Raw genomic sequence first — 115,343 nt, 5'->3', positions numbered from 1 at the left:
GCTTCAGCTGGGAAATCACCGAGGCGCAATGGCAGCGCATGCTGGACGTCAACCTCAACGGCGTTATCAACGGCATTCGCACCTTTGTGCCGTTGCTGCTCAGTCAGGGCAGGGCAGCTCATGTGATCAACACCGCGTCCCTTGCCGGGCTGGTCAGCAGTCCGCTGATGGCGCCGTACAACGTGACCAAGCAGGCGGTGGTCGCGCTCTCGGAAACCCTGCATTACGAACTCGCCATGATCGGTGCGCCGGTATCGGTTTCGGTGCTGTGCCCGGGGCCGGTGGCCAGTGAAATCATGGCGTCGAACCAGGTGGTGGACACTGCCGGGTCCGACTTCAGCCAACTGCTCGACAGCACCATTCGCCAGGGCATGACCCCGGCGGAACTGGCCGCGCAAGTGTTCGCCGCCATCGCGCAAAAACGCTTCTGGATCCTGCCCCACAAGGGTTTCAAGCCGGCCCTTGAGCGCCGGGTACAAAGCATCCTGGGCGAGACCAATCCGCAGTTTCAAATGGCCGACGTAGAGGACGATGCCCATGCCGCTCGATAAGCAGATCGCTGGGGTGCTCCAGCAATTTCGCGACATCCCCGAGCCCGATTTCAGCCAGGTCGATGCCGCTCAGTACCGGCAGTTCTCCGACAACCTGCTGCCGGCCATCCCCGGCGATCCGATGAGCGAAGTGCGCGACTTGCGGGTGGCCGGCGCGGACGGGGAACTGGACGCACGGCTGTACCGGCCATCGGAAGAACCCGACCTGCCGTTGCTGGTGTTTTTCCATGGTGGCGGGTTTGTCATGGGCAACCTCGATACCCACGACAATCTCTGTCGCTCGCTGGCCCGCCAGACCGAAGCGGTGGTGGTGTCGGTCGCCTACCGACTGGCGCCGGAAAGCAAGTTCCCCGCTGCGCCTCTCGATTGTTATGCGGCCACCTGCTGGCTGGTCGAGCACGCGGCTGAACTGCGCGTCGATGGCAGCCGGCTGGCTGTGGCCGGAGACAGCGCCGGGGGCAATCTGGCGCTGGCGGTCAGTCAGTTGGCGGCACGACGCCAAGGGCCGAAGATCAGCTATCAGTGCCTGTTTTACCCGGTCACCGATGCGGGTTGCGACTCTCAGTCCTTCGAAGACTTTGCCGAGAGCTACCTGCTTTCCGCCGCAATGATGCGCTGGTTCTGGCAGCAGTATTTGCAAGACGTCGGGCAGGCGGATGACCCATTGGCCTCGCCGTTGCGTGCCGAGAGCCTGGCGGGATTGCCGCCAACGACCCTGATGACTGCCGAATTCGACCCGTTGCGCGATGAGGGCGAGGCAATGGCCGAATGTCTGCGCGAGGCCGGCGTGCCTGTGCGCGTACAGCGTTGCGACGGCATGATCCATGGTTTTATCAGCATGGCGCCGTTTGTTGAAGGGGCGGCACATGCCCTGACTGATGCGGCGGCCGACCTGCGCGGGGCGCTCCAATGAACGGCCTGGCTTTCAACACGGTACCGCAACTGATCGAGGCCATCGGCGCCGGTCGGATGGTGGTGATCACCGACGACGAACACAACGGCGAAGGCTCGTTGCTGATGGCCGCCGAACAGGCCGGGGCCGAAGCCGTCACCTTCATGGCGGTGCAGGCACGCGGGCTGATTTGCCTGGCCCTGACCGAGCAGCGCTGTCGCGCGCTGGGCCTGGACCTGATGGTGCCCAACTCCCGGGCGCAACATGGCGTGGGTTTTACCCGCTCGATCGAAGCCGCCACCGGGGTGTCCACGGGTATCTCGGCGGCGGACCGGGCGCGGTCGATCCAGGTGGCGGTCGACCCGGCCAGCGTTCCGACGGACCTGGTGCAACCGGGGCATATCTTCCCGGTGCAAGCCTTGCCCGGTGGCGTGATGCAGCGGGCCGGACATGTCGAGGCCGCTTGCGACCTGACACGTCTGGCGGGGCTGCAACCGGCGGCAACCCTGGTGGGCATTCTCAACGAGGACGGCGAACTGGCCCGTGGTGCCGAATTGCATGAGTTCGCCCAACGTCATGGCTTGCGGATCGGCACCATTGCCGACCTGATTCACTACCGCATTCTGCATGAAGGCACAATCGAGCGCGGCGGCGAGTATCCGCTGCATACCCGCCACGGTGAGTTCCAGGTGACCACCTATCAGGACACCTACCAGGGCTCGCTGCACCTGGCGCTGGTCAAGGGCCGGATCGACAGCACGCAACCGGTGCTGGTGCGGGTGCAAAGCATCGAGACGTTGCGTGACGTGCTGGGGTGTGAAGGCGAAGGCGGGCCGCAACAGTGGACGCTGGAGCGTTCGCTGGCCAGTATCGCGGCGGCCGGTAGCGGTGTGCTGGTGCTGCTGGCGCAAAAGGAATCTGCCGAGGGCGTGCTTGAGCAACTGCGTCAGCGCAGCGGCGGCAAGCACCGGGCGCCACAGTTTCCGCAACGGACTTTGGGCATCGGCGCGCAGATCCTGCGCGACCAGAACGTACGCAAAATGCGCCTGATGAGTTCGCCGGTGCCGTACACCGCCGTGTCCGGGTTTGATCTGGAAGTGACGGAGTTTGTGCCGTTTCAGCCGGCAGTCTGAAGCCAACACCTAAACCTGTGGGAGCGAGCCTGCTCGCGAAGTCGGAGTGTCTGGCGACATTGATGTCGAAAGTGCCGGCCTCATCGCGAGCAGGCTCACTCCTACAGAAATTTCGGTGGTTTGTGGACTTTGCGTACAGCCACTGAACCTGTGGGAGCGGGCTTGCTCGCGAAGGCGGAGTGTCAGGTGACATTGATGTTGTATGTGCCGGCCTCTTCGCGAGCAAGCCCGCTCCCACAATGATCTGGGTAGTTCGCAGATTTTGCGTACAGCCACAGAACCTGTAGGAGCGAGCCTGCTCGCGATGGCGGTGTTTCAGACGATGACGCTTAAGGCTTCACACCCCGCAACATTTTCTTCGCCTGATCTTGCACCGCCTCTGGCGCGGTCATGTTGCCGTCGATCACGGTGATCACCGCGTGGCCTTGCCACAGTTGATAGGCATCGGCCTGTTGCTGGGCTTGGGTCGGTATCGAGGGGGCAGCCAGGTTGACGTGGACCACGCCGTCGGCGCCGCGCTGGGAGGTGAAGTTGACCCGATCCCAATTGCCGATCGGCGCAAAGCTCACGCCTTTGATTTCATCGGGTTTGAGGGGCGGGTAGTTGAGGTTCAGGCCGCTGACACCCGGCAGTCCGAGCACGTTCAAATCACACTGATGTTTGTTCCTGGCACAGGCCTGCTTGGCGTCTGTACCGGCCAGGCCCGCCTGTTCGATGACCTTCACGGCAAAGCGCGCCGTGTCGTCCATGGCGCCGAGGGTCTTGCGGTAGCCGGCCTGCTGGTCGCGGATGATCAGGTCCATGTCGATACCCGTGGACACCGCCACCGCCGGAATTCCCTTGAACATCGCGCGAACGGCGGCGTTGAGGGTGCCGGACATCTGCGTCAGCGGGCCGACGTTTTCGCCGAAGTTGCTGCCTGACACCACCAGGTCTGGCGGCGAATCCTTGAGGATCACGTCGAGGCCGACGTTGACCGCATCCACCGGCGTGCCGATGGCGGAGGTCTTGCCGGCGGGCGGGGTGTAGTCCTGCGGCGGCCCGACGCAAAATTTGCCTGGCGCCAGTTCGGTCACCGCCAGGGCCTGGCCGGGTACGACCACGCTGGCGGCGCTGATGCCGCTGCTGTCGTTCAACGGGCCGACCAGGGTGACCTTGTGCCCGGCGGCGGTCAGCGCCCGGTACATCGCATCGATGCCGGGCGCGCGGCAGCCATCGTCGTTGGTCAGCAGGATGTTCAGGGCGTTGGCTTGCATCGACAGGCCAACGCTGGCCATGGCGATGATGCCGGTGAGGAGTTTTTTCATGGCGAAGTCTTCCGTGGGCGCAGCGGATTTTACAAAGCACAACGCCCCGACCGAATGATTCGGTCGGGGCGCGGTGAGTTTAGCGGGTGCCGAGTTTGCGCAGGTTGCCAGGGGTGAATTCGTCTTCAGTGAAGGCGGTGGCGTTGAGCTTGGCCGGCTTTTGATCGATCAGCATGCGGTCAACCAGGTAAGAGCCGGCGATCAGGTCGTGGTAGATGCCGAGACGAGCGTGGTAGCGCTGCATCTCATAGGCGTAGATCGAGGTCTGCATGTTGGTGCGCCACAACTGGCCACGGCTGTCGTAGTTGTCGGCCATGGTCGCGGACCAGGTGTCCTCGTCCAGGTACAGCACGCGCTTGGCGTATACGTGGCGGGCACCTTCCTTGAGGTTGGCCTGCAACACCCAGACGCGATGTTTCTCGTAGCGCATGTACTGCGGATCGACGTGGCCGGTGGTGTCCAGGATCTGGTCGGCCGTTACGCTCGGGTCGTCGATCTTGTAGTTGTGGTACGGAATGTAGATTTCCTTCTTACCGACGATGGTCCAGTTGTAGCGGTCTGGCGCACCGTTGAACAAGCGGTCTTCGTCGTACACGCGAAAACCTCCCGCGCCGGTCGGCGAGTCATAACCCACGGTCGGTGCGCGACGAACCCGGCGTTGGCCCGGGCTGTATTGCCAGGCCTGGCGCGGGGAGGCGGTCGGATTGATGAACTCGTGACCGACCACGATCTCGCCTTTCTTGCGCACCGGTTCCAGGGTGGTGAGCAGGAAGTGGGTGGATACACCGTTCGCGGCCTCCAGGGTTTTGTCCGGGCTCGACCAGATCGAGAAGATCTTGTAGTTGACCTCTTCCAGCACCTTTTCCTTGTTGGAGTACACCACCGCCTGGCCGTAGTTGGCCTCTTCAGTGTTGGCGCGCCCCTGCAAGGTATGGTTGAACATCAACTCGCTGCCGTTCTTCGGGATCGGGAACGGCGAGGCACCCCAGGCGTTTTTGGTGTCGTTGTTGTCATTCTCGAGTTCGGCAGTGACGGCGTTTTTCTTGATCTGGTCTTCCAGGCGCTGATCAAGGCGGAAGTCGCGGTGGCTCGGGTAGACCGGGATCTTGAAGGTATCCGGGTATCGCTTGAACAGCGCCTTCTGGCCATCGGTCAGGTTGTCGGCGTACTTGTCCATATTCTTCGAATCGATCACGAACAGCGGTTTTTCCGCGGCGTACGGGTCCGGGTACGGCGTGCCGGGGCCGGCGTATTTGAGTCCTGGCGGCAGGCCGCGCCATTTGCCGGACCAGGCCGGGATGCTGCCGTCGGCGTTGCCGGCTTTTTCGGCGCCCATCGGGGTCAGGTCCTGGCCCAGGCGGGCGGCTTCTTCGGGGCTGACCTTGGCGTAGGCCAGGCCACTGCCGAGCAGGCCGACGGTCAGCGCAGTGCTCAATAATGTTTGGGTGAATCTGGACATGCTGTGCTCCTCCGACAGGGGAATCAGAACCGGTACTTGAAGTTGAGCGCGACGTTGTCGCGGTCGGCCAACGGGCTGTTGTTGGCGCTGCCGAGGTAGGCGTTGTAGCGGGCCTCGACGGTGAAGTTGCCCAGGTAGCGCCACGAGCTGCCGATGCTGGCGCGGTTATCGTTCTGGCCGGCGTTGATCGAGCCGACCATCGAGCTGTCGCCGTGGGCGGCGGCGCTGAAGGTGACAGGCACCGACATGTCCCATCCGCTGAACACGTCGTTGTAGTCAAAGTTCGCCTGCACCGTGTAGCCCCAGGCATCGCGGTCATAGACCAGGCTGTCGGTGCCCGGCAGCGCGAAACCAGGGGCCAGGGTCACTGGCTGCGACTCGTCGTTGCTGACCACGGTGTTGTAGACCAGCTCGCCGGTCAGGCTGGTGTTGTCGGCGAAGGAGGTCGGGCCGAGCACGTAGATCATCGACGTTTGCGCTTGTATGGTCTTGCCGCGCACGGGGCTGGAGAAACCGTTGTCGACCATCACTGGCGTGCCGTCTCGGTAGCTGACTTCACCGGCCCAGCTGACATCGCCCAGCACCGTGGCGAAACTCGCACCGAACAGGTCGATGTTGTCGAAGTAGCGCACCTGGTAGCGGCCCAGGTTCGTCGCAAAGTCCAGCGACGGCGTCTTGTCGTGATAGCGCGAGTAGAAGAGGCCGAACTCGGTGTTGTTCAGTGACTCGGCGGCGTAGGTGAAGGCCACACCGTACTGGCCGCTGTCGCTCGGCTTGTCGTCCTTGAGGCGGGTGACGAAACCGGAAGCGTCGTTGAAGCCGCCCTCGTCGATGAAGTCGGTGGTGGAGAAGTAACTACCCACGCCGAACAGCTCGGTTTTCTCCCACTTGTATTGGTAGTAGGCCTGGATACCCAGGCTTTCGGTCAGGGCGAACTGGGTGAACAGTTGGCCGACCGGCAGCAGGATTTCCTTGACCTCGACGCCCGGGGTGGTCGCCTTGGTCGCGTCCACCGGGCTCTGGGCCGCGGAAATACCCGGATAGAACAGACTTTCACCCCAGCTCACCACCTGATTACCCAGGCGCGCGTTGAGGGCATGGCCGCTCACATCCCAGGTGCCATAGGCGTAGTAATCGAGCATGCGCAATTCATTGCGGTGCTGGTCGATGGTGTCCTGGGAGAAACGGTCGGGCTTGCCGCAATGGCCGCCGGCGAAGCAGTTGGAAGTGCCGGTGGTGTTGTCGTTGTCCTGATCGTAGACGTTGTCGTAGAAGCCCGTCGCCCGGACGAACACGCCGTAGTCGTCTTGCCACTTGATGTTGGCTTCGGTGAGAAAGCCGCTGCGGTTGTTGATCAGGCTGCCTTTGTCGAACGCGTTGTCGCCGTCGTTGCCGTTGGCATTGGCGGTCAGCTTGTGATCGCGAGACTCGGTCCGCCAGGCGAGGCTGTAGGTCAGTGTGGTGTCCCAGTCGATGCTCAAGTCTTCGCTTGGCTGAAAGCTCATGGCGTTAACGTGAGCGCTAAGTCCACCAGCCAGCATCAATAGAACAAGCTGTGTGCGAGGGTGCTGTGTTGGTGGGGCGATTATTGTTTTTATCATGTCGTCCTCATGGCCCAGGTCAGACCTGCCCGACCTGCATTTCAGGGGAGTGATTGGTGCTGTGGGCGACTATGGAGTCACGACTTGCGCGCAACATCGTCCAAGCGGACTAAGCGATTTGTACGGGGCGGGCGCAGTCCCGGCCTTAGTCTTATCGGACGATGAACACCCGGCGCACGGGGCGAACAATCCCGAGACCGACTGCACCGGGCGAAGATCCGGCGGTGGCGGTTTCTGCCTGATGGGCGCTGAACAAGGGTGATCGCATGAACGCTGCCGGGATCAAATGGGACGAGTGCTGTGATGTGTTGGTGATTGGCTCGGGAGCCGGGGGCATGACCGCAGCGCTGCGCGCCCACGACCTGGGCCTGAATACGTTGCTGATCGAAAAGAGCGGCGAGTACGGCGGCACCTCGGCGGTGTCCGGCGGCGGCATCTGGATCCCCAACAATCACCGGATCAACGCCATCGGCGGCAGTGATTCGGCGGCCGAAGCGATTGCCTACATCCGCGCCGTGACCCATGGCGAGATCGACGATGGGCGCATCGAAGCCTATGTCGAACACGGCCGGGAGATGGTCGAGTACCTGGAACAACACACCCGCGTGCGCTTCGAGGCGCAACCGCGCTACGCCGATTACTACCCGGAAGTCGAGGGCGGAAAACCGGGCTATCGTTCGATGGATCCGCAACCGTTCGATGCCGCCGAACTCGGCGAAGAATTTTTGCGCATGCGCGCACCGTCCCCCGGCACCCTGATGATGGGGCGCATGGCGATGACCATGAAAGAGGCGCAAGTGCTGCTGTGCCGTGGCCCCGGCTGGTTGCGCCTGACCCTGCGGGTGATGTGGCGCTATTGGCGTGATCGCGAGGGGCGGCGTTTATCCCGTCGCGACCGTTTCCTGACCCTGGGCAATGCCTTGATCGGTGCCTTGCGCTGTTCGTTGCAGGATCGCGGCAAGTCGCTGTGGCTCAACTGTGCATTCGAAGAGCTGCTGCTGGTCGGCGACCGGGTCGGCGGGGCACGGGTCAATCGCAACGGTCAGTTGCTCAACGTCAAGGCGCGCTACGGGGTGATCATCGCCGCCGGTGGTTTCGAGCGTAACCAGGCGATGCGCGAGCAGTACCTGCCGCAGCCGTCCCGGGCCAACTGGAGTGCCACGCCACCCAACAATACCGGCGACGGTATTCGCGCCGGCCAGGCCATCGGTGCTCGGACCGCGTTGATGGAGCACAGCTGGTGGGCGCCTACCACTTACGTCAAGGGTGAAGAAAAACAGCGGGCGCTGTTCGTTGAACGCACCTTGCCGGGGTGCGTGATGGTCAACGCGGCGGGGGAGCGTTTCGTCAACGAAGCCGCGCCCTATACCGATATCGTTTACGCGATGTACGCCAACAACCGCGAAGGTGCCGCGAGCGTGCCGTGCTGGATGGTGTTCGACGCCGAGTTCCGCCGCAAATACCCGTGCGGCGCCTTGCTGCCGGGCTATGCCCAGCGCGATTGGCAATTGCCCGAGCATTTGCGTGATTACTTCCACAAGGCGTCGAGCCTGGAAGAACTGGCGATGAAAATCGGCGTCGACGCTGGCGGGCTGATGCGCACCGTGCAGCGTTTCAACGGCATGGCCGTGCAGGGCGTCGACGAGGATTTCCACAAGGGCGAATCACTGTTCGATCGCTACTACGGCGACCCAAACGTGCAACCCAATCCGTGCCTGGCGCCGTTGCTCAAAGGGCCGTTCTACGCCGTGCGCATCGACGCCGGCGACATCGGCACCAAGGGTGGCCTGCTGACCGACGTGCACGCCCGCGTGTTGCATGAAGACGGCGAACCGATCAACGGTCTGTACGCCATCGGCAACAGCGCCGCCTCGATGATGGGCCGCACCTATCCGGGTGCCGGTTCGACCATCGGCCCGGCCATGACCTTCGGTTACCTGGCCGCCAATCACATCAAGCGCCAGAGCGAAACCGCTTCGGCGAAAACCTTGTTCGGGAGTGTCGAATGAACAACCAGCGTCCACAGATCGCCGTAGTGACCGGCGCCAGTCGCGGAGTCGGGCAGGGCATTGCCCTGGCCCTTGGAGCGGCGGGCATGACGGTGTATGTCACCGGTCGCGCCCCGGCAAAGGGCGGGTCGAATTTGTACGGGCATGCCTTGCGCGGCTCGCTGGAGGACACCGCCGCCGCGATCACCGACGCCGGTGGGCGCGGTATCGCGGTGGTCTGTGATCACGCCGATGACGCGCAGGTTCAGGCGCTGTTTACCCGTGTGGAAAATGAGTGCGGGTATCTGGATCTGCTGGTGAACAACGCCGCGTTCATCCATGACCAGTTGATCGAGCCAGGACCGTTCTGGGCTAAATCGCTGGACCTGGTGCGCATTCTCGACGTCGGTCTGCGCTCGGCCTACATCGCCAGCTTCTACGCCGCGCCGCTGTTGCTCAAAAGTGCACAAGGGCTGATTTGCTTCACTTCGTCGTTCGGTGCCGGGTGCTACATGCATGGCCCGGCGTACGGCGCGCAAAAGGCCGGCGTCGACAAGCTGGCGGCGGACATGGCGATCGATTTCGAAGGGCAGGGCGTGGCGGCATTGTCGCTGTGGCTCGGCCCGCAACTGACCGAACGTACGAAGATTGCCGGCGAACAGCATGGCGAGCAGTACCAGGCGTTTCTGGCCCACGCCGAAACCCCGCAATTCAACGGGCGGGTGATTCATGCCTTGCTCAATGATCCGCAGTTGATGGCGTTGTCCGGGCAGACCCTGATCACCGCCGAAATCGCCCCTGGCTACGGCATCAGCGAAGCCGAAGGCCGCCAGCCGCCGTCCCACCGCGCCATGCTCGGCGACCCGCGCCAGCAGCATCCGGCGCGGGTGGTTTAACTCGGTACCAGGTAAAAACACAAAACCCTGTGGGAGCGGGCTTGCTCGCGAAAGCGGTATGTCAGTCAACAATAATGTTGAGGCTGATGACCCCTTCGCGAGCAAGCCCGCTCCCACAGTTGAGCTGTGTCGGACGCGAAATTTGTGTACATCCCCGAACACTGTAGGAGCGAGCCTGCTCGCGATGGTCTATCAGTTGCATTGATGTCGACTGACACACCATCGCGAGCAGGCTCGCTCCTACAGGGATTGTGTTTAGTCGACTGGCTGCAGCGCCCACTCGCGCAACACATTCTTGGTCACTTTCCCCGCCGCATTGATCGGCATCTTCTCCAGCACCTGCACCCGACGCGGAACCTTGTAGTTGGCCATCTGCTCACGGCACCAGGCGAGGAATCGGGTCTGCTCGATTTCCATACCTGGAGCAGGCAGCAGAAACGCCATCGCCACTTCACCCAAGCGTTCGTCGGGAATCCCGATCACCGCTGCCTGGGCCACGCCCGGATAGGTCAGCAAACACTGTTCGATCTCCGCCGGGTACACATTGAAGCCACCGGTGATGAACATGTCCTTGAGGCGGTCGGTGATGCGCAGGTAACCCTGTTCGTCGAGCATGCCGATGTCGCCGGTGTGCAGCCAGCCGTCGGCGTCGAGAATTTCCTGGCTGGCTTCGGGGTTGTTGAGATAGCCCTGCATCAGGTTGTAGCCGCGAATCTGCACTTCACCGGGAATGTTGGCCGGCTGGCTGCGACCGCTGCTACCGACACAGCGCACTTGCACCCCCGGCATCGCCCGGCCACTGGTGTTGGCGACCAGTTCCGCCGAGTCGCCGGACCGGCAGATCGTGGCGAACCCACAGACTTCCGTCAGGCCATACGCGGTGACGATGGTGGCAAAGCCCAGTTCGTCGCGCATGCGGTGGATCATCTCCACCGGAATCGCTGCCGCCCCGGTCACCGCAACGCGCAAGGAGCTCAGGTCGAATTCGTTGCGTTGCGGATGGGCAAGCAACGACTGATACAGCGTCGGTGGCCCGGGCAACACGGTGATGCGTTCGCGCTGCACGCATTCGAGCACGGCCTGCACGTCGAACACCTGCTGCGGCAGGAGGGTGCAGCCACGCATCAGCGCTGCCAGCCAGCCGGCCTTGTAGCCGAAGGAGTGGAAGAACGGATTGACGATCAGGTAGCGATCGCTCTCGCGCAAACCGACGATATCGCTCCAGTCGCGCACGATTCGCAGGTTCTGGCCGTGGCTGGTCATCACGCCTTTGGGTTTACCAGTGGTGCCCGAGGTGAACAACACGTCGGACAAGGCCTGCGGACCAACGCTCTGTTCGCGGGTGCGCAGGGCCAGTTGCGGCACATCGGCCGCCAGATCCATAAACCGCTCCCAGGCCAGGGTGCCCGAATTGGCACCACGCACGCTGACGATGTGGCGCAGGGCTGGCAGGTCTTCCGATGTCAGCATGCCGGGGTAGTCCGTGCCGAGGAATTCGCCGATGGCAAACAGTACGCAGGCGCCGCTTTCGCGCAGGATGTAGCCGGCCTCGCTGCCCTTCATCCGGGTATTGAGCGGCACCAGGGCGGCACCGACACTTTGCAGGGCGCCAGCCGCAACGATCCACTCCCACACGTTCGGCGCCCAGATCGCCACGCGGTCCCCGATCTGTACGTCGAGGGCCAGCAGTGCGCGGGCAGCCTGGCGGCGCAGTTGGTCCAGTTGTCGGTAGCTGATGATGTGGCCCGCGTCCTCGATGGCCGGGCGGTCGCCGTAGGCCTGGGCCGCGTTGGCGAACAGTTGAGCGATGGTCAGTGCGGTGGCGACAGGCGGCATGGGGCCTCCCCGGTTAGAAGACAAGAACGAAAAAGGGAGTAGGCCGGGCAGGGCGCCCGGCCGGATTGCGAATTACTGGGCGGGCGGGGCGAAACGGCGACCGGCGGAGAAACCACCGTCCACGGCGATCATCTGGCCGCTGACAAAGGAGGCTTCGTCGGACGCCAGGAACAGCGCAACGTTGGCCACTTCTTCCGGTTGTCCGGAGCGGCTGAGCATGTGCTGCGAGGCGAAGAAGGCGTGGAAGGCGTCATTGTCACGGACCATGCTGGTCATCGGCGTTTCGATCAGGCCGGGGCACAGACCGTTGACGCGAATGTTGGCGTAGCCGTAGTCGATGGCCATCGAGCGGGTCAGCTGGTTGATGCCGCCCTTGGACACGTTATAGGCCACGTTGCCGTCGCAGCCTTGCAGGCCGAAGATCGAACCGACGTTGATGATCGAGCCATTGCGTTGTTCAACCATCGACGCCAGTGCGTATTTGCTGGTGAGCATGCTACCGGTCAGGTTGATGTCCATCACCCGTTGCCAGTTGGCGGTGGTGGTCTGGGTCACACTGCCCTGGTCGGCGACGCCGGCGGCGTTGACCAGTACGTCGATGCGCCCGAAGCGGCTGATGACTTCTTGCATGACCTGCTGTACCTGCGCTTCGTCGCGCACGTCCAGGGTCATGAACAGGCCGGGAAAGTCTGCCGGTGCGCTGCCGATGTCCAGCCCAATCACTTGCGCGCCTTCGGCCGAGAAACGGCGCACGCAGGCCAGACCGATACCCGAAGCGCCGCCGGTGACCACCGCGACCTTATTCTGCAAACGAGCCATAACTGCACCTCTTTATTGTTGTGGGCTAATGCTGTGGTCGAGTCTAACCGCAGACCGGGCCCGAGTGATCGTCCGTTGAGACTAAGCAACAGATCCCCCGGCGTGCACAATTCAACTGTGGGAGCGGGCTTGTTCGCGAAGGGGGCGGCAAACTTGACATCATCGTTGTCTGACACACCGCCTTCGCGAGCAAGCCCGCTCCCACAATTGACCGCATTCCCCCGTAGGAGCGTAACCTCAATCCGGGAATTTAAGGCGCACGCGGGCACCGGTCGGTCGGCTCTGGCAGGCCAGCGTCCAGCCGTCGGCGAGCTCCTTGGGGGTCAGCACGTCGTTGCGGGCCAGTTGGGTCTGGCCTTCCTGGACCACGCACATACAGGCCCCGCAAAAACCTTCTTCACAGGACGACGGCACATCCAGGCCGGCGGCCTTGCAACTTTGCAGCAGGGTGTCGCCGGGTTTGCAGGCAATTTCGTGTTGCCGACCATCGAGCTCGACGATCAGTGCTTCGCATTGCGAATCCATGGCCGCAGCCCGTGCCACGGCCTCTTCGGCCAGCAGTTCATCGGGGTCCGGCGGCGAGACGAAGCGTTCGACATGGATCCGCTCGGCCGCTTCGCCCACTGCCAGCAGCGTGCGCTCCACGGTGTCCATGAACGGTCCAGGCCCACAGATGAAGTAGTCGCCGCCGGCCGATCCGCGCAGCAGATGACGGACCTGATGGTCCGTCAAAAAACCCTGCACCGAATCGAGGACGTGCACCACGTGCAGTTGATCAGGATGCGCCTTGATCAACTGGCACAGCTCGTCCTTGAAAATCACCGACGCCTCATCGCGGTTGGCGTAGATCAACTTGATCGGTCGCCGACTGCTGTGCAGCACCGATTTGAGAATGGAGAACACCGGGGTGATGCCCGAGCCGCCCCCGAACAAGACCAGGGGCTTTTCAGTGTCCGCCTGCGGGTCCAGGCAGAAATGCCCGGCCGGTGGCAGCACTTCCAGCCAGTCGCCGACCTGCACTTCGTTCATCCAGTTCGACACCCGGCCACCGTCGACCCGTTTCACCGTGACCTTGGGCAGCGCGTCCGCGAGGGGCGAGCTGGCCATGGAGTAGCAGCGGGTCAACAGTTTGCCGGCCAAGGGCACGCGAAAACTCAGGAACTGGCCCGGTTTGTAGCGAAAGCGCTCACGCAGGGTTGGCGGTACGTCCAGCACCAGCGAGCGCGCATCCAGGGTCTCGTCGATCACCGCGCACACTTGCAATGAAACGCTTGCCGTCGTGTGTTCGGCCGGGGTCAGGTTCTGTTGTTGCGTGCCCATGTTCACCTCGACCTCAGAGCCCGCTGATCAGTTGGGCGTTGTCGACGCGGATCTCGGCACCGTTGACGAATCGCGACTCGTCGGTGGCCAGGAACAGCACCACGTTGGCAATGTCCCGTGGCGCGGCCATGCGGTTCATCGGGTCCTGGTCCAGCGCTTCCTGCGGGATTGGCTGACCACCGGCCAGGGCCTGGGTCATCGGTGTGTTCACGCCATCGGGGTGCACGCTGTTGCAGCGGATGCGGTAACCCTGCTGCTTGCAGTGCAGGGCAATCGAACGGGTCATCGCCGCCACCGCGCCTTTGGACGCCGAATAAGCGCAGAACATCGGCATCGCGCCCAACGCGGCCACCGACGACATGTTGATGATCGACCCGCCGCCGGTTTCCTTCATCGCCTGGATCGCGTACTTGCAGCCGAGGAAGTAGCCTTCGCCGTTGATCTTCTGCACCTTCTGCCACAGCTCCAGCGTGGTGTCTTCGATGCTGCCCAGGGCCAGGATCGCGGCGTTGTTGACCAGTACGTCGAGACGGCCGAAGTGTTCGACGGTGGTCTTGATCACCTGTTGCCAATCGCTTTCGCTGGCGATGTCGTGGCGTATGAACAGCGCGTTGGCGCCGATTTCTGCAGCCACCTGGCGACCAGCCTCTTCGTTGAGGTCGGTCAGTACTACTTTGGCGCCTTCGCGGGCCAGCAGCAGGGCGTCTTCGCGACCGATGCCGCTGGCGGCGCCGGTGATGATGCAGACTTTGCCTTCTACACGTTGCATTGTTGTTCTCCTGATCGTGCGGTTTGAAGTGCGAATTGGTCGGCCACGTGGGCGGCAGCCCGGCGACCGGAGTAAATGCAGTCGGCCAGGGACAGGCCGGAGACATACAGGTTGGAAGCGACCCCGACCGCATTGCGGCCGGCGCTGTAGAGACCGTTTATTGGCTGGCCGGCGTGGTCCAGAACCCGACCGCTGTCCTCGCAGACCTTCAGCCCGCCCAGGGTTATGACCGGGCAGGGGAAGAGTTTGCTGTCGAAGGACAGGTCGAGGGCGTACCAAGGGCCTTGGTCGAGGTTGGCAAGCATCGCGGCGGATTTGCCGAACTCGTCGGCGACCTCACCCCGTGCCGCGCGGGAATAGCGTTCGACGCTCTGGTGCAGCAGTTCGGGCGGCAGGTTGCAGCGCTTGGCCAATCCGGCGAGGGTGTTGCTGCGCTTGGCGTTGAACAGCAGATTGAGCAGCACCGGCAGGCGCTGGAAATTCCACACCTTGCCCGGGCCCACCTGACGCAACGCTTCGCGCATCAGCTCACGGTTGAGCACCAGGATCGCGCGACCGTCTTGTTGTTCGACCATGGCGTGGCCGAGGGTCGCGCCGTAGATTTCTTCGTTGGCGTAACGCTGTCCGCGGGCATTGACGATCAGCCCGCGGGCCCAGGCCAGTGGCGGATTGATGAAGCGCCAAGCGCTGATCTTGTCCATCCGTGCCACGCTGCCACCGGCGCTCTGGCCCAGGGCGATGCCGCTGCCATTGCACCCGGTGGCGCCCAGGGGCAACCCGGCCAGGTACTGCGGCGCGTGTTGGCGCACCAGGTCGCGATTGAAGATAAAACCGCCGCTGCTCAATAGCACCGCCTGTTCGGCGCGAATCAATTGCCGAATGGCGCTGGTCTGCTCGATGCGACGCTGACGGGCGCGCAAGCGGTCAGCCAATGCGGGGGCGTACATATGAATGGCGGCGGCCCAGCGCGACAGACGCGCATGTTGTCGGGCTGCGCGACTGCCGGAAGGCAACTGCCAGGCTTCGACGCCGATGACCTTGTCGTCGAGGTCGAGCACCAGTCGCCGCACTTCGCACTGGCTGCGCAGGCGCGCACCGTGACGCAAGGCGCTGGCCTTGAGCGGGGCGAACAGGCTGGCGCCGGACATGCCCGGACCTTTGGTGCGGTGACCACGAGGTGCCGGTTTGGCGCTGGCGGCATAGGCCGGCACGGCTTCGTTGCCGGAGTAATAGAGGTAGTACTGGTCACTCGGGTACGAGGTTTTATGCGGCGGCACGCTGGCTTCGAACGCCGCGCCCTGTCGCTCCAGCCAGGCCAGTTGTTCGCGGCTGCCGTCGCAGAAATTGCGCAATGTCGCGTGGCTGACGGCTTCGCCGACTTCCTGACGCAGGTAATTGAACATGGCTTCGCTGGTGTCTTCATAGCCGGCCTGACGCTGATACGGCGTGCCACCACCGGCGTACACCACGCCACCACTGAGCGCCGTGGCGCCGCCGCCTTCGAAGCGATCCAGTGCGAGCACTGACAGGCCGCGAGTGCTGGCTTCGATGGCGGCACAGGCGCCGGCACCCCCAAACCCGACGATCAGCAAGTCGCAACGGTCATCCCATGGCAACTGGTCGGCGCTGTTCACTCGCAACGCCGTCAACCCGTTCAGGCTGTCCATGTTCGGGCCTCAGCCAGCAGCAGCGAGAGAGGGTGCGGGTTTGGCGGTGGTGGTGTAGCTGCCGTCGAGGTAGACCAGCGGGGTGATTTCGGCGGTGGTGTGGATCTGCAGGATGCGTCCGATGAACACGGTGTGGGTGCCGTAACTGAAGTGGCCGTCCTGACGGCAGAGGATCGCCGACTGTGCGTCACCCAGGTAAGGAATGCCGCCGGGGCTGGTCAGCCAGTTGCCACGGTCGAAGCGCGCCTCGCCCTTGATCGCGCCGCTGCACAGGTTGGCCAGGTCCTGTTGTTCGACGCCGAGGATGTTGACGCAGAAGTCGGCGCCGGTCGCCAGTGCGGCGTGGGGCGAGGCGGTCTTGTTGACGCAGATCAGCAGCGAGGGTGGCTCGGTGCTCAGCGAGTCGACGGCCGTGGCGGCCATGGCGAAGCGTTCGGTGCCGTTGCTGGTGCTGATAATGGTGACTGACTTGGCCAGGCGGCGCATGGCCTGGAGCATGTCGGCTTTGAGATTGACGTCGTTCATCGCACTGGGCCTTTTTTTGTTGGGGGTTGGGTGCGATGGATTCTTGCTCTGGCTCTTGTCTGGAGCATCGTCCGAGGGGACTAGGCCTTGGCGGCCTCTGGGCCGACCAGGCTCTTGGTTGATTGAGTACATATCCGTTTCTGCGGTAACGGCGGCTGGCGGTTTCGCCCTTACGGCGAGTCCCTTTTGTCAAACGCCCGGAGTGCCGGCCCAGCCAAAAGGAACCAAAAAGTCTCGCCCCTTACGTACGCCCCCTCGCTGAGGCTCGGGGTTCCTTCGCTCCGGCATTCATCCGGGGGCATCGCCCTCCGGTTTGCTCCGCTGCACCTACATGCAATGTGTTCGACTGCGTCGAACGGCGCTGCGCGCCAATCCCCGGATGAACACCTCCGCTCAGCCTTCCGAGGGGGCGGGTGGATCAAGATCAAAAGCTGCAGGCGAGCTAACGCTCGGCCTGATGAGTGGTGAAGAGCGTGGGGCGACGCGGCCCTGCTTTTGCTCTGCTCTTCTGTGGGAGCGAGCTTGCTCGCGATGGACGTCAACGATAACGCGTGCTGCCTGAATGCCCGCGTTGTCCTGGCGTTTTTCGCGAGCAAGCTCGCTCCTACAGGGATCTTCAGTGGCCACAAGTCCCGAGTAAAACCGGAGACTCAATGTGGGAGCGAGCTTGCTCGCGATGGCTTTGTGTCAGGCAACACACCTCTTTCAGATTCACCTCCAAAAAACTGTTCCCCAATCCCACATGGTCCGTTTGAGGGATGTCCCCTGCGTTGCGCATTGTTTGAATGCCAGTGTAGGGGCGCTACATCCGCCCCGTTGCACGCGCGCCCCGGCGGATGGGGTGAACAAAGGAGAACAATAAAAATGCTCAACCAAGACCTGATTCGCCAGCGTCTGAGCCAACGTGCCCGCGAGTTGGTGCCGATCCTGCGTGAACGTGCCCTGAATGCCGCGCAAGCAGGCCAGTTGCCGGAAGAAACCCTGAAGGATTTCCAGGACGCCGGGTTCTTTCGCATCCTGCAACCGTCCCGTTGGGAAGGCTATGAGCTGGAGCCCAAGGATTTCTTCGACGTACAGATGACCCTTGCCGAAGGCTGCATGTCCTCGGCCTGGGTACTGGGGGTGGTGGCGATCCACAACTGGCAACTGGCGCTGTTTGACGACCGCGCCGCGCAGGATGTCTGGGGCAGTGATTCCAGCGTGCTGATCTCCTCTTCCTATATGCCGGTGGGCAAGGTCGAGCGGGTCGAGGGTGGTTTCAAATTGAGCGGTCGCTGGGGCTTTTCCTCCGGCAGCAAGCATTGCGAGTGGGCGTTCCTCGGTGCGCTGGTGCCGCCGGAGGAGGCGGGCGGGGCGCCGGATTACCGGACGTTCCTGGTGCCGCGCAGCGATTACCAGATTCTCGACAACTGGAACGTCATGGGCCTGGAAGCTACCGGCTCCCACGACATTCTGGTGGAGAACGCCTTCGTTCCCGAGTACCGCACCCATCGCGCCCTCGACGGTTTCATGCAGAACAGTCCGGGCAATGCGGTCAACACCGCGCCGTTGTTCCGCCTGCCATTCGGTCAGATTTTCGTGCGTGCGGTTTCGTCCTCGGCCATCGGTGCCCTGCAAGGCGCGGTGGATCAGTTTGTCGAGCACAACCGCGCCCGGGTCGGGGTCAATGACGGTCGCAAGATGGTCCAGGACCCGGCCGCGCAATCGGCGCTGGCCAACGCCATGGTCTGCGTCGATGAGTGCAAGACCGTGCTGTATCGCAACTTCGCCCTGATGCTGGAGCGCGCGCAGAAGGGTGAGCCGTTGAGCATGCCCGAGCGGGTGAAGATGCGTTACGACTCGGCGCTGGTGGCCGACAAGTGCGCCAAGGCCGCTGGTGACCTGATGTTCAACAGCGGTGCTTCGACGATCTTCCGCAGCCACCCGATCAACCGAGCGTTCCGTGATATTCACACCGGTCGCGCCCACGTCGCCAACAGCCCGGCCAAGTACGCCTGGAACCTCGGCGGGGTCAGCATGGGGCAGGACAGCAGCGACTTTTTCCTCTGACGCTGGCGTACAGCTCTTTTCTATGAATCGGGCTAGTCCGTTTGCGTGATTCGAGCGCCCCGCCGATGCCCGAGCATTGGCGGTAAGGCGAAGGTCTACGGCGCCGACTGCGCATCCAAATAAGCACAAGGATCAACCATGAAATTTTCCCTGATTTACGAAGCCCAGACGGTGGACTCCAGCCGCGAAGGTGACCGCAAGATTTTCGAAGACACCGTCGAGCAGGCCGTGCTGGCCGACAAGCTGGGTTTTGACACTTTCTGGTGCGTGGAACACACGGCGCTGAGCAACTACTCGCACATGTCCGCGCCGGAAACCATGCTGGCTTTCGTGGCCGGTAAAACCGAGCGCATCGGTATCGGCCACGGTGTGGTCTGCCTGCCTCCGGCGATGAACCACCCGGTCAAGGTCGCCGAGCGCATCGCCACCCTCGACCTGCTGTCCAAGGGGCGTGTGCACTTTGGCGTGGGCAAGGGCGGTACCCAGCAGGAAGCCGGCACCTTCGGCTACGACCTGGCGACCTTGCAGCCGCAGATCGACGAGATGATGTACCTGATCCCGAAAATGTTCGTGCAGGACGAGATCGAGCACAACGGCGACTTCGTGCAGATCCCCAAGCGTCCGATCCATCCAAAGCCGTATCAGGATCCGCACCCGCCAATGTACCTGGCGTGCACCAACACCGAGTCGCTGAAGAATGCCGGCGGTCGCGGCATGGGCGCGCTGGTGCTGGGTTTCGGTGGTCCGGAAGAAATCGCCAAGAAGGTTGAGGTGTATCACACGGCCTACGACAACCGCGATGAAAAGAAGCAAGTGGGCTTCCGTCCTAACCGTCACATTGCCGCGCTGTGCCCGGCCATCGTGCTGGACGACAACGCAGAGGCGCGCCGCATCGGTATCCGTGGCCAGCGTTACTTCATGGAGTCGTTGGGCTACTGGTACGGCGGTGGCGAGCGTCCGGATCCGGAGAAGTGGAAGGACGACACCTTCGTCGATGGCAATGGCCAGAGCGTGATCAAGTCGCGCTTCGCTTCTGAAGAAGTCAGTGTCGACTTCTCCGACCCGACCATGGCCATGATGAACCCGAACCACGCGTACGGCACCGTCGAGGATTGCATCGGCTACGTGCAGCGCCTGATCGATGCCGGCGCCGACGAAATCCTGTTCATCTGCCAGATGGGCACCGTGCCGCAGTGGGCGCAGCTGGAGACCTTGAAGAACATTGGCGAGAAGGTGATTCCGCATTTCCGCAAGGGCTGAGTCCTGCCACATAAGGCATGAACACCGCACAACCCCTGTGGGAGCGGGCTTGCTCGCGAAGAGGTCGGCACATTCAACATTTATGTTGCCTGACACACCGCCTTCGCGAGCAAGCCCGCTCCCACAGGTTCAGTGTCATGCCCCAGTGCTTCATTTTTTCAGGCCTGACATGGACGTCCGGCCAACTTTCCAACGGGTCCCCAAGGCCCGTTTTTTTATGCCTGCACCAATCCCTTGTGGGAGCGGGCTGAACCGGTCAAGTAATCCCGGACACCGGTTACGGTGCTTATGCCGCCTTTTGCTCCATGGCTATTGGCGACAGATAGTTGTTGTAGCTGTGGAGCCTCGTGCGGTTGTAGTACATGAAGAAGCGCACCATATCGGTTTTTGCTTCCTCGATCTTGCTGTAGCCACTACGAGGCACCCATTCTGATTTCAGCGTGCCAAAAAATCGCTCTGTTGGAGCGTTGTCCCAACACTGCCCGCGATGACTCATGCTTTGCAATATGTCTCGACGCTTCAGTTCTTCCTGAAACTTGCGGCTGGTGTACTGACAGCCCTGATCCGAATGGAACATCAGTCCCGGAGGACACATTCGAACCTCTATTGCCATGCGTAGCGCCTTGCTGACCAAGTTGGCGTCATTGACCAGCGAAAACGCCCAGCCAATGACGCGGCGAGCAAACAAATCGATCACGATGGCCAGATGAACCCAGCGCTCACCCACCATCAAGCTGGTCACGTCGCCACACCAGACCTGATCGACTGCAGCCGGCTTAAAATTGCGTTTGAGCCGATTGGGCACGACAAATGCTTCAACACCTTTGGATCTGAATGGGTGAGGCTGGCGTTGTTTACTGACAATGTTGGCCTCCCTCATTAGCGTTCTGACAAGGCCTCTTCCGATCGCGATGTTTTGGGACTTCAGGTTCTTGCTGATCATTCTGGAACCCATGGCTTCCCGGCTTTCGCTGTGCAGTTCAACCACTTTCAGCTTGAGTTCTTCGCGTCTGATCCGCGGTTTGGCTCGCCGCTGAAGCCACTCATAAAAGCTGCTGCGCTTCACATCGAAAACACGACACACAATGGCAGTCGGGAACGACTCTCTTAGTTCCGCAATCATCGAAAACGATCGGGATCCGACATCAAGAGAGCGGTAGCCTTTTTTAAGATCTCGGCTTCCATTTCCATGCGCTTGATCTTGGCCTTCAGTTCCTGGATCTGGCGTTGATCTTCGGTAATCGCCTTAGTGCCTTTAACTGGCTGCCCCTCGCGCTCCTTGCGAACCTGATCGACCCAGCGCCGTAAAGCGGTGGGCCCGATATCCAGCGATGCACAAACGTCTGGAACCGGGCAGTTATCATCAAGCACCATGCTGGCAGCATGCAGCTTGAACTCGCGGGTATAGACCTTTCTTTCGTTCATGGAACCTCCAAGTTGGCGAAATCATATCGCCCTTAAGAGGTGTCCGGAATTATTAGGCCAGTTCAGGCTTGCTCGCGAAGAGGCCGGCACATTCACCATTCATGTTGCCTGACACACCGCCTTCGCGAGCAAGCCCGCTCCCACAGGTTTTGTGATTGTTCCCATCACCGATTCGGCCTTTAAACCGGACTTGTTTAACGGCTGTCAGTGTTACTTGATGAAAGCTACACCGCCTTGCGTCGTTGCCTACAGGTACGCCAGAATCCGCCGGCTTGTGCGCTTTGGACCCCCTCGGTAACTTGATCCGCGTCACTGCCCATCAGTGATCGGGTTTAGTCGCCCGTGGTCAATCGAAGCGCATCTGCATCCAGACAGTCAGGTCATTTCATACCTGCACTTTATGGTAGCTGTGCGCAGGGCGCCTTTGGGCGCGCCGGTTTCGATTCTCCCCGGTCGACTAACCTGCGTACAGCTGCCACCTCTCGTTTAGTCGCAAGTCGGTGACGGCTCCAAATTATTGGAGAGTCGTGAATGTTCAAGGTAACGCCAAACCCGCCGGACACCAATCCGGCATCCCCGTACGAGCCCGATTCCAAAAAACTCAACGAGGCCGCCGAGCCTGCCCTCGCTTACCACTTCCCCTCGACAGCCGACATCAAAGCCACTCCTCGAACAATCAGCACACTGTTTACCGTCGACCCTGACGCTACGACCGAAACCCTGGTGGTCTATCTCGTCGAGACGTTGGCCTCGGTGGATGTGATGGTGCATCAACTGGTGGATCATCTGGAGGGCGGTGACCGTAATGCACTGCTGGGTATTTCCAATAGCGTAATGCTCGCCGAAATCACCGCGAATCGCGTGCTCGATCAAATCGAACCAGCTGCATAAACCCGCAACACCCCCCCCTGTGGGAGCGGGCTTGCTCGCGAAGAGGCCGGCACATTCAACATTCATGTTGCTTGACACACCGCCTTCGCGAGCAAGCCCGCTCCCACAGTTTTGATGTGCGTACCTCATCAATTCCGCTAGTCCCATTGGACGATGTTGCCCCTCCCCGAACCCGTTTGAATAGGCCCTACATAAAGTCTCCCCCGGCAGTCGCCGAAGGGCGGCACCGCCTGAGAAAAACGAGGAGTGCATCCATGGATATCCGTGGTCTGGGTTACGTCACCCTGTTATCCAGCGACCTGGCGCAATGGCGCCACTACGCAAGCCAGGTGCTGGGCATGATGGTCATCGGCTCTGATGACGACGCGCACCTGTACCTGAAGATGGACGAGCGCCACTACCGCATCCTGGTGCAGAAGAACGTCGAGAACGGCTTCGGCGCCTGCGGCTGGGAAGTGGCCGGAAAGGCGGCGCTGGAACAGGCGGTCAGCGAGTTGCAACAGGCCGACGTGCAAGTGACCCGTGGCACCGCGGCCGAGGCCGAGCTGCGCAAGGTCCAGGAGCTGGTGCACTTCAGCGACCCGGATGGCAACCGTCACGAAATCTTCTGGGGCCCGTTGCAGGACTTCGCCCGTTTCGTCTCGCCGGTGGGCGTCAAAGGGTTCGTTACCAACGAACTGGGCATGGGTCACGTAGTGCTGCCGGCACCTGCCTTCGAGCGCTGCCGCGACTTCTACGAGCAGGTGCTGGGTTTCGGCCTGTCGGACCTGATGAAAGTCCGCTTCACCCCGGACCCGGCCGAGCCGCAAAAGCGTATTCACTTCCTGCACTGCAACAACGGCCGCCACCACTCGCTGGCGATTTTCGAGTGCCCGATGCCCCACGGCTGCGTGCACATGATGGTCGAGGTCAACGCGCTAGACGAAGTCGGCCGCGCCCTGGACCGCGTCCACGCCAATGGCGTGAAGCTGTCGGCCACCCTCGGTCAGCACACCAACGACCAGATGATTTCTTTCTATATCAAGACCCCGTCCGGGTTTGACCTGGAATACGGCTGCGATGGCCTGGTGGTCGACTGGGACCGCCACACGCCGTTCGAAAGCACCGTGGTCAGCCACTGGGGCCACGACTTCAGTGTCGGTCGCCAATGAGGAACATGACGATGGACAAGCAAATGACCACCGCCGAGATCGTCGGCCAACTGCGTGACGGCATGACCATCGGTATCGGTGGCTGGGGCCCGCGGCGCAAGCCGATGGCGCTGGTGCGAGAGATCCTGCGCTCGGACCTCAAGGACCTGACCGTGGTTGCCTACGGCGGTGCCGATGTCGGCATGCTCTGCGCGGCCGGCAAGATCAAGAAACTGGTGTTCGCCTTCGTTTCCCTGGACTTTATTCCGCTGGAACCGTACTTCCGCAAGGCGCGCCAGGAAGCGGCGCTGGAAGTGATGGAGATCGACGAAGGCATGCTGCTGCTCGGTCTGCGCGCGGCGGCGATGAATGTGCCGTTCATTCCGACGGCGGTGGGCCTGGGCACCGATGTGTTGCGCCACAACCGCCAGATCAAGTTGATCGCCTCGCCCTATGCCGATGGCAAGGACTGGGTGGCGATGCCGGCGCTCAAGCTCGACGCGGCGCTGGTGCACGTCGACCGTGCCGATAAACGCGGGGTGTGTCAGATCAGCGGTCCGGATCACTACATGGACGACCTGTTTGTGCGGGCCGCGACCCACAGCTACGTGACCTGCGATGAACTGGTCGACAGCGAGTATTTCCATCACGACAGCGCCCACGCGCATCAAGTGTTCTGGGAACGCAACCTGACCACCGCCGTGGCCCATGTGCCGGGCGGGGCGCATCCGTCTTCGTGCGCGCCGCTGTACGGTTTCGACGTCGCGCACTTCAAGGCCTACAACGCCACGGTCCAGGCGGCCGATGGCTGGCAGGGCTATGTCCGCGACTACGTCGACTGCACCCACGAACAGTATCTGGAAAAGGTCGGCGGCCTGGCTGCGATCCGTGAACTGCCGTTGCCGATTTTCTAAGGGAACCTTCCGATGAGCACTACTGATTACAGCCTCGCCGAGTTGATGATCTGCGCGGCCTCCGAAGCCTGGCGCGAAGACGGCGAAGTATTGGCCTCCGGCATCGGCGTGATTCCGCGTCTGGCCGCTTCGCTGGCCATGCTGACCAGCAACCCGCAACTGCTGATGACCGACTCCGAAGCCTACATGGTTGCCGAGCCGGTGCCGTTGGGCGCGCGCAAAGGCTATGAACCCAAGCGCGACAGCTGGATGGGTTTCTCGCGGATTTTCGACAACGTCTGGGGCGGCAAGCGCCATGCGCTGGTCGGCCCGACCCAGATCGACCGTTACGGTCAGGCCAACATTTCCTGCATCGGCGACTACGCCAAACCCAAGGCTCAGATGCTCGGTGTACGCGGTTTCCCCGGCAACTCGATCAGCCACGCCAACTCGTTTTGCGTGCCGAGCCACAACCGCCGGGTATTCGTCGAAGGCGAGGTCGATATGGTCGCCTCGGTCGGCTACAACCCGGCCCGACTGGCACGGGGCTGGTCGATGAACGACATCGACATCCGCCTGATCATCACCGACCTCTGCGTGCTGGATTTCCAGGGCCCGCAACGGCAGATGCGCATCCGTTCGCTGCACCCCGGCGTGACGGCGGCGCAAGTCCAGGACAACACCGGCTTCGAGTTGCATGTGCCGGACGATTGCCTGACCACTGCCGCGCCGACGGCCGAGCAGTTGCAGCTGATCCAGCGTCTGGACCCGCACAACCTGCGCGCCCTGCAACTCAAAGACAACCCGCCAGGCCAACGCTGAGCAACGCGTTGCGGAGAAAAGTGATGGCTGAACATAACGATAACAATCAGGCCGAGGTGGTGCTATACGAGGTGCGTGGCGCGGTGGCCCTGGTCACCATGAACCGCCCCGAGTTCCACAACGCGCAGAACTCGCAGATGACCTATGCGCTGGACGCGGCGTTTCGCCGGGCCTGCGATGACGATGAAGTGAAGGTCATTGTGTTGCGTGGCGCCGGCAAGCATTTCTCCGCCGGGCATGACATCGGCACCCCGGGCCGCGACGTCGACAAGACGTTCGACCGCGCCAGCCTGTGGTACGACCATGTGAACAAACCGGGCGGCGAGTTTTTGTATGCCCGTGAGCAGGAAGTCTATCTGGGCATGTGCCGCCGTTGGCGCGAGATGCCCAAGCCGACCATCGCCATGGTCCAGGGCGCGTGCATTGCCGGTGGGTTGATGCTGGCCTGGGTCTGCGACCTGATCGTGGCCAGCGAGGATGCTTACTTCGCCGATCCGGTGGTGCGCATGGGCATTCCCGGGGTCGAGTATTTCGCCCACGTGCACGAATTGAATTCACGCATCGCCAAGGAATTTTTGTTCCTCGGCGAGCGCATGCCGGCACCGCGTGCCTATCAGATGGGCATGCTCAATCGGGTGGTCCCTCGCGACGAGTTGGAACAGCAGACCCTCGACATCGCCGGGCGCATCGCACAGATGCCGCGCCTGGGTCTGCAACTGAGCAAGCAGGCGGTGAACAACGCCGAAGACCTGATGGGCAAGCGCGCGACCATGGACATGGTGTTCGGCCTGCATCACTTCGCCCATGCCCACAACGAACTGGTGTCCGGTGACCGCCTCGGTGGCTACGACGCCAAGGCCATGGCCAGTTCCCAACGCAAAACGGGCGAGGCGTGAGCATGGCGATCTCGTTGAATACCCGATTGACCGAACTGCTCGGTTGCCGTTATCCGATCATCCAGACCGCCATGGGCTGGGTCGCCGACCCGAAACTGGTGGCGGCCACGGGCAATGCCGGTGGTTTCGGTTTCCTGGCCGGGGCGACCATCGAACCGCAGCAGATGGAAGCGGCGATCATCGAAACCCGGCGCCTGACCGATCAGCCGTTCGGGGTGAACTTCCACATGTACCAGGCCAATGCCGGCGAGATCGTCGAGCTGGTGTTGCGCCATAAAGTCCGGGCGGTGAGCTACAGCCGTTCACCGGGCAAGCAAATGATCAGCCGCCTGAAGGACGCCGGCGTGGTGTGCATTCCCACCGTCGGCGCGCTCAAGCATGCGCAGAAAGCCGTGGAAATGGGCGCCGATGCGGTGACCGTGCAAGGCGGCGAGGGCGGTGGGCATACCGGCTCCGTGCCGACCTCGATGCTGCTGGATCAAGTGGTCAATGCGGTGTCGGTGCCCGTGGTGGCGGCCGGCGGTTTCAAGGACGGCAGGGGCCTGGTTTCTGCCCTGGCCTACGGCGCCGAGGGCATCGCCATGGGCACGCGTTTCCTGATGTGCGCCGACAGCCCGGTGCCGCAAGCGACCCTGGCGCGTTACCTGGCGGTCAAGGACCCGGCGGCGATCATCATCAGCCGCGCCATCGACGGCATGCCGCAACGGATGATCCGCAACGAATTGCTCAACCAACTGGAAAACAGCGGTGGCCTCAAGCGCTTGTTGCTGGCATTGCAGAGTGGCCTGGCCTACCGCCGCCACACCGGCATGAGCCTGATGCAACTGCTGACCAGCGCGCTGAAGATGCGCGGCAGCGGGGAGCTGACCGCCGCGCAAAGCATCATGGCCGCCAACGCGCCGATGGTGATCCAGAAAGCCATGGTCGACGGGCAACCGGCCGCGGGCGTTTTGCCCGCCGGACAGATCGCCGCATCCATCGACAGCTTGCCCAGCTGCGCCCAATTGATTGAACAGATCGTCCGCGACGCCGAAGTGCGCCTGGGCGAGCTGTGCCGCCGTGTGTCGTAAGGGGAAAGCATGAAACCATTTAGCGTGAGTATCGATAACGGCATCGCCGAACTGGTCTTCAACCGGCCACCGGTCAACGCCTTCAACTGCCAGGGCTGGGCCGACATCGCCAGCGAAATCGAAAGCCTGGGGCGCAATGCCGAGGTGCGGGTGATCCTGATCCGGGCCGAAGGGCGCGGCTTCTGCGCCGGGGTCGACATCAAGGAACTGGCCGCCGACGGCAACCTGATCGTCGCGGTGAACAAGGGCAACTACGACAGCTTCAAGGCGATCCACCGCAATCCGAAACCGGTGATCGTCGCCGTGCACGGCTTCGTGCTCGGTGGCGGCATCGGTATCTGCGGCGCCGCCGACATCATCGTCGCGTCCGAGTGCGCCACCTTCGGCGTGCCGGAAGTGGATCGCGGGGCCATGGGCGGCGGTGCGCATTTGCAGCGGTTGTTCCCGGTGCAGAAAGTCCGCCACATGTACTTCACCGGCGAGGCCATCGACGCCGCCGAAGCTTACCGCCTGGGCGCGGTGGAGCGGGTGGTCAAGCGCGAAGACTTGCGCGAAGCCGCGTTGCAGATCGCCCGCACCATCGCCGCCAAGAGCCCGGGCATGATCAGCCTGGCCAAGGAAGCGCTGAGCGGCATCGAAGACGGCAATCTGGAAGACAAATACCGCTGGGAGCAGGGCTTCACCCTCGAAGCCTACCGCTCACTGGACTCTCAGGAAGCACGCGACTCGTTCGTCGAGAAACGCGATGCCCGATTCAACGGCTGAAGGCATATCCATGGACCTGACCTATACCCCGGCCCAGCAGGCCTTTCGCTTTGATGCGCGGACCTGGCTGGCGGCCAATGTACCGAGTGAACCGCTGCAATCGTTCGACACCGAGCAAGGTTTTGCCGAGCACCGTGCCTGGGAAGCAAAACTCAACGAAGGCCGATGGGGCATGGTCACCTGGCCGACCGAACTCGGCGGCCGTGGTTGCGACCTGATCGAGTGGCTGATTTTCGAAGAGGAATACTACCGTTCCGGGGCGCCGGCACGGGTCAACCAGAACGGCATCTTCCTGCTCGGCCCGACCCTGATGGAGTACGGCAGCGAAGAGCAGAAAGCGCGATTCCTGCCGCGCATGGCCACCGGTGAAGAAATCTGGGCCCAGGCCTGGTCCGAGCCGGGCGCCGGTTCCGACATGGCGGCGATCCGCTCCAAGGCTGAGCGGGTGGGCGACCACTACGTGATCAACGGCCAGAAAACCTGGTCGACCCGTGCGGTGTGGGCTGACTGGGCGTTCGGTATTTTCCGCACCGACCCGCAGTCTCAGCGCCATCACGGCCTGACGTTCATCCTGCTGCCGCTGAACACGCCGGGGATCACCGTGCGACCGATTCCGCAGCTCAACGGTTTGCCGGGTTTTGCCGAAATTTTCTTCGACGACGTCAAGGTGCCGGTGGAGAACGCCCTCGGTGGCGAAGGCATGGGCTGGCACGTGGCGATGTCCACCGCAGGTTTCGAGCGCGGTTTGTTGCTGCGCTCGCCTGCGCGTTTCCAGGAAACCGCCAAGCGCCTGGTGCAGTTGTACCTGGCCAACCGCGAGCAGGCCGACCGCGACCCGGCCATCGGCGAGGCCGTGATGCGCGCCTGGCTCGATGCCGAGGCCTACACCCTGGGCACCTACATGACCGCCTCGCAGCTGGTGCAGGGCGGCAAGATCGGGCCGGAATCGTCGACCAACAAGATCTTCTGGTCCGAACTCGACCAGCGCATGCACGACACCGCCATGAGCATTCTCGGTTTGCGTGGCGAACTGCTGCCGCATGCCCCTGCCGCCGGTGACGTCGGCCATTGGCTGGAAGGTTTCCTGTTTGCCCAGGCCGGGCCGATCTACGCCGGCACCAACGAGATCCAGCGCAACATCATTGCCGAACGCATGCTCGGCATGCCGCGTGCCTGAGGAATAGACCATGGACTTTAGTTTCAGCCGCGACCAACTGCTGTTTCAGGACAACGTCCGCAGCTTTCTGATCAACGAAGTCACCCCGGAACGCATTCGCGAACTGTGGCAGAGCGACAGCGGGCGCAGTGAGCAACTCTGGGCGCAATTGGTGGAACTGGGCCTGACCGCCCTGACCGTGCCCGAGGCACAGGACGGCATGGGCATGAATGAGCTGGACTTCGTGCTGATTGCCCAGGAATGCGGTTACGCCGGTCTGCCTGAGCCGCTGGTGGACACCATGCTGGTCGGCGTGCCGTTGCTCGCCGCCCTGGATGAGCAACACGCCCCGCTCAAACAAAAATGGCTGTCGCGAGTGGCCGAGGGCCGTGCACGTCTCGCGGTTTCCGAGCCGGGCAACCCGCTGGTCAGCGATGCCCATGTCGCCGATCTGCTGTTGCTGGCCCATGGCGATGAAGTGCATGCGCTGGAGCGTGATGCCGTGCGCCTGACCCGCAACGAGTCGGTCGACCCGAGCCGTCAGTTGTACCAGGTCGAGTGGACGCCAACGCCCGCTACCTGCGTCGCCAGTGGCGAGCAAGGCCGGCGTTTGTGGGCCGCTGCCTTCAACCGTGGCGCCCTCGCCAGTGCCGCGCAGTTGCTCGGGCTGGCCAAGCGCATGGTCGACCTGGCGGTGGACTACACCTTCGAGCGCAAGCAGTTCGGCAAACCGGTGGGGTCGTTCCAGGCGGTCAAGCATCTGATGGCTAACGTCGCGGTGCAGATCGAGTTCGCTAAAGGCCCACTGTATCGCGCCGCCTATGCGGTCGCAGAGCAGCAGGCAGATCAGGACGTATTCGTCTCCCACGCCAAACTGGCAACGGCGGAAGCGGCCATGCTTGCGGCGAAGAACACCATCCAGGCCCACGGCGCCATGGGGTACACCTGGGAAGTCGATTTGCATCTGTTCATGAAGCGCGCCTGGGCGCTGGACAAGGTCTGGGGCGATCGCGGCCATCACAAAGAGCGGATTCGTGCGGCTTTGTTTGGCGGCGAAACCGCGCTGGGTGCTGGCAGTACTTTCTGACGGCAACTGTGGCTGATACCGGTCAGTAAGGTGCCGTGAAACCTGTGGGAGCGGGCTTGCTCGCGAAGAGGCCGGCACATTCAAAATTGATGTTGCCTGCCATGCCGCCTTCGCGAGCAAGCCCGCTCCCACAGGTAGTGCGGCGCTCCTACTGACGGGTATTGGCGAATGTGCCTGACTTCAACTGATTCCGAGGTAGACCATGCCTGAAGCCTACATAGTCGACGCCCTGCGTACGCCCACCGGGCGGCGCAAGGGTGGTCTGAGCCAGATCCACGCCGCCGACCTGGGCGCCCACGTATTGCGCGCGCTGGTCGAGCGCAATGCCATTCCCGACGAGGATTACGACGACGTGATCTTCGGCTGTGTCGACACCATCGGCCCGCTGGCCGGTGACATCGCCCGCACCAGTTGGCTGGCGGCCGGCTTGTCGCAATCGGTGCCGGGCACCACCATCGATCGCCAGTGCGGCTCGTCCCAGCAAGCGGTGCACTTCGCCGCCCAGGCGGTGATGAGCGGGACTCAGGACGTGGTCATCGCCGGTGGCGTGCAGACCATGACCCAGATCCCGATTTCCTCGGCGATGATCGCCGCCGAGCCCTTGGGCTTCACCGATCCGTTCAGCGGTTCCGAAGGCTGGGTGCGGCGCTATGGCGCGCAACCACCGACGCAGTTCCGTTCGGCGCAGATGATCGCCGAAAAGTGGGACCTGTCCCGGGCGCAACTTGAAGCCTATTCGCTTGAGTCCCATCGACGTGCCTTGCAGGCCATCGAGCAAGGCCGCTTCAACCGCGAGATCGTGCCGCTGGCCGGTGTGCTGCATGACGAAACCCCGCGCCAGACCAGCCTGGAAAAAATGGCCGAGCTGGAATTCCTGTTTGGCTGTGACCGGGTCACCGCCGCGGTGTCGAGCCAGACCTGCGACGCGGCCAGTGCGATGCTGATCGTCTCGGAGGCGGCGCTCAAGCGTTACGGCCTGACGCCACGGGCACGCATCCATCACCTGAGCGTGCGCGCCGAAGACCCGATCTGGATGCTCACCGCGCCGATCCCGGCCACCGCTTACGCACTCAAGCGCGCCGGCATGAAGCTCGAAGACATTGACCGTGTGGAGATCAACGAAGCCTTCGCCTCGGTGGCCATGGCCTGGTTGAAAGAGACTGGCTACCCCCACGAACAGACCAACGTCAATGGCGGCGCGATTGCCCTCGGCCATCCGCTGGGCGCCACCGGCACTCGCTTGATGTGCACCTTGCTGCATGAACTGGAGCGCAGCGGCGGACGATTCGGCATGCAGACCATGTGCGAAGGCGGCGGTCAGGCCAACGTGACGATCATCGAACGCTTGTAAACCAGGATGTACACCGATCCTGTAGGAGCGAGCCTGCTCGCGATGGACTCAAGAACGACGCGGGCATTCAGATACCCCGCGTATTCGTTAACGACCATCGCGAGCGGGCTCGCTCCTACAGGGAATTGTGTCGACCCGTGATGAATTTGAAGGATGAGCAACATGAAAATCTGTGAAAACCGCGTCGTGATCATCACCGGTGCCGGCGGTGGTCTGGGCCGTGCCTACGCAATGGCCTTCGCCGCCGAAGGCGCAAAAGTGGTGGTCAACGACATCAATCGTGAAGCGGCGTTGGCCGTGGTCGGCGAAATCCTCGGCCAGGGCGGCAGTGCCGTGGCCAACAGCGACGACATCACCCGCTATGACTCGGCGGGCTTGATCGTGCGCCAGGCCATCGAAACGTTCGGCGACCTGAACGTGGTGGTCAACAACGCCGGCATCTGCCGCGATCGCATGTTCGCCAGCCTCAGCGAAGCCGACTGGGACGCCGTGGTAGCGGTGCACCTGAAGGGTCACTTCTGCATTTCCAGCCACGCCGTGAAGTACTGGCGTGAGCAGGTCAAGGGCGGCGCAAAGGTCGATGCGCGGATCATCAACACCAGCTCCGGCGCCGGTTTGCAGGGCTCCATCGGTCAGTCCAACTACGCGGCGGCCAAGGGCGGCATTGCTTCGCTGACGCTGGTGCAGGCGGCTGAGCTGCGCCGCTACGGGATCACCGCCAACGCCCTGGCGCCGGCCGCGCGCACCGGGATGACCGAGCAAGTGTTCGCCGACACCATGAAAAAGCCTGAAGAGGGCTTTGACTACTTCGCCCCGGAAAACGTCGCGCCGCTGGTGGTGTGGCTCGGCTCCGAGGCTTCCGCCGAGGTGACCGGGCAGATGTTCGAAGTCGAGGGCGGCAAGTTGTCGATCGCCGACGGCTGGCGCCGTGGTCCGCAACTGGATCGCCAGGGCCGCTGGGCGGTCGGCGAGATGGGCGATGCCGTCGCTCAACTGATGACGCTGGCGGTTCCTGCGGCCAAAGTTTACGGCAGCTGAAAAAGACCGGTCTCGGGAGGCGTGTGCATGGCTATAATCGGCCCACGTTCCAACGCTGATCACCTGTAGGAGCGAGCTCGCTCGCGATGGACTCCAGCGCTACGCGTTTATTCAGACAGAACGCGTTATCGTTCACGTCCATCGCGAGCAAGCTCGCTCCCACAGGTTACCTGCGATCCCTCCAGTCACCATACGAGACCTGCCATGACCATTTCCCTGTACGACGCTTCCGTGCCTGTTTTCCAGCAAATGCTCAACGCCCTGAGCGATGTACTGAAAAAGGCCGAGGCTCACGCCACCGAAAAAAACATCGACCCTAACGCGTTCCTGCAAGCGCGCCTGTTCCCGGACATGTTCCCTCTGGTGCGTCAGGTGCAGATCGCCGTTGATTTCAGCAAGGGTGTTACCGGTCGTCTGGCTGAAGTCGAGCTGCCGAAGTACGACGACAGCGAAACCACCTTCACCGAACTGCAAGCGTTGATTGCCAAGGCACTGGCCTTCATCGGCTCGATCAAGCCGGAGCAGATCAACGGCAAGGAAGGCATCGAGATCGTGACCCGTCCGGGCACGCCTAAAGAGAAGCGCTTCAGCGGCCAGTCCTACCTGCTGACCTACGGCCTGCCGCAGTTCTTCTTCCACGTCACCACCACTTACGCACTGCTGCGCCATAACGGCGTGGAAGTGGGCAAGCGCGACTACATGGGCGCGTTCTAAACCGTCCGGGTACAAAAAAGCCCCCGGAGCCTTTGGCTGCGGGGGCTTTTTCATGGGTACCCAGTCTTCAGCTACACCACAAATCCTGTGGGAGCGGGCTTGCTCGCGAAAGCGGTGTGTCAGCCAACGCTAATGTTGAAGCTGACGACCCCTTCGCGAGCAAGCCCGCTCCCACATGGGGTGGCGGCGTTACGCCAAACGCTCGGCTTTTTGCTCTTCACCCAGGCAAGCCGCCGCGGTGAACAGCACATCGGTGGACGAGTTGAGCGCGGTTTCCGCCGAGTCCTGCAACACGCCGATGATGAAACCGACCGCCACCACCTGCATGGCGATTTCGCTCGGGATGCCGAACAGGCTGCACGCCAGTGGAATCAGCAACAGCGAACCACCGGCTACACCGGAAGCACCGCAGGCGCAGATCGCCGCGACGACGCTCAGCAGGATCGCCGTCGGAACGTCCACGGTGATGCCGAGGGTGTGCACGGCCGCCAGGGTCAGTACGGTGATGGTGATCGCAGCACCCGCCATGTTGATGGTCGCACCCAGCGGGATCGATACCGAGTAGGTGTCTTCGTGCAGGCCCAGACGCTTGCTCAACTCCAGGTTGACCGGAATGTTCGCCGCCGAGCTGCGGGTGAAGAACGCCGTGATGCCGCTCTCGCGCAGGCAGGTCAGTACCAGCGGGTACGGGTTGCGGCGCAGTTTCCAGAACACGATGAGCGGGTTCATCACCAGCGCCACGAACAGCATGCAGCCCAGCAGCACGGCCAGCAGGTGCGCGTAGCCGATCAAGGCACCGAAGCCGGAAGTGGCGAGGGTCGAGGCCACCAGGCCGAAGATGCCCAGCGGGGCGAAGCTGATCACCAGGCGCACGATCACCGTCACGCCGTTGGACAGGTCGCCCAGCACTTCACGGGTGGTGTCGCCGGCGTGGCGGATGGCAATACCCATACCGATGGCCCACGCCAGGATGCCGATGAAATTGGCATTCATCAGGGCGCTGACCGGATTATCGACCACGCTCAGCAACAGGCTTTGCAACACTTCGCCAATCCCGCCTGGTGCAGTGACCGCGACGTCCTGGGTCGACAGCACCAGGCTCGACGGGAACGTCATGCTGGCAACCACCGCGACCACGGCCGCGGCGAAAGTGCCCAGCAGGTACAGGAACAGAATCGGACGGATGTGGGTTTCCTGGCCGTGCTTGTGGTTGGCAATCGACGCCATGACCAGCACGAACACCAGAATCGGCGCGACGGCTTTCAGTGCCGAGACAAACACTTTGCCGATGAACGCCGTGGACTTCGCCATGTCGGGGGCAAACAGCGCCAGGGCAATACCGGCGATCAGGCCGATCACGATCTGTGTGACCAGGCTCAGGCGTTTAAGGCGTTGCAATAGAGAAGGGGATGAAGCTGTCATAAAACGGCATCTCTGAATTTTTATAAGTGCATGGTTTCGTCGCAGTTGCAGCAACAAGCAGGGCAGGCCGCAGACCGGAAACCGGGAGGGGAATACAGGGTGTAGAACACCGCATTCCTTGTGGGAGCGAGCTTGCTCGCGATGACGCTGGCACAGTCGACACTTGCGTTGTCTGACGGCCCGCCATCGCGAGCAAGCTCGCTCCCACAGGTTTTGCCCCTTAAATGATCGGCATTGATCACAGGGTGTACGTTTTTCAGGGCGCGGACTTTATCACAGCGCAGGAACGATCTTTCAGACCTGTGACGAACTGCCACCCTGGTCTTCAACGCGAATTGCAGGTTCGTGCAACCACATCCGAAAACACTCTGTTAAGATTCGCCATCCTCATTTTCATGTCTGCCAGTGGGCCTTCGGGCTATCGCTGGTGTTTTCGTTTTCTGGAGTTTTGCATGCTGCTGCCCATTCTTCTGTTGTCCGCCGCCGGCTTCACGGTGCTGACCACGGAATTCATCATTGTTGGCCTGTTGCCGGCTATCGCCAGGGACCTGGAGGTCAGCATCCCGCAAGCCGGTTTGCTGGTGACCCTGTTCGCCTTCACCGTGGCCGCGTTCGGGCCGTTCCTGACGGCGTATTTCGCCCGCTTCGAGCGTCGCAAGTTGTTCATCTCGGTGCTGATCATGTTTGGCCTGGCCAACACGGTCGCGGCGCTGGCGCCGAACATCTGGGTGATGGCGTTTGCCCGCTTGATCCCGGCGCTGGGGTTGCCAGTGTTCTGGGCCTTGGCCAGCGAAACGGCGGTGGACATCGTCGGGCCGGATTACGCCGGTCGCGCCATCGCCAAGATCGGCTTCGGCATCGTTTGCGCCACGGTGTTCGGCATTCCCGTGGGCACGCTGATTTCCGATGCGTTCGGCTGGCGCAGTGCTTTCGCGATTCTGGCGGTCATCGCCTTTGCCAAGGCGTTGCTGCTGTTTATCTATCTGCCCAGGACCAACCTGCACCAGCATCAGGTGAGCTTTCGCTCGCAGTTCAAGATCCTGCGCAGCCCGCTGATGCTCGGTCACGTGCTGCTGTCTGTGATTGTGTTCAGCGGCATGTTCACCGCGTACACCTATCTGGCGGACATCCTTGAGCGACTGGCCGGCTTCAACGGCACCGTGGTCGGCTGGTGCCTGATGGGCTTTGGTGCGGTCGGGCTGATCGGTAACTCCCTGGGTGGCCGTGCGGTGGATCGTCATCCGCTGATGGCGTCGATGATGTTCTGTGCGTTCATGATTGCCGGCCTGGTGGCGCTGGTGCCGAACATCCACTCGCCGCTGGGTCTGGCAGCAGCGATGGGCATCTGGGGCGTGACCCAGGCGGCGTTGTTCCTGGTCAGCCATGTGCGCCTGATGAAAGCGGCGCCCGAAGCGCCGGCCTTCGCTGCGTCGCTGAACATCGCCGGGGCCAACCTCGGTATCGGTCTGGGCGCGATGATCGGTGGCCGGGTAATCGACAGCGTCGGCCTGCAAGGCCTTGGCTTCGCTGCTGCGGCGTTCATTCTCGCCTCGATCCTGCTGGCCATTGCGCTGATGACCTTCAAGCCCCGGGAAGTCTGCGCCTGAGTGTCCTAAAACTCGGTAAACAGCTCGCGTCGGGCACCTTCGGTAATGGCGACAATGCCGGGGTGCTTGACCTTGCGTTCCACTGAGATGGCATAGAACGACTCGCTCACCGCGTCGGTCTGGCCGATCACTTGCACGCCATATTGGCGTCGCACCTCATCGGCAATCACGCTCGGGCCGATGAAGATCCCGCTGCCGGATTGGCCGAAGGCCTGCATCAGGGCGCTGTCGTCGAACTCGCCGACAATTTGCGGCTGGATCTGCTGCTCGGCAAACCACCGTTGCAAACGGCTGCGCACCACGGTTTCCGGCCCGGGAATCAGTAGCGGCGCACCGTGCAGGTTGCGCGGAAAGTCGTGACCGTAACGGGCCGCCAGCTCTGGGGTGGCGAAGAAGCTGATCCCGCACTCACCGAGTTTCTGGCTGTAGCCCTTGATGTCCAAGTGCGATGGCATGGGGCTGTCGGATATCACCAGGTCCAGGCGCTGGATCGCCAGGTCGGCCAACAAACGTTCAAGCTTGTCTTCGCGGCACGTGATGCGCAGCGGTTCGCTCAGCTCCATGGTCGGTGCAATCAGGCGATAGACGATGGACTTGGGCACCACGTCGGCCACGCCGACGCGAAACAGGATCTGCTGCTCATTGGGTTGTGCCCGCAGCATCAGTTCCAGTTCGCCACCCAGCTGGAACATTTGTTCGGCGTAGGGCAGTGCCTGCCGGCCGGCCTCAGTGAGTTCGAGTTGCCGTCCAACACGCCGAAACAACTCGATGCCAAAGGTCTGTTCCAGTAATGAAATCTGCCCACTGATGGTTTGCGGCGTGAGATTGAGCTGCTCACAGGCGCGCACGATGCTGCCGGTCTTGGCCACCACCCAGAAGTAATGCAATTGCCGATAGTTGAGCATGGCGATCTACAGTTCGTAAAAACCGAAGTATAGCCGCTGAAAATACGAATTTTCCTGAAGTATTCACTTCCCTAGAATGCATCGCTATCAACGGACCATCGTTTAGGTCCCGTTCGTTCTATCGAGGAAAGCATCATGAAGCTTAAAGCCACGGCATTGCTGATCACGTCTTTACTGGTACTGGCCGGTTGCGACCAGGCCGAGAAAAGCGCGCAACAATTGATGGGCAAGGCTGCCGAAAGCGCCAAACAGGCGATTGACGATACCCACAAGGCCGCCGAGCAAGCACTCAATGACGCCACCAGCGGATTGATCAGCAAAAAAGAATCATCGGAAAAAGACTCGGAAAAAACCGAATCTTCCTCCCAGGAAATCTAAACCGTATTACAACGAGTCAGGACTGACCCATGGACTACCTTTTACAACTTGCCGCCAGCCCCACCGCCTGGGTCGCCCTTGCCACCCTGATCGTGATGGAGATCGTGCTCGGCATCGATAACCTGATCTTCATCTCGATCCTGACCAACAAGCTGCCCTTGCACAATCGACAGCGGGCACGGCGCATCGGTATCGGCATGGCGTTGATCCTGCGTCTGGGCTTGCTGAGCACCATCGCGTTCATCGTCCAGTTGACCAATCCGGTGATCGAGATCCTCGGCCACGCGTTTTCCTGGAAAGACATGATCCTGATTGCCGGTGGCCTGTTCCTGTTGTGGAAGGCGACCACCGAGATCCATCACAGCATGGACCCGGCACCGGAAGATCCGAAGTCGGCGACCTCGACCGTGACCCTGGGCTTCGCTGCCGCGATCGGTCAGATCCTGATGCTGGATATGGTGTTCTCCATCGACAGCATCATTACCGCTGTCGGCATGACCGAGCATTTGCCGATCATGGTCATCGCGGTGGTGGTGTCGGTACTGGTGATGTTGCTGGCGGCTGATCCGCTGGCCAAGTTCATCAACGACAACCCGACAGTGGTGATGCTGGCCCTGGGCTTCCTGATCATGATCGGCATGACGCTGATTGCCGAAGGCTTTGGCGCCCATGTACCGAAAGGCTACGTCTATGCGGCCATGGCATTCTCGGCTGCGATCGAGGTGTTGAACATGATGTCCCGTCGCTCCAGGCAGAAGCGGGTTGCCACTGAAGTCTGACCGCCGCTAAAAGAAACGGCCGCCTGAACTCGAAGGAGTGCAGGCGGCCGTTTTTGTTGGTCTCGGATAAAGGTGGTGTCAGTGAGCGTTGGCGTGCTGGCTTGGTGCCTTGTCCGCTTCTTGCGCAGGCGCCGGCTGGACAGGGTGATGGTGGCGGCGAGTAATGCGCAGCACGCCCCACAGCATGGCGGCGGCTACCGCCAGCCAGCCGCAAACCAACATTACAATGATCATGGTCAGGCTCATCGGTGCCTCCTCTTTGCCCTTCAATGGGCACTCACGCTTCGCTGTCGTCTCTTCAAGGAACAGTCTAGCCGTTGCTGTATTTCAGGCTATTGACCGAAAGTCGGCAGTCACCAACCAGTTCGCTCTATCGAATGCAAACAACTGCCGGTTAAGGCTATACCGCTGTCGCGCGGCGTCCTATGATCAACGGCCTTGCCGGGAATATTGTTGCCTGGCGCCTGAACAAGAGAGTGATGATGGTGCGGGTATTTTCTCGAATGCTGTCGGCGGCGCTGATGGCGGGATGTGTGGTGGCGCTGGCGGGTTGCGCCGGGAGTGTTGCACCTGAGATCAAGCGTCTGCCGGAGCGGGTCGAACTCAGTGGCCGCTTCTACAAGGGCGTGGCCAATCAAAGCGGACCGCAGGTGCTGGCCAGCATGCTGTCCCAGCAGAACATCGTGATTACGCCGGGTTTGCTCGACAAACCGCTGCATTTGCCGGGCGCCGAAGCCCAGCTGCAACAGAACATGGTGAACCTCGCGCGTGAGTACGGGATGGTGGTCTATCCCCTTGACGCGACCTTGCCAGCCTTGTTGACCCAGGTCGCGGCCGGTTATCCGGTGATGGTGCGCTTCACCGAAGGCTCGGCGATGTGGGCCGAACCGCGTTATGCGATTCTCACCGGGTACAACCGTCAGAAGCAGACCGTGCTGTTGCGCGCAGGCATGAGTCAGCGGACGTTGATGAGCTTCGGTTCTTTTGAATCGGCGTTCAAGGATGCCGGCGGTTGGGCAGTGTTGATCCAGAGTCCGACGCAGATTCCCGCCCAGGTCGATCAGCAACGCTGGCTCAAGGCAGCCAATGATCTGGCTCAGGCGGGCCAGGAGCCGGCGGCAGCAAAAGCTAAAAAAGCCTTGGCCGCACACTAAGTCCGTTCGTCACCCTCCGGGCACCAGCGCCCGATGCCAGCCTCTAACCTGCAAAGGCCCGGATCTTTCCGGGCCTTGATACAGGAGGCGCCCATGGCTCATTCAACTACGCCGGTCGGTCCACACTCATCCGAGCATTCGTCTGGCAATGAGCTGGGTTTCGATCCCGACTCCCCGGACCTTGCCGATCCTCAGGTCGACCCGATCGGGCCCGCCAAGGCACCGAGGGACGTGAAACCGGGTGACAACCCCAAGGCTCCGGCCAAGCCCTACGATCCACTGGGTGATCTGAAGCCTTAGGTCCAATGGAGGTGTGTATGTCTACCGATTCCAGTTTCGACGACAAACGTCCGGAAACTGTCCCCACAACCCCCGAGCAAAGCACCGATCCGGTGATGGATCCCGACAGCCCGTTGAGGGATCCCCTGGCGCGGCCAACGGTGGCGCCCACTGAAAAGCCGAAGGGTTGGAGAGATCCAAGTACCGGCGACGGTATCCCGGATGACGACCAGATGCCGCTGCCTAACGACTGACTTTGCGACGAAAAAAAGCCCCGGATGTCCGGGGCTTTTTCATGCGTTTGCAGCAAGGTTACTTCGACGCTTCTACCACGCCGCTCTGCCGCTGCTTGAGGTTCTTGTCTGCCTTGTACTGCAAGGCTACGGAAGGCACGTCCGCGCTCTTTCCGCTCTCTACCCAATTACGCATGCGCGTGGCATCGGCAAAGTGGGTGTACTTGCCATAGGCGTCAAGGATCACCAAGGCCACCGGGCGGTTAGCCATCCGGGTCACCAGCACCAGGCAGTGGCCGGCCTCGTTGGTGAAGCCGGTTTTTGTCAGCTGGATGTCCCAATCCGGCTTGCGGACCAAATGGTCGGTGTTGCGGAAACCCAGGCTGTAGTTCGGTTTGCGAAACGAAACGGTCTTTTCCTTGGTTGTACTCAGCTCGGTCAGCAGCGGGTACTTGTGCGCGGCGATCAACAGTTTGCTTAAATCGCGAGCGGTCGAAACGTTGCGCGGCGAGAGACCGGTCGGCTCGACGAAATGGGTATTGGTCATGCCCAAGGCCCGGGCCTTGGCGTTCATTGCAGCAATGAACGCGGCATAGCCACCCGGATAGTGGTGGGCCAGGCTTGCAGCGGCTCGGTTTTCAGATGACATCAGGGCAATCAGCAGCATTTCCCGGCGCGGCAGTTCGCTCTTGAGCTTGACCCGGGAGTACACACCTTTCATTTCCGGTGTGTCGCTGATGTTGATGTTGATGTATTCGTCCATGTTCTGCCGAGACTCGACCACGACCAGGCCAGTCATCAACTTGCTGACGGAAGCGATCGGCACTACCACGTCAGGATTGCTGGCGTAGATGACTTTGTTGGTCTGCATGTCCAGCAGCAAGGAGCTGCCGGAAGCGAGCTTGAGTGTCTTCGTATCTCGCGGTGCTGCGGTGGTTTCGCCAGCGCTGGCGAAGGGCGTGATGAAAGTCCCTGCAACTGCAAAAAATAGGCTCAGGATGGAAAGACGGATATTCACGCTGGCAGACCCATAAAGTGTTGATAAGCCGTTCTGTAACGGACTGTTTCCTGAAAAGCGCGTCATTCTGGAGTATGGCTGAATAACTGTCGATGGTTGTTCAAGTAACAGGTGAAAGTCCTGAGAAACATGAAAAAAAAGTCATTTTCCGGCGGGCGGTCGGTGTTTCTCGCGGGCAAAAAAAACCCCGCCAGGGCGGGGTTCCTTGTCACGCTGACAGCGTGCGCGTTGAAACTCAGCTGTGCAGGGTTTCGGCGGCGTACAGGGTGTTTTCCAGCAGGCAGGCACGGGTCATCGGGCCTACGCCGCCCGGTACCGGGGTGATCCAGCCGGCGCGGGGCAGGGCGGTTTCGTAGATCACGTCACCGACCAGCTTGCCGTCGTCCTGACGGTTGATGCCGACATCGATCACGATCGCGCCTTCCTTGATCCATTCGCCCTTGACCAGGCCCGGCTTGCCGGCGGCGACGACGACCAGATCCGCACGGCCGACATGGCCGGCCAAGTCCTTGGTAAAGCGGTGGGTGACCGTCACGGTGCAGCCGGCCAGCAGCAATTCCATCGCCATCGGGCGGCCAACGATATTGGACGCGCCGACGACCACGGCATCCATCCCGTAAAGGTCGACACCGGTGCTTTCCAGCAGGGTCATGATGCCTTTGGGGGTGCATGGGCGCAGCAGCGGGATACGCTGGGCCAGGCGACCGACGTTATAAGGATGGAAACCGTCGACGTCTTTATCCGGACGAATGCGCTCCAGCAGCCTGGAGGCGTCCAGGTGTTCGGGAAGCGGAAGTTGAAGCAGAACGCCGTCGATTGCAGGGTCGTCGTTCAGGCGATCGATCAGCTCGGTCAGCGCTTCTTGAGTGGTTTCGGAAGGCAGGTCATAGGCTTGGGATAGAAAGCCGACCTCTTCACAGTCTTTACGCTTGTGCGAGACATAAACCTGAGAGGCAGGATCGCTGCCGACCAGGATCACCGCAAGGCCGGGCGTGCGCAGGCCTTGCTGGCGACGCTCGGTGACACGTTGGGCGATCTGCTGGCGCAGGCTGGCGGCGATCGATTTGCCGTCGATAAGTTGTGCAGTCATTGCGCGTGATTAACCATCGAGAGGGGAAAAAAAGAGAACGCATTCTCGCATGTCATGCGGTGAGGGCAAAGGCGCTTGGTCTGCAAATTCCCCTAACTCCTTTAATTAAATGAATTTTTTTTAAAAAGGATTTGACGACCTTCGGGGGGCTCTATACTATTCGTCGCACTTGTCGGGCACAGCCTAGCACTGGTTAGGAAGGTTGAGCAGGATTACGATTCTGCAAGACTGGAAAGCACTTAGTTTGTAGTCCTCCAAGGTTACAGCTAACAAGGCGCCCGTAGCTCAGCTGGATAGAGCATCCGCCTTCTAAGCGGATGGTCGCAGGTTCGAGTCCTGCCGGGTGCGCCATTAGGCAGCTTTGGCACAAGTAGCGCGATATGGTGGGCGTAGCTCAGTTGGTAGAGCACGGGATTGTGACTCCCGTTGTCGTGGGTTCGATCCCCATCGTCCACCCCATATTTCGAAAGGCGCCAGATTAACAGTCTGGCGCCTTTGCTTTAAAGGCTTCATCCGCGGATGTGGTGGAATTGGTAGACACACTGGATTTAGGTTCCAGCGCCGCGAGGCGTAAGAGTTCGAGTCTCTTCATCCGCACCAAATAAAGCTTCATTCAGGCACTTGGCCTGGCTGGAGCTTGATAAAGAAGTTGTTTGGCTTCTTTAACAGGCAATATGGTGGGCGTAGCTCAGTTGGTAGAGCACGGGATTGTGACTCCCGTTGTCGTGGGTTCGATCCCCATCGTCCACCCCATATTTCGAAAGGCGCCAGATTGAAAAGTCTGGCGCCTTTTTTGTTTCGGCGGCCGCAGGTTCCGGGTCGCAGGGGCGGGCGTTTCGTCGTATTTATGTTTCTCGATGATGCTGTCCTGCCCGCCGGCCTTGCTTGCGAGATCGGCTGTCAGGGAGATGATTGGCGACCTTCTCTATATAGGGAGAGGTTGGCGCAGAGCCCTGGCGTGATTGGTTGTATTTGCCATCGGGGCGAGGTGCATTCGTGCATTCGCACCTATAAATTGCCTGCTGCGTTTTTACCCGTTTTCAGTAGGGTGACTTCTTGAGTTTGACCCACTAGAATGCATGCCCTTGGTGCGACACGCGTGACGTGTCTCCTAAACTTCGAGGTGTAGAGTCATCTTGAAGGGTTTTCGAAAGAGAGCCGAGAGCTTGGGTGCCCAATCCCAAGAAACAAAACCCTCCCAGAAGTCCAATGCCTTCAAGGACTTGCCGCAGCGGCGGTGGCAAACTCAAGGTCGATTAGCGCTCGGTGGCTCGACCGCAGTACTGGATTTCCGGTATTGGAGTGCCTACTACACATCAGCCCTATTCAGGGCTAAACCCATGCGGGAGAGAATCCCCGCTGGGGTTCCCTCCTGCTTTTGAAACAGGAGGTAACAATTCTTTGAGCATGCTGCCCCGGCAGTCCCTGTTCACATCAAACCGGAGACATGAGCGAAAGCTCTGTCTGTCATTGTCCAACCATTGCCTGTTTGGAGTGGCAGCGGACTCGTTGTGCGACCAACGATAGCCTAGGAAGACATGCGTCACTGGTAACGGTGGGGTGTGAAGCTCTTCCAACAATGTAGCCCCCGTATGGGTGCGTCTTCGCCGTGAGGCGGAGCGCAGATGCTCGGAGCAGTACCGGGTTGAGGCGCTAGGCTGGCTGGTATGGGTAACACAAGTGAACTGCTAATAAACGTCGTCAGCATTACGGTGCCTAATCTGCTGATAGGCATTAACCAAAAAGGTGATGCGACCGGTTGTTCTGGTCAAGGGTCGGAACACGTCGTCACATAAGGTCGCCGGCGAATAGGCAGACTCTAACCCAGTCGTGTGACAGGCAGGGAACGTGGTAAGCCCGTATGGCTGCCTTCGGGCAGGTGAACCGCAAGGTGATCCGTTGGCTGTGCGGGTATGGGATCGCAGAGAAAGCGAAAGCCGGGCTGTAATGGCCCGGATAGGGGCTGGAACATTGCTCCTCGGGAAACCGGGCAGACTTCTGCGTGGTCTTTCGTCGCATGAACTCTGAGTGAACCTGTCTCAATAAACCTAGAGATCCAGCTGTAACGGATCTTCTATTAATCCAACCCTGGCGGGAGCGTCCATTCCCGTCAGGGGATGTGTGCGTCTTTCGCTTGGGGCAACTTGAGAGGAAGGCAGCATGTTAGAACATAGCCAATTGGCCGTGTCTGCGCCTTCCGGCGCTCCGCAACAATGGCATGACATCGATTGGTGGCGTGTTCAGCGGAATGTCCGGGCGATGCAGATACGGATTGCGAAGGCTTGTCGGGAAGGCAACTGGCGCAGGGTGAAAGCCTTGCAGCGGATGCTGACCCGCTCACGCTCGGCCAGATACTTGGCCGTACGGCGAGTCACTGAAAACCAGGGTAAGCGCACGGCGGGAGTCGACCGCGTGCTCTGGGATACACCCGATGCCAAATGGAAGGCGGCATATGGGTTGAAGCGCCACGGTTATAAACCACGGCCTTTACGGCGTGTGTTTATTCCGAAGTCAAATGGAAAGGAGCGCCCTCTGGGCATTCCGACCATGACGGACAGGGCAATGCAGGCGTTGTATTTGCTTGCTCTGGCACCCATTGCAGAAACCACCGGCGATCCAAACAGCTACGGCTTTAGGATCGAGCGATCTACGGCGGATGCAATGGGGCAGTTGTTCGTATGCCTATCCAAGAAGGTTTCGGCCCAATGGGTTTTGGAGGCGGACATCAAAGGCTGCTTTGACCATATCAATCATGACTGGCTTATCACCAATGTCCCAACGGATAAGGTGGTTCTCCGAAAATGGTTGAAAGCTGGCGTGATTCATAAAGGCCAGCTACAGGCAACGGATGCCGGTACGCCACAGGGCGGGATTGTCTCGCCCAGCTTGGCAAATCTGGTGCTGGATGGGCTGGAGTCACAACTTAAGCAGCATCTGGGTGTGACCAAGGCCAAGAAGCTGAAAATCAATGTGGTGCGTTATGCGGATGACTTTGTGATAACCGGAACCTCGCGAGAGGTGCTGGAAACTGAAGTCAGACCTTGGGTAGAGCAGTTCCTAGCAGTGCGGGGGCTGCAGTTGTCACTCGAGAAGACGCGTGTCGTCCATATAAAGGAAGGCTTTGACTTTCTAGGTTGGAATTTCCGCAAGTACGATGGGAAGCTTCTGATCAAGCCAAGCAAGAAAAACGTGAAAGCGTTCTATAGCAAGGTAAGGGAGGTCATCAGTACCAGCAAAACGGTAAGGCAGGAGGATCTGATCCGACAGCTGAATCCGATACTGCGTGGCTGGGCGTTCTATCACCAGCCTGTGGTAGCCAAGAAAGCGTATAGCCGCATGGATTACATGATCTTTCTGGCTCTATGGCGTTGGGCAAAACGGCGACACCCTAAGAAAACACTCCAGTGGATCGGAGCGAAATACTTTAAACCCATGAAGGGGCGCAAAGGGGTGTTTGCTACCGCGACGATGAATGACAAGGGAGAGATGCGAACGATCGAGTTGTACTCGCTAGCGAGCACTCCGATCGAAAGGCACAAGAAGGTGAGTGGGGAGTACAACCCCTTCGATCCTTCTATGGAGGAAATGGGTGAGAAAAGGCGTATGGAACAGATGCTCAAAAGGCTGGCGTACCGTAAGCAAATCTTGAGCCTTTTCCAGTGTCAGAAAGGATTGTGTCCAATATGTAAGTTACCGATTACGAAGGAGACGGGGTGGCATGATCACCACATTCTGTACCGCACAAAAGGCGGTGGAGACTCCCTAAATAACCGGGTACTATTGCACCCCCTTTGTCACCAGCGGCTACACGCTCGCGGATTGACAGTGAACAAACCGGCTCCCCTTACCGGGGGTTTTGATTAGGCCCGAGCCGTATGCGGGGAAACTCGCACGTACGGTTCTTAGGGGGAGGTGGGCCAGTAATGGCCCATCTCTACCCGACATTCTGGGGTCGGAAACGGCCGGCTAACGTCTGTGCAACGAGGAATATCCATGCAAGTTTCTGTTGAAAATACTACTGCTCTTGAGCGCCGCATGAGCGTCACCGTGCCGGCTGAGCGCATCGAGAGCCAGGTCAACAAGCGTCTGCAGCAGACCGCCCAAAAGGCCAAGATTGCTGGCTTCCGTCCAGGCAAAGTGCCAATGAGCGAAATCAAGCGCCGTTTCGGTGCTGACGCTCGCCAGGAAGCTGTAGGCGACGTGATCCAGTCTTCCTTCTACGAAGCTGTGGTTGAGCAGAAGCTGAACCCGGCTGGTCAGCCTTCGATCGAGCCAAAATCCCTGGAAGCGGGCAAGGACCTGGAATACGTAGCCGTATTCGAAGTGTTCCCTGAGTTCACCGTTGCCGGTTTCGAAGGTATCACTGTAGAGCGCCTGAGCGCTGACGTGTCTGATGCCGATCTGGACAAGATGCTGGACATCCTGCGCAAGCAGAACACCCGTTTCGAAGTGGCCGATCGCGCTGCTCAAAACGAAGACCAGCTGAACATCGATTTCGTCGGCAAGGTCGACGGTGAAGTGTTCGCTGGCGGTTCCGCCAAGGGTACCCAGCTGGTTCTGGGTTCCGGCCGCATGATCCCTGGTTTCGAAGATGGCCTGGTTGGCGCCAAAGCCGGTGAAGAACGCGTTCTGAACCTGACTTTCCCAGAGGACTATCAGAACCTGGACCTGGCTGGCAAAACCGCCGAGTTCACCGTGACCGTCAACACCGTTTCCGAGCCAAAGCTGCCAGAGCTGACCGAAGAATTCTTCGCTCAATTCGGCATCAAGGAAACCGGTCTGGAAGGCTTCCGCGCCGAAGTTCGCAAGAACATGGAGCGTGAACTGCGTCAGGCGATCAAATCCAAGGTCAAGAATCAGGTAATGGACGGTCTGCTGGCCACCAACCCGATCGAAGTGCCAAAGGCTCTGCTGTCCAACGAAGTTGACCGTCTGCGCGTGCAGGCTGTTCAGCAGTTCGGTGGCAACATCAAGCCTGACCAACTGCCGGCCGAGCTGTTCGAAGAGCAAGCCAAGCGCCGCGTAGTACTGGGTCTGATCGTGGCTGAAGTGGTCAAGCAATTCGACCTCAAGCCTGACGAAACCCGCGTTCGCGAGATGATTCAGGAAATGGCTTCGGCCTACCAGGAGCCTGAGCAAGTTGTGTCCTGGTACTACAAGAACGACCAGCAACTGAACGAAGTTCGCTCGGTTGTGCTGGAAGAGCAAGTTGTGGATACTGTTCTGCAGAAAGCTAGCGTGACCGACAAATCGGTCTCTTACGAAGAAGCAGTCAAGCCGGTAGAAGCACCACAAGCCGACTGATCACTTTTGCGGTAAGAAGCAAACACCATAAGCCAGCCTTCGAGCTGGCTTATGCGTATTCAAGACATAACTATTTGGGAGTGACTGCAGAGCATGTTCCGTAATTCGTATATTCAGCAGAACTCTGATATCCAGGCCGCTGGCGGCCTGGTCCCGATGGTTGTCGAGCAGTCCGCTCGTGGCGAGCGCGCCTACGACATCTACTCGCGTCTCCTCAAGGAGCGGGTGATCTTTCTGGTGGGCCCCGTAGAGGACTACATGGCCAACCTGATCTGTGCGCAACTGCTGTTCCTTGAAGCGGAAAACCCGGACAAGGACATCCATCTCTATATCAACTCCCCGGGCGGTTCGGTGACGGCGGGCATGTCGATCTACGACACCATGCAGTTCATCAAACCCAACGTGTCGACCACCTGTATCGGTCAGGCGTGCAGCATGGGCGCGTTCCTGCTGACGGCCGGTGCACCTGGCAAGCGTTATTGCCTGCCAAACTCGCGTGTGATGATTCACCAGCCACTGGGCGGTTTCCAGGGCCAGGCGTCGGATATCGAAATCCATGCCAAGGAAATCCTCTTCATTCGTGAGCGTCTCAACACGCTGATGGCCAAGCACAGCGGGCGCACTCTCGAAGAAATCGAGCGCGATACCAATCGCGACAACTTCATGAGTGCAGACGCCGCGCGTGAGTACGGCTTGATCGATGAAGTGATCACCCAGCGCCCCGCTTAAAATAAGCAGCTCAAAATAAGGTTGGTCGGCGGGTCCGATCACCGGCGGGCTTGAAAAAGCCCGCAATAGCCTTCATCTTGTGTTGCAAGCCTATCGGATTTGGATCGAACGAATGACTGACACCCGCAACGGCGAGGACAACGGCAAGCTGCTCTATTGCTCCTTCTGTGGCAAAAGCCAGCATGAAGTACGCAAATTGATTGCCGGCCCCTCGGTCTTTATCTGCGACGAGTGCGTCGACCTGTGCAACGACATCATCCGCGAGGAGGTGCAGGAAGCACAGGCCGAAAGCAGCGCGCATAAATTGCCTTCGCCTAAAGAAATCAGCGGCATCCTTGATCAGTATGTGATTGGTCAGGAGCGTGCGAAAAAGGTTCTGGCCGTAGCGGTGTACAACCACTACAAGCGCCTGAACCAGCGTGACAAAAAGAATGACGACGTCGAACTCGGCAAGAGCAACATCCTGCTGATCGGCCCGACAGGCTCGGGTAAGACCCTGCTTGCCGAAACACTGGCTCGCTTGCTGAACGTTCCGTTCACCATCGCCGACGCAACCACCCTCACCGAGGCGGGTTACGTGGGTGAAGATGTCGAGAACATCATTCAGAAGCTGCTGCAGAAATGCGATTACGACGTGGAAAAGGCCCAGATGGGCATTGTCTACATCGATGAAATCGACAAGATTTCGCGCAAGTCTGACAACCCGTCGATCACCCGGGACGTTTCCGGTGAAGGCGTGCAGCAGGCCCTGCTCAAGTTGATCGAAGGCACGGTCGCTTCCGTTCCGCCTCAAGGTGGTCGCAAGCATCCGCAGCAGGAATTCCTGCAGGTCGACACCCGTAACATCCTGTTCATCTGCGGTGGCGCGTTCTCTGGTCTTGAGAAGGTCATTCAAAACCGTTCCACCAAGGGTGGCATCGGTTTCAACGCAGAAGTGCGCAGCAAGGAAGAAGGCAAGAAAGTCGGTGAGTCCCTGCGTGAAGTCGAGCCTGACGATCTGGTCAAGTTCGGTCTGATCCCGGAATTCGTCGGTCGTCTGCCGGTACTTGCCACGCTGGACGAGCTCGACGAGGCTGCATTGATGCAGATCCTCACCGAGCCGAAAAATGCTCTGACCAAGCAGTATGCCAAGCTGTTCGAGATGGAAGGCGTGGATCTGGAATTCCGGACCGACGCTCTGAAATCGGTCGCCAAGCGTGCCCTGGAGCGTAAAACCGGTGCCCGTGGCCTGCGTTCGATTCTCGAAGGTGTATTGCTCGACACTATGTATGAAATCCCCTCGCAATCGGAGGTGAGCAAAGTAGTGATCGATGAAAGCGTGATAGAAGGCAAGTCCAAGCCACTGTATATCTATGAAAACAGTGAGCCGACCGCCAAGGCTGCGCCAGACGCATAAGCGTCACGCAGCTTGAATAAAGAAGGGGCCTTCGGGCCCCTTTGCTATTTCGGGATCTGGCCTGCAGGAGCCGGCTTGCCAGCGAAGGCGGTCTTTGAAGGCGTATCCGGCCCGTCGCAGCAGCATCCGTATGCTGCAATCTTTCAAGTGGTTCTTTTATCCGCTTGTTTTTTTCCTGGGCAGCCCCCATCTTGGTTTCAAGCTTACTTCCATCTGTTTACGGCCTTATGGCCGCCGTAGAGGCGAAATCATGAAGACAACCATCGAATTGCCTCTCCTGCCATTGCGTGATGTCGTGGTTTATCCGCACATGGTTATCCCGCTGTTCGTGGGGCGCGAGAAATCCATCGAAGCCCTCGAGGCTGCGATGACGGGTGACAAGCAGATCCTTCTGCTGGCCCAGAGAAACCCGGCTGACGACGATCCCGGTGAAGATGCCCTGTATCGCGTTGGTACGATTGCCACCGTTCTGCAGCTGCTCAAGCTGCCTGACGGAACGGTCAAGGTTCTGGTCGAAGGCGAGCAGCGGGGCGCTGTCGAGCGCTTCAGCGAAGTGGACGGCCACTGCCGTGCCGAAGTCTCCCTGATCGACGAAGTTGAAGCACCAGAGCGCGAGTCGGAAGTGTTCGTTCGCAGCCTGCTGTCCCAGTTCGAGCAATACGTGCAGTTGGGCAAGAAAGTCCCGGCTGAAGTCCTGTCGTCGCTCAACAGCATCGATGAGCCAGGCCGCCTGGTGGACACCATGGCCGCGCACATGGCGCTGAAGATCGAACAGAAGCAGGAAATCCTCGAAATCATCGATTTGTCGGCCCGGGTCGAGCACGTTCTGGCGTTGCTGGATGCCGAGATCGATCTGCTGCAAGTCGAAAAACGCATTCGCGGCCGCGTCAAGAAACAAATGGAGCGCAGTCAGCGCGAGTACTACCTGAATGAGCAGATGAAGGCCATTCAGAAAGAGCTCGGCGACAGTGACGAAGGCCACAACGAAGTCGAAGAGCTGAAAAAGCGTATCGATGCCGCCGGCCTGCCGAAAGACGCGCTGGCCAAGGCGACGGCCGAGCTGAACAAGCTCAAGCAGATGTCGCCGATGTCCGCTGAAGCGACCGTGGTGCGTTCGTACATCGACTGGCTGGTTCAAGTGCCGTGGAAGGCCCAGAGCAAGGTGCGCCTGGACCTGGCGCGTGCAGAAGACATTCTGGATGCCGACCACTATGGCCTCGAAGAGGTCAAGGAACGCATCCTCGAATACCTCGCCGTGCAAAAGCGCGTGAAGAAAATTCGTGGTCCGGTGCTGTGCCTGGTCGGTCCTCCCGGGGTGGGTAAAACGTCCCTGGCGGAGTCGATTGCTCACGCCACCAACCGCAAATTCGTGCGCATGGCCCTAGGTGGCGTGCGTGACGAGGCGGAAATTCGTGGCCATCGCCGTACTTACATCGGTTCGATGCCAGGAAGATTGATTCAAAAGATGACAAAAGTGGGTGTCCGCAACCCGCTGTTCCTGCTCGATGAAATCGACAAGATGGGCAGCGACATGCGTGGCGATCCGGCATCGGCGTTGCTGGAGGTGCTCGATCCCGAGCAGAACCACAACTTCAACGATCACTATCTGGAAGTCGATTACGACCTGTCCGATGTGATGTTCCTGTGCACTTCGAACTCGATGAACATCCCGCCGGCGTTGCTGGACCGGATGGAAGTGATCCGTCTGCCGGGCTACACCGAAGACGAGAAGATCAACATCGCCGTCAAATACCTTTCGCCTAAGCAGATTACGGCCAACGGCCTGAAGAAAGGCGAGCTGGAGTTTGACGCAGAAGCGATCCGCGACATCATCCGCTACTACACCCGTGAAGCCGGTGTGCGTGGGCTGGAGCGCCAGATTGCCAAGGTCTGCCGCAAGGCCGTCAAGGAACATGCGCTGGAGAAACGCTTCTCGGTGAAAGTCACCGCAGACATGCTGGAGCACTTCCTGGGCGTGCGTAAATTCCGCTACGGCCTGGCTGAGCAGCAGGATCAGATTGGCCAGGTGACCGGGTTGGCGTGGACTCAGGTGGGCGGCGAACTGCTGACCATCGAAGCGGCCGTAGTGCCGGGCAAGGGCCAGTTGATCAAGACCGGTTCCTTGGGTGACGTGATGGTCGAATCGATCACCGCGGCCTTGACCGTTGTCCGCAGCAGGGCGAAGAGCCTGGGGATCCCTCTGGACTTCCATGAGAAGCGCGACACACACATCCATATGCCGGAAGGGGCGACTCCAAAGGATGGCCCTAGCGCCGGTGTAGGCATGTGCACGGCCCTGGTATCGGCATTGACCGGCATTCCGGTACGCGCGGATGTCGCCATGACCGGCGAGATCACGTTGCGTGGCCAGGTCTTGGCCATTGGCGGCTTGAAAGAAAAACTGTTGGCTGCCCACCGTGGCGGAATCAAGACCGTGATCATTCCTGAAGAGAATGTGCGCGATCTCAAAGAGATTCCGGACAATATCAAGCAGGATCTACAGATTAAACCGGTTAAATGGATTGACGAGGTCCTGCAAATTGCGTTGCAATACGCGCCGGAGCCCTTGCCGGACGTGGCTCCGGAGATAGTCGCGAAGGATGAGAAACGCGACGCAGATTCTAAGGAAAGAATTAGCACGCATTAGTACGTATTTGCCTGGGGGGCTTTCTTGACAGCTTTTTAGAGCCCTTGTTATAAAGCGGCTCTTAAGTGTCTGTAGGCCATTCAGCACTCGTTTTTGCTTTCACCAAAAAAACTTAGAATCATACTCAAATAGATATAAGGGGACTTAGAGTGAACAAGTCGGAACTGATTGATGCTATCGCTGCATCCGCTGATATCCCGAAAGCTGCTGCTGGCCGTGCGCTGGACGCTGTAATCGAATCCGTCACTGGCGCTCTCAAGGCTGGCGACTCTGTTGTTCTGGTTGGTTTCGGTACCTTCTCCGTAACTGATCGTCCGGCTCGCATTGGTCGTAACCCACAGACCGGTAAGACGCTGGAAATCGCAGCAGCCAAAAAACCAGGTTTCAAAGCCGGTAAAGCACTGAAAGAAGCTGTCAACTAAGTTCGATTCAGGTTTTTACCCATCCGGGTCGGGGTCATGCCTGACTTGGCAGCGGAGCGGCAGTCCTGACTGCAGGTCGCCGGTTCAAGACACTGAGGGTCGCCAGTTCGAGCCCCTCGATCCGCTCCGCCAGTTACGAGAAGGCGCATCCTCGGATGCGCCTTTCTTCTATCCGGATTCTACCCACGCTCCACGGTTGCCTAATTTTTGAAGTTCAACCGTTTCTGGGGGACGCATGCTGCAGAATATCAGGGACAATTCACAAGGCTGGATTGCCAAGACTATTATCGGGGTCATCGTTGCACTGATGGCTTTGACCGGTTTCGACGCCATTTTTCAGGCCACGACGAACACGAATGAAGCGGCGAAGGTCAATGGCGAAGAAATCAGCCAGAACGAACTGAGCCAGGCGGTCGATATGCAACGCCGTCAGCTCATGCAACAGCTGGGCAAGGATTTCGATGCTTCCTTGCTCGATGAAAAAATGCTGCGCGAGTCGGCTCTCAAGGGCCTGATCGATCGCAAACTGCTGCTGCAAGGCGCAGAAAACTCGAAATTCGCCTTTTCCGAAGCAGCTCTGGATCAGGTCATCCTGCAAACGCCTGAGTTTCAGGTGGATGGCAAGTTCAGCTCCGAGCGTTTCGACCAGGTGATTCGCCAACTCGGCTATACCCGCATGCAATTCCGCCAGATGCTGGCTCAGGAAATGCTGATTGGTCAGCTGCGTGCCGGTCTTGCCGGTAGCGGTTTCGTGACCGATGCACAGGTACTGGCGTTTGCCCGTCTGGAAAAACAGACCCGCGATTTCGCCTCGCTGAACATCAAGGCCGACCCGGCAGCGGTGAAGCTGACCGACGATGAGGTCAAGGCCTACTACGACGAGCACGCCAAGGAATTCATGACGCCGGATCAGGTGGTCATCGATTACCTCGAGCTGAAGAAGGCTTCCTTCTTCGATCAGGTCAGCGTCAATGACGAAGACCTGCAGGCGGCCTATCAGAAAGAAATCGCGAACCTGTCCGAGCAACGCCAGGCGGCGCACATTCTGATTGAAGTGAATGACAAGACCACCGAGGCGCAAGCCAAGGCGAAGATCGAAGAGATCCAGGCTCGTCTGGCCAAGGGCGAGAAATTCGAGGCGCTGGCCAAGGAATTCTCCCAGGATCCGGGTTCGGCGAACAACGGCGGTGACCTGGGTTATGCCGGTCCTGGCGTCTACGACCCGGCGTTCGAGAAAGCCCTGTATTCGTTGGCCAAGGACCAGGTTTCCGCGCCGGTTCGCACCGATTTCGGGTTCCACCTGATCAAGCTGTTGGGCGTGGAAGCGCCTGAAGTTCCGACATTCGCCAGCCTGAAAGACAAGCTGACCCGCGAATTGAAGACCCAGCAGGTCGAACAGCGTTTTGTCGAGGCGACCAAGCAACTGGAAGACGCTTCATTCGAAGCGTCGGACCTGGCGCAACCGGCACAAGACCTGAAACTGACCGTCCACACGTCCAAGCCGTTCGGCCGTGAAGGCGGTGAGGGTATCGCAGCCAACCGTGCCGTGATCACTGCCGCGTTCAGCCCGGAAGTCCTGGATGAAGGTGCGAACAGCACTGCCATCGAGCTCGATCCGGAAACCGTGGTCGTGTTGCGTGCCAAGGAGCACCTGAAGCCTTCGCAATTGCCGCTGGAAAGCGTCTCTGCTGCGATCCGTGTGCAATTGGCCAAGGAACACGCCAGCGCCGATGCCAAGACCAAGGCTGACGCCCTGATTGCCAGCCTGCGCGATGGCAAGACCCCGCTGGATCAGGCGGTCGACGGCCAGGCCTGGAAAGTCACGGAAGCGGCGACTCGTGCTCAGGAAGGGGTCGACCCTGCGGTGCTGCAAGCGCTGTTCCGCATGGCGAAGCCTGCGTCCAAGGACAAGCCGACCTTCACCAGCGTGACACTGGGTGATGGCAACCTGATGATCGTGCGCCTCAATGGCGTGAACGAAGCAGCGGCGCCGACCGAAGAAGAGAAAGCACAGTATCGTCGCTACCTCGCTTCGCGCATCGGCCAGCAAGACTTCGCGGCTTACCGCAAGCAGCTGGAAAGCCAGGCGGAGATCAAGCGTTACTGATGCCTGATCAGGTTTAGCGCTGCACAAAAGACCCCGGCCGGAAGGCCGGGGTCTTTTTGTTTGGCCGTACGTCACTTGCCGCGGTGACTTTTGCGCAAAACCGGGGTCAATCAGCCTGTAACCGTTTTAAGACACGATCGATGCTCCGCTAAGCATCGATCTGTTGCACAATATGCCCCGAACCGTTTTCCTCAGGATGTTCAATGTTTAAATCACTTCCCATGCGGGTTGTCGGGCTGGCAGTCGTGCTTGCCACTGCGGCCGGTTGTTCATCGAACAAGACCGCCATCTATGAGCATGAGAATTTCGACGACTCCGGTACCTTTTCCCGAAACTATCCGGTCAGCGATACCCAGAGCTGTGAAGCCGCTCGTCGTGCCTTGCTCAGCCAGGGTTACATCATCACCAGCAACGATTCGAAGCTGGTCAGCGGTCACAAGAGCTTCCAGCAGACCGGCGAGAACCACATGGAGATCAGCTTCAGCGTGGTCTGTGCCGATGACGGCAGCGAAGGGCACCACGCGACCGTATTCGCCAACGCCCTGCAGGATCGTTATGCGCTGAAGAAGACCAACAACTCCGCCAGTCTCGGTGTGGGTGTGTTGGGCTCGGTGTCGATGCCGATCGGCTCCTCCGATGACTCGATGGTCAAGGTCGCCAGCGAAACCGTATCGTCTGCCAAGTTCTACGAGCGTTTCTTCGCACTGGTCGAACTGTTCCTGCCGCCGGAAGCGAAAAAGGCTGCGCACATCCCCGAAAAGCCAAAAACGGACCTGGGCATGCCTGAAGCCCAGGCAGCGCCGGCACCACTGGCACCTGCCCCGGCAGCGGCTCCCGCTGTAGAGCCTGCTGCACCAGCGCCTGCACCTGCACCTGCATCCATTGAAGCGGCTCCAGCGGCCTCCGAGCCGGTTGCCCCGCCTCCTGAAGCGGCGCCGATCACGCCGACCGAGCGTGTAGAGCCTGCATCGTTCCAGGAAATCGTCACGCCACCGTCGAACCCGAGTGACTTGCCTGCGCCGAGCGAACCCATCCCGGCTATGCCTGCCACAGGTCAGTGATCGAGACGTCACGGGATCGGATCGGATGACCCGATCCCGTGGCCAGCCAAAAGATTGACCCTCGTCAACCAAGACCACTGTTCTGTGGCCTCCCGCGAAAAAATCCGATGATAAATTCCTGACCAGCTGCTACGTTTTATTCAGTAGCGACAGAGTGTCGTGTCCGCGTCATTTTTCTTTCACGCGGGCACTTTATGCTCAGGGAATTGGTCATTTATTCAGACGTTTTTCAGCATGGGTTGGGGGATTCAAAAATGGACGATTATCAAGAAGAGCTGCTCGAGTACCAGGCTTTCGAACTGGACCCACTGGAGCCGGCGGAAGACGCTACCGAGTTGTAGGCATCAGGCGGATTGGCGATGACTGCGGCGAAATTCGCCGGGGGTCTGTCCGTTCCAGCGTTTGTATGCACGTTGAAACGCTTCGGCTGAGGCAAAACCCAGCAGGTAGGCGATCTCTCCGAACGCCAGTTCGGTGTCGCGTATGTAGGTCATGGCCAGGTCGCGACGGGTGTCGTTGAGAATTGCACGAAACTGCGTGCCTTCTTCGGCGAGCTTGCGGCGCAGGGTCCAGGTGGGCAGCTTCAGGCGTGCCGCCACCTCTTGCAGGTCGGGTTCCCGGCCACCATTGAGCAAGGGGCCCAGCAGCGCGATGATGCGTTCGCGCAGGCTGCGGGTGCGTGTCAGTTGTTCCAGTTCTCGCTCACACAGTTGCAGCAAATGCCGCCAGGTACTCGGGCAATGCTCGGGGTTGCGCTGGGCGAGACTTTCCAGGCTCAAGCGCAGTTGATTGCGCTCGCCGCCAAACTGAATCGGACAGTCACCCAACACGTCATAGGCCGCGCGGTAGCCGGGCTCCTCGAATTCGATCTCGATGCGTTCGGCGCGCAGCGGGGCAGGGCTGACACTGGACAATTGCTGCAACCAGCCGGCGATGATCGAATCCACCACAAAGCGGTTGTAGGCGTTATAGGGGCTGATCGAATAGAAGCGCAGCCAGGCGCCTTGGGCGTCTTCGTGAAAGCTTGATTGACCCCGATAATTGGAGCCGTACAAGGTTTCGAATCGAATCAGGCAGCGTGCGGCTTCTCGTACCGTCGGCGCCTGGGCCGCAGTGACGCCAGCAAGGCCAGCCTGGCTCAGGCGGCTGAGCTGGCCCATGCGCAAGCCAAGGGCCGGGTTGCCGGTCAGTTGAATGGCGCTGTGGCCCAGGCGCATGTAGCGCGGTATCGACAGTCGGGCACCGGCTTCGCTCAGGCGCCCGGCGTCGAGGCCGTATTGATCGAGCAGTGGCTGAGGATCGATGCCATGACTGCGCACGGCATCGGCCAGGCTATGAACAAAGCCCACCGACAGATCGCCCAGGCGCATCGGCTGCGGCTTCATGGCTACAACCAGAGGTTCAGCAAACGCGCACCATGGGCATTGCCGTCGGCAAAATGCTGGCCGTTGCTGCTGAGGAAACTGTGTCCGGCGCTGCCCTGATCCCAGAACTGACCCCGCAGGAACACACTCATGCCAGCGACGGCTTGACTGGCAGGTGTCCGGGTCGTGAGATTCAGGCGCTGCCAGGCCTGGCCTTCACTGACTTCTCCAGGCTGCAAGATGACCGATGTCGGCGCTGACGAGCCCCTGTAGCCACGCCACGGTTGATCCCAGGTGCCACGGCCGGCAACAAAGGCCGGTACCGCGACCAGTTGCACGCTTTGGTCGTTGAGCTTGAGGTAGTTTTCCGGGTACCAGCTGTCGTGACCGATCAATACGCCCAGCCTTCCCGCGGGGGTATCAACGACATTGAGCGAGTGCTCGCCGTTCGCCTTGATCCCGTTCTGTTCTGCGAAGAACGGGTGTATCTGGCGCTGGGGCTGGCCGATCGGCAGGCCCTCGCTGTTGAACACCACGCTGCTGTTGTACAGCGCGCCGCGGCCGATTCTCAAGGTGCCGTCGATGATGCTCGGTTCGGGCAGTACGATGGAACCCGCCACCAGCGTCACGTGGAATTCCCTGGCCAGCCCTCCGAACAATGCCTGGTAGTCTCTGGCCATCGCCTTTGCTTTCATGCGCAGGTGGGCATCGTCCAGACGGTTGCCGCCCTCGGCGCTGATCAACGCCTTGGCGAACTTCAGGGGATTGCTCACCGCCAGCCAGTTCATGGCCTCCTTGAGAGTGCTGGCCTGATACAGCTCATCCTTCTCGCCGCTGACCATCAGCCAGGTACCGACGTGCTCCGGCAACACGACGACGGTCTTGCCGTTCAACAGACCCTGGTCCCGGGCTGCTTGCAGATAGGCCGCGAGCTTGCGGTGCAAACGCTCGGGGCTTTGATAATCGGTGGGAAACAGTTCGGGCTGAATGCCCAACAGATTGCCGCGGTCCGCAGGCGTGCCCTGGTCGACAGCCAGGTTGATCCGCAGATCCGAAAGGTAATGACCCACCGGCCGGTCTGCGGCCCACATCGCGTAGGTCGTGAGGGTGGCGAGCAACGCCATGGAAAATGTCAGGTACAAAAGTTTGCGCATGGGGAAACAGTTTACAGCCTGGAACTGGTTCGAGCATAAAGGGAATCAAGGCCTTAGTGGGCAAATTTCAAACGTTGGCTGTTTTTTTCGCTGGCGGCTGCCTTTCTGCGCCGCGCCGCGGCCATGAATGGCTGGATGGGGATCATGGGAGGAGGGGCGCCGGTCAGCCATCATTCGGCTTGACCGGCAGGCAGGTGAGCGTCAGTTGGTGACCAGCAGTTCCGGGCCGAGGTAGTCGTTGATCTGGTCGATATCGTCGTCGCCCAGGCTGCCCACCGAAGAGGCCAGGCGCAGGCGCGACATCAAATAACGCAACTTGGCATCGAACAGATCGTGGCGTGCGACGAAGAGCAGTTCTTCGGCATTGAGAACGTCCGAGTTGGTGCTGGTGCCGCCCTCCTTGAAACCCTTGCGTGACGATGCCAGTGAGCGTTCGTTGGACGCTACGGCCTTCTCCAGCGCGCGAATGCGTTTGGCGCCGCTCAGGATGCCTTGATACTCACGGGTGGTTCCAGTGATGACTTCCTGTCGTGCGGCGTCCAGTTCATCCGAGGCCTTGTCGCTATTGGCACTGGCCTGGCGTGTCAGTGCGCTGACGCCGCCACCGCTGAACAGCGGGAAATTGACTTCCAGTCCGACCGAACTGTAGCGGTTGCGTTGATTCAGCTCGGAGAGTGATTGGCTCTCACCCGCGGTGTAGCCGGCAACGAAATCCAGGGTTGGCCAGTGGCCGGCCCTGGCGCGCTTCACTTCCTCTTCGGCGAGTTCGCGGCTATAGCGGCGCGCATGGAGCAGCGGGCTATCGGTCTGGGCTTTGACCAGCCAATCCTGCAGGTTGCTCGGCTGTAGCGGTGGTGTATCGAAGCTCGGACGCAAGGTGGTCAGCGATTCGGGGGTTTCACCGATGTATTCCTCGAGCTTGCGGCGCGCGTTGACCAGGTTGTCTTGCGCTTCGATCAGTTCCGCTTCGGCGAGGTCGCGACGGGCGGCCGACTCGTCGATGTCGGTGACGGTGCCGGCCCCCAGTTCCATGCGCCGTTTCGCCGAGGCGAGTTGTTCGTCGAAGGCGTTCAGCTTGGACTTGGCCAGGGTGATGGTTTCGCTGGCCAGGAGCACATCGAAATAGCTTTCGGCCAGGCGCACCGCGGCGTCCTGGCTCTTGGCATCGAATACCGCGTTGCTATAGTCGGCACGCTGCTGACCCTGGCGGTATTCGGCCATTTTCTGTTTGTTGAACAGTGGTTGGCGCAGGCGCAGGTTTGCGCCCTTGGAGTCGTAGTCGAGATCCCTTTCGATACCGCTCTGGCGTTGTGTGCCATTGACCTTGTTGTCGTAGGCCGAGGCATTGATCTGCGGTAGCAGGCCGGCCTTGCCGATAGCGCGGTTTTCCCCGCCGGCCTTTTTTTCATGCACGGCGGCCTGATAGATAGGGCCCTGGAACTGCAACAGATCCCAGGCTTGCTTGAGGTCCATTGCGTCGGCCGGCAAGGCCAACCCCAGCAGGCAGAAGAGCAGGCAATGACGGTCCATTTCATTGTTCCTTGAATGAGCTGTCCACACGTTCGAGCATTGGTTTAAGAAGATAGCTCAACATATTGCGTTCGCCGGTCTTGATGGTGACGCTGGCGGGCATGCCAGGGCGAATGTGATTGGTGCCAAGCAGGCTCATGCCATCGGGGGTGACTTCCACCTGGGCCAGATAGAACGGCTCCTTGCTTTCCTCGTCCATCAGGCGGTCGGCGGAAATGGTCATCACGCGGCCGGGGATGTTTGGCGTCTGGGCATGGTTGAAGGCCGGGAAGGAAATGTCCACGGGCAGGCCGGGGAACATCTTGTCGATGGCCTGCACGGGAATCATCGCGTCGACCTGCAACGGTTCGTTGAGCGGAACGATTTCCATGATCTTGAAGCCGGGCTGAATGATCCCGCCGACGGTGGCGATGCTCAGGGCCTGGACCATGCCGTCGATCGGCGAACGAATCACCGTGTGGGTAACTTCGTAGTCGAGGGCGCGCAAGCGGTCGGCCAGGGTGGTGTTTTCCTTGGCGGTTTCCGTCAGCTGCGACTCGACTTCCTTCAGGTAATCGTGCTGGCGCTGCAGGATGCGCAGCTTGATTTCGGTGGTCTGGCTACGCACGCGGGCGATGTTGTTGAGGTTCTCGGCCTGGCCGGCGGAGAGGTCGGCGTTGCTGCGCTCCAGCTCAAGCAGGCGGTTGCGTGGCACATAGCCTTCGGCCGCCAGTACGCGGGTGCCTTGCAGTTCCTGGTTGAGGAAGCTGATCTGCGAGGCGCGGGCGCCATAGACCTGCTGCAGGCCCTTGAGTTGTACTGCCGACGCCGCCAGGTTTTCCTGCAGGATGCTGATTTCGCCAGCGAGACCGGCGCGCCGGGTATCGAGCAGGCGCTGTTGCAGGTCCATGGCGGCTTCCAGGCGATGGTCACCCTTGAAGCGCTTGAGCAGTTCGGGATCGAAGTTCACCACGTCGCGGCCGTCACGTTCCGCTTCCAGACGGTTTTCCACCGTCTTGCTGACGATGTACTGGGCGCTGACCGCACCCTGTTCGGCAGCGGCACGCAATGAGTCGAGGCGGACCACCTCCTGGCCTTTTGTCACCAGATCGCCTTCGCGAACGAGAATGGCCTCCACGGTACCGCCGCTCAGATGCTGCACGGCTTTGCGATTGCTGGTGACCTTGACCGTGCCTGTCGCTACCACGCCGGCATCCAGTGGCGCCAGCCAGGACCACAGGAGGAAGCCGCCGAAGCCGGCAAGCACCAGCCACACGCCCCACCGCGCGGGTTTGCCGACGTCCAGGTCTACCACGCTCCTGGGATCGGCTGTAATCATCTCGGTATGTTGGCTCATTTGCATGATCGGTCACTCCCGTGCTTTGACGGAGGCCAGCGGAGTTGATGCGCCTGCAGGGATCACACTGGCCTTGCGCAGCGCTGCGAATACTTCATCGCGCGTACCTAGCATCTGCACGCCGCCGTCGCGCAGCATCAGCACCTTATCGACGGCACAGAGTACGTTGGGACGGTGAGAAATCAGAATGACGGTGGCGCCACGGCCCTTGAGTTCGGCCAGAGCATCGACCAAGGCCTTTTCGCCGACGTCGTCGAGGTTGGCGTTCGGCTCGTCCAGCACGATCAGATTGGGCTCGCCATACAGCGCGCGGGCCAAGGCGATGCGCTGCTTCTGGCCGCCGGATAGCGGGCTGCCATCGGTGCCCAGGCGGGTGTCATAACCCTGCGGAAAACGCAGGATCATCTCGTGCACGCCAGTGATCTTGGCGGCGCGGATGACCGCTTCGCTGTCCACTTCGCCAAAGCGCGCAATGTTGTCGGCGATGGTCCCCTCGAACAGCTCCACGTCCTGTGGCAGGTAGCCGAGCCAGGGGCCAAGTTCGCCCTTGTTCCAGTTGAAGATGTCCGCGCCGTCCAGGCGCACCTTGCCGGCCTGCGTCGGCCAGACGCCAACCAGCAGGCGGGCGAGGGTGGATTTGCCCGAGGCGGACGGACCGATAATGCCAAGGCTTTCGCCGGGGACAAGGCTGAAGCTCACACCGCGCAGAATCGTGTTGGTGGTCCCCGGGGCACCGGCATACACATTCTCCACCGCCAGCATGCCCATTGGCCGCTGCAGCGACATGCTCGGTGGCCGGCGCGGAAAGTCTTGCAGCATCTCGTTGAGCCGGCCCCAGGCCGAACGGCAGCCGAGCAATTGCTTCCACGACGCGATGACCTGTTCCACCGGACCCAGTGCGCGACCGGTGAGGATCGAGCAGGCAATCATCATCCCCGGGGTGATCTTGCCTTCAATCGCCAGCAGCGCGCCGGCGCCGAGGATCAGCGACTGCAAAGTGATCCGCACGAAGCGCCCGGTGCTGCTGATCAAGGCGGCACGATCGGAGGCCAGGGTCTGCATTTCCAGAATGCGCAAATGGCTTTGGAACCAGCGCTTGCTGATCGACGGCAGCATGCCCATGGCCTCGATGACCTCGGCGTTGCGCAGGTTGTTGTTGGCGTACTGGGAGGAGGAGAGGGCGGCCTGATTGGCTTCGGCCAGCGGTTTCTGCGTCGCCTTCTCGGTGAGCCAGGCCAGGGCCACCAGAATCAGTGAGCCGATCAGCGTGATCAGTCCGAGTATTGGGTGGATCAGATAGGCGACCAGCAGGTAGATCGGCGTCCACGGTGCATCGAAGAAAGCGTACAGGGAGTTGCCGGTGACGAACTGACGAACCTGGGCAAGGTCTTGCAGGGCCTGGGCCGGATTACCTCCGGCGCGATTCAGGTTGCGCTCGAAAGCAGCGGTGAAAATGCGTCGGTTGAGGTCCATGTCGAGGCAGTTGCCGACCCGGATCAGTACGCGGGTGCGGACCATTTCCAGCGTGGACATCAGCAAGAACAGACCTACTACCAGGACAGTCAGCATCGTCAGCGTCGTGACGTTGCGACTGACCAGGGCTCGATCGTAAACCTGCAGCATATAAATAGCTGGCGTCAACATCATGACGTTTATGACGCCGCTGAACCCTGCCAGCAAATAAAAGCTGCGGCGCAGACGAAAGAGCGCGTCGGCCAGTTCTGAACGGATGCTCGACTGCTTGGGCATTTTGATCCTCCCACTGCGAAAAGCCGATTGCCCTTGGAGCGCAACAGCTAACAGTAAATGTAGTCCTGTAAACAGCTTATGGACACGCAGGCTGGTCGCTCTATAGATGGCGAGTCTTCCGAAATCGCTGCGTTGCTCCCTTATGCAGCAGCGTAGGTGGCGATGAATCACTCCGAAATAACATTTCGCTCTATACCAGCACACAACTTTCTATATGTCCTTAAAAAACAGCTAGTTGTGATACCTGCCACCAGTCGTCTGTTTTAACGACGTAATATTGACAAAGTTTTGCTATGGAACTTTAGTCTTAGTTATCGGGGGGCCCGCCCGCCTGAAGCCTGTCATCGTTTTGGCAACGCAGGGCGCAGTGATTTCCCGGGAGGAGCAGAACCATGTCGATCATTTCGTTGTTTTGCAGAGGGAAGGGGCTGTCCAGGACGTTCGCCTTCACTTCCAGATTCCATGGCCCGCCCAGGGCTCGAATCCGCTCTGCCTGATCGCCCGGCGAGCAATTCATATCGCGAATTCCAGGCGCGAATCCCGGGTCCCGGGTAACGCCAGCTCTCGCAAAAAAACATAACCAACAAACTGCGCAAGCCATCACTTGACTTGGCGCGGGAGGATTTTCTCGTCCCGCGCCTTTAACCAGACAGATCGAGGGCAATCCAAAATGGCCAATTTCAACAAGTCGGACCTGGAATTCATCCTCAAGCAAATCTTTATCGCCGAGGCGAATGCCGCCGGCACCAGCCTCATTGATTTGCTTCCCAATACCCAGGTGCCGTTCGGCCTGCGTACCGTCGATGGCAGCTTCAACAACCTGGTCACCGGCCAGAGTGATTTTGGCGCCGCGGACGCTGACTTCCCACGCCTGCTCGATCCTTCCTTTCTATCGGCGCAGTACGCCGGAACAGGGACGGTGATCGACCCGCAACCACGGATTATCAGTAACCTGGTCGTCGACCAGACCGCCAACAACCCGGCGGCCTATGCCTCAGCGTTCGACCCGGGCCTGGACGGTGTGCTCAACTTCGGCACGGTGGGTAATGACGACGTACTCAAGGATGGCGTACAGATAGTCACCAGCCCCGGGCTGGATGGCGTGTTCGGCACGGCCGATGACAAGGACGTGTTCTTCATGCCCAACGTGTCGCCGGACGTCGGCCTGACCGCCAGCTTCAACTCGTGGATGACCTTCTTCGGCCAGTTCTTCGACCACGGTCTCGACCTGGTCACCAAGAGCACTACCGACTTCGTGTTCATTCCGCTGCAGGCGGACGATCCGTTGTTCGTCCCGGGCAGCCCGACCAACTTCATGGTGCTGTCACGCGCAGTGCATACCGCCGGCGCGGACGGAGTAGTCGGCACGGCCGATGATGGCCAGACCAATACCACCTCGCCGTTCGTTGACCAGAGCCAGACCTACGCCTCGCACCCGTCGCATCAGGTGTTCCTGCGCGAGTACGTCATCAACGCGGCGGGCGATCCTGTTGCAACGGGGCGCTTGATTACCAATCGCGACCTCGGCCCGGACGGCCTGTTTGGCACGGCCGATGATGGCGACGGTGAAAATGGCGGCATGGCGACCTGGGCCGTGGTCAAGGCCCAGGCCCGTGACATTCTGGGCATCAACCTGACCGACGCCGATGTGCACAACGTGCCATTGCTGGCAACCGATGCGTACGGCAACTTCATCCGCGGGCCGAACGGCATGCCGCAGGTGGTGATTCGCATCAGTAACGGTGCTGACGGCATCGCCGGGACGGCTGATGACGTTACTCAACTGGTCGAAGGCAACCGGGCTGCTCCCATCAGTCTGACCAGTGCCGTGAGTACCGGGCATGGTTTCCTCGACGACATCGCCCACAATGCCGCGCCAGTAGTCGTCGGCGGGGTTCTGCAGGCGGATGCCGACATCGCTGTCGGCAATGCGCAGCCCGTTGGCCCTGGCGGCAACAACCTGACCTATGACAATGAACTGCTCGACGCCCACTTTATTGCCGGTGATGGCCGGGTGAACGAGAACATTGGCTTGACCGCCGTGCACCATGTGTTCCACTCCGAGCACAACCGCCTGGTCCAGCAATCCAAGGACACCATCCTGGCTTCCGGCGACCTGGCCTTCCTCAATGAGTGGCTGGCGGACGATGTGACCGCGATACCGACTACACCTGCCGAGATTGCGGCATTGGTGTGGGATGGCGAACGCCTGTTCCAGGCCGCCAAGTTCGGCACCGAAATGCAGTACCAACACCTGGTGTTCGAAGAGTTCGGGCGGACCATTCAGCCGCAGATCGACGAATTCCTTGCACCCAGCGGGTATGACACCTCGATCAACCCGGCAATCCTCGCCGAGTTCGCCCACGTGGTGTATCGCTTCGGTCACTCGATGTTGACCGAAACTGTCGATCGCTTCGACCCCGCGTTCAATCCGCTGCTCACTGACCCCACCAACCCGGACTCGCAACTGGGTCTGATCGCGGCCTTCCTCAACCCGCTGGCGTTCGCCAGCAGCGGGGTGACTGCGGACCAGGCGGCAGGGGCGATCATTCGCGGTGTGACCCGCCAGGTCGGCAACGAGATCGATGAGTTCGTCACCGAAGCGTTGCGCAACAACCTGCTCGGTCTGCCGCTCGATTTGCCGAGTCTGAACCTGGCACGTGGTCGCGACACGGGCATCCCCACCTTGAATGAGGCGCGTCGCGAGTTTTACGCATCCACCGGCGACAGCCAACTCAAGCCGTACATCAGTTGGGCTGACCTGGCAGACAGCCTCAAGCACCCCGAGTCGCTGGTCAACTTCATCGCGGCCTATGGCACGCATAGCACGATCACGGCGGCGACCACGCTGGCAGACAAACGCGCTGCAGCCTTTGCGCTGGTATTCAACGGTGCGGGTTCGCCGGCTGACCGCCTGGACTTCCTCAACAGCACCGGTGCCTATGCCAACGTAACGCTGGCCGGCGCGGATGGGGTACTGGGTACTGCAGATGACCTGACCGGTGTGACGGTCACGGGCGTCGACGACATCGACTTCTGGGTCGGTGGCCTCGCCGAACAGAAGATGCCGTTCGGCGGCATGCTCGGTTCGACGTTCAACTTCGTGTTTGAAACCCAGATGGAGGCGTTGCAGAACGGCGACCGCTTCTACTACCTGGCGCGTGTCGCGGGCCTGAACTTTGGTGCCGAGTTGGAAAACAACTCCTTTGCCAAGCTGATCATGCTCAACACCGATGTCACCCACCTGTCGAACACCGTGTTCCTGACGCCAACGTTCACCCTTGAGGTGGATCAGACCGCCCAGTTCACCGGCCTTGGCGTGGATGGCCGCGCCGATCCGACCGGCGGTATCATGATCAACGGCGTGGAAGTCGTGTCGCTGGTGATTCGCGACAACCCCGACACCGTGGGTCCGGACACCAATTATCTGCAGTACACCGGTGAAGACCATATCGTCATGGGCGGCACCGCCGGCAATGACATCATCATTTCCGGTGAGGGCGATGACACCCTTTTCGGCGACGCCGGCAACGACCGCCTCGAAGGCGGTGCCGGTAACGATGCGGTACTGGGCGGCGCGGGCGATGACATCATCAGCGATTCGTTCGGTGACAACCGTCTGGAAGGCAATGACGGTAACGATGTGATCGTGGCTGGCAGCATGCTTGCCGGAGGCAACCTGATCCTGGGTGGCGACGGTCAGGACTTCATCATCACCACTGAAGACATCTCCCTTTCCTTCGGCGGCCAGGGTGACGACTTCATCCTCGGTGCCAAGACCAACCTGCCGGCTACCGGTGGCGAAGGTGATGACTGGATCGAGAAGGGCACCCAGGACGGTGCACCTGGCGATAACGCCTCGCCGTTGCTCAATGACGATGTGATCGGCAACGACATCTTTACTGGTGGTGGCGGTTTCGACGAAATGATCGGCGAGGGTGGCGATGACATCTTCGTTGGCAGCGATGCCCAGGACAAGATGGAAGGCATGTCCGGCTTCGACTGGGTGACCTACAAGAACGACAGGGTCGGCGTGACCGCTGACCTGACCATGGCCGCGCTGGCGCAGCCCCATGGCAATACACCAAGCCAGAATGCCGGCATATTCAATCCGGTCGGTGCCTCGCCAGCCTCGATTCTCGACCGTTTTGCCGAGGTCGAAGGCTTGTCCGGTTCGAGTTTTGGCGATGTGCTCAAAGGCGATAATGTCGATGCGGACACCATCATCAACCACGGCGGCACCACGGGCAGTGCGCTGACCAATGTCGCATTGATCCGCGGACTGGACCAGTTCCTGGCGGATGCCGGATTGCCGACCACCGGCTTTGCCACTGGCAACATCATCCTCGGTGGCGATGGCAGCGACCTGATCGAGGGCCGCGGTGGCGATGACCTGATCGACGGCGACAAATGGATCAACGTCAGGATTGCCGTTTATGATCCGGCTGACGTCAACCATACCGGCCCTGAGATCGCCAGCTTCGACAGCATGGTCGATATGATCCCGTTGATGCTGGATGGCACCATCAACCCTGGTCAGCTCAAGGCCGTGCGGGAAATCATGCCCGGCACCTCGACGGGCGGGGCGGCCTTCGACACTGCCATTTTCTCCGGGCTTGAGGCCGAGTATGCGGTGACTGTCGATGACCGTGGCACGGACGATGTGACGGACGATGTCTGGACAGTGGCCGATAGCGTAGCGGGTCGCGACGGCACCGATACCCTGTTGAATATCGAACGCCTGCAGTTCGCCGATAACCAGCAAGTGCTGGTGGCGGGGGAGAATGCCCAACCGGATGGCAGTCCGACTGTCTCTGATGGCAACGGCGGCGCGATCACCGTGGGCGATTTACTGACTGTCAGCGTGGCCGGGGTGAGCGATGACGACAACGTCGCGGCGGGTAATCCGCAGGGGTTGATCACCAACTCCTCTGTGTCCTACATCTGGCAGTTCGAGGCCGATCCAGGCAGTGGCATATTCGAGGATATCATCCTGTTGCCGGCTGGCGACCTGGCGTTCCAAAGCGCCAATGGTACCGCATTCAAGGTCTCTCCTGATCTCGCCGGGTTGTCGTTGCGGGTCAAGGCGATCTATCAGGACGGTCACGGCACCACGGAGATCCTGTTCTCCACGCCGACGGCTGCCGTTGTTGCCGGTGCACCGGTTACGCCAACGGCGCAGGTACCTGTAGTCGATGCCACTGCGGGTGGCGCGGGCCTGCACATGGTCCGCTCCGACCTCAACTTCATTCTTGATCAGATCAAGATTGCCGAGGCTGATGCGGCCGGTCAGGACATCCTCTCGCTGATCCCGAACATCCGCGCGCCGCTGGGCCTGCGTACGGTCGACGGGTCAAACAACAACCTGATGAACCTCAACGGCATTGACAACACCGAGTTTGGCGCCGCCGATAACCTCTTCCCGCGCGTGGGCGATCCGGTATTCAATCCGGCGGAAGGGGGAACGTCGTATGCGCAGAACAACGGCCTTGTGATCGACTCGCAGCCGCGCACCATCAGTAACCTGATCGTCGATCAGACAGCGAACAACCCGGCGGCCTATGCCACGGCATTCGACCCGGGCCTGGACGGTGTGCTCAACTTCGGCGCGGTGGGTAACGACGATGTGCTCAAGGAAGGTGTACAGATTGTTGCCAGCCCCGGGCTGGATGGACAGTTCGGTACTGGCGACGACCGCGATGTGTACCTGTTTGAGAACACCACGTCGGATGCGGGATTGTCCGCGCCGTTCAACGCCTGGATGACCTTCTTCGGGCAGTTCTTCGATCATGGTCTGGACCTGGTGACCAAAGGTGGTTCGGGCACCGTCTTCATTCCGCTTCAGCCGGATGATCCACTCTTTGTCCCAGGTAGCCTGACGAACTTCATGGTTCTGACCCGCGCGACCAACCAGCCAGGGGCGGATGGCGTTCTTGGCACGGCCGACGACATCCATGAGCACACCAACACCACCTCGCCGTTCGTGGACCAGAACCAGACCTATAGCTCGCACCCGTCGCATCAGGTGTTCCTGCGCGGTTATGAACTTACCGCCAGCGGCCCCGTAGCGACAGGCCGGTTGATCACTAACCGTGACCTGGGGGCGGATGGCACGTTTGGCACCGCTGACGACGTTGAAATCGGTGGTATGGCAACCTGGAAGGTGGTCAAGGCTCAGGCACGCGACGTGCTGGGTATCAATCTGACCGACGCCGATATCGACAGCGGCCCGCTGCTGGCGACTGACGCCTATGGCAACTTCATCAAGGGGCCGAACGGCTTCCCGCAGGTTGTCATTCGGGTCAACAATGGGGCGGATGGCATTGCCGGCACCGCCGATGATGTCACTACGCTTGTCGAAGGCGATCCGGCCAATCCGGTAAGCCTCGTGAACGCGGTGCGCACCAGCCATGCCTTCCTCAACGACATCGCCCACAACGCCGTGCCGGTCGTTACCGGCGGGGTTCTGCAGGCGGATGCCGACACCCTTGTCGGCAATGCGCAGCCCGTTGGCCCGGGCGGCAACAACCTGACCTATGACAACGAACTGCTCGACGCTCACTACATCGCCGGCGACGGCCGGGTCAACGAAAACATCGGCCTGACCGCGGTGCATGCGATCTTCCACTCCGAGCACAACCGGCTGGTTGCGCAGACCAAGGACACCGTGCTCGATTCGGGTGACGTGGCCTTCCTCAACGAGTGGCTGTTGACTCCGGTGGCCGCGTTGCCAACTACCCAGGCTGAGTTCGATGCGCTGCAGTGGAATGGCGAGCGCTTGTTCCAGGCTGCCAAGTTCGGCACCGAGATGCAGTATCAGCACCTGGTGTTCGAGGAGTTTGCGCGGACCATCCAGCCCAACATCGACCTGTTCTTCGCACCGACCCAGGTCTATGACGTCGACCTTGATCCTTCGATCGTCGCCGAGTTTGCCCACACCGTGTACCGGTTTGGTCACTCGATGCTGACCGAGACTGTCGATCGCTACGATATCGACTTCAACGTGATAGGCGATCCGAGCAGCGCCAACCCCGATCAGCAACTGGGCTTGATCGCGGCGTTCCTCAACCCGTTGGCGTACGCCGCCAGTGGCGTGTCGCCAGAGGATGCGACCAGTGCGATCATCCGTGGGGTGACCCGGCAAGCCGGTAACGAAATCGACGAGTTCGTCACCGAGGCGCTGCGCAATAACCTGCTCGGCCTGCCGCTCGACCTGCCGGCGATCAACATCGCCCGTGGCCGCGACGTGGGGATTCCTTCACTCAACGCGTTCCGCCGCGACATCTACAGCCAAACCGGTGACACCCAACTCAAGCCTTACAACAGCTGGGTCGACCTGGTGCAGCACCTCAAGCATCCGGAGTCGTTGATCAACTTCATCGCGGCCTATGGCACGCATGACACCATCACGGCGGCGACAACGCTGGAAGGCAAACGCGCTGCAGCTATGGCGCTGGTATTCGGTGGTGTGGGGGCGCCGGCTGACCGCCTGGACTTCCTCAACAGCACCGGTGCCTTTGCCAACGTAACGCTGGCCGGTAGCGATGGGGTACTGGGTACTGCCGACGACCTGAGGAACGTGACGATCACTGGCGTCGATGCCATCGATATGTGGATTGGCGGCCTTGCCGAACAGAAAACCCCGTTCGGCGGCATGCTCGGCTCGACCTTCAACTTCGTGTTCGAGAACCAGCTGGAAAAACTGCAGGACGGCGACCGCTTCTACTACCTGGAGCGTACCTCTGGCCTGTCGATGAACGCGGAGCTTGAAAGCAACTCGTTCGCCAAGCTGATCATGGCCAACACCTCGGCCACGCACTTGCCGGGTGTGGTGTTCACGGATCCGGGGTTCTATCTGGAAGTGGACCAGGGCAGGCAGTTCAACGAAGGTCTGCTCGCCGTCGATCCGCTCGGCCCGAATGGCGAGCAGGTGGTGTTCCGCGACAACCCGCTGACCGTGGGGGCGGATACCAACTACATCAAGTACACAGGTGACGAGCACATCGTGCTGGGTGGCACCGAAAACGCAGACATCCTCATCGCCAGTGAAGGCGATGACACGGTCTGGGGTGATGGCGGCAACGATCGCATCGATGGCGGTGACGGCAACGACCAGTTGCGCGGTGGTGCCGGCGACGACATCATCACCGACACTGGCGGCGACGATAACATCCAGGGTGGCGACGGCCACGACGTACTGCACGGAGGCAACGGCGTCAACCTGCTCATTGGTGGGTTCGGCAACGACTTCATCATTACCGGTGAGGACGCTTCCGAGGCCATTGGTGGCCAGGGCAACGACTTTATCCTGGGCAGCAAAGCCAACGAACAGGACATGGGTAACGAAGGCGACGACTGGATCGAGAAGGGTACCTCGGACGGTGCGCCTGGCGACAACTTCGATCCGCTCGGCAACGACCCGGTAATCGGTCACGATGTCTACATCGGCGGTAGCGAGAACGATAAGTTCAACGGCGAAGGCGGTGACGACATCATGGTCGGCAGTCTCGGCTTCGGTGACCGCTATATCGGCGGCTCGGGCTATGACTGGGCGACCTTCAAGGGGCTGGCCCAAGGTGTGAGCGTTGATTACACCGACCGCTTCTTCGATGTGCCACCGATGCCGGGTTCAGGAGCTTCGGCGCTGGTGCGCTTCGACATCATGGAAGGTCTGTCCGGTTCGTCACACGGTGACTACCTGCGCGGTGATAGCGAAGATGCGGCATCGCTACCCACCTCGGGTGCAACCGGCAGTGTGCTGACGAACATCAGCCTGATCAACGGTCTGGCGGGTCTGCTGCCAGCTGGAGCGACATTCTTCGACGGCGGCAACATCATCCTCGGTGGTAGCGGCAGCGACCTCATTGAAGGTCGCGGTGGTGACGACATCATCGACGGTGACAAGTGGCTGAACGTGCGCATCAGCGTACGGGCAAACGCTGATGGCACCGGCGCGGAAATCGCCACGTTCGACAGCATGGAACCGATGGTCCAGGCGATGTTGAACGGTACTTACAACCCGGGCCAACTGGTCATCGTGCGGGAGATTCTGACCGGCACTGACAACTTCGACACCGCGCTGTACTCAGGTAATGCGTCGGAGTACACAGTCGCTGTCGATGGCAACACTGTCATTGTGACCGACCTGGTTGCAGGGCGTGATGGCGTCGATCGCCTGACGGGCATCGAGCGCCTGCAGTTCGCTGACCAGGCGCAGGCCTCCGGTGTTGGCACCGTCTCGAACAGCGCTCCTGTGGGGCGTCTGGCGATCCTCGATGCTACCACCGGTGCGCGTATCGATTCGCCTGTCGCCGGCCAGCTGCTGCGCGTCAGCAGCCAGTCGATACGCGACGCGAACAGCGTCAGTGCGGCCAATCCGACCGGCGCGGTTACCGGTCCCGTGTCTTACTACTGGCAGGCCGAAACCATTGCCGGTTCGGGCATCTTTGAAGACATCACCGTTCTCGCCGCCGGCGAGGCATCGCGGGTAACCGGCGCCACCTACCTGGTGGCGGACGATGTCGCCGGTCTGAACCTGCGCGTTCGGGCGGTGTATCAGGATGGCAGCAGTACGCTGGAGATCGTCGACTCGTCGGCGAACAACGCACCGACCGCTGGGCCGGGCATCCTCGGGTTTGCGTTTCTGAACCAGGTGTTGACCGCCGACCCGTCGACCATCGTCGACGTCGATGGCCTCAGCAATCCGCAGTTCACCTTCCAGTGGCAGGAGACCAATGGGGTCACCTTCGTCGACATCGTCGGAGCCACCGCTAGTACGTTAACGCTTGGTCAGGCTCAAGTCGGCGATCAAGTGCGCGTGGTGGTCAGTTACGTGGATGACTTCGGTGTGGCCGAAAGCATTGCGTCCGACGCCACGGCCCCGGTGGGCGTCGGTGTTGTGTTTGTCGGAACCCCCGGTGTCGACATTTTTATCGGCACGCCAGGCGACGACGTGGCCAGCGGAGGTGATGGCAACGACATCCTGAACGGCCTGGGCGGCAACGACATCCTCAATGGTGACGCGGGCAATGACGTTCTCATCGGCGGTGGTGGTGCCGATACGATGGCTGGCGGTGTTGGCGACGATGTCTACGAAGTCACCGACCTTGGGGACGTGGTGACCGAGCTCGTCGGTGGCGGCAGCGACACGGTCTGGACCTCGCTCGCCAGCTATACCCTGGGTGCCAACGTCGAAAATCTGTTTTTCGGCGGCAGCGGCAACTTTGTGGGCATCGGCAACGCGCTCGACAACACGCTCGTGGGTAGTGCAGGTATTGACGTCCTCATCGGTGGCGGCGGTGCCGACACGATGGTCGGCGGTGCCAGCAACGATGTCTACGAAGTCACCGACCTTGGGGACGTGGTGAGCGAGCTCGCTGGCGCAGGCACGGATACGGTCTGGACCTCGCTCGCGAGCTACACCCTGGGTGCCAACGTCGAGAATCTGTTTTTCGGCGGCAGCGGCAACTTTGCGGGCACAGGCAACGCGCTCGACAACATAATCGTGGGGGGGGCGGGTAACGACGTCCTCATCGGTGGCGTAGGTAACGACACCATCATCGGTGGCGCAGGTGCCGACGCGATGGTCGGTGGCGTCGACAACGATACCTATGAAGTCGCCGATCTTGGGGACGTGGTGACCGAGCTCGCCGGTGGCGGCAGCGACACGGTCTGGACCTCGCTCGCGAGCTACACCCTGGGTGCCGACGTCGAAAATCTGTTTTTCGGCGGCAGTGGCAACTTTGCGGGCAGCGGAAACGAGCTCGACAACGCGATCGTGGGAGGTGCAGGTAACGACGTCCTCATCGGCGGCGCAGGTAACGACGTTATCATCGGTCGCGCAGGTGCCGACACGATGGCCGGCGGTGTCGGCAGCGATGTCTACGAAGTCACCGACCTTGGAGATGTGGTGAACGAGCTTGCCGGTGCCGGCAGCGACTCGGTCTGGACCTCGCTCTCGAGCTACACCCTGGGTGCCGACGTCGAAAATCTGTTTTTCGGCGGCAGCAGCAACTTCGCGGGCACCGGCAACGGGCTGGTCAACACGATCGTGGGTGGTGCAGGTAACGACGTTCTCACCGGCGGTGGTGGTAACGACGTGATGAGTGGCGGCGTCGCCGGCAACGATACGTTCGCGTTTGCTGCGGGTTTCGGCAGCGATACGATCCTGAACTTCGGGGCCAATCCGGCCGGGCAAGACTTGCTCAATATCACGGCGCTGGGGATCAACAGCGCGACGTTCGCTGCCAACGTGACCATTACGGCCAACGGGGCGGACACGGTGGTAGGGATCGGGGCGGACACGATTCACCTTGTCGGTGTCAACAGCGCAGCCGTTGATCAGACGGACTTCATTCTGGCCACTTGAGGTCCTGGTCAGTACTGTCGCAAGGAGCGTGGACAGCGGAGGGGAGGGCAATGGATGCCCTCCCTTTCTCCTTCCATTCAATTGCCCATCCGCTATCGGGGTGCCAGCAGCGTACTGGAACTCATCAAAGCAGGTTGGAACCGAACTGCGAAATCAAAGAAACAATGAAAAAGGAAACCCGGCCTTGAACACTTCAGCCATCTGCCTCTTGAGCAGTCTATTGGTTTCGATCGCTGCTTCTGCTACCGGGGTTAATCCGGTGTTCGACCTGGATTTCACCAGGTCAGCCACGGAAACGCTGAAAAAACTGCACATCAACGACGCTTGTATTATCGCCATCTCAAGTCCTGCTGCGTTTACGTTCTGCCGAGAAGGGTCATCAACGCTCTGGAAGTATCAGGCGCTGGATCTGGAGCAACAGGCGCTGATCCAGATTGGCCAAAAGCGGTCTTCGACGGACTTTCAGCAAATAACCCTTGTGGAAGTCGACAGCGTTGCTTGCGAACAGGATCACCTTGTGGAATGGGTTAAACCAACTATCAGGCATGGACTTGTCCTTGGTCTGATTACCCTGTTTCTGTTGGCCGGCCTGCGATATACCTACCGGGCGATCATGCATTGCTGTTATGACGAGGCTGGCTTTTCGAAGTTCGGCTTACAGCGATTGGACGAATCCTGGTCAACGCACAATTCAACGGTAATGGCGTTGGTCGCATGGGGTATGGCGGCAGCTATGGCATTTGTTTACTTCGGGTTTTGAACATGACCACAATTAGCGGATGTGCCGTTTCAAGACGTTCGCCATTCGATGTACTTTGACTCCGTGCAGTTCCATTCGCTGACGATTGATTGACTTGCTTGATATCCTGTTTGTTTCAGTTAATCCTGAGTTGCTGTCTACCTGAAAGGGTGGCTGGATCACCGTGAAATTCGCAATTGGAGTTTGCTCTGGATGAGAGCTGCTCGCTATTGCGCGAGTTGTGGGATGTATAACAGCTATTGATTCTGTTGATGGCTTATCCGTTGCTGATTGCGTTCGGGTTCCTGACGATGCTGGCGCTACTCCTTCCTGGATGCAGATGCTCCCTATCTTTCGATACAGAGCATCTTCGTTGAGCATCACCCTTGTTGATCGGTTTTCATACAGACTGCAGGGCACCATTCTTTATTTACAGAACGGCCGTAATGGGGTGATAACCATACGAGCGGCCTCGCTTACCAACTCACCCTCACCCCCGCATTGCCACTCACGCCTTCCAGGGCATTGGTGTCCAGATTGGTGTTGTAATCCGCCGCCAGGTACACGCTGACCGTTGACGATAACCGCGCCACCACACCCACTCCGAGATCGGCAGAGGACGATTTGTGATCACTCTTGATCCGGTCCACGTCATCATAGGTCACGGTGTCACTGCCGCCAAAGGTGCGCCAGGCGTTCGCCCGGACGTAGGGCTCGATGGGCGTGTTCTGTACCAGGTAGCGCCCTTTCAGGCGTGCACCGAGGCGACCGGTCCAGTAGTCCTGGGAGTCGAACGAGACCTTGGAAATACCGTCGTTCTGGCTGTCCATATCGATCTGCTGGTTGATCACCTGGACCTGTGGCTCCACCACCCAGTGCTCGGAAATTGCAATCGGATAGCCGGCTTCGGCGGACAACGCCAATGCATGGCCCTTGCTGTCCATCTTCACCCCACGGTCGGATTTGTTATCGCCATCCAGGCGCGTGCCCATGGCCACGAGGTCAACGTACCAGCCCACGGTTGGATCGGTGAGGGTCCAATAGGCGCCGAAGTTGTCGCCGTCGAGTTCGACCCGCCCCGAACGACGGTCCTGGAAGCCCTCGGCGAAACCTTTGACATCGCCCTGCAAGCGGCTCTGGCCGACGAACAGGCCGAAGCGTTGGATCTGCCCGCCGCTGGTTTCGGAGGCATACAGGTCATGGCCCACTTGATAGCCCTTGGTAGAACCGTCGAAGCTGGGGGACACGGTGCCGGTCCAGCTCTTGTTGAAATCGCGGCCATAGGCACGACCCCAACCGGCCGGGACGGCGCCGGTTTCGCTCAACAGGCTTTGTTCGCCCTGGCGGTCGTGGAACGTGCCCAACGCTTGCAAAGTCATCAACTGCGCGGCTGGCACCACCACCGAATACACGGGCACCTCCAGGCGGTACAGTGGAATAGGATCGGCACCTGCCACCGCTGTCGGTAATGGCGGGGTACTGACAGCAGGTTCCGGAGAGGTTTCGGCCGGGATTTGGTTGAGCGGAGGTGCAGTGGGTTCGACCGGAGCAACGGGTCTTGAAGTTGGCGGCTCCACGGGCGGTTCATCGGGCGCGACCACCGGCGGTGTCGGTGGAATCGGTGGTACCGGCACCACTACCTGCGGCACCGGTGTCGGCGGTGGTACCACCGGCGGTTGTACCGCTGCCACTGACGAGCGCAGGTACCAGTTGTTTTCCGAGCCTGCCGTTACACCGCCCTTGAACAGATAGTACTCATAGGCCCCGGCAGAAACCGAGCCTTTCAGGGCAAAGGCATCGGTAGTGCTGACTGCGCCGTTGAGCGCCTGCACCACTTCGATCCCGTTGTTTTGCGTCAGGCCGCCCAGGCCACTGAGATTGGTCACCGCCAATTGGGTATTGCCGCTGATGGTGCCGTCGGAGACCACCAGTTTGTCAGTGGCGGAAGTGTCGTCGCCGAGCACGGTTTGCAGCCACAGCTGGCCGTTGTTGCCGACGTAGTTGCCGTACACCGTCAGCGAGTCCGCGGCGCTGTTGCTGCCGGTGGTCATGTCGATGGTGCCGGCGTTGATGAGGGTCGCCCGCTGGCCGGCGGTGTAGGGTCGGATACTGCCTTGGGTCACCGCCAGCACGCTGGTGTTGTCGATGGAAGCCGTGCCGGTATTACTGGCGCTGTCGCCGAGGAAAAAGTCGCCAGCCAAGTCGAAGTGCGAATTGTTGTTGAGGTTGACGGTTTCCCAACCGATGTAGCGGGAGGCCGTATTGGAAGTGGTGTTGTCGAAGGTCAATTGATCATTGCCCAGGCCGCCGTCGATCGATGGGGTGGCGCTCAACAGGCTTTCGGTCAGGCCGCTGAGCAGCGCGGTATCGTTACCATCACCCATCAGCACGGCGGACTTGATCTGGCCGCCATTGAGCCAGTTGAAGGTGTCGTTGCCGAGGCTGGCGCGGATCTCGCCGTTTATCACGCCGCCGCTGACAGTGATGCGGTCGTCGCCGCCGCTGACACTGATATTGCCGCCAATCGTACCCCCGGTGACGATAATCCAGTCGGTACCAAATCCGGTGACGAGGTTGCCAAGGATCGAGCCGCCGGACATGTCATAGATGTTGTTGTCCAGTTTCATGTCGACGCGGCCGATGGTGCCGCTGGTTTGCTGCGCCACGTCGCCATCTTCAAAGGCGCCGACGATGGTGCCGCCGGTCATCAGGAAGGTGTCGCGGCCGTCGCCTTGGGCCAGAGACTGGATCTGCCCGCCACTCATCACAAAGTCATCGATGCCATTGCCTTGGGAAACCGCACCCGTGACCGCACCGGCACTGATACGGAAGCGATCGGCGCCATCACTCTGAGTGACGCTGCCGACGATTCGTCCGGAGTTCATGTCGACGAGGTCGGTGCCAGCCCCGGTAACAATGTAGCCGTTGATGGTACCGGTGCCGTCAATCGGGAGGGTCAGGATGTTGTTGCCCAGCAGGTCGGTCAGGCCGACAGGGCTGCTGCCACTGTCGCAGACATACGCATCGACGCCGGGGCCGGGAGTGAGTATGCAAGCCGCTTGCGCCTGTTGTACTGCCAGACTTAAAAGCGACAACGCCCCCACTTGAAGAAGTCCATTTTTTCCTGCACGCAGCGCAAGGTGCATAAGATCCCTCTTATTTGATGTCATTCTGATATTGTGTGGGGGTTTTATTTTGTAGTTATATCTAGACCATCAATACGATATCTACAAGGAAATGGGCTTGTGGTCCTTTCGTCGATTGCCCAGGACCTCGGCAGGGTGTTGCAGGCGAATAGAAAGTTAAAATCCACAACGCTGAGCTGGGAAAAATGGATGAGTTTCGCTCTTCGATTTAATACCTCTGCTGGGTATGAGTAAGACAATTCCTGTTTTTTCGCCATAAGTGGGTGGTTATATTGTCTTCCAGTTAGTTTAAATTGTTTTTTCTGGAATATATCGTGTCAAAGGTTGTGTTGTTTTTACTTTTTGGTTTTGTGTTGTCGGATTACGTGCTCGCGTCACCCAAAAAACAAATGCTTCTACAAGTGCGTCGTACATGAATTGCGGTTCAGGTCTGGCCACGGCCAAGCGTGTAGCCCAGTTGGAGGTGTGCTTCAGAGTGCCGCCATTCAGCGCCGCACCGCGAAAACTCCTCTGGCAATGGCCCGACATCACGACATAAAACATTTCACACACGGCGTCCATGCTGGTTTTTAACGTTCCCGCGACACGGCTGGCTATGGCTGGCTGATTCCATTCTTAATGCAAATAATTCCAATCGAAGTGAAAACTCATGACCGCAGGTCGTTTTTGTTTTGAGTCATTCCCGTTAGCCCAATGTCGCTGCTCATTTCGATCAATAAGTTGTCATTTACGGTCATTGAGGGATGGCGGCACGACTCTTAGTCTGTCGAACATGACTGATGGGGGCCGCAGAGCTCCCGCACTTTCCGTGATCGCTCGATGTGGAGTTACCGATGACCGCCGCTCAATACCCGCACCTGTTGGCTCCGCTGGACCTGGGGTTCACCACGCTGCGCAATCGCACCCTGATGGGTTCGATGCACACTGGCCTTGAAGAGAAACCGGGTGGCTTCGAGCGCATGGCGGCGTACTTTGCCGAGCGTGCCCGTGGCGGTGTCGGCCTGATGGTCACCGGCGGTATCGGCCCGAATGACGAGGGTGGCGTGTATTCCGGCGCGGCCAAGCTGACGACCGAAGAAGAAGCGCTCAAGCACCGTATCGTCACCCGTGCCGTGCATGACGCGGGCGGCAAGATCTGCATGCAGATCCTCCATGCCGGTCGTTATGCCTACAGCCCGAAACAGGTTGCGCCAAGTGCGATCCAGGCACCGATCAACCCGTTCAAGCCCAGGGAGCTGGACGAGGAAGGCATCGAGAAGCAGATCAGCGATTTCGTCACCTGCTCGGTACTGGCGCAAACCGCCGAGTACGACGGCGTGGAAATCATGGGTTCCGAAGGTTATTTCATTAACCAGTTCCTCGCCGCCCACACCAACCACCGTACCGACCGCTGGGGTGGCAGCTATGAAAACCGCATGCGCCTGCCGGTGGAGATCGTTCGTCGCGTGCGTGAAGCGGTAGGCCCGAACTTCATCATCATTTTCCGTCTGTCGATGCTCGACCTGGTTGAAGGCGGCAGCACCTGGGAAGAGATCGTTCAACTGGCCAAGGCCATCGAGCAGGCCGGCGCGACCATCATCAACACCGGTATCGGCTGGCACGAAGCGCGGATTCCGACCATTGCCACCAAAGTGCCGCGCGCGGCGTTCAGCAAGGTCACGGCCAAGTTGCGGGGTTCGGTCAATATTCCGCTGATCACCACCAACCGTATCAACACCCCGGAAGTCGCCGAGCAGATCCTGGCCGAGGGCGATGCCGACATGGTGTCCATGGCGCGGCCGTTCCTCGCCGACCCGGATTTCGTCAACAAAGCCGCTGAAGGTCGTGCCGATGAAATCAACACCTGCATCGGTTGCAACCAGGCCTGCCTCGACCACACGTTCGGCGGCAAGCTGACCAGTTGCCTGGTGAACCCGCGTGCCTGCCACGAAACCGAGCTCAACTATCTGCCCGTGCAGCAACTGAAGAAAATCGCCGTGGTCGGTGCCGGCCCTGCCGGTCTGTCCGCCGCGACCGTGGCCGCCGAGCGTGGCCATCAGGTGACGCTGTTCGATTCGGCCAGCGAAATCGGCGGTCAGTTCAACATTGCCAAGCGCGTTCCAGGCAAGGAAGAGTTCTACGAAACGATTCGCTACTTCAACCGCAAGTTGCAGACCACCAACGTCGAGGTGTGCCTGAACACCCGCGTCGACGTGGCCGGACTGGTCGAGGGTGGCTACGACGAGATCATTCTGGCCACCGGCATTGCGCCGCGTGTGCCGGCCATTCCAGGGGTGGAAAACGCCAAGGTGCTGAGCTACCTGGACGTGATCCTGGAGCGCAAACCGGTCGGCAAGCGCGTCGCGGTGATTGGTGCCGGTGGTATCGGTTTCGACGTTTCCGAGTTCCTTGTGCATGAAGGCGTCGCCACCAGTCAGGATCGCGCCGCGTTCTGGAAGGAATGGGGCATCGATACACACCTTGAAGCGCGCGGCGGTGTCGCCGGTATCAAGGCCGCGCCCCATGCGCCGGCCCGCGAGGTGTTCCTGCTGCAACGCAAGACGTCCAAGGTCGGCGACGGCCTGGGCAAGACCACCGGCTGGATTCATCGCACGGGCCTTAAGAACAAACAGGTGCAGATGCTCAACAGCGTTGAATACCTGAAGATCGACGATGAAGGCCTGCACATTCGCATCGGCGAAACCGGCGAAGCTCAGGTGCTGTCAGTGGACAACATCGTGATTTGCGCCGGGCAGGATCCGCTGCGCGAGTTGCATGAAGGCCTGGCGGCGGCGGGGCAGAACGTGCACCTGATCGGCGGCGCGGATGTCGCGGCAGAGCTGGATGCCAAGAGGGCGATTAATCAGGGGTCGCGGTTGGCGGCGCAGTTGTAACAGACCGGTCAAGCGTGCCAACGGCCATCGCGAGCAAGCTCGCTCCCACACTGAATCTGTGTCGTTCAGCAGATCGAAGGTGGGAGCAAGCTTGCTCGCGATGGCTGCCTTTGAGCGACTAGAATGTAATTTCTTTTTTTAGCTCAATCAGGCGCCAATGCTTCTCCCACCCTCCACCTGGTTACCCCAGGCCCCCCTCGACCCCCTTCATCTCGACTGGCTCACCCAAGCCGGCATCGAAGTGGCGGTCCTGCGTCTGGACCGGATCGACCCGCTGATCAGCGGCAACAAATGGTTCAAGCTCATCGAACACCTGAAAACCGCCGACCGCCTGGGGGCCGTAGGCATCATCAGTCTCGGTGGCGCGCACTCCAATCATCTCCACGCGTTGGCGGCGGCGGGCAAGCGATTCGGTTTTTCCACCGTCGGCCTGTTGCGCGGGCATCCTCAGCAAACCCCGACGGTCAAGGACTTGCAGGCGTTCGGCATGGAGTTGCACTGGCTGGGCTATGCAGGCTATCGAGCGAGGCATGAAGCGGGTTTCTGGCAACCCTGGCAAACCCGTTATCCGACATTGCATCCGGTGCCTGAAGGGGGAGGTGGATTACCCGGTGCTGAAGGTTGCATGCAATTGCGGGCCAGGGTTTGTACCCAATTGGCGGGCTTGGGCTGGAGTGACTATGACGGCTGGTGGCTGGCCTGCGGAACCGGCACGACCCTGGCCGGCCTGGTGCTGGCCGAAGCGGGGGATCATCCGGTATACGGTGCCCTGGCGGTGCCTGATGACCACGGGGTGGCGCAGCAGGTCGAGCGGATAGTGCAGGAAGCGGGGGTGGTCGATGCAGTGTATGAACTGTTCGAGGCCAGTCGCGGCGGGTTTGCCAAGGTTGATCCGTTGCTGCTCGACTTTATTGAAAAGACCGGGCAGGCCAGCGGCATTCCCCTCGAGCCGCTGTACACCGGTAAGGCACTCATGGCCCTCAAGCAACAAGTGGAGGCGGGCAAGTTCGCCCGTGGTACGCGGCTGATCTTTGTCCACACCGGCGGTTTGCAGGGGTGGCGGGGATTGAGTTCAAAAAACTGAGCGGCGCTGCGATCCAGTGTGGGAGCGGGCTTGCTCGCGAAGGCGGAGTATCAGTCGATTTTGTATAGCCTGACACACTGCCTTCGCGAGCAAGCCCGCTCCCACATTGGAGTTCATTGGTCTGAGAGATCGCGGTTCACGCGCTTGGGCATCATCCGCAGCAATGTGTTATCGCCCACCACATAATGGTGATACAGCCCGGCCACGGCATGCAGGCCGATCAGCCAATAGCCGATAGTGCCGCCGAGCTCATGCCAGCCCTGGAGCTGTTTGGCCAGGTCTTTGTTTTCCGCTACCAGCATCGGCAGGTCGATACCGTAGAACATCACCTGATTGCCTTTGGCGCTGGTGACCAGCCACCCGAGAATCGGCGTGACGATCATGAAAATGTACAGCGCCCAGTGCATCAGCCTGGCCAGTGTCGTTTGCCAGTGCGGCGAGGCCGGGAAGATCTGCGGCGCCGGGCCGAGGCTGCGTGCGAACAATCGCAGCCAGACCAGAACGAATACGGTCAGGCCGAGCATGAAGTGTGATTCGACGATCAGCGTGCGCGCGCCACTGCCCTTGGGAAAGAATCCGCGAAACTCGATACAGGCGTAAACCAGCACCAGCAGGACCAGCATCAGCCAATGCAGCGCGATCGATACGGTGCTGTAGCGCGACTCAGAGTTTTTCCACGGCATGGGGTGTTCCTCAGAGGTCCGGTTTAAAGCCACCGTTCTTGTCCGACGGTGTGCGTTAACTGTAATCCTGTTTCACCGGATTTGCCTGAGGCGATTGGTCGCTGGGTGTTCTGGTTCGGGTAACAGACGGAAAAAACTGTAGGAGCGAGCCTGCTCGCGATGGTGTGTCAGTCGACATCAATGTATCTGACACACCATCGCGAGCAGGCTCGCTCCTACAGGAGGGGGGCGTTGCGTTTTTTAGCTCGACTGTGGCATTTCGCCGTTGGCCAGGCGCTTGTTGATGTCGGCGATCACTTCCGGCAGATCGGTGATGGTGTCGATCATGTAATGCGGGCGTGAACCTTCGAACATTCCGTGGATGCGCTTGCGCTCGCTATCCAGTTGGTCGCAGCCCAAGGCACGATAGCCTTCGTAGTCCAGGCCCAGGGCGTTGCCCGAGCAGATCAGCGCCACAGTCCACATGCCGGCGCGGCGGCCTTCGAGAATGCCCGGCACCGTGTCATCGATCTTCACGCACGCGGCGACATCGTCGATGCCCAGGGCGATGACGTTGGCCAGCGCCTGGGCGGGCCATGGGCGACCATTCGGGACTTCGTCGGTGGCGACCACGTGGTCGGCCACGTAACCGTTGGTGGCGGCCAGTTCGACCACCTTGTCCATGACCTGTTTCGGGTAACCGGAGCAGGAGCCGATCTTGATCCCTTGCTGGCGCAGGTTGGCGATGGTCTCCAGTGCCCCGGGAATCAGCGCCGAGTGTTCGGCGATTTTTTCGATCTGCAGCGGCATGAAACGCTGGTAGATGGCAGTGACGTCATCGTCGGTCGGCGTGCGGCCGAACACTTTGCGATAACGCTCGGCAACTTCCGGCAGATCGCACAGGGTGCGGATGTGGTCCCACTTGCCCATGCCCATCGGGCCACGGGCTTCTTCGATGGACACCTGGACATCGAACTCGGCGAAGGCCTCGACGAAAATCTGCGTCGGGGCGAAGGAGCCGAAGTCGACCACGGTGCCGGCCCAGTCGAGGATGGCGGCTTGCAGTTTGGTTGGGTTGGCGTAGTTCATGGTGATCAAATCCTGTGGCAACTGGCTGATAGGGGAGCTGCTTTGGTTTGGGTGGGAGCGGGCTTGCTCGCGAAGGCGGTGTATCAGCCGGCATAAATGTCGAATGCCAGACCCTCTTCGCGAGCAAGCCCGCTCCCACAGGGGAATACGGTGGAGCTTAGATCTCTAACACTTCCATCTCGCGCAGTACCTCGCCAATCGCGGCCACGGCTTCGCGCATTTGCGCCGGGTTGACATGGCCGATGCAGCCGACGCGGAAGGTTTCGACCTGGGTCAGTTTGCCGGGGTAGAGGATGTAGCCCTTGGCCTTGACCCGCTCGTAGAATTCTTTGAACGCGTAGCGCGGATCTTTCGGGGCGTGGAAGGTGGCGATGATCGGCGCCTGGATAGCCGCCGGCAGGAAGCTGCGCAGCCCCAGTTTGCCCATCTCTTCCATCAATGCCTGGCAGTTGGCGGCGTAGCGTTCGTGCCGCGCCGGCAAGCCGCCTTCTTCGTTGTATTGCAGCAGGGCTTCGTGCAGCGCCGCGACCACATGGGTCGGCGGGGTGAAGCGCCACTGGCCGGTCTTGGCCATGTAGGCGTACTGATCCTGCAGGTCCATCGCCAGCGAATGCGAGTTGCCGGCGGCGCTGGTCAGGGATTCTTTGCGAGCGAAGACAAAACCCATGCCCGGTACGCCCTCCAGGCATTTGCCCGAGGCGGCGATCAGTGCGTCGAACGGCACTTGCTGTGCATCCACGGGCAGCGCGCCGAAGGAGCTCATGGCGTCGATGATCAGGCGCTTGCCGTGTTGCGCCACTACTTGGGCGATCTCTGGCAGCGGATTGAGGATGCCGGTACTGGTTTCGCAGTGAATCAGGGCGACATGGGTAATGTCTTGATCGGCACGTAGCAGGCGGTCGACGTCGGCGGCGGTGGTCGGCTCATCTTCTGCGGTTTCGAAGGTACTGAAGGAGCGGCCCAGCACTTCGCAGATCTTCGCCAGGCGTTTGCCGTAGGCGCCATTGATCAGTACCAGAACCTTGCCGTCCCGAGGCACCAGCGTGCCGATCGCTGCCTCGACGGCGAAGGTGCCACTGCCTTGCAGGGGCACGCAGTGGTGGGTGGCCGCGCCGTTGATGATGGCCAGCAGTTGCTCGCAGAGGCTGGCGGTCAGTTGATTGAAGCGGTCATCCCATGAACCCCAGTCGATCATCATCGCCTGACGGGTGCGGGGCGACGTGGTCAACGGGCCGGGGGTGAGCAGGATGGGTTCGGCAGTACTCATTCTCGTGTCCTCGCAATCGATGGGATGAAGCTACGGGGCTTAAATTGCAATTTGCCGTGTTATCAATCAAATTGTTTATTGTTATGCCAGCCATCAGTGAGGGTTATTCATGAACCTGTTTCAGCTCCGCGCCTTCGATGCCGTGGCCCGGGAAGGCAGTTTTACCCGGGCGGCGGCGCGGCTGTTCATCAGCCAGCCGGCGGTCACCGGGCACATCAAGGCCCTGGAGGAGCACTACCAGATCACCCTGCTGCGCCGCACCGCCCGACGGGTGGAGCTGACGGAGGAGGGCACCAAACTGGCGGCAATCACCCGGGCGATGTTCGGCCTGGCCGAAGAGGCGCAGGTGATGCTCGAAGCCAACCGGCAATTGCTGACCGGGCGTCTGGAGGTGGCGGCGGACGGCCCGCACATGGTCATGCCGATGCTCGCCAGCCTGCGCGCGCGCTATCCGGGGATCACGGTGAACCTGCGCCTGGGCAACGCCCAGGAAACCCTGGCGGCGCTGCTGTCCGAACATGCCGACGTGGCGGTGCTGACCGAGGTCGAGCCGCGCAAGGGCCTGCATCTGCAGGCGCTGAACGAATCGCGGATTTGCGCGCTGGTGCCCGACGGGCATCCTTGGGCGCAGAAGACTAAAGGCGTGCAGCTCAAGGAACTGGATCAGGTGATCATGGTGCTGCGCGAACCGAGTTCGATTACCCGGCGCACCTTCGATGAGGCTTGCGCCCAGGCCAGGGTCAATCCGCGGGTGTTGCTGGAACTGGACAGCCGCGAAGCGGTGACCGAGGCGGTGGCCGCCGAACTGGGGGTGGGGGTGGTGTCGTCGGTGGAGGTCAGCCACGATCCACGGGTGGCGGCGGTACCGATCATTGGCGAGGGGTTGGTGAATCGGCACATGATTGGTTGTATGGAGCGGCGCAGGGATTTGCGCTTGATTCAGGCGTTTTTCGGGTTGGCACCCGTCAGGTAGACCGAGGCGCGGCCTTCGCGAGCAAGCCCGCTCCCACATTTAACCGAGTTCCTCCTGGAGAAATGCGATCAAATGTGGGAGCGGGCTTGCTCGCGAAGGGGCCGGACCTGCTTACATAAGACTCTCGCGCACCATCTCAAGAAACGTCGCCACCACCCGCCGTGAACTCTGCTCGCGCAAGCACACCAACGTCTCGGTCAACCGCCGCTTGCAATCGATAATCGGCAACGCACACACCCGCGAATCCGCACCAAACTCGGCAGCCGACACCACGCCAACGCCAATCCCCACCACCACCGCCTCTCGAGCTGCCTCGCGGCCTTCAACCTGAATCGCCGGCCGAATGCGAAACCCGGCCCCCGCCATTTCCTCCTCCAGCGTCTGCCGGGTCACCGAACCGATTTCCCGCAATACCAGTGGCGTGTCGTCGAGGTCGGCGAGGGTGATGGATTCGCGGTCGGCCCACGGATGATTGCGCGACACGAACGCCACCATCGGGTCGTTGCGCAGGGGCAGTGAAATCAGGCGTTCATCGCTGACATCACGACCCAGCAATGCAAGGTCGGCCTGGTAGTTGAACAGTCGAAACAGCGACTCATCGGTGTTGCCGGTTTCGATCTTCACGCTGATCCCGGGGTAGCGTTCGCAGAACCGGGCAATCTGCGGCAGCACGTGCACCGGTGCATCCACCGCCAGAATCAGGCTACCGGTCTGCAAGGCCTGGGATTCCTGAAGCAGTTCCTGGGCTTCCGCCTCGATCACAAAAAGCCGCTGGGTAACGCTCAACAGACGCTCGCCCAGATCGGTCAGGCGCACCGAGCGTTTGTTGCGGTGAAACAGCAAAACACCGTAGCGCTCTTCGAGCTTGCGCACCTGGTCGGAAATCGCCGGTTGCGTCAGAAACAGGCGTTCGGCGGCCTTGGTAAAGCTTCCATGGACCGCCACGGCGTGGAAAGCTTTGAGCTGGGCGTGGGACACCGACATGGGAATCTCCAGTAACAAGCTGAACTTATATTTGAAATACGATAAATCGATTTCACTTATTAATCAGTAATTGTTTTTATCCACCTCAGCCCCGCTGACTGGTCAGTCGAACAGCAGCGGGTGCCATGAGCCTGTGCGTGCAACTACAGGACTCATCTGACCGGTATCCGCCGTAGGGACAGGGCGATATCGCAGTGCTCAACAATAAAAAACACAGGCGTTTTCTTCCAATTCTGCCGGCACACTCACACCCTGAGGTCAGAACCACAATGAACAAGCACATCGGCACCATCAAGCGTTGGCGCGTGCAGATCTTCGCGATCACCTGGCTCGCCTACGCCGCGTTCTATTTCACCCGCAAAGCATTCTCGGTCGCCAAACTCGGTATTGGCGAAGACCCGACCTTCATGCTCGACAAAATGGCCATGGCCAACCTCGACGCCATCTACCTGACGGCTTACGCCGTCGGTCAGTTCACCTGGGGCATCCTCGCAGACCGTTTTGGCCCGCGAGTTGTGGTGCTCGGCGGGTTGCTGATTTCCGCCGCCGCGGCGCTGGTGATGGGCAACTTCGCAACGTTACCGATTTTCGCTACCTGCATGCTGATACAAGGCCTGGCGCAGTCCACCGGTTGGTCGGGGCTGTGCAAGAACCTCGGCAGCTTCTTTCCCTCCGAGCAACGCGGACGGGTATTGGGCCTGTGGAGTTCCTGCTACGCCTTTGGCGGCCTGGTAGCCTCGCCGTTTGCCGGTTGGTGGGCGTACACGCTCATCGGCAGCTGGCATGCGGCGTTCATTTCCAGTGCGGTGGTGGTTGGGCTGGTCGCCGTGCTGTTTTTTATTTTCCAACGCAACAAACCGGAGGACGTCGGCTTGCCGGCGGTGGAGCCGGAGCCTGAGCTGACCGCCGAACAAGCCGAGGCGCAAAGCAAAATCAGCATGTGGGAGCCTTTGAAGGAAATCCTGCGCAACCGCACGGTGCTGGTATTGGGATTGGCGTACTTCATGCTCAAGCCGGCGCGCTACGCGATTCTGCTGTGGGGGCCGGTGATCGTCTTCGAACAGATGCCTTCGGTGGGCAAGGTCGGCGCGGCGATCATTCCGACTGCGTTCGAGCTGGCCGGGTTGCTCGGGCCAATCCTGATTGGCCTGGCCTCGGACAAACTGTTCGGCGCCCGGCGCATGCCGGCTTGCGTGATCAGCCTGCTGGCGCTGACGGTGTCCCTGGCGTTTTTCATGGGCGCCCTGCATACCGGCAGCGTGCTGCTGGTGGTGGCGCTGCTGTTCGTCATGGGCCTGACCCTCTACGGACCGGACTCGATGATCAGCGGCGCGGCCGCCATCGACTTCGGCACCGCCAAGGCCGGCGCCACGGCAGCCGGTTTCGTTAACGGCTGCGGTTCGGTCGGGGCGATTCTCGGCGGGCTGCTGCCAGGCTACTTCGACACCGTTACCGTGTTCATCGTCTTCGCCGGCTGCGCCATGTTCTCGGCGCTGGTATTGATCCCGCACTGGAACAGCCGCCCCGGTGGCCTGGGCACTCACTTCGCCTACGTGCCCAATCAGGCGATGACCATCAAACCCCTGCGTACCTGAATCCTGTCCCTCGTCGCCTGCTGCACCTGCGGCAGGCCGGCGTGTGGGCCACTGACCGGAGATTGACCCCATGAGACCCTTTTGGCTGGACCAGGCCTTGAAGGCTGATGCATCCGAAACCTGTCCGCCACTGGAAGGCGACGCCCGCGCCGATGTCTGTATCGTCGGCGGTGGTTACACCGGGTTGTGGACCGCGATCATGCTCAAGGAGCAGAACCCCGAACTGGATGTGCTGCTGATCGAAGCGGACATCTGCGGTGCCGGGGCCAGTGGACGCAATGGCGGTTGTGCGTTGTCGTGGTCGGCCAAGTATTTCACCCTCGAACGTTTGTTCGGCGTCGAAGAAGCCGTGCGTCTGGTCCAAGAGTCCGAGCGCAGCATCCATGCCATCGGCGCCTTCTGCGAACAGTATGGGGTGGACGCCGATTACCGCCTCGATGGCACCCTCTACACCGCGACCAATCGCGCGCAGGTCGGCTCGACCGACGCTGTGATCGTGGCGCTGGAGCGCAACGGCATCAACTCGTTCACCCAGCGGCCGGTGGCCGATGTGCAGCGCATGGCCGGTTCCAGCAAACACCTGGAAGGCTGGTTTTCCCCGGCCGCGGCCAGTGTGCAGCCGGGCAAACTGGTGCGTGGCTTGCGCCGGGTAGCCCTGCAGCTGGGGGTGAGGATTCATGAAAACACCGCGATGACCGGGCTGGAGGAGGGCCGGCCAGCGGGCATTCAAACCCCCAAGGGCATCATTCGCGCCGACCGCGTGGTGCTGGCGATGAACGCCTGGATGGCCCGGGCGTTTCCGCAGTTCGAACGCAGCGTGGCGATCGTTTCCAGCGACATGCTGATCACCGAGCCTCGGCCGGATTTACTCGACGAAATCGGTCTGACCAGCGGCGTCACGGTGCTCGATTCGCGGATTTTCGTGCACTACTACCACAACACGCCGGACGGCCGGATCATGCTCGGCAAGGGCGGCAACACCTTCGCCTATGGCGGGCGCATGCTGCCTGTGTTCGATCAGCCATCGCCTTATGCCGGCCTGTTGCAGAGCAGTCTCGCGGATTTCTTCCCGGCGTTTGCCGACGTCAAGGTCGAGGCGACCTGGAACGGTCCATCGGATCGATCGGTGACCGGGCTTCCGTTCTTCGGGCAGATGAGCGCCAGTGGCAATGTGTTTTACGGTTTCGGCTATTCCGGCAGCGGCGTCGGCCCCTGCCACATGGGCGGGCAGATTCTGGCGTCGATGGTTCAAGGCCTGGACAACCCCTGGACCCGTTCGCCGCTGGTCAATGGCCCTCTGGGCTTTTTCCCGCCGGAGCCGATTCGCTATATCGGCTCGCTGATGGTGCGCAACGCCATCCGCCGCAAGGAGCGCGCGGAGGATCACGGGCATCGGCCACGGCATCTGGACGTGCGTCTGGCGAAGTTCGCTGCTGCAGCCGGCAAGGCTGACAAGGTTTGAGCGTCAGGGTGCAGGGTCCGAGCGGGTGAGCAGCCAGTCGAACAGCAGGCGGGTATCGCCACGGGGCTCATGCGGGCGAGGGCGGTGAGGTTGTGGCCGAGAGCCCATGGTCGTACAAAGCACCGGGCGATCCGGGTCACTGTCGAGGAAGATCACCAGTACCTCGCTGCCAGCCACGGGCAAGCGGGCCGGATCGATCCAGTCCTCGGCGGTGGTCAGCGCCAGCGGAAGCCACAGGCCGTTGGACTCTTCTGCGACTGGTTGTGTGGCGGGCCAGAGGTTCACCTGAACCCGGCCATCCTCGTCCACTGCCGCCGGTTGCCCGACCGGGCCGCACACGCGACCGGGCTGATACCCAGGGATATTCGGCCTGGGTTGTTTGAGCGCTGGCCTGAATACCGTCGACCAGGGGATGGCGCTGAATTGATTGCGGTAACCCGAGGCCGTGCCCGGTGTGTCGTCGAGCAGAATGGATGACTGACACCCCTGATGGCGGATTTCGGTAACCAGCCACTGATCATTGAAATTCGCCAGCGGGTGCTCGGCCACTTGCAGGATCCGGCCACTGCGTAATGCCCCCTGGCTACTTTGACCGTGGATCTGCTGGTGACGGCAGCGCAGGCGTTCCAGTTGTCGACGGCTGAGCTGGTCGCGATGTTGTTGCTCGCCAGCGGGACAGTGCCTCGCCGTGGCGAACGAGTGATTGGCAGCGCCCTCGCTGATGTCCGCTGCACCCGGATTCCTGGCACCTGGACGCACAGGGGAGAGCGTGGCGTCATGGCGCTGGAACAGTTCGCTGATCACCGGTTCCTGGTGTTCGCCGGGGGCGCCGCCGCTCATCGACATGAGCAGTGGCTCTTGGGGAAAGCTCAAGCTGTCGTCGGCCAGCACCAGCACATGGCCGTCGCGTTGATGCTCGAAGTGATAGTGGATGCCTTCTTCCTCGCACAGCCGTTGCAGCAACGCCAGGTCGGATTCTTCGTACTGGATGCAAAAAGGTCGCAGGGGATAGTGCCTGGTTGCCAGTTCAAAGCGATAACTGCTGGCGGGCAACCCATGTTCCTCCAGCAATTGGCGCAGGATCATGGGCACGCTGGCGTGCTGGAAAATACGTCGGCATCGTTGCTGTTCCAGCACCTGGACACGAGGCACCAGCACCAGCTTGTAAGCGACCCGGTGCCCGCTTCGATGTTCACAACTGGCGCTGTCCAGCACGCCATGAATGCCTTGATCGTGGCCGAATTCGAGGAACGCCGGTTGGTGCAGCAATCGCTCAAGGTTCAGGGCTGGTGCCAGCCCGATCACCTCGATGTCGAATCGATAGGGCTGGTTGAGAGCTTCATGACCACTGAACCGGACCACCTGGAAGCTCAGGTCGTCTTCGAGAAGCGTCAGGGTGGTGGGACTATCCTTGTCGTTGTGCATCGAACGCGCTACCGCTGTGGAGTAGGGTGCAAAGCGTACGAAACCCCGGCGCATTGCGGGTACGGTAAAGCGACATTTCCGAATTGCCCTACAACCGCTGGTGAAGATGTCGATGCAAGTCGGGATTTTTTGGTCGATTGCCAACTTTAGGCCGTATAAACTTGTGCAAAGCGTCGGCCAATAGATGTCTCGGCGCCACAGATGCCACAGATAAGAGAGTGAGAAATGGGCGCACAGTGGAAGGTTAAACACAAAGAAGCGGCAGCCAATGCCAAGGGCAAGATCTTCGGCAAACTGGTGAAAGAAATCACCATTGCTGCGCGCAACGGCGCTGATACAGCTACCAACGCGCACTTGCGCCTGGTGGTTGAACAGGCCAAGAAAGCTTCGATGCCCAAGGAAACACTGGATCGTGCCATCAAGAAGGGCGCGGGCCTGCTGGGCGAAACCGTGCAATACCATCGCGTGACCTATGAAGGGTTCGCCCCGCATCAGGTGCCGTTGATCGTTGAGTGCGTGACCGACAACATCAATCGCACCGTTGCCGAGATCCGCGTGGCGTTCCGCAAGGGTCAGCTGGGGGCTTCCGGTTCGGTGGCCTGGGACTTCAACCACGTCGGCATGATCGAAGCGTCGCCGGACACCCCGGACGCCGATCCGGAAATGGCCGCCATCGAAGCCGGTGCACAGGATTTCGAGCCGGGTGAAGAGGGGGCAACCCTGTTCCTGACCGAACCGACCGACCTCGACGCGGTGCAGAAAGCCCTGCCGGAACAAGGCTTCACCGTGCTGTCGGCCAAACTGGGCTACCAGCCGAAAAACCCGGTCAGCGGCCTGAGCGATGAGCAGATGGCGGAAGTCGAAGCGTTCCTCGAAGGCCTCGATAACCATGACGACGTGCAGGACATGTTTGTCGGGTTGGCGGGTTAAGTCTTTGTGTCAATGACGGCTCTGTTGTCTGGCAGGCCGTCATCGCGAGCAGGCTCGCTCCCACAGTTGACCGAGTTGCATGGTCTGGCGCGATCTAATGTGGGAGCGAGCTTGCTCGCAATTGACCGCGCAGCGGTCACAGACTTTCCAATTGCCGCACGATTTCGCTGAACCCCGGCCGTACCAGCACTTGCGGCTGGCAACAACGCTGTTGCAGATCTTCCAGTACCCCACGCTGTTCGTCGCTCAACCCCGAATTAACCCGCTCCAGCAGTTCGCCCAGCAACACCCCGAACGCCCGCACCTCGATCCGCTGCAAGGCGCGGCTTTCCAGGCTGTCGGAAATCCCGTGGAACGACGCCGCGCCAAAATCCCCCAGCAAGCAATCGCCCTGTTCATTCCACAGAATATTGTGCCCGTAGAGATCGCCATGGGTGATGCCGTGGTTGTGCAAGTGTTCGGCCACCGAGGCAATGCCCGAGGCAATGCGCAGCGCCACCGCCGCACTGAAACGCAAGCCTTCGGCATAAATGTCGCGGCTGCACGACGCCAGGCTCGGCAGGCTGGCGAGGTTGCGAAAACTCGGCGGGACCAACTGCATGACCAGCCCGGCGGTTTGTTGCGGGTGATCGACAATCCGCCCTTCGACGCGAATCAGATTCGGGTGCAGGCCTGCGGTGATGCAGGCGTTCATCTCGTGCAGCGGCGAGCCATCGCTGGTCATTTCACCCTTGTAGAGCTTCACCGCAACTGGCATGGCCGGTTGGTCGGTCGGTTGCCAGACAGCTTGATGAATCACTCCGGACGCCCCTTCGCCGAGTTTTTTCTCCAGGTGCAATGCCGACCAGTCAATGCGCGGTGTGGCATCGAGGGCGGCGGCATCGGCTTCGGTTTCCAGCGGATTACCGGCGTAGGCCAGCCAGGTCAGGCTTGGCAGCGTCAGCAGCCATTGCGGCAAGTCGGTGAACTGGTTGGCGGCGATGCGGATCAGCTCCAGCCGATGACAATTGTGCATCGACTCCGGCAACGCCTGCAGGCGGTTACCGGCAAGCATCAGCTTTTGCAGGTATGGCCGCTCTCCCAGCGCGCTCGGCAGCGTCTCGATGCAATTGTCGGTCAGGATCAGCCAGCGCAGCAGCGGTGGCAGTGCCGCTGCGGGCACGTGGGCGATACGGTTGGCCTTGAAGCCGATCATCGTCAGTGCAGCGCATTGGCCAACACAGGCCGGCAACTCGGTGAAACGGTTATCGGAGCAGAACAGCACGCGCAAACGGGTCAGGCGATGCAAGTCCTCTGGCAGCGCGCTCAGAGCATTGCCGCTGAGGTTGAGCACTTCCAGCGAATCCGCCAGATCGAAGATCTCCCGGGGAAACTCGGTCAGGCCTTCGGCCAGATCCAGCCGCGTGATGCCCGACAACTCGCCGGCGCGCAATTGAGCAAGGGTATGCATGAACAGATTCGCCATTAACCTAGAGGAGGGCGCGGGGCCCCGGAAATGGGCGACATGATAGCGGGAAAGATGTGGCGACTGTCAGGCCGCCTTCGCGAGCAAGCCCGCTCCCACATTTGATCGGTGTAGATCACAAATTCTGTATCCGACACAAATCCATTGTGGGAGCGGGCTTGCTCGCGAAGAAGTCAGTCAATGCAACAAAAAGCTATCGATCAGACCGGTTCGCTGACTTCGACCAGTTGTCCCAGTCGGCTGCGTGTGCGCGCCAGATCAATGGCATCACCACCCAGGCTTTCGCGCAATGAGTGCTGCCCGAGCAACGTCAGGTGCTTGTCCTGGTCGTACAGCACGTCGATGAGATTGATAAAACGCTGCTGGGCGGCAATCGTGCAATCGCCCAGCAGTGGCAGTTCATCGATGATCCAGCGGTCGAACTGGCGGCACAGCTCCAGATAATCCATCACCGCCGTGGGCTGATCGCACAAATCGGTGAAGGTAAAACCGACGCCGCGCCCTTCGCAGAAACGTGCTCGCAAATGCCGGGTACCTACCGGCAACGAAACAGGCGGGGCATTGTGCCTGGGCAGGTTCAGCGATTGTCGTTGCGCCACGCTCGCCGGCCAGACGTAGTGACCTTGAGTGAACAACTGATGCGCATGGGTTCGGGCCTGGCTGCGGTAGTCGTGGGGCCCGCCGACCTCCATCACCTGCATGCGCGCATTGATCAAGTCGATCACCGGTTTGAAGCGGGCGTGGTACAGCGGATTGGGCAACAGGCCTTCGGGCGGATAATTGGAGGTGACCAGCAACAGGATGCCGCGCTGGAACAGTGCCTTGAACAACCGGGTGATGAGCATCGCATCGCCGATGTCGTGCACATGGAACTCATCGAAACACAGCACCTGGCAATCGCTGAGCAGTTCATCGAGGGTGATCGCCAGGGCGTCGGCCTGATCGCGGTGCTCGAACATGCCCTGGTGCAGTTGGGCAAAAAACTGATGGAAGTGCAGGCGTTGTTTTTGCGCGAGGGGAATGGCCCGGAAAAACCCGTCGAGCAGCCAGCTTTTGCCGCGCCCCACGGCACCATGCAGGTAAAGGCCGGGAAGGGGTTTCGCCGCAGTGCCCATCAGCATGCAGGCATGCCGGGCCATGCAGTCGATCACCCGCTGTTGGCTGTGACTGAGGGTGTAGCCCTGTGCATGGGCCTGATGGCGAAAGTAGTCGTGGATGACCTGGCCTGTCGCGGCGCTACCGGGCGCCGGTGCCTTGCCGAGAAGGCGACGCAACGTTTGCCAGCGCGATTTGATTCGCGAACGGCTGGGCGGTCGAACGGCCACTGGGATATCACCTCTGGTGTACGGGCAGGCTCTTTGTGCTGCGGCGCCATAGTGTAACCAGAGCAGGGAATCTGCTTCCAGCAGTGTCGGAATATTCCGGGCCACCGTCACTGGGCTCTAAAGGAACACCGCAAACTCCCACAAAAAAAAGCAGCTGGATGGCGATCAGAATTGAGTGGTCTGTTTGAGCATCCGCGCCGCCGGTGTATCCGCCGGGCTGACCATCGCATAGTTGTAGCCACTTCCCGACCAGTACTCGGCCTGCAACTCGCCATCACTGCGACTGCCCCTGGGCAGCAGGAAGTTTTTCGGCCCTGGCGGGCGCACGTAGAAACTGATTTTCTGCCCGCTCTGGTTCTCGTAGACCACCATCGCCGCCGGGCCTTGCTCGGTGCTCAGCAGGCGCCCGCTGACCGGTTTGAAACCGGCATCCGAAAGGTCGGGCAGGCGGTTGGCCTGTGTGAAGTAGCGGTCGAGCCAGCCTTGCATGTCACCGTCGTCGCCGACTTTGAAATCCGCCGGCAGGAGGCCTTGCTGGGCAATCAGGCGATAAGCCTGCAGCGCATCGGTCATTGGAAGCTGGGGACTCGCCAGTGTCATCTCCCGCGCTTGCCAGCCGCTGACACCGCCGACGCTGAGGGCGATGAACAACACCGCGGCACTGGCCAGGTGTCTACGGGATTGGCGTTTAAGGCGCTGGCGTATAACCGCCGGATCCAGGTCCGGGTTCGAGGGTTGTTGCAAGGCGCCACTCAGAGCTGCGCGCAGTGTCTGGGCATCCTGCTGCCAGGCGCATACTTGCGCGGCCATCTGCGGGTTACCGGCCAGAAAAGTCTCCACCTGGCGTCGGTCGGCGTCGCTCAGTTGGTGGTCGACGTAGGCGTGCAGGTCACGCTCGCTGGGGGGCATGCTGATCATTTGAGTCTCCGCAGGGAAGGGCGGTTGATTTCGCCATCGCTGAGTTGGCGCAGGGCCTGGCGAGCCCGGGACAGGCGGGACATCACGGTGCCGGTGGGTACGTCGAGAATCTCGGCGACCTCTTTGTAACTCAAACCTTCCACCGACACCCAGAGCAGCAGCGCGCGCTGCTCGGTGGGCAGCCGGTCGAAGGCGTTGAGGGTCGATTGGGCAATCACGGTGCGCTCCACCGAGGGCTGGGCATCGTCACGCCCGGTGAAGAATTCGAGCATGCGCGCATAGCGCCGGGAGCGACGGTGGGCATCGAGAAACTGCCGATAGAGAATCGAGAACAGCCAGGCGCGCAAGTCGCCCTCGGCGCGTTTGCCAGCCCAACTCGAGAGTGCCCGCTCCAGGCTCGCCTGCACCAGGTCGTCAGCGCTGCTGGTGTTGCGCGTCAACGACACGGCGAACCGTCGCAATCCTGGAATGATTTCCCTCAGTTGTTCGTCGATATCGTTCATGAAGTTCTGACTAGTCACTACGCTTGGGACTAGGAAGACGTCCGGTACCGGAGGTTATTCCACGTCAGAAAAAATAAACACCGCGCGTGGGAATAAACCTGCATGCGGTTCGTCTGCTTGATTCTTCTCACTTGTGGCCGATGGCCCTGGAGTCTTTCATGGTAGATCGATCATCACCGCCAACCCGGCCACCCTTGAGTGCGGCAAGCCTGACGTTGCGTCTGGCTGGCATTGCTGTGGTCGTTGCCGCCTTGGCTGGGGCGTTTGCCTACGTCAACGGCACCTTTGACCCACAGCGCCTGACTCCGAAGAAACTGATCAACGTGCTGGAAACCAACAACGGCGTGCATCCGGGTTTCCGTCGCAACCATTCCAAAGGCGTGTGCGTGATCGGGCATTTCGAGAGCAGCGGTGAGGCGCGCAGCTATTCCACCGCCCAGGTGTTCAACGAAGCTCGGACGCCGGTGGTCGGACGTTTCGCCTTGCCGGCCGGCAATCCTTATGCTCCGGACAGTGCCGTGCCGATCCGCAGCATGGCCTTGCGCTTCACCCAGGCCAACGGCCAGCAGTGGCGCACGGGGATGAACAGCATGCCGGTGTTCCCGGTGGGCACGCCCGAGGCGTTCTATCAATTGCAGCAGGCGCAGTCGCCGGACCCGGCTACGGGCAAGCCGAACCCGACCGCGGTTCCGGCGTTTTTCGGTGCGCATCCGGAAGCTGCACCCTTTCTGGCCTGGATCAAGACCGCCAAACCGTCAGCCAGTTACGTCACCGAGACCTATAACAGCGTCAACGCGTTTTATCTGGTGAACGCTGCCGGACAACGCCAGGCTGTGCGCTGGAGCATGGTGCCGGTAGCGCAGGATGCGTCGGGTGCCATGGCGCCCGAGGGCAGCGACTTTCTGGAGAAAGACCTGGTTCAGCGTATAGCCGCAGGACCGTTGCGTTGGCAGTTGAATATCATCCTGGCCAATCCCGGCGATCCCGTGAACGACGCCAGCAAAGCCTGGCCTGAAGGGCGCAAAGTGTTGAACGCAGGCACGCTGGTGCTGGAAAAAACCCAGCCGCAACTCAATGGCGAATGCCGTGACATCAATTACGACCCGCTGGTTTTACCCGCCGGCATCGAAGGGTCCGACGACCCGTTGCTCGCCGCTCGTTCAGCCGGTTACGCCAATTCCTACCTGCGTCGCACCAGCGAAGTCAGCCAGTTGCCCGCCGCCAAACAGGAGGCCCAGCAATGAGCACTCAACCCAACCACTTCGCTCCATTGGCGCGACTGCTGCACTGGCTGATGGCACTGATGATCATCGCCATGCTGTTTATCGGTGCCGGCATGGTCGCCTCGGTGTCCGAACGGCATGAATGGCTGATCAATCTGCACAAACCTTTGGGTGTCGCGATTTTGCTGCTGGTGATCGTGCGGCTGGTGGTGCGGTTCTCCACCACGCAACCACCGCTGCCGGCGGATTTGCCGGGTTGGCAAGCGATGGCGGCCAAGGCCTCGCATGTATTGCTGTATGCCTTGATGCTGGTCTTGCCGCTGCTGGGCTGGACGATGATTTCGGCGTCGGGCGAACCGGTGATGCTCAGCAGTTCGTTGCAGTTGCCATCGATCGTGCCGGCGGACGCGCAGCTGTTTGCGTTTTTGCGCAAGGCTCATGGGTATTTGGCGTATCTGCTGTTTCTGACCGTGTTGCTGCATTTGGCGGCCGCGTTGTTTCACGGCTGGGTGCGGCGGGATGATGTGCTGGACAGCATGTTGCGGGGCAAGGATCGCGGCTAGTTGCAATGGAGAAAAAGATCGCAGCCTGCGGCAGGCGGCGATCTTTTGATCTTGAAGGGAGATCAGCGCAGGGTATCGACCATATCCGCAATGGTGGTGAGCACATCCTTGCCCAGCTGCTTCGAGCGCTTGCCCGACCAGCCCGTCAACGGGTTCGGATGATCATCGTGATCCTTGAACGGCATTTCCAGGGTCAGCGAAAGGCAGTCGTACTTCTGGCCCACGCTGTTGCAGGCCAGCGTCATGTTGGCTTGACCCGGCTCGTCGCGGGTGTAGCCGTGTTTGGTCTGGAAATCCTTTGTGGTGTGTTTCAGGTGGTTGCGGAAGTGTTCTTCGAGTTTTTCGATCCGCGGTGTGTAACCCGGATTGCCTTCGCAAGCAGCTGTGAACACGTGAGGGATTTCCTCGTCACCATGGACGTCGAGGAACATATCGACACCGTATTTTTCCATCTGCTGCTGAACGAACAGGACTTCCGGGCTGATTTCCTGGCTGGCGTTCTGCCAGGCGCGGTTCAGGTCCTGGCCCATGGCGTTGGTGCGCAGGTGTCCGTGGAAGGCGCCGTCCGGGTTCATGTTCGGCACCAGGTACAGATCGGCGCCGGCCAGCAGTTTGTTCAGCACTGGGTCGTCGTGTTTTTCCAGGCGTTCGATCACGCCTTCCATGAACCACTCGGCCATGTGCTCGCCCGGATGTTGCTGGGCGATGATCCACACTTTGCGCTGGCCTTCGGCGCCGGTGCCTTTGCGCAATAGCTGGATGTCGCGACCTTCGACACTCTTGCCGGTGGCCAGCAGTTCGGTGCCGGCCTTGGTCAGCGCCTGCTCGATCAGCCAGTCGTGGCGGCCACGGCTGTAGGGTTCGAAGTAGGCGAACCAGGCATGGGTCTGCTCGGCTTCGAGGCTGAAGCGCAGGCAGTCGCCTTCGAAAATGGTCGGTACGCGGAACCAGTTGACGTGATCGTAGGACGCCACCGCCTGATAGCCGGCCCAGGCCTTGTTGTAGGAGGATTGGCTGGCATTGTTCAGGCGAAACCAGTGCTCCTGGCCGACATGCAGGCCGCTGGCCTTGAAGTGGAACCATTGGAAATGGTTGCTTTTGGTATCGGGGCGGATCGCCAGCAGGGGCTTGAGCGGGTCGCTGACATCGATTACCTGGATATTGCCGCTGTCGAAGTTGGCACTGATGTCGAAAGAAGATTTAGCCACGGCCATAATCGGGTCCTGAATATGATTTTTATGGTGGCTACTTTACACGCAAGAGTGGGGTGAAACCGAGGGGAATTGCGGGGTGCGAGGGTGGGGGCGTCCTCCTTGACGCCGCCGCAGCTTAGAGGCTATGCGATTGATTCTCAAGTGCTATCTGTCGCTGGTTTGAACCAATGATGCCGGGCTTCTCTTGCCAACTGGAATTCTTTTGATATCATCCGCGCCATCGAATTTGCGGCACCCAAAGACTTCATTAGCCTGAAGCCAAAGCCAGAAAAACTGGCAAAAAAAAGACCCGGCAAAAAGCCGGGTCAAAAACCGTGATTAGCCTGATGAGGAGATAGTCCAGGAGACCGACCTAAGGTCACCTGGTCCATCGACTGATCTCGCGATCAGTTGATGCAATAATAATCATTCTCGTTTGCAAGTCAAACGTTTTTACCTGCGCGACAGGAAAATTCTTTCCTGCCCTCTCGATTTGTCTTCTCACCTCAACCGTTTTCATACTTCTCTAGCGATCGATCGACCATCGCCTTGGCCATGTCGATCATGTGCACCGTCGAAAATGCCAGGTCGCGGCTTGCGCCTTGCAGGTGATTGGCGGACTCGTACGCGGTGGCGGCAGCACAGCGCAACAGGTCCAGGGCATGGACCAGCGCCTCTTCGCCGTTGATATTGCGGTTTACATCAAAAAGACGCGGCTCGGCCACTCCTTCCGAAACAGCTGGTTTCAAGTAATAGTCCAGCGCGCGTTGTGCCGCCGCCGAGTCCAAGGGCGAGGTAAAGGTGGTGTCGATGTGCATGTCCGGCAGGTCATTGGTGGGTTGGTTCATGGCGATGGCAAGCTCCGTGTTAGATTCAGATCCGTGAACCGATCCTAATACGAACTGTATTTGTGACGACAATTTAAATACTACATTTTGTGTTTTGATGGCTGGAGTCGCCCACGTATCGTGCCGCACATGGATAAATGGATTGAATTGGTCAAGGCCAAGATGAGTGAACTCAAAATCACTCAAGAGATACTCGCCGAGCGCCTTGGGATGTCCCAGGGCGGCATTGGCCACTGGCTCAACAAACGTCGTGAACCCGGCATCGAAGACATGAACCGCGTGTTGCGGGCGCTGGGCCTTGAGTTTCTCGAAGTGGCGCTGGTGATCCGGGAGCCGCAGGCGTCAACGGACGACGAAATCCCCCTGACACAGAAGTACAACCCGTACTTTCGCTACCCGGTCAGTGACTGGCGCGAACCTGCCGAAGTGCGTGACGGCGAGATTCCGGTGTACGGAAAAGGGCACTTTGAACTGTCCGATTACCACGCCCGGGGGCCGGCATTCTGGTTGAGAGTGGCAGGCGATGCGATGACCGCACCCAATGGCATCAGCATCCCGGAAGGCATGCTGATCCTGGTGGACCCTGCGGTGGACGTCGAGCCTGGCAAACTGGTCATTGCCCAGTGGCCGGGCAGCAACGAAGCCACGTTCCGCAAGCTCATCGAAGAGGGCGGGCAGCGTTATCTGGTCCCGCTCAATCCGACGTATCCGAAAGCCTTGTACACCGAAGAGTGTCGAATCATCGGTGTAGTGGTTCAGGCAACAGCCAGGTTCTGATCAGATCGGTCCGCGCTATGCGTAGGACCGATCTTCATTTCACGCTTCTTCCAGTTCGACCAGCGCACTGCCTTCGCTGACCATTTCGCCTTCCTGGCAATACAGCGCCTTGATCACCCCGGCGTGGGGCGCGCGGATGCTGTGTTCCATCTTCATCGCTTCCAGTACCACCAATTGCGCCCCGGCCTCGACCGATTGCCCGGCCTCTACCAGTACCCGGACGATGCTGCCGTTCATGGGAGCGGTCAGCCCGCCCTGATGGCTGTGGCTGGCCTCGACGGCGCTGATCGGGTCGTAAGACTCGATGCGGCGCAACTCGCCATCCCACTGCAAATACACATAGTCGCCACGGCGTATTGCGCGGTGCTGACGGCGCACGCCTTCGTGCTCGGTCAGCAGTTGCTCGCCCTTGAGCCGAGCGCTGTGGGCATTGATGTCGCCCAGCGTCAGCGCACGGTCCTGACCTTCACAACTCAGGTGAAGAGTGATTTCTCTAGGCAAGCCGGCACGCAGCCCGTTAGGTGCAGCCCACGGCGAACTCGGGTCATCGGCGCGGGTTGCATGGGGCTGGCTCTGGGCGAACGCCTGGGCGGCGGCTTGCCAGAAATCCTCGCTGAGTTCCGCTGGGGTCGGCAGCAACTGTTCCTGATAACGCGGAATGAAACCGGTATCCAGTTCGGCAGCGGCAAATGCCGGGTGGCCTATGATGCGCCGCAGGAAATTGATGTTGGTCTTCAGCCCGCCGATGGCGAATTCGTCGAGCATGCTCAGCAGGCGCAAGCGCGCCTGTTCACGGTCTTCACCCCAGGCAATCAACTTGCCGAGCATCGGGTCGTAGAAAGGCGAAATTTCATCGCCTTCTTCAACGCCGCTGTCCACTCGACGGCCCGGCCCTTGGGCGGATTCGCGATACAGCTCCAGGCGACCGGTCGCCGGCAGGAAATCATTGCCCGGGTCTTCGGCATACAGCCGCACTTCGATCGCGTGCCCCACCAGCGGCACCTGGTCTTGAGTCATCGGCAACGCTTCGCCGCGTGCCACGCGAATCTGCCAAGCCACCAAGTCGAGGCCCGTGATGGCTTCGGTGACCGGGTGTTCGACCTGCAGGCGGGTGTTCATTTCCATGAAGAAGAACTCGCCGCGCGCATCCAGCAAAAACTCCACGGTGCCGGCACCGACGTAGCCGATGGCCTGCGCCGAGCGTACGGCGGCTTCACCCATGGCGCGCCGCAGCTCCGGACTCAGGCCCGGCGCCGGTGCTTCTTCGACGACTTTCTGATGACGACGTTGAATCGAGCAGTCGCGTTCGTTGAGGTACAGGCAGTTGCCGTGCTGGTCGGCGAAGACCTGGATTTCCACGTGACGTGGCTTGAGCAGGTATTTCTCCACCAGCATCCGCGAGTCGCCGAACGACGATTGCGCCTCACGCTGGGCCGAGGCCAGGGCTTCGGCCAATTGGCTGATGTCCTCGACCACTTTCATGCCTTTGCCGCCACCCCCGGCCGTGGCCTTGAGCAACACCGGATAGCCGATGCGTTCGCAGGCGGCGCGGAAGGTTTCCAGGTCCTGGGCTTCGCCGTGATAACCGGGCACCAGTGGCACGCCAGCGGTTTCCATCAGGGCTTTGGCGGCGGACTTGCTGCCCATGGCATCGATGGCCGAGGCGGGCGGGCCAAGGAAAATCAGGCCGGCCGCTTCGATGGCGCGGGCGAACCCGGCGTTCTCCGACAGAAAGCCATAGCCGGGGTGAATCGCCTGGGCGCCGCTGGCCTTGGCGGCAGCGATCAGTTTGTCGATCTGCAGATAGCTGTCGACGGCCTTGCTGCCGCCGAGGTCAACCCGAATGTCAGCTTCGCGGCTGTGCCGGGCGTCACGGTCGGTGGCGCTGTGCACGGCCACGGTGGTCAGGCCCAGGGCCTTGGCGGTACGCATTACCCGGCAAGCGATTTCGCCACGGTTGGCCACCAGCAGGGTGGTGAGGACAGGTGCGCTCATCAACGGGGCTCCTTGGTGGTTTCGGCTTGCCAGCTCGGCGGACGTTTTTGCAGGAAGGCGCGCAGGCCTTCCTGGCCTTCGGGGCTGACGCGGATGCGGGCGATGGCGTTTTCGGTGTAGCGGCGCAATGCCGGGGTCAGTGAGCCGTCGCCGACTTCGCGCAACAGGTCCTTGCTGGCGCGCATCGCGGCCGGACTGTTGAGCAGCAGGTTGTCGATCCATTGACCGACTTTCTGTTCCAGCTCGGCACCTGCATAGCTCTCCGACAACAATCCGATTTCCCGTGCCCGTTGCCCGCCGAAGCGCTCAGCGGTCAAGGCGTAGCGACGTGTAGCGCGCTCGCCAATGGCTTGCACCACGAACGGGCTGATTACCGCGGGTGCCAGGCCGATGCGCACTTCCGACAGGCAGAATTGCGCGTCATCGGCACCGATGGCCATGTCGCAGCAACTGATCAAGCCCAACGCGCCGCCAAAGGCTGCGCCTTGCACGACGGCCAGGCTCGGAATCTTCAGTTTGGCCAGGTTGTACATCAATTCCGCCAGTTCCCGGGCGTCATCGAGGTTGGTGGCGTAATCGAGCTCGGCCGATTGCTGCATCCAGGCCAGGTCGGCGCCGGCGCTGAAATGCTTGCCGCGACCGCGCACGATCAGAAACCGCAGGCTGGCATCGCTGGCGACTTTGTCGAGGGCGAGTATCAGTTCGCGGATCATTTCGGCATTGAAGGCGTTGTTCTTTTCTTCACGGCTGAGCCACAGCGTGGCAAATCCACGGGGGTCGGTCAGCAGTTCGAGGGTGTTGAAGTCGCTCATATTGTCCGTCTCCACAACTCTGTTCTGTAGGAGCGAGCTTGCTCGCGATGGTCTTGAGGACGCCGCTGGGTGTCAGGCTTTCAGCGTTATCGTTGACGACCATCGCGAGCGAGCTCGCTCCTACAAAAAATCACATCCGGAACACGCCGAAGCGGCTCGGTTCGATTGGCGCGTTCAACGACGCGGACAAGGCCAGGGCCAGTACGTCGCGGGTCTGGGCCGGGTCGATGACACCGTCGTCCCACAGACGCGCGCTGGAATAGTAGGGGTGACCCTGTTCTTCGTACTGGTCGAGGATCGGTTGCTTGATCTCGGCTTCCTGTTCGGCGCTGAAACCATGGCCACTGCGCTCGGCCTGTTCGCGCTTGACCTGCACCAGCACGCCGGCCGCCTGTTCGGCGCCCATCACGCCGATGCGCGCATTCGGCCACATCCACAAGAAGCGCGGATCGTAGGCGCGACCGCACATGCCGTAGTTACCAGCACCGAAACTGCCGCCGATGATCACGGTGAACTTCGGCACCTTGGCGCAGGCCACGGCGGTCACCAGTTTCGCGCCGTGCTTGGCGATGCCGCCAGCTTCGTACTTCTGCCCGACCATGAAACCGGTGATGTTCTGCAGGAACAGCAGCGGGATGCCGCGCTGGCACGCCAGTTCGATGAAGTGCGCGCCTTTCTGCGCCGCTTCAGCGAAGAGGATGCCGTTGTTGGCGAGGATCGCGATCGGGTAACCGTGCAGGTAAGCAAAACCGCAGACCAGCGTCGTCCCGAACAGCGCCTTGAACTCGTCGAACACCGATCCGTCCACCAGCCGCGCAATCACTTCGCGCACATCAAACGGTTGCTTGGCGTCGGCCGGGACCACGCCGTACAACTCGTCGCTGCTGTAGAGCGGGGCGATCGGCGTGCGTTGCTGAACCTCGCCTTGCTTGCGCCAGTTGAGGTTGGCGATGCTGCGGCGTGCCAGTGCCAGGGCGTGTTCATCGCTCTCGGCATAATGGTCGGCCACACCGGAAATCTTGCAGTGCACATCGGCCCCGCCGAGGTCCTCGGCACTGACCACTTCACCCGTCGCGGCTTTCACCAGCGGCGGGCCGGCGAGGAAGATGGTCGCTTGTTCGCGGACCATGATCGCTTCATCGGCCATGGCCGGCACATACGCGCCGCCAGCGGTGCAGGAACCCATGACCACGGCAATCTGCGGGATGCCCATGGCGCTCATGTTGGCCTGATTGAAGAAAATTCGTCCGAAGTGCTCGCGGTCCGGGAACACTTCATCCTGACGCGGCAGGTTGGCGCCGCCGGAGTCCACCAGATAGATGCACGGCAGACGGTTCTGCTGGGCGATGGTCTGGGCGCGCAGGTGCTTTTTCACCGTCAGCGGGTAATACGAACCACCTTTGACCGTGGCGTCGTTGGCGACAATCATGCACTCGACGCCTTCCACACGGCCGATCCCGGCAATTACGCCAGCAGCGGGGACGTCTTCGCCATACACCTCGTACGCCGCCAGTTGGCTGATTTCCAGAAACGGCGAACCCGGATCCAGCAAGCGGTTGATGCGCTCGCGAGGCAGCAATTTGCCCCGCGAGGTATGGCGTTCCTGAGCCTTCGGGCCGCCACCTTGCGCCACTTGGGCGAGCAGGGTGTGCAACGCGTCGACCTGCTTGAGCATCGCTGCGCTGTTGGCGGCGAACTCCGCTGAACGGGGGTTGAGCTGGGTATGCAGGGTAGCCATGTGCAGCTCCGTTTAGCGGGTTTCGTTGAACAGTTCGCGACCGATCAGCATGCGACGGATCTCACTGGTGCCCGCGCCGATTTCGTACAGCTTGGCGTCACGCAACAGACGGCCGGCCGGGAATTCATTGATGTAGCCGTTGCCACCGAGAATCTGGATCGCGTCGAGGGCCATTTGCGTAGCGCGTTCGGCGCTGTAGAGGATCACGCCGGCGGCGTCCTTGCGCGTGGTCTCGCCGCGCTCGCAAGCCTGGGCCACGGCATACAGGTAGGCGCGGCTGGCGTTGAGTTGGGTGTACATGTCGGCGACCTTGCCCTGGATCAGCTGGAATTCACCGATGCTTTGGCCGAACTGCTTGCGGTCGTGGATGTACGGCACGATCAGGTCCATGCACGCCTGCATGATCCCGGTCGGGCCGCCGGAGAGCACGACACGCTCGTAGTCGAGGCCGCTCATCAGCACTTTCACGCCGCCATTGAGCACGCCGAGGATATTTTCTTCCGGCACCTCGACGTCATCGAAAAACAGCTCGCAGGTGTTCGAACCGCGCATGCCGAGCTTGTCGAACTTGTTGCTGCGGCTGAAGCCTTTCCAGTCGCGCTCGACGATGAAGGCGGTGATGCCGTGAGGGCCTTTTTCCAGGTCGGTCTTGGCGTAGATCACATAGGTGTTGGCGTCCGGACCGTTGGTGATCCAGGTCTTGCTGCCGTTGAGCACGTACTTGTCGCCGCGTTTATCGGCACGCAGTTTCATCGACACCACGTCGGAACCGGCATTCGGTTCGCTCATGGCCAAAGCGCCGATGTGCTCGCCGCTGATCAGCTTCGGCAGGTATTTGGATTTCTGCTCGTGGTTGCCGTTACGGTTGATCTGGTTGACGCACAGGTTGGAGTGCGCGCCGTAGGACAACGCCACCGAAGCCGAGCCACGGCTGATTTCTTCCATGGCCACCACGTGGGCCAGGTAACCCAGGCCGGCGCCGCCGTACTCTTCCGGCACGGTAATGCCCAGCAGGCCCATGTCGCCGAACTTGCGCCACAGGTCGGCGGGGAACAGGTTGTCGATGTCGATCTGAGCGGCGCGCGGGGCGATCTCCTTGGCGACGAAGGACTGAACCTGATCGCGCAGCATGTCGATGGTTTCACCGAGGGCAAAGTTCAGGGATGGATAGCTCATGGGTCACCTTTTGGCTTTTTTGTAGGGTGGGGAGGCCGTGATTGGGTTCTCACCTTTACGTTAACGTAAGCCTGTGACGAATGGCTGTCAATCACCCTTTACGTTAACGTCAACTTGGGTGATTCTGTAGGAGCGAGCTTGCTCGCGAAGGACGTCAACGATAACCCGTGTTGTCTGGATAAACGCGTTGCCTTGACGTTCTTCGCGAGCAAGCTCGCTCCTACAAAATAAAGACAATAGGGGTCGTCATGGATCAACCCAGTGCAAGCCCGCAACGCAGTTACACCCGTGGTTCCCAGGACAAAGCCTTGCTGGCGATGACCATCGGCCAGGCGTTCGACAACACGGTTGCGCAGTACCCGGACGGGGAGGCGCTGGTGGTGCGCCATCAACAGCTGCGTTACACCTGGCGGCAATTGGCCGAGGCCGCGGACCTGCACGCCAGGGCCCTGCTGGCGCTGGGGCTGCAAGCCGGGGACCGCCTCGGTATCTGGGCGCCGAACTGTGCGCAGTGGTGCATCAGCCAAATTGCCACCGCGAAAATCGGCGTGATCCTGGTCAACATCAATCCGGCGTATCGCAGTTCCGAACTCGAATACGTGTTGAAGCAATCCGGCTGCCAATGGCTGGTGTGTGCCGGGGCCTTCAAGACCTCGAACTATCACGCCATGGTGCAGGGCCTGGTGCCGGAACTGGCGGAGCAGTCCATCGGCAAATTGCTCAGCGAGCGGTTGCCGGAGTTGCGCGGCGTGATCAGCCTGGATGTGCAGCCGCCCAGCGGTTTCCTGCCATGGTCGCAACTGACGGATCTGGCTGGCAGCGTGTCTCCTGAACAATTGCGCGAGCGTCAGGAAAGCCTGCATTTCGACCAGGCGGTGAATATCCAGTACACCTCTGGCACCACCGGTTTTCCCAAGGGCGCGACCCTCAGTCACTACAACATTCTCAACAACGGTTACATGGTTGGCGAAAGCCTGGGCTTGACGGCGGCCGATCGCCTGGTGATCCCGGTGCCGCTGTATCACTGCTTCGGCATGGTGATGGGCAATCTTGGCTGCATCACCCATGGCAGTACGATGATTTACCCGAACGACGCGTTCGATCCGTTGCTGACCCTGGGCACCGTGGCCGAAGAAAAGGCCACCGCGCTGTACGGCGTACCGACCATGTTCATCGCCATGCTCGATCAACCTCAGCGTGCCGGGTTCGACCTGTCGAGCCTGCGCACCGGGATCATGGCGGGCGCAACCTGTCCTATCGAGGTGATGCGCCGGGTCATCAGCGAAATGCACATGAGCGAAGTGCAGATTGCCTACGGCATGACGGAAACCAGTCCGGTGTCGTTGCAGACCGGTCCTTCAGACGACCTGGAACTGCGCGTGACCACCGTCGGCCGCACCCAGCCGCAACTGGAAAGCAAGATCATCGACGAAGCGGGCAACCTGGTGCCGCGTGGCACCATCGGTGAGCTATGCACCCGCGGTTACAGCGTGATGCTCGGCTATTGGAACAACCCTGAAGGCACGGCGGACGCCATCGATCAGGCTGGGTGGATGCACACCGGTGACCTGGCGAGCATGAACGACGAGGGTTACGTGTGCATTGCCGGGCGCAACAAGGACATGATCATCCGTGGTGGTGAGAATATTTACCCGCGGGAGCTGGAAGAATTTTTCTTCACTCATCCGGCCGTTGCGGACGTGCAGGTGATTGGCATTCCCTGCTCGCGCTACGGCGAAGAGATTGTCGCCTGGATCAAGTTCCACCCCGGCCACAGCGCTACCGAGCAAGAGCTGCAAGCCTGGTGCAAGGAGCGCATCGCGCACTTCAAAACGCCGCGCTACTTCAAGTTCGTCGAGGAGTTTCCGATGACGGTGACTGGCAAGATCCAGAAATTCCGGATGCGCGAGATCAGTATCGAGGAGTTGCGCGAAAAGCAGGAATGAAGAGGAAACCTGTGGGAGCGAGCTTGCTCGCGATGAGGGTGTGACATTCAACGTTTGTGCTGACTGATCCACCGCCATCGCGAGCAAGCTCGCTCCCACAGTGTCTTGAAGAGTTTTCAGAATCGCAGACAGCACAAAGGGGAGCCGAAGCTCCCCTTTAATTTTCGTTGCGCGTGCTCTTTTTTTATTATTGAGGGTCGGTCTGTTTTTGTTTTTGGCAACCGTTGCCCTTTACCGCTGTTTTTGGCGATCCCCATTCGGGATCAAGAGCAAACGTATTTTTTTGAGCGCTGATCTACTTTCTCGCTGAGCGATCCAACCAGTTCGGGAGCTACCTGAAGGTAGTTTTATTATTCTCTGCCCGGTTGCGGGTAACTCCGAAAAGCACCCTGAAAAGCACATCTTCTCCAAAAAAATCTGTTAGCTGCGTCTCTGCCGTGTTGTTTTTGTTATGTCAGAGTCGTTACGTCTTGTTTTTATTAGGTTTGCCGCAATTTTTTTATTCTTGTTATGCGATAGATATAGCAGGAGGCGTGCCAACTTTATAAAAGCCTTTAAAATCAATGGTTTGAAAATTTGTAGAGTTTTGCGCCTCAGGCAAAACCCTACAATTTGTTTCCGTGTTACTCGCTTGTGCCCACGTTTCAGACACAGCGGTAACACCCGGACACACTCAGCGCACTCACTGTGCGCTGCGGGCCTTGGCCACGCGGGAACCGGTAGGGCGGCCCAATACCGTGCAAATCTGCTGACCGGCGAGCATCAGGGCGTCGAGGTCGATTCCAGTGTCGATGCCCAGGCCGTTGAGCAGGTAAACCACGTCTTCGGTGGCGACGTTACCGCTGGCGCCCTTGGCGTAGGGGCAGCCGCCGAGACCTGCGATGGAGCTGTCGAACACCGAGATGCCTTCCAGCAGGCTGGCGTAGATGTTGGCCACAGCCTGGCCGTAGGTATCGTGGAAGTGCCCGGCGAGTTTTTCCCGGGGCACCTCCTTCGATACCACTTCAAACATCTTGCGGGTTGCGCCAGCGGTGCCGGTGCCGATGGTGTCCCCCAGCGAGACCTCATAGCAGCCCATGACATACAGCTCGCGGGCGACCACGGCGACCTGCTCCGGGGCGACATGACCTTCATAGGGGCAGCCCAGTACGCAGGACACATACCCGCGCACGGTCACCCCATGTTGTCTGGCGGCGTCCATGATCGGCCCGAAACGCTCCAGGCTTTCGCTGATCGAGCAATTGATGTTGCGCCGGGAAAACGCTTCGGACGCCGCCGCGAACACGGCCACTTCCTTGACCCCGGCAGCGAGGGCATCTTCGAAACCGCGCAAGTTGGGGGCGAGCGCGCCGTAGACCACGCCCGGTTTGCGCTGGATCTGCGCGAAGACCTCGGCAGAGCCGGCCATCTGCGGCACCCACTTGGGCGAAACGAAACTGCCGACTTCGATATAGCCGAGCCCGGCTGCGGTCAGTGCGTCGACCAGTTGCACCTTATCGGTAACACTGATGGGTTGGGCTTCATTTTGCAGGCCGTCGCGTGGGCCGACTTCGACAATGCGTACGTGGGTGGGGAGGGGCATGGGGTTCGACCTGTGCTGATTGTTCGGAGAACCCTGTAGGAGCGAGCATGCTCGCGATGGGCTCCCAGGCACCGTGTTTATCCAGCAAACACGGGTTATCGTTAACGACCATCGCGAGCAGGCTCGCTCCTACAAGGGGTCGGGTTTTACTGAATGACTTCCTGGCTTTTGAGCGTCTGCTCCAGCGCCTGCACGCAGCGCTCTTCGGCGGTATCGAGTTCCAGTTTCATCTGTTCGATGTCCAGCATTTGCTGTTCAAGCTGCTCCCGGCGCTCACTGATTTTCGCCAGCATGCTGTGCAACTGTTTGGTGTTACCGCTGGACGGATCGTAGAGCTCGATCAGCTCGCGGCATTCAGCCAGGGAGAAACCGATGCGCTTGCCCCGCAGGATCAGCTTCAGGCTGACCTTGTCGCGGGGCGAGTAAATGCGTTCCTGGCCACGGCGCTCGGGGCTGAGCAGGCCTTGCTCTTCATAAAAGCGAATGGCGCGGGTGGTGATGTCGAGCTCGCGGGCGAGATCGGAAATGCTGTAGGTCTGGCTGCTCATGGACGCGCTCGCAAAAGGTCATGGCGCTAAGCTAATGGCAGGTTGACGTTTACGTCAAGGGGCAGCGATTTTTGCTGTTCTTGCTGGCCTCTTCGCGAGCAAGCCCGCTCCCACAGGGATCTGTGTAGGACACAAGTATTTTGTCCACTGAAGATCCAATGTGGGAGCGGGCTTGCTCGCGAAGAACGATAACGCGGTGTAACGCCCTACACCTTTTCCAGCTTTTTCTCCTGCGCCGTCACCTGCTGGCACAACTCGATCATCTGCTCGCGCATCCAGCGGTTCGCCGGGTCCTGGTCAGTGCTTTCGTGCCAGTAGAGGTGGGTTTCCACCGGCGGTACATCGTTGACCGGCAGATAAAAGGCGTGCAAATCGTTACGACGGGCGAAGCGTTCCGGTACGGTCATGACCATGTCGGTCTGCTGCAACACTTGTGAGGCCATCAGGTAATGCTGGGAGCGCAGGGCGATCTTGCGCTGAATGCCCATCTTGCCCAGCGCCAGGTCGACATAGCCGAGGCCGCTGCGACGACTGGAAATATGGATGTGGGTCAGGCTCAGGTAATCGTCCAGTGTGAGTTTTTCCTTGCCCGCCAGCGGATGCCCCTTGCGCATGGCGCACACGTAGCGGTCCTCCATCAACTTGACGTGACGCACCTGCGGGTCGGTGTTGAGCGGCGCATCCACCGCAAAGTCGAGGCGACCGGCGGCCAGTTCCTTGGTGGTTTCGCGACGTTTGGACAGGAAGCTTTCGATGATCACCGCCGGAGCCAGGCGGCGCAGGCGCTGGAACAGCGGCGGCAGGATCACCGCTTCGGTCAGGTCGGTCATGCTGATGCGATAGGTCTTGACCGCTTGCTGCGGGTTGAAAATGCGGCTTTCCTGCACCGACACGCGCAGCAGCGAGAGCGCGTTGCGTACCGGGCCGATGATGTTCTGCGCCATGGGCGTGGGCACCATGCCCTGGGCGGTGCGCACGAACAACGGGTCGTTGAAGGTCTCGCGCAACCGGGCCAGAGCGTTCGACACCGCTGGCTGGGTAATGCCCACAATCTGCCCGGCGCGGGTCAGGTTGGCTTCGGTGTAGATCGCGTCGAAGACGATGAAAAGGTTGAGATCGACCTTGCTCAGATTCATTACGCGGCTCTCTTATTGTGTGGGCGGGCTGACCGTGACGATCAGCCGATCATATATCGGTGATGAATGTTTATACACGCCGAGAATAGGCTAGGTAAATTATCAACGCTGTTCTAGCATCGATACATGACCTAAAACAACCTCCCCCAAGAAGGTATCTCGCTCATGGATTTCGCTTATTCGCCCAAGGTTCAGGAACTGCGTGAGCGCGTAACAGCGTTCATGGACACCTACGTCTATCCCGCCGAAGCCGTGTTCGAGCGCCAGGTCGCCGAGGGTGATCGCTGGCAGCCGACGGCGATCATGGAAGAACTGAAACTCAAGGCCAAGGCCGAAGGCCTGTGGAATTTGTTTCTGCCTGAGTCCGAACTGGGTGCCGGCCTGACCAACCTCGAATACGCGCCACTGGCGGAAATCATGGGCCGCTCGCTACTGGGGCCAGAGCCGTTCAACTGCTCGGCACCGGACACCGGCAACATGGAAGTGCTGGTGCGTTACGCCAACGAAGAGCAGAAACAACGCTGGCTCGAACCGCTGCTGCGGGGCGAGATCCGCTCGGCGTTCGCCATGACCGAACCGGACGTTGCGTCCTCCGACGCCACTAACATGGCCGCCCGTGCCGTGCGCGATGGCGACGAGTGGGTGATCAACGGCAAGAAATGGTGGACCTCGGGTGCTTGCGACCCGCGCTGCAAAATCCTGATTTTCATGGGCCTGAGCAATCCGGACGCGCCACGTCACGCCCAGCACTCGATGATTCTGGTGCCGGTGGATGCGCCCGGTGTGAAGATCGTGCGTCCACTGCCGGTGTTCGGTTACGACGATGCACCTCATGGGCACGCCGAAGTGCATTTCGAAAACGTGCGGGTGCCCTACGAAAACGTCCTGCTGGGCGAAGGACGCGGCTTCGAAATTGCTCAAGGTCGCCTTGGCCCTGGCCGGATTCACCATTGCATGCGTTCGATCGGCATGGCCGAGCGCGCCCTGGAACTGATGTGCAAGCGCTCGGTGAACCGCACGGCGTTCGGCAAGCCTCTGGCACGCCTGGGCGGCAACATCGACAAGATCGCCGACTCGCGGATGGAAATCGACATGGCACGCCTGCTGACGTTGAAAGCGGCGTACATGATGGACACCGTCGGCAACAAAGTGGCGAAAAGCGAGATCGCGCAGATCAAGGTCGTCGCGCCAAACGTGGCATTGCGGGTGATCGACCGGGCGATCCAGATCCATGGCGGGGCAGGGGTTTCCAACGATTTCCCGCTGGCCTACATGTATGCAATGCAACGCACCCTGCGCCTGGCCGACGGCCCGGACGAAGTGCACCGTGCGGCAATCGGCAAGTTCGAAATCGGCAAATATGTGCCGAAGGAGATGATGCGTAGCGGACACTAAGACCGCGGCGCCTGCCATTCGCGAGCAAGCCCGCTCCCACATTGGATCTCTCCACGGCGAAGATTCAGTGTGGGAGCGGGCTTGCTCGCGAAGGCGTCATTCCATTCAATGCACCAACATCTGGCTCAATACACCCAAACCTCAACCCGCCGATTCTTGATCCTTCCCTCATCGGCGCTATTGGCCGCCACCGGCATTTCGGCACCGAATCCGCGAATCTCGCGAAACACCACGCCGCTCTTCACCAACTCCCGCCGTACCGCCATGGCCCGCAGCTTCGACAACAGATCGGCGCGCGCCGGGTCGCTCTTGGCATCGCCAAACCCCACCAGCGTCACTTGCCCAGCCGTTTTGTCGTGCAGCTTTATATAGTCGAGCACCCGCCACAGGTCTTGTCGGGCCTTGTTGTCCAGGGTGGCGCTGCCTTCCTCGAAACGGAAGTTCACCGACAACCGTTGAGCATGTCTGCTTAGCGCCTGATAACCCTCTGGCATCAGCGCATTGGGGGTAACGGCCATGGCCTGGACGGTTTGGGCAATAAAACCGTTGGCGGCCACAATGGCCTGACCCTTAGTGCTTTGGGCAAACGCCACCAGGGCATTGGCCCAGGGATTTTTTCCGTTGGGTGGCAGATAGAAGAACAGCCGACGGGACAGCGGATAATCTTCCGTGGCAATCAGGCTGTTGAGCGGCGGCATGGCTTGCGATTGACCGTCGACAATGGCCACGGCTTTAGCCTGGCGCACGTAGGGCAAACCGATGAAACCGATGCCTTGCGGGTCTGCGCTGACCGCATCGGACAGTTGCTCGCTGGACTCGAAGCGCTTCGCCGCACCGCCGAGGGTTTTCCCGTGGCCGCTGAGGACCAGTTCCTTGAAGGTGTCGTAGGTCCCGGACTGATTATCCCGTGCATACAAATGAATCGGCCCGCCGCGACCGCCAATGTCTTCCCAGCTCTTCACCTCGCCACTGAAAATGCGCGCCAGTTGCACGGTGTCGAGTTGGTTCAGCGGATTGTCCGGATGAAGGATGATCGCCAGGCCATCGATGGCAATGACCTGTTCGGCGCTCGGGCTTTTCAGGTCGCCGAGCGATTGCAGGCTGGCCAGTTCGCTGTCCTTGATCGGGCGCGACGAGGCGGCCAGATCGGCGCTGGCTGCTTTGAGTGCAGTGAAACCGGTGCTGGAGCCATGGGCCGCTACCTCCACCACGACCCGACGGCCCTGAACGGTTTCGCCGACGATGCGCAGTTCGTTGGCGGTGTCCGGGGTTTCACGGCGGATCTTGCGCAGGCCCTGTTCACTCAACAGACCCTCGACCAGCGCTGGCCCCAATGCCGCACCGATGGTGTTGGAACCCTGAATCCGCAGCGCCGGGCCGTGTTCGGGTGTCGGCAAGTCGCCGGCCGAGGCCGCCTGCGGCAAGCCCGTGCACAGCATCAACAGGAACAACACGCGCAGCATCATGCCGGCACCATATATAGCCAAAGGAGGTGTCGGGAGATTAAGTCAGTAAGGTTTCCGAAAAATGACGCTTTGCAAATGTGGGAGCGGGCTTGCTCGCGAAGGGGCCATAACATTCAATGTCGATGTTGAATGTAAGACCGCCTTCGCGAGCAAGCCCGCTCCC

At 60.5% G+C, this 115,343-nt stretch carries 88 protein-coding genes and 4 tRNA genes (1 of these 92 cut by a window edge); 50 read left to right on the top strand and 42 right to left on the bottom strand.

Annotated features, from left to right (window positions below; genetic code table 11):
* The 3 genes in view from PspS34_RS18775 to PspS34_RS18765 are tightly spaced (each overlapping or abutting the next) and all read left to right on the top strand, a layout consistent with a single transcriptional unit that may run on beyond the window.
* Positions 1-551, top strand: the 3' portion of a protein-coding gene (locus PspS34_RS18775) for an SDR family NAD(P)-dependent oxidoreductase (RefSeq protein WP_154947794.1). 289 nt of this gene lie to the left of the window's left edge; 551 of the gene's 840 nt are visible here — the last part of the coding sequence; its start codon lies beyond the left edge, outside the window; it ends in the stop codon at positions 549-551.
* A complete protein-coding gene (locus tag PspS34_RS18770; protein WP_154947793.1) occupies positions 538-1,464 on the top strand; it encodes an alpha/beta hydrolase in 927 nt (308 codons plus the stop codon). Before PspS34_RS18775 ends, PspS34_RS18770 begins: the two co-directional genes overlap by 14 nt.
* Positions 1,461-2,576, top strand: coding sequence for a 3,4-dihydroxy-2-butanone-4-phosphate synthase (locus PspS34_RS18765; protein WP_154947792.1), 1,116 nt, complete (start codon positions 1,461-1,463; stop codon positions 2,574-2,576). The genes PspS34_RS18770 and PspS34_RS18765 overlap by 4 nt, the downstream gene beginning before the upstream one ends.
* A 329-nt stretch (positions 2,577-2,905) precedes the next feature.
* Here the strand turns inward: PspS34_RS18765 and PspS34_RS18760 are convergent, their stop codons facing one another.
* From PspS34_RS18760 to PspS34_RS18750, 3 genes are all read right to left on the bottom strand, one after another.
* Complete coding sequence (locus PspS34_RS18760) at positions 2,906-3,883, bottom strand: 5'/3'-nucleotidase SurE (RefSeq protein ID WP_154947791.1); 978 nt, start codon at positions 3,881-3,883, stop codon at positions 2,906-2,908.
* A 79-nt stretch (positions 3,884-3,962) separates the two neighbouring features.
* Positions 3,963-5,342 carry a DUF1329 domain-containing protein gene (locus PspS34_RS18755; protein ID WP_057714060.1) on the bottom strand — a complete coding sequence of 460 codons (1,380 nt, stop codon included), beginning with the start codon at positions 5,340-5,342 and terminating at the stop codon, positions 3,963-3,965.
* Positions 5,343-5,365: 23 nt separating this feature from the next.
* The gene (locus PspS34_RS18750; protein ID WP_317849205.1) at positions 5,366-6,883 is read right to left on the bottom strand and encodes a DUF1302 family protein; all 1,518 of its coding nucleotides are present in this window, start codon (positions 6,881-6,883) and stop codon (positions 5,366-5,368) included.
* A gap of 326 nt (positions 6,884-7,209) precedes the next feature.
* Between PspS34_RS18750 and PspS34_RS18745 the strand changes: the two genes are divergently transcribed.
* Together PspS34_RS18745 and PspS34_RS18740 are read left to right on the top strand one after the other, a co-directional pair.
* Positions 7,210-8,952, top strand: coding sequence for an FAD-dependent oxidoreductase (locus PspS34_RS18745; RefSeq protein WP_154947789.1), 1,743 nt, complete (start codon positions 7,210-7,212; stop codon positions 8,950-8,952).
* Complete coding sequence (locus PspS34_RS18740) at positions 8,949-9,827, top strand: SDR family NAD(P)-dependent oxidoreductase (RefSeq protein ID WP_154947788.1); 879 nt, start codon at positions 8,949-8,951, stop codon at positions 9,825-9,827. The genes PspS34_RS18745 and PspS34_RS18740 overlap by 4 nt, the downstream gene beginning before the upstream one ends.
* A 255-nt stretch (positions 9,828-10,082) precedes the next feature.
* On the opposite strand, the gene PspS34_RS18735 is transcribed toward PspS34_RS18740, so the two are convergent.
* The 6 genes from PspS34_RS18735 to PspS34_RS18710 form a co-directional block, all read right to left on the bottom strand.
* The gene (locus PspS34_RS18735) at positions 10,083-11,663 is read right to left on the bottom strand and encodes a FadD3 family acyl-CoA ligase (RefSeq protein ID WP_154947786.1); all 1,581 of its coding nucleotides are present in this window, start codon (positions 11,661-11,663) and stop codon (positions 10,083-10,085) included.
* Between the two features lie 72 nt (positions 11,664-11,735).
* The gene (locus PspS34_RS18730; RefSeq protein ID WP_090456739.1) at positions 11,736-12,482 is read right to left on the bottom strand and encodes an SDR family oxidoreductase; all 747 of its coding nucleotides are present in this window, start codon (positions 12,480-12,482) and stop codon (positions 11,736-11,738) included.
* 237 nt (positions 12,483-12,719) lie between these two features.
* Positions 12,720-13,802: a ferredoxin--NADP reductase gene (locus tag PspS34_RS18725; RefSeq protein ID WP_154947785.1), complete on the bottom strand. Its 1,083-nt coding sequence runs from the start codon at positions 13,800-13,802 to the stop codon at positions 12,720-12,722.
* Between the two features lie 13 nt (positions 13,803-13,815).
* Positions 13,816-14,571: a glucose 1-dehydrogenase gene (locus PspS34_RS18720; RefSeq protein ID WP_150812555.1), complete on the bottom strand. Its 756-nt coding sequence runs from the start codon at positions 14,569-14,571 to the stop codon at positions 13,816-13,818.
* Positions 14,559-16,238, bottom strand: coding sequence for an FAD-binding protein (locus tag PspS34_RS18715; protein WP_154947784.1), 1,680 nt, complete (start codon positions 16,236-16,238; stop codon positions 14,559-14,561). Before PspS34_RS18715 ends, PspS34_RS18720 begins: the two co-directional genes overlap by 13 nt.
* 9 nt (positions 16,239-16,247) lie before the next feature.
* Positions 16,248-16,763: a flavin reductase family protein gene (locus tag PspS34_RS18710; protein ID WP_057714069.1), complete on the bottom strand. Its 516-nt coding sequence runs from the start codon at positions 16,761-16,763 to the stop codon at positions 16,248-16,250.
* 864 nt (positions 16,764-17,627) lie between these two features.
* Here PspS34_RS18710 and PspS34_RS18705 point away from each other — a divergent pair.
* Positions 17,628-18,812: a flavin-dependent monooxygenase gene (locus PspS34_RS18705; RefSeq protein WP_154947783.1), complete on the top strand. Its 1,185-nt coding sequence runs from the start codon at positions 17,628-17,630 to the stop codon at positions 18,810-18,812.
* 138 nt (positions 18,813-18,950) lie between these two features.
* Complete coding sequence (locus tag PspS34_RS18700) at positions 18,951-20,072, top strand: LLM class flavin-dependent oxidoreductase (RefSeq protein ID WP_090456732.1); 1,122 nt, start codon at positions 18,951-18,953, stop codon at positions 20,070-20,072.
* 286 nt (positions 20,073-20,358) lie between these two features.
* Here the strand turns inward: PspS34_RS18700 and PspS34_RS18695 are convergent, their stop codons facing one another.
* Complete coding sequence (locus PspS34_RS18695) at positions 20,359-21,195, bottom strand: IS3 family transposase (RefSeq protein ID WP_223509062.1); 837 nt, start codon at positions 21,193-21,195, stop codon at positions 20,359-20,361.
* Entirely contained in the window at positions 21,192-21,497 is a 306-nt protein-coding gene (locus tag PspS34_RS28685) for an IS3 family transposase (RefSeq protein ID WP_008047186.1), read from the bottom strand. The genes PspS34_RS18695 and PspS34_RS28685 overlap by 4 nt, the downstream gene beginning before the upstream one ends.
* A 531-nt stretch (positions 21,498-22,028) precedes the next feature.
* On the opposite strand from PspS34_RS28685, the gene PspS34_RS18690 reads away from it, so the two are divergent.
* The 12 genes from PspS34_RS18690 (at position 22,029) to PspS34_RS18635 (ending at position 33,310) form a co-directional block, all read left to right on the top strand.
* Positions 22,029-22,388: a DUF6124 family protein gene (locus tag PspS34_RS18690; protein WP_154946672.1), complete on the top strand. Its 360-nt coding sequence runs from the start codon at positions 22,029-22,031 to the stop codon at positions 22,386-22,388.
* A gap of 254 nt (positions 22,389-22,642) precedes the next feature.
* Complete coding sequence (locus PspS34_RS18685) at positions 22,643-23,539, top strand: VOC family protein (protein WP_057714072.1); 897 nt, start codon at positions 22,643-22,645, stop codon at positions 23,537-23,539.
* An 11-nt stretch (positions 23,540-23,550) separates the two neighbouring features.
* Positions 23,551-24,432, top strand: a complete 882-nt coding sequence (locus PspS34_RS18680) for a CoA-transferase (protein WP_154946673.1) — start codon at positions 23,551-23,553, stop codon at positions 24,430-24,432.
* A 12-nt stretch (positions 24,433-24,444) separates the two neighbouring features.
* Positions 24,445-25,233, top strand: a complete 789-nt coding sequence (locus PspS34_RS18675) for a ketoacid CoA transferase (protein ID WP_090456726.1) — start codon at positions 24,445-24,447, stop codon at positions 25,231-25,233.
* Positions 25,234-25,256: 23 nt separating this feature from the next.
* Positions 25,257-26,129 (top strand): enoyl-CoA hydratase, encoded by an 873-nt coding sequence (locus PspS34_RS18670; RefSeq protein WP_150812561.1) that lies wholly within the window; start codon positions 25,257-25,259, stop codon positions 26,127-26,129.
* A gap of 2 nt (positions 26,130-26,131) precedes the next feature.
* On the top strand, positions 26,132-27,199 hold the full coding sequence (locus tag PspS34_RS18665; RefSeq protein WP_150812562.1) for a nitronate monooxygenase: 1,068 nt from the start codon (positions 26,132-26,134) through the stop codon (positions 27,197-27,199).
* A gap of 9 nt (positions 27,200-27,208) precedes the next feature.
* Positions 27,209-27,964 (top strand): enoyl-CoA hydratase family protein, encoded by a 756-nt coding sequence (locus tag PspS34_RS18660; protein WP_057714077.1) that lies wholly within the window; start codon positions 27,209-27,211, stop codon positions 27,962-27,964.
* A gap of 10 nt (positions 27,965-27,974) precedes the next feature.
* Positions 27,975-29,141 carry an acyl-CoA dehydrogenase family protein gene (locus PspS34_RS18655; RefSeq protein WP_154908879.1) on the top strand — a complete coding sequence of 389 codons (1,167 nt, stop codon included), beginning with the start codon at positions 27,975-27,977 and terminating at the stop codon, positions 29,139-29,141.
* A 10-nt stretch (positions 29,142-29,151) separates the two neighbouring features.
* Complete coding sequence (locus PspS34_RS18650) at positions 29,152-30,207, top strand: acyl-CoA dehydrogenase family protein (RefSeq protein ID WP_154861390.1); 1,056 nt, start codon at positions 29,152-29,154, stop codon at positions 30,205-30,207.
* A gap of 202 nt (positions 30,208-30,409) precedes the next feature.
* Entirely contained in the window at positions 30,410-31,558 is a 1,149-nt protein-coding gene (locus tag PspS34_RS18645) for an acetyl-CoA C-acetyltransferase (RefSeq protein WP_057714080.1), read from the top strand.
* 162 nt (positions 31,559-31,720) lie between these two features.
* The gene (locus tag PspS34_RS18640; protein ID WP_154946675.1) at positions 31,721-32,596 is read left to right on the top strand and encodes an SDR family oxidoreductase; all 876 of its coding nucleotides are present in this window, start codon (positions 31,721-31,723) and stop codon (positions 32,594-32,596) included.
* 204 nt (positions 32,597-32,800) lie between these two features.
* A complete protein-coding gene (locus PspS34_RS18635; RefSeq protein ID WP_154946676.1) occupies positions 32,801-33,310 on the top strand; it encodes a DUF1993 domain-containing protein in 510 nt (169 codons plus the stop codon).
* A gap of 189 nt (positions 33,311-33,499) precedes the next feature.
* Here the strand turns inward: PspS34_RS18635 and sstT are convergent, their stop codons facing one another.
* Entirely contained in the window at positions 33,500-34,732 is a 1,233-nt protein-coding gene (gene sstT, locus PspS34_RS18630) for a serine/threonine transporter SstT (RefSeq protein ID WP_150812566.1), read from the bottom strand.
* Positions 34,733-35,184: 452 nt separating this feature from the next.
* On the opposite strand from sstT, the gene PspS34_RS18625 reads away from it, so the two are divergent.
* Complete coding sequence (locus PspS34_RS18625) at positions 35,185-36,339, top strand: MFS transporter (RefSeq protein WP_090456711.1); 1,155 nt, start codon at positions 35,185-35,187, stop codon at positions 36,337-36,339.
* Between the two features lie 5 nt (positions 36,340-36,344).
* Here PspS34_RS18625 and nhaR read toward each other — a convergent pair whose 3' ends face one another.
* Positions 36,345-37,244, bottom strand: a complete 900-nt coding sequence (gene nhaR, locus PspS34_RS18620; RefSeq protein WP_057714085.1) for a transcriptional activator NhaR — start codon at positions 37,242-37,244, stop codon at positions 36,345-36,347.
* 135 nt (positions 37,245-37,379) lie between these two features.
* On the opposite strand from nhaR, the gene PspS34_RS18615 reads away from it, so the two are divergent.
* Positions 37,380-37,622, top strand: coding sequence for a hypothetical protein (locus tag PspS34_RS18615; RefSeq protein WP_150812569.1), 243 nt, complete (start codon positions 37,380-37,382; stop codon positions 37,620-37,622).
* A 29-nt stretch (positions 37,623-37,651) separates the two neighbouring features.
* Positions 37,652-38,401 (top strand): TerC family protein, encoded by a 750-nt coding sequence (locus tag PspS34_RS18610; RefSeq protein ID WP_090456707.1) that lies wholly within the window; start codon positions 37,652-37,654, stop codon positions 38,399-38,401.
* Positions 38,402-38,479: 78 nt separating this feature from the next.
* On the opposite strand, the gene PspS34_RS28325 is transcribed toward PspS34_RS18610, so the two are convergent.
* Positions 38,480-38,647, bottom strand: coding sequence for a hypothetical protein (locus tag PspS34_RS28325; protein ID WP_167362872.1), 168 nt, complete (start codon positions 38,645-38,647; stop codon positions 38,480-38,482).
* A gap of 179 nt (positions 38,648-38,826) precedes the next feature.
* On the opposite strand from PspS34_RS28325, the gene PspS34_RS18605 reads away from it, so the two are divergent.
* The 3 genes from PspS34_RS18605 (at position 38,827) to PspS34_RS18595 (ending at position 40,088) form a co-directional block, all read left to right on the top strand.
* Positions 38,827-39,555 carry a peptidase C39 family protein gene (locus tag PspS34_RS18605; protein ID WP_150812571.1) on the top strand — a complete coding sequence of 243 codons (729 nt, stop codon included), beginning with the start codon at positions 38,827-38,829 and terminating at the stop codon, positions 39,553-39,555.
* Positions 39,556-39,648: 93 nt separating this feature from the next.
* Positions 39,649-39,855, top strand: a complete 207-nt coding sequence (locus tag PspS34_RS18600; RefSeq protein ID WP_057714089.1) for a DUF6021 family protein — start codon at positions 39,649-39,651, stop codon at positions 39,853-39,855.
* Positions 39,856-39,872: 17 nt separating this feature from the next.
* Positions 39,873-40,088 (top strand): hypothetical protein, encoded by a 216-nt coding sequence (locus tag PspS34_RS18595; RefSeq protein ID WP_057714090.1) that lies wholly within the window; start codon positions 39,873-39,875, stop codon positions 40,086-40,088.
* A gap of 58 nt (positions 40,089-40,146) precedes the next feature.
* Here PspS34_RS18595 and pbpG read toward each other — a convergent pair whose 3' ends face one another.
* Positions 40,147-41,085: a D-alanyl-D-alanine endopeptidase gene (gene pbpG, locus PspS34_RS18590; protein WP_150812572.1), complete on the bottom strand. Its 939-nt coding sequence runs from the start codon at positions 41,083-41,085 to the stop codon at positions 40,147-40,149.
* A 235-nt stretch (positions 41,086-41,320) separates the two neighbouring features.
* Positions 41,321-42,175: a bifunctional methylenetetrahydrofolate dehydrogenase/methenyltetrahydrofolate cyclohydrolase FolD gene (folD, locus tag PspS34_RS18585; protein ID WP_046043051.1), complete on the bottom strand. Its 855-nt coding sequence runs from the start codon at positions 42,173-42,175 to the stop codon at positions 41,321-41,323.
* 274 nt (positions 42,176-42,449) lie between these two features.
* Between folD and PspS34_RS18580 the strand changes: the two genes are divergently transcribed.
* From PspS34_RS18580 to PspS34_RS18525, 12 genes are all read left to right on the top strand, one after another.
* A tRNA-Arg gene (locus PspS34_RS18580) sits at positions 42,450-42,526 on the top strand.
* A 32-nt stretch (positions 42,527-42,558) separates the two neighbouring features.
* Positions 42,559-42,634: transfer RNA gene (locus PspS34_RS18575), tRNA-His, on the top strand.
* 56 nt (positions 42,635-42,690) lie between these two features.
* Positions 42,691-42,775: transfer RNA gene (locus PspS34_RS18570), tRNA-Leu, on the top strand.
* A gap of 77 nt (positions 42,776-42,852) precedes the next feature.
* Positions 42,853-42,928: transfer RNA gene (locus PspS34_RS18565), tRNA-His, on the top strand.
* Between the two features lie 1,407 nt (positions 42,929-44,335).
* Complete coding sequence (gene ltrA / locus PspS34_RS18560) at positions 44,336-46,039, top strand: group II intron reverse transcriptase/maturase (RefSeq protein WP_154946677.1); 1,704 nt, start codon at positions 44,336-44,338, stop codon at positions 46,037-46,039.
* 129 nt (positions 46,040-46,168) lie between these two features.
* Complete coding sequence (gene tig, locus PspS34_RS18555; RefSeq protein WP_057714092.1) at positions 46,169-47,479, top strand: trigger factor; 1,311 nt, start codon at positions 46,169-46,171, stop codon at positions 47,477-47,479.
* A gap of 93 nt (positions 47,480-47,572) precedes the next feature.
* On the top strand, positions 47,573-48,208 hold the full coding sequence (gene clpP / locus PspS34_RS18550; RefSeq protein WP_090456702.1) for an ATP-dependent Clp endopeptidase proteolytic subunit ClpP: 636 nt from the start codon (positions 47,573-47,575) through the stop codon (positions 48,206-48,208).
* A gap of 112 nt (positions 48,209-48,320) precedes the next feature.
* The gene (gene clpX / locus PspS34_RS18545; RefSeq protein ID WP_008048848.1) at positions 48,321-49,604 is read left to right on the top strand and encodes an ATP-dependent Clp protease ATP-binding subunit ClpX; all 1,284 of its coding nucleotides are present in this window, start codon (positions 48,321-48,323) and stop codon (positions 49,602-49,604) included.
* A 250-nt stretch (positions 49,605-49,854) separates the two neighbouring features.
* Complete coding sequence (gene lon / locus PspS34_RS18540; protein WP_056722330.1) at positions 49,855-52,251, top strand: endopeptidase La; 2,397 nt, start codon at positions 49,855-49,857, stop codon at positions 52,249-52,251.
* A 149-nt stretch (positions 52,252-52,400) separates the two neighbouring features.
* Complete coding sequence (locus PspS34_RS18535) at positions 52,401-52,673, top strand: HU family DNA-binding protein (protein WP_002552737.1); 273 nt, start codon at positions 52,401-52,403, stop codon at positions 52,671-52,673.
* A 235-nt stretch (positions 52,674-52,908) separates the two neighbouring features.
* A complete protein-coding gene (locus tag PspS34_RS18530; RefSeq protein ID WP_159390274.1) occupies positions 52,909-54,780 on the top strand; it encodes a SurA N-terminal domain-containing protein in 1,872 nt (623 codons plus the stop codon).
* A 203-nt stretch (positions 54,781-54,983) separates the two neighbouring features.
* Entirely contained in the window at positions 54,984-55,841 is an 858-nt protein-coding gene (locus PspS34_RS18525; protein ID WP_159390273.1) for a DUF2242 domain-containing protein, read from the top strand.
* 344 nt (positions 55,842-56,185) lie between these two features.
* On the opposite strand, the gene PspS34_RS18520 is transcribed toward PspS34_RS18525, so the two are convergent.
* From PspS34_RS18520 to PspS34_RS18500, 5 genes are all read right to left on the bottom strand, one after another.
* The gene (locus PspS34_RS18520; RefSeq protein ID WP_159390272.1) at positions 56,186-57,226 is read right to left on the bottom strand and encodes an AraC family transcriptional regulator; all 1,041 of its coding nucleotides are present in this window, start codon (positions 57,224-57,226) and stop codon (positions 56,186-56,188) included.
* Between the two features lie 2 nt (positions 57,227-57,228).
* Positions 57,229-58,359 carry a carbon-nitrogen hydrolase family protein gene (locus PspS34_RS18515; RefSeq protein WP_159390271.1) on the bottom strand — a complete coding sequence of 377 codons (1,131 nt, stop codon included), beginning with the start codon at positions 58,357-58,359 and terminating at the stop codon, positions 57,229-57,231.
* Positions 58,360-58,560: 201 nt separating this feature from the next.
* A complete protein-coding gene (locus tag PspS34_RS18510) occupies positions 58,561-59,889 on the bottom strand; it encodes a TolC family outer membrane protein (protein ID WP_159390270.1) in 1,329 nt (442 codons plus the stop codon).
* Position 59,890: 1 nt separating this feature from the next.
* Positions 59,891-61,231 (bottom strand): HlyD family type I secretion periplasmic adaptor subunit, encoded by a 1,341-nt coding sequence (locus tag PspS34_RS18505; protein WP_159390269.1) that lies wholly within the window; start codon positions 61,229-61,231, stop codon positions 59,891-59,893.
* A 6-nt stretch (positions 61,232-61,237) separates the two neighbouring features.
* Positions 61,238-62,974, bottom strand: a complete 1,737-nt coding sequence (locus PspS34_RS18500; RefSeq protein WP_159390268.1) for a type I secretion system permease/ATPase — start codon at positions 62,972-62,974, stop codon at positions 61,238-61,240.
* Between the two features lie 670 nt (positions 62,975-63,644).
* Here PspS34_RS18500 and PspS34_RS18495 point away from each other — a divergent pair.
* Positions 63,645-74,342: a peroxidase family protein gene (locus PspS34_RS18495; RefSeq protein WP_159390267.1), complete on the top strand. Its 10,698-nt coding sequence runs from the start codon at positions 63,645-63,647 to the stop codon at positions 74,340-74,342.
* A gap of 184 nt (positions 74,343-74,526) precedes the next feature.
* The gene (locus PspS34_RS18490; protein ID WP_159390266.1) at positions 74,527-75,102 is read left to right on the top strand and encodes a hypothetical protein; all 576 of its coding nucleotides are present in this window, start codon (positions 74,527-74,529) and stop codon (positions 75,100-75,102) included.
* A gap of 455 nt (positions 75,103-75,557) precedes the next feature.
* On the opposite strand, the gene PspS34_RS18485 is transcribed toward PspS34_RS18490, so the two are convergent.
* Positions 75,558-78,227 carry an autotransporter outer membrane beta-barrel domain-containing protein gene (locus PspS34_RS18485; RefSeq protein WP_154861378.1) on the bottom strand — a complete coding sequence of 890 codons (2,670 nt, stop codon included), beginning with the start codon at positions 78,225-78,227 and terminating at the stop codon, positions 75,558-75,560.
* Between the two features lie 288 nt (positions 78,228-78,515).
* Complete coding sequence (locus PspS34_RS18480) at positions 78,516-78,788, bottom strand: hypothetical protein (RefSeq protein WP_154861377.1); 273 nt, start codon at positions 78,786-78,788, stop codon at positions 78,516-78,518.
* Between the two features lie 272 nt (positions 78,789-79,060).
* On the opposite strand from PspS34_RS18480, the gene PspS34_RS18475 reads away from it, so the two are divergent.
* Both PspS34_RS18475 and PspS34_RS18470 read left to right on the top strand, forming a co-directional pair.
* Positions 79,061-81,100, top strand: a complete 2,040-nt coding sequence (locus PspS34_RS18475) for an NADPH-dependent 2,4-dienoyl-CoA reductase (protein WP_154861376.1) — start codon at positions 79,061-79,063, stop codon at positions 81,098-81,100.
* Positions 81,101-81,257: 157 nt separating this feature from the next.
* The gene (locus PspS34_RS18470) at positions 81,258-82,184 is read left to right on the top strand and encodes a pyridoxal-phosphate dependent enzyme (protein ID WP_154861375.1); all 927 of its coding nucleotides are present in this window, start codon (positions 81,258-81,260) and stop codon (positions 82,182-82,184) included.
* Positions 82,185-82,297: 113 nt separating this feature from the next.
* Here the strand turns inward: PspS34_RS18470 and PspS34_RS18465 are convergent, their stop codons facing one another.
* The 3 genes from PspS34_RS18465 to PspS34_RS18455 form a co-directional block, all read right to left on the bottom strand.
* Positions 82,298-82,867 (bottom strand): cytochrome b, encoded by a 570-nt coding sequence (locus PspS34_RS18465; protein WP_154861374.1) that lies wholly within the window; start codon positions 82,865-82,867, stop codon positions 82,298-82,300.
* A gap of 240 nt (positions 82,868-83,107) precedes the next feature.
* Complete coding sequence (phnX, locus tag PspS34_RS18460; RefSeq protein ID WP_102671614.1) at positions 83,108-83,935, bottom strand: phosphonoacetaldehyde hydrolase; 828 nt, start codon at positions 83,933-83,935, stop codon at positions 83,108-83,110.
* A gap of 157 nt (positions 83,936-84,092) precedes the next feature.
* Positions 84,093-85,202 carry a 2-aminoethylphosphonate--pyruvate transaminase gene (locus tag PspS34_RS18455; RefSeq protein ID WP_154861373.1) on the bottom strand — a complete coding sequence of 370 codons (1,110 nt, stop codon included), beginning with the start codon at positions 85,200-85,202 and terminating at the stop codon, positions 84,093-84,095.
* A 109-nt stretch (positions 85,203-85,311) separates the two neighbouring features.
* On the opposite strand from PspS34_RS18455, the gene PspS34_RS18450 reads away from it, so the two are divergent.
* Entirely contained in the window at positions 85,312-86,175 is an 864-nt protein-coding gene (locus PspS34_RS18450; protein WP_154861372.1) for a LysR substrate-binding domain-containing protein, read from the top strand.
* A gap of 111 nt (positions 86,176-86,286) precedes the next feature.
* On the opposite strand, the gene PspS34_RS18445 is transcribed toward PspS34_RS18450, so the two are convergent.
* A complete protein-coding gene (locus PspS34_RS18445; RefSeq protein ID WP_090456685.1) occupies positions 86,287-87,159 on the bottom strand; it encodes a LysR family transcriptional regulator in 873 nt (290 codons plus the stop codon).
* 269 nt (positions 87,160-87,428) lie between these two features.
* Here PspS34_RS18445 and PspS34_RS18440 point away from each other — a divergent pair, with 269 nt between their 5' ends.
* Positions 87,429-88,754, top strand: a complete 1,326-nt coding sequence (locus PspS34_RS18440; protein ID WP_154861371.1) for an MFS transporter — start codon at positions 87,429-87,431, stop codon at positions 88,752-88,754.
* Positions 88,755-88,824: 70 nt separating this feature from the next.
* Complete coding sequence (locus PspS34_RS18435) at positions 88,825-90,216, top strand: FAD-dependent oxidoreductase (RefSeq protein WP_154861370.1); 1,392 nt, start codon at positions 88,825-88,827, stop codon at positions 90,214-90,216.
* A 3-nt stretch (positions 90,217-90,219) separates the two neighbouring features.
* On the opposite strand, the gene tssI is transcribed toward PspS34_RS18435, so the two are convergent.
* The gene (tssI, locus tag PspS34_RS18430; RefSeq protein WP_154861369.1) at positions 90,220-91,641 is read right to left on the bottom strand and encodes a type VI secretion system tip protein TssI/VgrG; all 1,422 of its coding nucleotides are present in this window, start codon (positions 91,639-91,641) and stop codon (positions 90,220-90,222) included.
* A 225-nt stretch (positions 91,642-91,866) separates the two neighbouring features.
* Here tssI and PspS34_RS18425 point away from each other — a divergent pair, with 225 nt between their 5' ends.
* Positions 91,867-92,571, top strand: coding sequence for a YebC/PmpR family DNA-binding transcriptional regulator (locus PspS34_RS18425; RefSeq protein ID WP_056854673.1), 705 nt, complete (start codon positions 91,867-91,869; stop codon positions 92,569-92,571).
* A gap of 136 nt (positions 92,572-92,707) precedes the next feature.
* On the opposite strand, the gene PspS34_RS18420 is transcribed toward PspS34_RS18425, so the two are convergent.
* From PspS34_RS18420 to PspS34_RS18405, 4 genes are all read right to left on the bottom strand, one after another.
* Positions 92,708-94,021 (bottom strand): leucine-rich repeat-containing protein kinase family protein, encoded by a 1,314-nt coding sequence (locus PspS34_RS18420; protein WP_154861368.1) that lies wholly within the window; start codon positions 94,019-94,021, stop codon positions 92,708-92,710.
* A gap of 215 nt (positions 94,022-94,236) precedes the next feature.
* Positions 94,237-95,361, bottom strand: a complete 1,125-nt coding sequence (gene zapE, locus PspS34_RS18415) for a cell division protein ZapE (protein WP_150812586.1) — start codon at positions 95,359-95,361, stop codon at positions 94,237-94,239.
* 165 nt (positions 95,362-95,526) lie between these two features.
* Entirely contained in the window at positions 95,527-96,279 is a 753-nt protein-coding gene (locus PspS34_RS18410) for an anti-sigma factor (RefSeq protein ID WP_154861367.1), read from the bottom strand.
* Positions 96,276-96,782: a sigma-70 family RNA polymerase sigma factor gene (locus tag PspS34_RS18405; RefSeq protein ID WP_090456673.1), complete on the bottom strand. Its 507-nt coding sequence runs from the start codon at positions 96,780-96,782 to the stop codon at positions 96,276-96,278. The genes PspS34_RS18410 and PspS34_RS18405 overlap by 4 nt, the downstream gene beginning before the upstream one ends.
* A 158-nt stretch (positions 96,783-96,940) precedes the next feature.
* On the opposite strand from PspS34_RS18405, the gene PspS34_RS18400 reads away from it, so the two are divergent.
* Both PspS34_RS18400 and PspS34_RS18395 read left to right on the top strand, forming a co-directional pair.
* On the top strand, positions 96,941-98,026 hold the full coding sequence (locus PspS34_RS18400; RefSeq protein WP_102671604.1) for a catalase family peroxidase: 1,086 nt from the start codon (positions 96,941-96,943) through the stop codon (positions 98,024-98,026).
* Positions 98,023-98,568, top strand: a complete 546-nt coding sequence (locus PspS34_RS18395; RefSeq protein ID WP_102671603.1) for a cytochrome b — start codon at positions 98,023-98,025, stop codon at positions 98,566-98,568. The genes PspS34_RS18400 and PspS34_RS18395 overlap by 4 nt, the downstream gene beginning before the upstream one ends.
* Before the next feature lie 62 nt (positions 98,569-98,630).
* Here PspS34_RS18395 and PspS34_RS18390 read toward each other — a convergent pair whose 3' ends face one another.
* Both PspS34_RS18390 and PspS34_RS18385 read right to left on the bottom strand, forming a co-directional pair.
* Entirely contained in the window at positions 98,631-99,782 is a 1,152-nt protein-coding gene (locus PspS34_RS18390) for a M14-type cytosolic carboxypeptidase (protein WP_154861366.1), read from the bottom strand.
* 485 nt (positions 99,783-100,267) lie between these two features.
* Positions 100,268-100,609: a DUF3077 domain-containing protein gene (locus tag PspS34_RS18385; protein ID WP_150812590.1), complete on the bottom strand. Its 342-nt coding sequence runs from the start codon at positions 100,607-100,609 to the stop codon at positions 100,268-100,270.
* A gap of 129 nt (positions 100,610-100,738) precedes the next feature.
* Between PspS34_RS18385 and PspS34_RS18380 the strand changes: the two genes are divergently transcribed.
* On the top strand, positions 100,739-101,386 hold the full coding sequence (locus tag PspS34_RS18380; protein WP_154861365.1) for an XRE family transcriptional regulator: 648 nt from the start codon (positions 100,739-100,741) through the stop codon (positions 101,384-101,386).
* Between the two features lie 39 nt (positions 101,387-101,425).
* Here PspS34_RS18380 and PspS34_RS18375 read toward each other — a convergent pair whose 3' ends face one another.
* The 4 genes from PspS34_RS18375 to PspS34_RS18360 form a co-directional block, all read right to left on the bottom strand.
* Positions 101,426-103,381, bottom strand: coding sequence for an acetyl/propionyl/methylcrotonyl-CoA carboxylase subunit alpha (locus PspS34_RS18375; RefSeq protein ID WP_154861364.1), 1,956 nt, complete (start codon positions 103,379-103,381; stop codon positions 101,426-101,428).
* The gene (locus PspS34_RS18370; RefSeq protein ID WP_154861363.1) at positions 103,381-104,193 is read right to left on the bottom strand and encodes a gamma-carboxygeranoyl-CoA hydratase; all 813 of its coding nucleotides are present in this window, start codon (positions 104,191-104,193) and stop codon (positions 103,381-103,383) included. The genes PspS34_RS18375 and PspS34_RS18370 overlap by 1 nt, the downstream gene beginning before the upstream one ends.
* A 130-nt stretch (positions 104,194-104,323) precedes the next feature.
* Positions 104,324-105,931, bottom strand: coding sequence for a carboxyl transferase domain-containing protein (locus tag PspS34_RS18365; protein WP_090456656.1), 1,608 nt, complete (start codon positions 105,929-105,931; stop codon positions 104,324-104,326).
* Positions 105,932-105,943: 12 nt separating this feature from the next.
* Positions 105,944-107,107 carry an isovaleryl-CoA dehydrogenase gene (locus PspS34_RS18360; protein WP_007946948.1) on the bottom strand — a complete coding sequence of 388 codons (1,164 nt, stop codon included), beginning with the start codon at positions 107,105-107,107 and terminating at the stop codon, positions 105,944-105,946.
* A 248-nt stretch (positions 107,108-107,355) separates the two neighbouring features.
* Here PspS34_RS18360 and PspS34_RS18355 point away from each other — a divergent pair, with 248 nt between their 5' ends.
* Complete coding sequence (locus tag PspS34_RS18355; RefSeq protein WP_090456654.1) at positions 107,356-109,053, top strand: AMP-binding protein; 1,698 nt, start codon at positions 107,356-107,358, stop codon at positions 109,051-109,053.
* 682 nt (positions 109,054-109,735) lie between these two features.
* Here PspS34_RS18355 and PspS34_RS18350 read toward each other — a convergent pair.
* From PspS34_RS18350 to PspS34_RS18340, 3 genes are all read right to left on the bottom strand, one after another.
* Positions 109,736-110,635: a hydroxymethylglutaryl-CoA lyase gene (locus PspS34_RS18350; protein WP_159390265.1), complete on the bottom strand. Its 900-nt coding sequence runs from the start codon at positions 110,633-110,635 to the stop codon at positions 109,736-109,738.
* A gap of 146 nt (positions 110,636-110,781) precedes the next feature.
* On the bottom strand, positions 110,782-111,183 hold the full coding sequence (locus tag PspS34_RS18345) for a MerR family DNA-binding transcriptional regulator (protein WP_057714129.1): 402 nt from the start codon (positions 111,181-111,183) through the stop codon (positions 110,782-110,784).
* A 206-nt stretch (positions 111,184-111,389) separates the two neighbouring features.
* On the bottom strand, positions 111,390-112,319 hold the full coding sequence (locus PspS34_RS18340) for a LysR family transcriptional regulator (protein WP_090456650.1): 930 nt from the start codon (positions 112,317-112,319) through the stop codon (positions 111,390-111,392).
* A 165-nt stretch (positions 112,320-112,484) separates the two neighbouring features.
* Here PspS34_RS18340 and PspS34_RS18335 point away from each other — a divergent pair, with 165 nt between their 5' ends.
* Complete coding sequence (locus tag PspS34_RS18335; RefSeq protein WP_095059574.1) at positions 112,485-113,714, top strand: acyl-CoA dehydrogenase; 1,230 nt, start codon at positions 112,485-112,487, stop codon at positions 113,712-113,714.
* A gap of 125 nt (positions 113,715-113,839) precedes the next feature.
* Here PspS34_RS18335 and PspS34_RS18330 read toward each other — a convergent pair whose 3' ends face one another.
* Positions 113,840-115,180: a phosphate ABC transporter substrate-binding/OmpA family protein gene (locus tag PspS34_RS18330; protein ID WP_154861361.1), complete on the bottom strand. Its 1,341-nt coding sequence runs from the start codon at positions 115,178-115,180 to the stop codon at positions 113,840-113,842.
* Between the last annotated feature and the right edge of the window lie 163 nt (positions 115,181-115,343).

The organism is Pseudomonas sp. S34 (genome assembly GCF_009866745.1).
GTDB classification, from domain to species: domain Bacteria; phylum Pseudomonadota; class Gammaproteobacteria; order Pseudomonadales; family Pseudomonadaceae; genus Aquipseudomonas; species Aquipseudomonas jessenii.
The sequence above is the reverse complement of the archived record's forward strand: the minus strand, read 5'-3'. Positions and strand labels throughout refer to the sequence as shown.

Coding starts and splice junctions, on each gene's coding strand:
- PspS34_RS18440 (WP_154861371.1), top strand. CDS start 87,429: ATGAACAAGCACATCGGCACCATCAAGCGTTGGCGCGTGCAGATCTTC.
- PspS34_RS18480 (WP_154861377.1), bottom strand. CDS start 78,788: ATGGACGCCGTGTGTGAAATGTTTTATGTCGTGATGTCGGGCCATTGC.
- PspS34_RS18660 (WP_057714077.1), top strand. CDS start 27,209: ATGAAACCATTTAGCGTGAGTATCGATAACGGCATCGCCGAACTGGTC.
- tig (WP_057714092.1), top strand. CDS start 46,169: ATGCAAGTTTCTGTTGAAAATACTACTGCTCTTGAGCGCCGCATGAGC.
- PspS34_RS18395 (WP_102671603.1), top strand. CDS start 98,023: ATGAGCACTCAACCCAACCACTTCGCTCCATTGGCGCGACTGCTGCAC.
- PspS34_RS18595 (WP_057714090.1), top strand. CDS start 39,873: ATGTCTACCGATTCCAGTTTCGACGACAAACGTCCGGAAACTGTCCCC.
- PspS34_RS18700 (WP_090456732.1), top strand. CDS start 18,951: ATGAAATTTTCCCTGATTTACGAAGCCCAGACGGTGGACTCCAGCCGC.
- PspS34_RS18335 (WP_095059574.1), top strand. CDS start 112,485: ATGGATTTCGCTTATTCGCCCAAGGTTCAGGAACTGCGTGAGCGCGTA.
- PspS34_RS18465 (WP_154861374.1), bottom strand. CDS start 82,867: ATGCCGTGGAAAAACTCTGAGTCGCGCTACAGCACCGTATCGATCGCG.
- PspS34_RS18390 (WP_154861366.1), bottom strand. CDS start 99,782: ATGGCCGTGGCTAAATCTTCTTTCGACATCAGTGCCAACTTCGACAGC.
- PspS34_RS18455 (WP_154861373.1), bottom strand. CDS start 85,202: ATGAGTACTGCCGAACCCATCCTGCTCACCCCCGGCCCGTTGACCACG.
- clpX (WP_008048848.1), top strand. CDS start 48,321: ATGACTGACACCCGCAACGGCGAGGACAACGGCAAGCTGCTCTATTGC.
- tssI (WP_154861369.1), bottom strand. CDS start 91,641: ATGCACAACGACAAGGATAGTCCCACCACCCTGACGCTTCTCGAAGAC.
- PspS34_RS18655 (WP_154908879.1), top strand. CDS start 27,975: ATGGACCTGACCTATACCCCGGCCCAGCAGGCCTTTCGCTTTGATGCG.
- PspS34_RS18605 (WP_150812571.1), top strand. CDS start 38,827: ATGATCAACGGCCTTGCCGGGAATATTGTTGCCTGGCGCCTGAACAAG.
- lon (WP_056722330.1), top strand. CDS start 49,855: ATGAAGACAACCATCGAATTGCCTCTCCTGCCATTGCGTGATGTCGTG.
- PspS34_RS18350 (WP_159390265.1), bottom strand. CDS start 110,635: ATGCCCCTCCCCACCCACGTACGCATTGTCGAAGTCGGCCCACGCGAC.
- PspS34_RS18690 (WP_154946672.1), top strand. CDS start 22,029: ATGTTCAAGGTAACGCCAAACCCGCCGGACACCAATCCGGCATCCCCG.
- phnX (WP_102671614.1), bottom strand. CDS start 83,935: ATGAACTACGCCAACCCAACCAAACTGCAAGCCGCCATCCTCGACTGG.
- PspS34_RS18500 (WP_159390268.1), bottom strand. CDS start 62,974: ATGCCCAAGCAGTCGAGCATCCGTTCAGAACTGGCCGACGCGCTCTTT.
- PspS34_RS18665 (WP_150812562.1), top strand. CDS start 26,132: ATGGCGATCTCGTTGAATACCCGATTGACCGAACTGCTCGGTTGCCGT.
- PspS34_RS18385 (WP_150812590.1), bottom strand. CDS start 100,609: ATGAACCAACCCACCAATGACCTGCCGGACATGCACATCGACACCACC.
- PspS34_RS18360 (WP_007946948.1), bottom strand. CDS start 107,107: ATGAGCTATCCATCCCTGAACTTTGCCCTCGGTGAAACCATCGACATG.
- sstT (WP_150812566.1), bottom strand. CDS start 34,732: ATGACAGCTTCATCCCCTTCTCTATTGCAACGCCTTAAACGCCTGAGC.
- PspS34_RS18410 (WP_154861367.1), bottom strand. CDS start 96,279: ATGATCAGCATGCCCCCCAGCGAGCGTGACCTGCACGCCTACGTCGAC.
- PspS34_RS18610 (WP_090456707.1), top strand. CDS start 37,652: ATGGACTACCTTTTACAACTTGCCGCCAGCCCCACCGCCTGGGTCGCC.
- PspS34_RS18425 (WP_056854673.1), top strand. CDS start 91,867: ATGGGCGCACAGTGGAAGGTTAAACACAAAGAAGCGGCAGCCAATGCC.
- PspS34_RS18750 (WP_317849205.1), bottom strand. CDS start 6,883: ATGCTGGCTGGTGGACTTAGCGCTCACGTTAACGCCATGAGCTTTCAG.
- PspS34_RS18475 (WP_154861376.1), top strand. CDS start 79,061: ATGACCGCCGCTCAATACCCGCACCTGTTGGCTCCGCTGGACCTGGGG.
- PspS34_RS18445 (WP_090456685.1), bottom strand. CDS start 87,159: ATGTCGGTGTCCCACGCCCAGCTCAAAGCTTTCCACGCCGTGGCGGTC.
- PspS34_RS18625 (WP_090456711.1), top strand. CDS start 35,185: ATGCTGCTGCCCATTCTTCTGTTGTCCGCCGCCGGCTTCACGGTGCTG.
- PspS34_RS18640 (WP_154946675.1), top strand. CDS start 31,721: ATGAAAATCTGTGAAAACCGCGTCGTGATCATCACCGGTGCCGGCGGT.
- PspS34_RS28685 (WP_008047186.1), bottom strand. CDS start 21,497: ATGAACGAAAGAAAGGTCTATACCCGCGAGTTCAAGCTGCATGCTGCC.
- PspS34_RS18600 (WP_057714089.1), top strand. CDS start 39,649: ATGGCTCATTCAACTACGCCGGTCGGTCCACACTCATCCGAGCATTCG.
- PspS34_RS18675 (WP_090456726.1), top strand. CDS start 24,445: ATGAGCACTACTGATTACAGCCTCGCCGAGTTGATGATCTGCGCGGCC.
- PspS34_RS18420 (WP_154861368.1), bottom strand. CDS start 94,021: ATGCATACCCTTGCTCAATTGCGCGCCGGCGAGTTGTCGGGCATCACG.
- PspS34_RS18765 (WP_154947792.1), top strand. CDS start 1,461: ATGAACGGCCTGGCTTTCAACACGGTACCGCAACTGATCGAGGCCATC.
- folD (WP_046043051.1), bottom strand. CDS start 42,175: ATGACTGCACAACTTATCGACGGCAAATCGATCGCCGCCAGCCTGCGC.
- PspS34_RS18685 (WP_057714072.1), top strand. CDS start 22,643: ATGGATATCCGTGGTCTGGGTTACGTCACCCTGTTATCCAGCGACCTG.
- PspS34_RS18495 (WP_159390267.1), top strand. CDS start 63,645: ATGGCCAATTTCAACAAGTCGGACCTGGAATTCATCCTCAAGCAAATC.
- PspS34_RS18375 (WP_154861364.1), bottom strand. CDS start 103,381: ATGAGCGCACCTGTCCTCACCACCCTGCTGGTGGCCAACCGTGGCGAA.
- nhaR (WP_057714085.1), bottom strand. CDS start 37,244: ATGCTCAACTATCGGCAATTGCATTACTTCTGGGTGGTGGCCAAGACC.
- PspS34_RS18735 (WP_154947786.1), bottom strand. CDS start 11,663: ATGCCGCCTGTCGCCACCGCACTGACCATCGCTCAACTGTTCGCCAAC.
- PspS34_RS18505 (WP_159390269.1), bottom strand. CDS start 61,231: ATGCAAATGAGCCAACATACCGAGATGATTACAGCCGATCCCAGGAGC.
- PspS34_RS18710 (WP_057714069.1), bottom strand. CDS start 16,763: ATGAACGACGTCAATCTCAAAGCCGACATGCTCCAGGCCATGCGCCGC.
- PspS34_RS18715 (WP_154947784.1), bottom strand. CDS start 16,238: ATGGACAGCCTGAACGGGTTGACGGCGTTGCGAGTGAACAGCGCCGAC.
- PspS34_RS18345 (WP_057714129.1), bottom strand. CDS start 111,183: ATGAGCAGCCAGACCTACAGCATTTCCGATCTCGCCCGCGAGCTCGAC.
- PspS34_RS18520 (WP_159390272.1), bottom strand. CDS start 57,226: ATGAAGCCGCAGCCGATGCGCCTGGGCGATCTGTCGGTGGGCTTTGTT.
- clpP (WP_090456702.1), top strand. CDS start 47,573: ATGTTCCGTAATTCGTATATTCAGCAGAACTCTGATATCCAGGCCGCT.
- PspS34_RS18670 (WP_150812561.1), top strand. CDS start 25,257: ATGGCTGAACATAACGATAACAATCAGGCCGAGGTGGTGCTATACGAG.
- PspS34_RS18470 (WP_154861375.1), top strand. CDS start 81,258: ATGCTTCTCCCACCCTCCACCTGGTTACCCCAGGCCCCCCTCGACCCC.
- PspS34_RS18530 (WP_159390274.1), top strand. CDS start 52,909: ATGCTGCAGAATATCAGGGACAATTCACAAGGCTGGATTGCCAAGACT.
- PspS34_RS18355 (WP_090456654.1), top strand. CDS start 107,356: ATGGATCAACCCAGTGCAAGCCCGCAACGCAGTTACACCCGTGGTTCC.
- PspS34_RS18380 (WP_154861365.1), top strand. CDS start 100,739: ATGGATAAATGGATTGAATTGGTCAAGGCCAAGATGAGTGAACTCAAA.
- PspS34_RS28325 (WP_167362872.1), bottom strand. CDS start 38,647: ATGAGCCTGACCATGATCATTGTAATGTTGGTTTGCGGCTGGCTGGCG.
- PspS34_RS18450 (WP_154861372.1), top strand. CDS start 85,312: ATGAACCTGTTTCAGCTCCGCGCCTTCGATGCCGTGGCCCGGGAAGGC.
- PspS34_RS18745 (WP_154947789.1), top strand. CDS start 7,210: ATGAACGCTGCCGGGATCAAATGGGACGAGTGCTGTGATGTGTTGGTG.
- PspS34_RS18400 (WP_102671604.1), top strand. CDS start 96,941: ATGGTAGATCGATCATCACCGCCAACCCGGCCACCCTTGAGTGCGGCA.
- PspS34_RS18515 (WP_159390271.1), bottom strand. CDS start 58,359: ATGCGCAAACTTTTGTACCTGACATTTTCCATGGCGTTGCTCGCCACC.
- PspS34_RS18405 (WP_090456673.1), bottom strand. CDS start 96,782: ATGAACGATATCGACGAACAACTGAGGGAAATCATTCCAGGATTGCGA.
- PspS34_RS18650 (WP_154861390.1), top strand. CDS start 29,152: ATGGACTTTAGTTTCAGCCGCGACCAACTGCTGTTTCAGGACAACGTC.
- PspS34_RS18755 (WP_057714060.1), bottom strand. CDS start 5,342: ATGTCCAGATTCACCCAAACATTATTGAGCACTGCGCTGACCGTCGGC.
- PspS34_RS18725 (WP_154947785.1), bottom strand. CDS start 13,802: ATGGGCACGCAACAACAGAACCTGACCCCGGCCGAACACACGACGGCA.
- PspS34_RS18485 (WP_154861378.1), bottom strand. CDS start 78,227: ATGCACCTTGCGCTGCGTGCAGGAAAAAATGGACTTCTTCAAGTGGGG.
- PspS34_RS18740 (WP_154947788.1), top strand. CDS start 8,949: ATGAACAACCAGCGTCCACAGATCGCCGTAGTGACCGGCGCCAGTCGC.
- PspS34_RS18370 (WP_154861363.1), bottom strand. CDS start 104,193: ATGAGCGACTTCAACACCCTCGAACTGCTGACCGACCCCCGTGGATTT.
- PspS34_RS18730 (WP_090456739.1), bottom strand. CDS start 12,482: ATGGCTCGTTTGCAGAATAAGGTCGCGGTGGTCACCGGCGGCGCTTCG.
- PspS34_RS18525 (WP_159390273.1), top strand. CDS start 54,984: ATGTTTAAATCACTTCCCATGCGGGTTGTCGGGCTGGCAGTCGTGCTT.
- PspS34_RS18705 (WP_154947783.1), top strand. CDS start 17,628: ATGCTCAACCAAGACCTGATTCGCCAGCGTCTGAGCCAACGTGCCCGC.
- PspS34_RS18760 (WP_154947791.1), bottom strand. CDS start 3,883: ATGAAAAAACTCCTCACCGGCATCATCGCCATGGCCAGCGTTGGCCTG.
- PspS34_RS18510 (WP_159390270.1), bottom strand. CDS start 59,889: ATGGACCGTCATTGCCTGCTCTTCTGCCTGCTGGGGTTGGCCTTGCCG.
- PspS34_RS18435 (WP_154861370.1), top strand. CDS start 88,825: ATGAGACCCTTTTGGCTGGACCAGGCCTTGAAGGCTGATGCATCCGAA.
- PspS34_RS18680 (WP_154946673.1), top strand. CDS start 23,551: ATGGACAAGCAAATGACCACCGCCGAGATCGTCGGCCAACTGCGTGAC.
- PspS34_RS18330 (WP_154861361.1), bottom strand. CDS start 115,180: ATGATGCTGCGCGTGTTGTTCCTGTTGATGCTGTGCACGGGCTTGCCG.
- PspS34_RS18615 (WP_150812569.1), top strand. CDS start 37,380: ATGAAGCTTAAAGCCACGGCATTGCTGATCACGTCTTTACTGGTACTG.
- PspS34_RS18635 (WP_154946676.1), top strand. CDS start 32,801: ATGACCATTTCCCTGTACGACGCTTCCGTGCCTGTTTTCCAGCAAATG.
- PspS34_RS18770 (WP_154947793.1), top strand. CDS start 538: ATGCCGCTCGATAAGCAGATCGCTGGGGTGCTCCAGCAATTTCGCGAC.
- PspS34_RS18645 (WP_057714080.1), top strand. CDS start 30,410: ATGCCTGAAGCCTACATAGTCGACGCCCTGCGTACGCCCACCGGGCGG.
- PspS34_RS18695 (WP_223509062.1), bottom strand. CDS start 21,195: ATGATTGCGGAACTAAGAGAGTCGTTCCCGACTGCCATTGTGTGTCGT.
- PspS34_RS18340 (WP_090456650.1), bottom strand. CDS start 112,319: ATGAATCTGAGCAAGGTCGATCTCAACCTTTTCATCGTCTTCGACGCG.
- PspS34_RS18720 (WP_150812555.1), bottom strand. CDS start 14,571: ATGCAACGTGTAGAAGGCAAAGTCTGCATCATCACCGGCGCCGCCAGC.
- ltrA (WP_154946677.1), top strand. CDS start 44,336: ATGTTAGAACATAGCCAATTGGCCGTGTCTGCGCCTTCCGGCGCTCCG.
- PspS34_RS18365 (WP_090456656.1), bottom strand. CDS start 105,931: ATGGCTACCCTGCATACCCAGCTCAACCCCCGTTCAGCGGAGTTCGCC.